Origin of the sequence: Cytobacillus depressus, from assembly GCF_008923245.1 — a bacterium.
Taxonomy (GTDB): Bacteria; Bacillota; Bacilli; order Bacillales; family Cytobacillaceae; genus Cytobacillus; species Cytobacillus depressus.
Genome location: NZ_WBOS01000006.1, coordinates 57672 through 173014, shown reverse-complemented (window position 1 = coordinate 173014; position 115343 = coordinate 57672). Strand labels below are relative to the sequence as shown.

At 36.9% G+C, this 115343-nt stretch carries 117 protein-coding genes, 5 pseudogenes and 1 riboswitch (1 of these 123 only partly in view); of the genes and pseudogenes, 35 read left to right on the top strand and 87 right to left on the bottom strand.

What is annotated here, in order from left to right:
- The 3 genes in view from F7731_RS15250 to F7731_RS15240 are tightly spaced (at most 14 nt apart) and all read right to left on the bottom strand, a layout consistent with a single transcriptional unit that may run on beyond the window.
- Positions 1 to 39: the 5' end (the start) of an AAC(3) family N-acetyltransferase gene (locus F7731_RS15250; protein ID WP_151535635.1), read on the bottom strand. 771 nt of this gene lie to the left of the window's left edge; only the first 39 of its 810 coding nucleotides appear in the window; the start codon lies at positions 37 to 39; its stop codon lies off the left edge, out of view.
- A complete protein-coding gene (locus F7731_RS15245; RefSeq protein ID WP_151535634.1) occupies positions 32 to 556 on the bottom strand; it encodes a GNAT family N-acetyltransferase in 525 nt (174 codons plus the stop codon). The genes F7731_RS15250 and F7731_RS15245 overlap by 8 nt, the downstream gene beginning before the upstream one ends.
- Positions 557 to 570: 14 nt before the next feature.
- Positions 571 to 1119: a DUF1572 domain-containing protein gene (locus tag F7731_RS15240; RefSeq protein WP_151535633.1), complete on the bottom strand. Its 549-nt coding sequence runs from the start codon at positions 1117 to 1119 to the stop codon at positions 571 to 573.
- Between the two features lie 392 nt (positions 1120 to 1511).
- Between F7731_RS15240 and F7731_RS15235 the strand changes: the two genes are divergently transcribed.
- From F7731_RS15235 to F7731_RS15210, 6 genes are all read left to right on the top strand, one after another.
- On the top strand, positions 1512 to 3056 hold the full coding sequence (locus F7731_RS15235; RefSeq protein ID WP_151535632.1) for an ATP-binding protein: 1545 nt from the start codon (positions 1512 to 1514) through the stop codon (positions 3054 to 3056).
- Positions 3057 to 3214: 158 nt separating this feature from the next.
- The gene (locus tag F7731_RS15230; protein WP_151535631.1) at positions 3215 to 4435 is read left to right on the top strand and encodes a sensor histidine kinase; all 1221 of its coding nucleotides are present in this window, start codon (positions 3215 to 3217) and stop codon (positions 4433 to 4435) included.
- Positions 4432 to 5097: a response regulator gene (locus tag F7731_RS15225; RefSeq protein ID WP_151535630.1), complete on the top strand. Its 666-nt coding sequence runs from the start codon at positions 4432 to 4434 to the stop codon at positions 5095 to 5097. Before F7731_RS15230 ends, F7731_RS15225 begins: the two co-directional genes overlap by 4 nt.
- A gap of 340 nt (positions 5098 to 5437) precedes the next feature.
- Positions 5438 to 6376 carry an ABC transporter ATP-binding protein gene (locus tag F7731_RS15220; RefSeq protein WP_425482011.1) on the top strand — a complete coding sequence of 313 codons (939 nt, stop codon included), beginning with the start codon at positions 5438 to 5440 and terminating at the stop codon, positions 6374 to 6376.
- A gap of 11 nt (positions 6377 to 6387) precedes the next feature.
- Positions 6388 to 7602: an ABC transporter permease gene (locus F7731_RS15215; RefSeq protein WP_151535628.1), complete on the top strand. Its 1215-nt coding sequence runs from the start codon at positions 6388 to 6390 to the stop codon at positions 7600 to 7602.
- Between the two features lie 11 nt (positions 7603 to 7613).
- Positions 7614 to 8768: an ABC transporter permease gene (locus F7731_RS15210; RefSeq protein WP_151535627.1), complete on the top strand. Its 1155-nt coding sequence runs from the start codon at positions 7614 to 7616 to the stop codon at positions 8766 to 8768.
- A 79-nt stretch (positions 8769 to 8847) separates the two neighbouring features.
- Here F7731_RS15210 and F7731_RS15205 read toward each other — a convergent pair whose 3' ends face one another.
- The 6 genes from F7731_RS15205 to F7731_RS15180 all read right to left on the bottom strand — a co-directional run bounded on the left by F7731_RS15205 (position 8848) and on the right by F7731_RS15180 (position 15794).
- Complete coding sequence (locus F7731_RS15205; RefSeq protein WP_151535626.1) at positions 8848 to 10017, bottom strand: DUF4317 domain-containing protein; 1170 nt, start codon at positions 10015 to 10017, stop codon at positions 8848 to 8850.
- A gap of 850 nt (positions 10018 to 10867) precedes the next feature.
- Positions 10868 to 12238 carry a M28 family metallopeptidase gene (locus F7731_RS15200; protein WP_425482016.1) on the bottom strand — a complete coding sequence of 457 codons (1371 nt, stop codon included), beginning with the start codon at positions 12236 to 12238 and terminating at the stop codon, positions 10868 to 10870.
- A gap of 197 nt (positions 12239 to 12435) precedes the next feature.
- On the bottom strand, positions 12436 to 12645 hold the full coding sequence (locus F7731_RS15195; protein WP_151535624.1) for a DUF5316 family protein: 210 nt from the start codon (positions 12643 to 12645) through the stop codon (positions 12436 to 12438).
- Positions 12646 to 12737: 92 nt separating this feature from the next.
- A complete protein-coding gene (locus F7731_RS15190) occupies positions 12738 to 13649 on the bottom strand; it encodes a phosphotransferase family protein (protein ID WP_151535623.1) in 912 nt (303 codons plus the stop codon).
- A 22-nt stretch (positions 13650 to 13671) separates the two neighbouring features.
- A complete protein-coding gene (locus F7731_RS15185) occupies positions 13672 to 14136 on the bottom strand; it encodes an NUDIX domain-containing protein (RefSeq protein WP_151535658.1) in 465 nt (154 codons plus the stop codon).
- 257 nt (positions 14137 to 14393) lie between these two features.
- A complete protein-coding gene (locus F7731_RS15180) occupies positions 14394 to 15794 on the bottom strand; it encodes a purine-cytosine permease family protein (RefSeq protein WP_151535622.1) in 1401 nt (466 codons plus the stop codon).
- Positions 15795 to 16967: 1173 nt separating this feature from the next.
- On the opposite strand from F7731_RS15180, the gene F7731_RS15170 reads away from it, so the two are divergent.
- Positions 16968 to 17723: a VOC family protein gene (locus tag F7731_RS15170; RefSeq protein ID WP_246197227.1), complete on the top strand. Its 756-nt coding sequence runs from the start codon at positions 16968 to 16970 to the stop codon at positions 17721 to 17723.
- Positions 17724 to 17784: 61 nt separating this feature from the next.
- Positions 17785 to 18447 (top strand): AraC family transcriptional regulator, encoded by a 663-nt coding sequence (locus F7731_RS15165; protein WP_151535620.1) that lies wholly within the window; start codon positions 17785 to 17787, stop codon positions 18445 to 18447.
- A 164-nt stretch (positions 18448 to 18611) separates the two neighbouring features.
- Here F7731_RS15165 and F7731_RS15160 read toward each other — a convergent pair whose 3' ends face one another.
- A complete protein-coding gene (locus F7731_RS15160; RefSeq protein WP_151535619.1) occupies positions 18612 to 19154 on the bottom strand; it encodes a GNAT family N-acetyltransferase in 543 nt (180 codons plus the stop codon).
- Positions 19155 to 19320: 166 nt separating this feature from the next.
- Between F7731_RS15160 and F7731_RS15155 the strand changes: the two genes are divergently transcribed.
- Complete coding sequence (locus F7731_RS15155; RefSeq protein ID WP_151535618.1) at positions 19321 to 19794, top strand: DinB family protein; 474 nt, start codon at positions 19321 to 19323, stop codon at positions 19792 to 19794.
- A 39-nt stretch (positions 19795 to 19833) separates the two neighbouring features.
- A pseudogene (locus F7731_RS15150) lies at positions 19834 to 20088 on the top strand (glycerophosphodiester phosphodiesterase family protein); the annotation flags it as partial.
- 114 nt (positions 20089 to 20202) lie between these two features.
- On the opposite strand, the gene F7731_RS15145 reads toward F7731_RS15150, so the two are convergent.
- The 4 genes and pseudogenes from F7731_RS15145 to F7731_RS15130 all read right to left on the bottom strand — a co-directional run bounded on the left by F7731_RS15145 (position 20203) and on the right by F7731_RS15130 (position 23140).
- Entirely contained in the window at positions 20203 to 21432 is a 1230-nt protein-coding gene (locus F7731_RS15145) for a CynX/NimT family MFS transporter (protein WP_151535617.1), read from the bottom strand.
- 284 nt (positions 21433 to 21716) lie between these two features.
- Positions 21717 to 22286 (bottom strand): helix-turn-helix domain-containing protein, encoded by a 570-nt coding sequence (locus F7731_RS15140; protein ID WP_151535616.1) that lies wholly within the window; start codon positions 22284 to 22286, stop codon positions 21717 to 21719.
- A gap of 208 nt (positions 22287 to 22494) precedes the next feature.
- Positions 22495 to 22638, bottom strand: a pseudogene (locus tag F7731_RS15135) (GNAT family N-acetyltransferase); the annotation flags it as partial.
- Between the two features lie 25 nt (positions 22639 to 22663).
- Positions 22664 to 23140: an NUDIX hydrolase gene (locus F7731_RS15130; RefSeq protein ID WP_151535615.1), complete on the bottom strand. Its 477-nt coding sequence runs from the start codon at positions 23138 to 23140 to the stop codon at positions 22664 to 22666.
- 299 nt (positions 23141 to 23439) lie between these two features.
- Between F7731_RS15130 and F7731_RS15125 the strand changes: the two genes are divergently transcribed.
- Positions 23440 to 23865, top strand: coding sequence for a VOC family protein (locus F7731_RS15125; RefSeq protein WP_151535614.1), 426 nt, complete (start codon positions 23440 to 23442; stop codon positions 23863 to 23865).
- A 92-nt stretch (positions 23866 to 23957) separates the two neighbouring features.
- Here F7731_RS15125 and F7731_RS15120 read toward each other — a convergent pair whose 3' ends face one another.
- Positions 23958 to 24404: an SgcJ/EcaC family oxidoreductase gene (locus tag F7731_RS15120; protein ID WP_151535613.1), complete on the bottom strand. Its 447-nt coding sequence runs from the start codon at positions 24402 to 24404 to the stop codon at positions 23958 to 23960.
- Between the two features lie 791 nt (positions 24405 to 25195).
- Here F7731_RS15120 and F7731_RS15115 point away from each other — a divergent pair.
- The 3 genes from F7731_RS15115 to F7731_RS15105 all read left to right on the top strand — a co-directional run bounded on the left by F7731_RS15115 (position 25196) and on the right by F7731_RS15105 (position 29149).
- Positions 25196 to 26638, top strand: coding sequence for a GntP family permease (locus F7731_RS15115; protein WP_151535612.1), 1443 nt, complete (start codon positions 25196 to 25198; stop codon positions 26636 to 26638).
- Positions 26639 to 26742: 104 nt separating this feature from the next.
- Complete coding sequence (locus F7731_RS15110; protein ID WP_151535611.1) at positions 26743 to 27528, top strand: 3-hydroxybutyrate dehydrogenase; 786 nt, start codon at positions 26743 to 26745, stop codon at positions 27526 to 27528.
- A 199-nt stretch (positions 27529 to 27727) separates the two neighbouring features.
- Positions 27728 to 29149 (top strand): sigma-54 interaction domain-containing protein, encoded by a 1422-nt coding sequence (locus tag F7731_RS15105; protein ID WP_151535610.1) that lies wholly within the window; start codon positions 27728 to 27730, stop codon positions 29147 to 29149.
- Here F7731_RS15105 and F7731_RS15100 read toward each other — a convergent pair.
- From F7731_RS15100 to F7731_RS26890, 4 genes and pseudogenes are all read right to left on the bottom strand, one after another.
- Positions 29116 to 29244, bottom strand: a complete 129-nt coding sequence (locus F7731_RS15100) for a hypothetical protein (RefSeq protein WP_246197230.1) — start codon at positions 29242 to 29244, stop codon at positions 29116 to 29118. The two genes, F7731_RS15105 and F7731_RS15100, sit on opposite strands and share 34 nt — an antisense overlap.
- A gap of 267 nt (positions 29245 to 29511) precedes the next feature.
- A complete protein-coding gene (locus tag F7731_RS15095; protein WP_151535608.1) occupies positions 29512 to 29937 on the bottom strand; it encodes a VOC family protein in 426 nt (141 codons plus the stop codon).
- Positions 29938 to 29988: 51 nt separating this feature from the next.
- Positions 29989 to 30528 (bottom strand): histidine phosphatase family protein, encoded by a 540-nt coding sequence (locus F7731_RS15090; protein ID WP_151535607.1) that lies wholly within the window; start codon positions 30526 to 30528, stop codon positions 29989 to 29991.
- Positions 30529 to 30554: 26 nt separating this feature from the next.
- Positions 30555 to 30988 (bottom strand): annotated as a pseudogene (locus tag F7731_RS26890) (NUDIX hydrolase).
- A gap of 145 nt (positions 30989 to 31133) precedes the next feature.
- Between F7731_RS26890 and F7731_RS15075 the strand changes: the two are divergent.
- Positions 31134 to 31574, top strand: a complete 441-nt coding sequence (locus F7731_RS15075) for a GNAT family N-acetyltransferase (protein WP_151535604.1) — start codon at positions 31134 to 31136, stop codon at positions 31572 to 31574.
- Between the two features lie 91 nt (positions 31575 to 31665).
- Here F7731_RS15075 and F7731_RS15070 read toward each other — a convergent pair whose 3' ends face one another.
- The 6 genes and pseudogenes from F7731_RS15070 to F7731_RS15045 all read right to left on the bottom strand — a co-directional run bounded on the left by F7731_RS15070 (position 31666) and on the right by F7731_RS15045 (position 36186).
- On the bottom strand, positions 31666 to 32706 hold the full coding sequence (locus F7731_RS15070) for an alpha/beta fold hydrolase (protein ID WP_151535603.1): 1041 nt from the start codon (positions 32704 to 32706) through the stop codon (positions 31666 to 31668).
- A 211-nt stretch (positions 32707 to 32917) separates the two neighbouring features.
- Positions 32918 to 34019, bottom strand: a pseudogene (locus F7731_RS15065) (lactonase family protein).
- 199 nt (positions 34020 to 34218) lie between these two features.
- Positions 34219 to 34329 (bottom strand): annotated as a pseudogene (locus F7731_RS26885) (aminoglycoside phosphotransferase family protein); the annotation flags it as partial.
- 47 nt (positions 34330 to 34376) lie between these two features.
- Positions 34377 to 34802, bottom strand: a complete 426-nt coding sequence (locus F7731_RS15055) for a hypothetical protein (RefSeq protein ID WP_151535602.1) — start codon at positions 34800 to 34802, stop codon at positions 34377 to 34379.
- Positions 34803 to 34901: 99 nt separating this feature from the next.
- The gene (gene lepB / locus F7731_RS15050) at positions 34902 to 35432 is read right to left on the bottom strand and encodes a signal peptidase I (RefSeq protein WP_151535601.1); all 531 of its coding nucleotides are present in this window, start codon (positions 35430 to 35432) and stop codon (positions 34902 to 34904) included.
- Between the two features lie 235 nt (positions 35433 to 35667).
- A complete protein-coding gene (locus F7731_RS15045; RefSeq protein WP_151535600.1) occupies positions 35668 to 36186 on the bottom strand; it encodes a GrpB family protein in 519 nt (172 codons plus the stop codon).
- 402 nt (positions 36187 to 36588) lie between these two features.
- Here F7731_RS15045 and F7731_RS15040 point away from each other — a divergent pair, with 402 nt between their 5' ends.
- On the top strand, positions 36589 to 37386 hold the full coding sequence (locus F7731_RS15040; RefSeq protein WP_151535599.1) for an HAD family hydrolase: 798 nt from the start codon (positions 36589 to 36591) through the stop codon (positions 37384 to 37386).
- 147 nt (positions 37387 to 37533) lie between these two features.
- Here F7731_RS15040 and F7731_RS15035 read toward each other — a convergent pair whose 3' ends face one another.
- Positions 37534 to 38358: a hypothetical protein gene (locus F7731_RS15035; RefSeq protein ID WP_151535598.1), complete on the bottom strand. Its 825-nt coding sequence runs from the start codon at positions 38356 to 38358 to the stop codon at positions 37534 to 37536.
- A gap of 135 nt (positions 38359 to 38493) precedes the next feature.
- The gene (locus F7731_RS26735; protein WP_212031195.1) at positions 38494 to 38805 is read right to left on the bottom strand and encodes a hypothetical protein; all 312 of its coding nucleotides are present in this window, start codon (positions 38803 to 38805) and stop codon (positions 38494 to 38496) included.
- A 361-nt stretch (positions 38806 to 39166) separates the two neighbouring features.
- Between F7731_RS26735 and F7731_RS15025 the strand changes: the two genes are divergently transcribed.
- Positions 39167 to 39682 carry a DUF2269 family protein gene (locus F7731_RS15025; protein ID WP_151535597.1) on the top strand — a complete coding sequence of 172 codons (516 nt, stop codon included), beginning with the start codon at positions 39167 to 39169 and terminating at the stop codon, positions 39680 to 39682.
- A gap of 286 nt (positions 39683 to 39968) precedes the next feature.
- Complete coding sequence (locus F7731_RS15020; RefSeq protein ID WP_151535596.1) at positions 39969 to 40385, top strand: DUF1284 domain-containing protein; 417 nt, start codon at positions 39969 to 39971, stop codon at positions 40383 to 40385.
- Positions 40386 to 40488: 103 nt separating this feature from the next.
- On the opposite strand, the gene F7731_RS15015 is transcribed toward F7731_RS15020, so the two are convergent.
- Entirely contained in the window at positions 40489 to 41412 is a 924-nt protein-coding gene (locus F7731_RS15015) for a DMT family transporter (RefSeq protein ID WP_151535595.1), read from the bottom strand.
- A 207-nt stretch (positions 41413 to 41619) separates the two neighbouring features.
- On the opposite strand from F7731_RS15015, the gene F7731_RS15010 reads away from it, so the two are divergent.
- Positions 41620 to 42108 carry an Lrp/AsnC family transcriptional regulator gene (locus tag F7731_RS15010; RefSeq protein ID WP_151535594.1) on the top strand — a complete coding sequence of 163 codons (489 nt, stop codon included), beginning with the start codon at positions 41620 to 41622 and terminating at the stop codon, positions 42106 to 42108.
- 412 nt (positions 42109 to 42520) lie between these two features.
- On the opposite strand, the gene F7731_RS15005 is transcribed toward F7731_RS15010, so the two are convergent.
- From F7731_RS15005 to F7731_RS14965, 9 genes are all read right to left on the bottom strand, one after another.
- Complete coding sequence (locus F7731_RS15005) at positions 42521 to 42748, bottom strand: hypothetical protein (RefSeq protein WP_151535593.1); 228 nt, start codon at positions 42746 to 42748, stop codon at positions 42521 to 42523.
- A 56-nt stretch (positions 42749 to 42804) separates the two neighbouring features.
- A complete protein-coding gene (locus F7731_RS15000; RefSeq protein WP_151535592.1) occupies positions 42805 to 43035 on the bottom strand; it encodes a hypothetical protein in 231 nt (76 codons plus the stop codon).
- 192 nt (positions 43036 to 43227) lie between these two features.
- Complete coding sequence (locus F7731_RS14995) at positions 43228 to 43995, bottom strand: phosphotransferase (RefSeq protein ID WP_151535591.1); 768 nt, start codon at positions 43993 to 43995, stop codon at positions 43228 to 43230.
- A gap of 165 nt (positions 43996 to 44160) precedes the next feature.
- Positions 44161 to 44754, bottom strand: a complete 594-nt coding sequence (locus F7731_RS14990; RefSeq protein ID WP_151535590.1) for a GNAT family N-acetyltransferase — start codon at positions 44752 to 44754, stop codon at positions 44161 to 44163.
- Positions 44755 to 44769: 15 nt separating this feature from the next.
- Entirely contained in the window at positions 44770 to 45267 is a 498-nt protein-coding gene (locus F7731_RS14985; protein ID WP_151535589.1) for a GNAT family N-acetyltransferase, read from the bottom strand.
- Between the two features lie 279 nt (positions 45268 to 45546).
- On the bottom strand, positions 45547 to 46140 hold the full coding sequence (locus F7731_RS14980; protein WP_151535588.1) for a YdeI/OmpD-associated family protein: 594 nt from the start codon (positions 46138 to 46140) through the stop codon (positions 45547 to 45549).
- A gap of 539 nt (positions 46141 to 46679) precedes the next feature.
- The gene (locus tag F7731_RS14975; RefSeq protein ID WP_151535587.1) at positions 46680 to 47183 is read right to left on the bottom strand and encodes a hypothetical protein; all 504 of its coding nucleotides are present in this window, start codon (positions 47181 to 47183) and stop codon (positions 46680 to 46682) included.
- Positions 47184 to 47298: 115 nt separating this feature from the next.
- Positions 47299 to 47796, bottom strand: coding sequence for a hypothetical protein (locus tag F7731_RS14970; RefSeq protein WP_151535586.1), 498 nt, complete (start codon positions 47794 to 47796; stop codon positions 47299 to 47301).
- Between the two features lie 146 nt (positions 47797 to 47942).
- Positions 47943 to 48647: a hypothetical protein gene (locus F7731_RS14965; protein ID WP_151535585.1), complete on the bottom strand. Its 705-nt coding sequence runs from the start codon at positions 48645 to 48647 to the stop codon at positions 47943 to 47945.
- Positions 48648 to 49137: 490 nt separating this feature from the next.
- Here F7731_RS14965 and F7731_RS14960 point away from each other — a divergent pair, with 490 nt between their 5' ends.
- Positions 49138 to 49473: a L,D-transpeptidase gene (locus tag F7731_RS14960; protein WP_151535584.1), complete on the top strand. Its 336-nt coding sequence runs from the start codon at positions 49138 to 49140 to the stop codon at positions 49471 to 49473.
- 340 nt (positions 49474 to 49813) lie between these two features.
- On the opposite strand, the gene modB is transcribed toward F7731_RS14960, so the two are convergent.
- From modB to F7731_RS14945, 3 genes are all read right to left on the bottom strand, one after another.
- A complete protein-coding gene (gene modB / locus F7731_RS14955; protein WP_151535583.1) occupies positions 49814 to 50494 on the bottom strand; it encodes a molybdate ABC transporter permease subunit in 681 nt (226 codons plus the stop codon).
- Entirely contained in the window at positions 50475 to 51296 is an 822-nt protein-coding gene (gene modA / locus F7731_RS14950; RefSeq protein WP_151535582.1) for a molybdate ABC transporter substrate-binding protein, read from the bottom strand. The genes modB and modA overlap by 20 nt, the downstream gene beginning before the upstream one ends.
- A 135-nt stretch (positions 51297 to 51431) precedes the next feature.
- Positions 51432 to 52541 carry an ABC transporter ATP-binding protein gene (locus tag F7731_RS14945; protein WP_151535581.1) on the bottom strand — a complete coding sequence of 370 codons (1110 nt, stop codon included), beginning with the start codon at positions 52539 to 52541 and terminating at the stop codon, positions 51432 to 51434.
- Positions 52542 to 52716: 175 nt separating this feature from the next.
- Between F7731_RS14945 and F7731_RS14940 the strand changes: the two genes are divergently transcribed.
- Complete coding sequence (locus tag F7731_RS14940) at positions 52717 to 53646, top strand: substrate-binding domain-containing protein (RefSeq protein WP_151535580.1); 930 nt, start codon at positions 52717 to 52719, stop codon at positions 53644 to 53646.
- A gap of 139 nt (positions 53647 to 53785) precedes the next feature.
- Here F7731_RS14940 and F7731_RS14935 read toward each other — a convergent pair whose 3' ends face one another.
- Positions 53786 to 54007 carry a hypothetical protein gene (locus tag F7731_RS14935; RefSeq protein WP_151535579.1) on the bottom strand — a complete coding sequence of 74 codons (222 nt, stop codon included), beginning with the start codon at positions 54005 to 54007 and terminating at the stop codon, positions 53786 to 53788.
- Between the two features lie 303 nt (positions 54008 to 54310).
- Here F7731_RS14935 and F7731_RS14930 point away from each other — a divergent pair, with 303 nt between their 5' ends.
- A complete protein-coding gene (locus tag F7731_RS14930) occupies positions 54311 to 54859 on the top strand; it encodes a flavodoxin family protein (protein ID WP_151535578.1) in 549 nt (182 codons plus the stop codon).
- 138 nt (positions 54860 to 54997) lie between these two features.
- On the opposite strand, the gene F7731_RS26515 is transcribed toward F7731_RS14930, so the two are convergent.
- The 3 genes from F7731_RS26515 to yiaA all read right to left on the bottom strand — a co-directional run bounded on the left by F7731_RS26515 (position 54998) and on the right by yiaA (position 56686).
- Entirely contained in the window at positions 54998 to 55150 is a 153-nt protein-coding gene (locus tag F7731_RS26515) for a hypothetical protein (protein WP_170289710.1), read from the bottom strand.
- A 150-nt stretch (positions 55151 to 55300) separates the two neighbouring features.
- Positions 55301 to 56008, bottom strand: a complete 708-nt coding sequence (locus F7731_RS14925; protein WP_151535577.1) for a DNA alkylation repair protein — start codon at positions 56006 to 56008, stop codon at positions 55301 to 55303.
- Between the two features lie 207 nt (positions 56009 to 56215).
- The gene (gene yiaA, locus F7731_RS14920; protein ID WP_151535576.1) at positions 56216 to 56686 is read right to left on the bottom strand and encodes an inner membrane protein YiaA; all 471 of its coding nucleotides are present in this window, start codon (positions 56684 to 56686) and stop codon (positions 56216 to 56218) included.
- A gap of 282 nt (positions 56687 to 56968) precedes the next feature.
- Between yiaA and F7731_RS14915 the strand changes: the two genes are divergently transcribed.
- A complete protein-coding gene (locus tag F7731_RS14915) occupies positions 56969 to 57157 on the top strand; it encodes a hypothetical protein (RefSeq protein ID WP_151535575.1) in 189 nt (62 codons plus the stop codon).
- A gap of 46 nt (positions 57158 to 57203) precedes the next feature.
- Here F7731_RS14915 and F7731_RS14910 read toward each other — a convergent pair whose 3' ends face one another.
- The 3 genes from F7731_RS14910 to F7731_RS14900 all read right to left on the bottom strand — a co-directional run bounded on the left by F7731_RS14910 (position 57204) and on the right by F7731_RS14900 (position 62195).
- On the bottom strand, positions 57204 to 57386 hold the full coding sequence (locus F7731_RS14910; RefSeq protein ID WP_151535574.1) for a hypothetical protein: 183 nt from the start codon (positions 57384 to 57386) through the stop codon (positions 57204 to 57206).
- A 697-nt stretch (positions 57387 to 58083) separates the two neighbouring features.
- Positions 58084 to 58749, bottom strand: a complete 666-nt coding sequence (locus tag F7731_RS14905; RefSeq protein ID WP_151535573.1) for a 3D domain-containing protein — start codon at positions 58747 to 58749, stop codon at positions 58084 to 58086.
- A 275-nt stretch (positions 58750 to 59024) separates the two neighbouring features.
- Positions 59025 to 62195, bottom strand: a complete 3171-nt coding sequence (locus F7731_RS14900; RefSeq protein ID WP_151535572.1) for an ATP-binding cassette domain-containing protein — start codon at positions 62193 to 62195, stop codon at positions 59025 to 59027.
- A gap of 173 nt (positions 62196 to 62368) precedes the next feature.
- On the opposite strand from F7731_RS14900, the gene F7731_RS14895 reads away from it, so the two are divergent.
- Positions 62369 to 63283: an AraC family transcriptional regulator gene (locus tag F7731_RS14895; RefSeq protein ID WP_151535571.1), complete on the top strand. Its 915-nt coding sequence runs from the start codon at positions 62369 to 62371 to the stop codon at positions 63281 to 63283.
- Between the two features lie 6 nt (positions 63284 to 63289).
- On the opposite strand, the gene F7731_RS14890 is transcribed toward F7731_RS14895, so the two are convergent.
- Positions 63290 to 64522, bottom strand: a complete 1233-nt coding sequence (locus F7731_RS14890) for an MFS transporter (RefSeq protein WP_151535570.1) — start codon at positions 64520 to 64522, stop codon at positions 63290 to 63292.
- A 485-nt stretch (positions 64523 to 65007) separates the two neighbouring features.
- Between F7731_RS14890 and F7731_RS14885 the strand changes: the two genes are divergently transcribed.
- The 4 genes from F7731_RS14885 to F7731_RS14870 all read left to right on the top strand — a co-directional run bounded on the left by F7731_RS14885 (position 65008) and on the right by F7731_RS14870 (position 69221).
- A complete protein-coding gene (locus tag F7731_RS14885) occupies positions 65008 to 66003 on the top strand; it encodes an agmatinase family protein (protein ID WP_151535569.1) in 996 nt (331 codons plus the stop codon).
- Positions 65981 to 66964 carry a glutaminase A gene (glsA, locus tag F7731_RS14880; protein ID WP_151535568.1) on the top strand — a complete coding sequence of 328 codons (984 nt, stop codon included), beginning with the start codon at positions 65981 to 65983 and terminating at the stop codon, positions 66962 to 66964. Before F7731_RS14885 ends, glsA begins: the two co-directional genes overlap by 23 nt.
- A 25-nt stretch (positions 66965 to 66989) precedes the next feature.
- Positions 66990 to 67649: a helix-turn-helix transcriptional regulator gene (locus tag F7731_RS14875; protein ID WP_151535567.1), complete on the top strand. Its 660-nt coding sequence runs from the start codon at positions 66990 to 66992 to the stop codon at positions 67647 to 67649.
- A gap of 225 nt (positions 67650 to 67874) precedes the next feature.
- Positions 67875 to 69221 carry an MFS transporter gene (locus F7731_RS14870; protein ID WP_151535566.1) on the top strand — a complete coding sequence of 449 codons (1347 nt, stop codon included), beginning with the start codon at positions 67875 to 67877 and terminating at the stop codon, positions 69219 to 69221.
- Positions 69222 to 69699: 478 nt separating this feature from the next.
- Here F7731_RS14870 and F7731_RS14860 read toward each other — a convergent pair whose 3' ends face one another.
- From F7731_RS14860 to pdxS, 12 genes are all read right to left on the bottom strand, one after another.
- Positions 69700 to 71250, bottom strand: a complete 1551-nt coding sequence (locus tag F7731_RS14860) for a PAS domain-containing sensor histidine kinase (RefSeq protein WP_151535565.1) — start codon at positions 71248 to 71250, stop codon at positions 69700 to 69702.
- 257 nt (positions 71251 to 71507) lie between these two features.
- A riboswitch (cyclic di-GMP riboswitch) is annotated at positions 71508 to 71592 on the bottom strand.
- 280 nt (positions 71593 to 71872) lie between these two features.
- Entirely contained in the window at positions 71873 to 72712 is an 840-nt protein-coding gene (locus F7731_RS14850; protein WP_151535564.1) for a carbonic anhydrase, read from the bottom strand.
- A 290-nt stretch (positions 72713 to 73002) separates the two neighbouring features.
- Complete coding sequence (locus F7731_RS14845) at positions 73003 to 73503, bottom strand: phage tail protein (protein WP_151535563.1); 501 nt, start codon at positions 73501 to 73503, stop codon at positions 73003 to 73005.
- Between the two features lie 6 nt (positions 73504 to 73509).
- Positions 73510 to 73899 carry an SRPBCC family protein gene (locus tag F7731_RS14840; RefSeq protein WP_151535562.1) on the bottom strand — a complete coding sequence of 130 codons (390 nt, stop codon included), beginning with the start codon at positions 73897 to 73899 and terminating at the stop codon, positions 73510 to 73512.
- Positions 73899 to 74225 (bottom strand): ArsR/SmtB family transcription factor, encoded by a 327-nt coding sequence (locus tag F7731_RS14835; RefSeq protein WP_151535561.1) that lies wholly within the window; start codon positions 74223 to 74225, stop codon positions 73899 to 73901. Before F7731_RS14835 ends, F7731_RS14840 begins: the two co-directional genes overlap by 1 nt.
- A gap of 238 nt (positions 74226 to 74463) precedes the next feature.
- Positions 74464 to 74865, bottom strand: a complete 402-nt coding sequence (gene arsC, locus F7731_RS14830; protein ID WP_151535560.1) for an arsenate reductase (thioredoxin) — start codon at positions 74863 to 74865, stop codon at positions 74464 to 74466.
- Between the two features lie 15 nt (positions 74866 to 74880).
- A complete protein-coding gene (locus F7731_RS14825) occupies positions 74881 to 76176 on the bottom strand; it encodes an arsenic transporter (protein WP_151535559.1) in 1296 nt (431 codons plus the stop codon).
- A gap of 46 nt (positions 76177 to 76222) precedes the next feature.
- Positions 76223 to 76522, bottom strand: a complete 300-nt coding sequence (gene arsR, locus F7731_RS14820; RefSeq protein ID WP_425482015.1) for an arsenical resistance operon transcriptional regulator ArsR — start codon at positions 76520 to 76522, stop codon at positions 76223 to 76225.
- Positions 76523 to 76892: 370 nt separating this feature from the next.
- Positions 76893 to 78035, bottom strand: coding sequence for a cell division protein FtsZ (gene ftsZ, locus F7731_RS14815; RefSeq protein ID WP_151535557.1), 1143 nt, complete (start codon positions 78033 to 78035; stop codon positions 76893 to 76895).
- A 395-nt stretch (positions 78036 to 78430) separates the two neighbouring features.
- Complete coding sequence (locus tag F7731_RS14810; RefSeq protein ID WP_151535556.1) at positions 78431 to 79216, bottom strand: SDR family oxidoreductase; 786 nt, start codon at positions 79214 to 79216, stop codon at positions 78431 to 78433.
- 198 nt (positions 79217 to 79414) lie between these two features.
- The gene (gene pdxT, locus F7731_RS14805) at positions 79415 to 80005 is read right to left on the bottom strand and encodes a pyridoxal 5'-phosphate synthase glutaminase subunit PdxT (protein WP_151535555.1); all 591 of its coding nucleotides are present in this window, start codon (positions 80003 to 80005) and stop codon (positions 79415 to 79417) included.
- Between the two features lies 1 nt (position 80006).
- Positions 80007 to 80891, bottom strand: a complete 885-nt coding sequence (gene pdxS / locus F7731_RS14800) for a pyridoxal 5'-phosphate synthase lyase subunit PdxS (RefSeq protein WP_151535554.1) — start codon at positions 80889 to 80891, stop codon at positions 80007 to 80009.
- Between the two features lie 105 nt (positions 80892 to 80996).
- On the opposite strand from pdxS, the gene pdxR reads away from it, so the two are divergent.
- A complete protein-coding gene (gene pdxR / locus F7731_RS14795) occupies positions 80997 to 82406 on the top strand; it encodes a MocR-like pyridoxine biosynthesis transcription factor PdxR (RefSeq protein WP_212031194.1) in 1410 nt (469 codons plus the stop codon).
- A gap of 50 nt (positions 82407 to 82456) precedes the next feature.
- Here the strand turns inward: pdxR and lhgO are convergent, their stop codons facing one another.
- The 8 genes from lhgO to F7731_RS14755 form a co-directional block, all read right to left on the bottom strand.
- On the bottom strand, positions 82457 to 83686 hold the full coding sequence (gene lhgO / locus F7731_RS14790) for an L-2-hydroxyglutarate oxidase (protein WP_151535553.1): 1230 nt from the start codon (positions 83684 to 83686) through the stop codon (positions 82457 to 82459).
- 34 nt (positions 83687 to 83720) lie between these two features.
- Entirely contained in the window at positions 83721 to 84482 is a 762-nt protein-coding gene (locus F7731_RS14785; protein ID WP_151535552.1) for an IclR family transcriptional regulator, read from the bottom strand.
- A 29-nt stretch (positions 84483 to 84511) separates the two neighbouring features.
- Positions 84512 to 85693 carry a CaiB/BaiF CoA transferase family protein gene (locus F7731_RS14780; protein WP_151535551.1) on the bottom strand — a complete coding sequence of 394 codons (1182 nt, stop codon included), beginning with the start codon at positions 85691 to 85693 and terminating at the stop codon, positions 84512 to 84514.
- An 18-nt stretch (positions 85694 to 85711) separates the two neighbouring features.
- Complete coding sequence (locus F7731_RS14775; protein WP_151535550.1) at positions 85712 to 86539, bottom strand: enoyl-CoA hydratase/isomerase family protein; 828 nt, start codon at positions 86537 to 86539, stop codon at positions 85712 to 85714.
- Complete coding sequence (locus tag F7731_RS14770) at positions 86520 to 87581, bottom strand: acyl-CoA dehydrogenase family protein (RefSeq protein ID WP_151535549.1); 1062 nt, start codon at positions 87579 to 87581, stop codon at positions 86520 to 86522. The genes F7731_RS14775 and F7731_RS14770 overlap by 20 nt, the downstream gene beginning before the upstream one ends.
- Positions 87578 to 88732 (bottom strand): acyl-CoA dehydrogenase family protein, encoded by a 1155-nt coding sequence (locus tag F7731_RS14765; protein WP_151535548.1) that lies wholly within the window; start codon positions 88730 to 88732, stop codon positions 87578 to 87580. The genes F7731_RS14770 and F7731_RS14765 overlap by 4 nt, the downstream gene beginning before the upstream one ends.
- Positions 88733 to 88870: 138 nt before the next feature.
- Entirely contained in the window at positions 88871 to 90139 is a 1269-nt protein-coding gene (locus F7731_RS14760) for a (Fe-S)-binding protein (protein WP_151535547.1), read from the bottom strand.
- On the bottom strand, positions 90132 to 91541 hold the full coding sequence (locus F7731_RS14755; protein WP_425482014.1) for an FAD-binding oxidoreductase: 1410 nt from the start codon (positions 91539 to 91541) through the stop codon (positions 90132 to 90134). The genes F7731_RS14760 and F7731_RS14755 overlap by 8 nt, the downstream gene beginning before the upstream one ends.
- A 133-nt stretch (positions 91542 to 91674) precedes the next feature.
- Between F7731_RS14755 and F7731_RS14750 the strand changes: the two genes are divergently transcribed.
- Entirely contained in the window at positions 91675 to 92313 is a 639-nt protein-coding gene (locus tag F7731_RS14750; RefSeq protein ID WP_151535545.1) for a hypothetical protein, read from the top strand.
- 69 nt (positions 92314 to 92382) lie between these two features.
- Here F7731_RS14750 and F7731_RS14745 read toward each other — a convergent pair whose 3' ends face one another.
- The 16 genes from F7731_RS14745 to F7731_RS14675 all read right to left on the bottom strand — a co-directional run bounded on the left by F7731_RS14745 (position 92383) and on the right by F7731_RS14675 (position 106396).
- Complete coding sequence (locus tag F7731_RS14745; protein WP_151535656.1) at positions 92383 to 93180, bottom strand: ABC transporter permease; 798 nt, start codon at positions 93178 to 93180, stop codon at positions 92383 to 92385.
- The gene (locus tag F7731_RS14740; RefSeq protein WP_425482013.1) at positions 93180 to 94046 is read right to left on the bottom strand and encodes an ABC transporter permease; all 867 of its coding nucleotides are present in this window, start codon (positions 94044 to 94046) and stop codon (positions 93180 to 93182) included. The genes F7731_RS14745 and F7731_RS14740 overlap by 1 nt, the downstream gene beginning before the upstream one ends.
- Before the next feature lie 44 nt (positions 94047 to 94090).
- Positions 94091 to 95191, bottom strand: coding sequence for an ABC transporter ATP-binding protein (locus F7731_RS14735; protein WP_151535544.1), 1101 nt, complete (start codon positions 95189 to 95191; stop codon positions 94091 to 94093).
- A 17-nt stretch (positions 95192 to 95208) separates the two neighbouring features.
- Positions 95209 to 96309 (bottom strand): ABC transporter substrate-binding protein, encoded by a 1101-nt coding sequence (locus F7731_RS14730; RefSeq protein ID WP_151535543.1) that lies wholly within the window; start codon positions 96307 to 96309, stop codon positions 95209 to 95211.
- A 33-nt stretch (positions 96310 to 96342) separates the two neighbouring features.
- Complete coding sequence (locus tag F7731_RS14725; protein ID WP_170289715.1) at positions 96343 to 97320, bottom strand: TAXI family TRAP transporter solute-binding subunit; 978 nt, start codon at positions 97318 to 97320, stop codon at positions 96343 to 96345.
- A gap of 166 nt (positions 97321 to 97486) precedes the next feature.
- Positions 97487 to 98863 carry a sigma-54-dependent transcriptional regulator gene (locus F7731_RS14720; protein WP_151535541.1) on the bottom strand — a complete coding sequence of 459 codons (1377 nt, stop codon included), beginning with the start codon at positions 98861 to 98863 and terminating at the stop codon, positions 97487 to 97489.
- On the bottom strand, positions 98838 to 100805 hold the full coding sequence (locus F7731_RS14715; RefSeq protein ID WP_151535540.1) for a transporter substrate-binding domain-containing protein: 1968 nt from the start codon (positions 100803 to 100805) through the stop codon (positions 98838 to 98840). Before F7731_RS14715 ends, F7731_RS14720 begins: the two co-directional genes overlap by 26 nt.
- 490 nt (positions 100806 to 101295) lie before the next feature.
- Complete coding sequence (locus tag F7731_RS26510) at positions 101296 to 101436, bottom strand: hypothetical protein (RefSeq protein WP_170289714.1); 141 nt, start codon at positions 101434 to 101436, stop codon at positions 101296 to 101298.
- A 232-nt stretch (positions 101437 to 101668) separates the two neighbouring features.
- Complete coding sequence (locus F7731_RS14710; RefSeq protein WP_151535539.1) at positions 101669 to 102271, bottom strand: hypothetical protein; 603 nt, start codon at positions 102269 to 102271, stop codon at positions 101669 to 101671.
- 175 nt (positions 102272 to 102446) lie between these two features.
- The gene (locus F7731_RS14705) at positions 102447 to 102899 is read right to left on the bottom strand and encodes a YoqH family protein (RefSeq protein ID WP_151535538.1); all 453 of its coding nucleotides are present in this window, start codon (positions 102897 to 102899) and stop codon (positions 102447 to 102449) included.
- Positions 102900 to 103021: 122 nt separating this feature from the next.
- Complete coding sequence (locus F7731_RS14700; protein WP_151535537.1) at positions 103022 to 103399, bottom strand: DUF2500 domain-containing protein; 378 nt, start codon at positions 103397 to 103399, stop codon at positions 103022 to 103024.
- A gap of 36 nt (positions 103400 to 103435) precedes the next feature.
- Positions 103436 to 103996, bottom strand: a complete 561-nt coding sequence (locus F7731_RS14695; RefSeq protein ID WP_151535536.1) for a hypothetical protein — start codon at positions 103994 to 103996, stop codon at positions 103436 to 103438.
- 126 nt (positions 103997 to 104122) lie between these two features.
- Positions 104123 to 104425, bottom strand: a complete 303-nt coding sequence (locus F7731_RS14690; RefSeq protein ID WP_151535535.1) for a hypothetical protein — start codon at positions 104423 to 104425, stop codon at positions 104123 to 104125.
- 251 nt (positions 104426 to 104676) lie between these two features.
- Positions 104677 to 104847 carry a transcription initiation factor TFIIIB gene (locus tag F7731_RS14685; RefSeq protein ID WP_151535534.1) on the bottom strand — a complete coding sequence of 57 codons (171 nt, stop codon included), beginning with the start codon at positions 104845 to 104847 and terminating at the stop codon, positions 104677 to 104679.
- Positions 104844 to 105887 carry a DUF2332 domain-containing protein gene (locus tag F7731_RS14680; protein ID WP_151535533.1) on the bottom strand — a complete coding sequence of 348 codons (1044 nt, stop codon included), beginning with the start codon at positions 105885 to 105887 and terminating at the stop codon, positions 104844 to 104846. The genes F7731_RS14685 and F7731_RS14680 overlap by 4 nt, the downstream gene beginning before the upstream one ends.
- A gap of 41 nt (positions 105888 to 105928) precedes the next feature.
- Positions 105929 to 106396, bottom strand: coding sequence for a GNAT family N-acetyltransferase (locus F7731_RS14675; protein ID WP_151535532.1), 468 nt, complete (start codon positions 106394 to 106396; stop codon positions 105929 to 105931).
- A 131-nt stretch (positions 106397 to 106527) separates the two neighbouring features.
- On the opposite strand from F7731_RS14675, the gene F7731_RS14670 reads away from it, so the two are divergent.
- Positions 106528 to 108756 carry a YcdB/YcdC domain-containing protein gene (locus tag F7731_RS14670; protein ID WP_151535531.1) on the top strand — a complete coding sequence of 743 codons (2229 nt, stop codon included), beginning with the start codon at positions 106528 to 106530 and terminating at the stop codon, positions 108754 to 108756.
- Between the two features lie 69 nt (positions 108757 to 108825).
- On the opposite strand, the gene F7731_RS14665 is transcribed toward F7731_RS14670, so the two are convergent.
- The gene (locus tag F7731_RS14665; RefSeq protein ID WP_151535530.1) at positions 108826 to 109422 is read right to left on the bottom strand and encodes an SET domain-containing protein; all 597 of its coding nucleotides are present in this window, start codon (positions 109420 to 109422) and stop codon (positions 108826 to 108828) included.
- Positions 109423 to 109662: 240 nt separating this feature from the next.
- Here F7731_RS14665 and F7731_RS14660 point away from each other — a divergent pair, with 240 nt between their 5' ends.
- The 4 genes from F7731_RS14660 to F7731_RS14645 all read left to right on the top strand — a co-directional run bounded on the left by F7731_RS14660 (position 109663) and on the right by F7731_RS14645 (position 113676).
- Entirely contained in the window at positions 109663 to 110418 is a 756-nt protein-coding gene (locus F7731_RS14660; protein ID WP_151535529.1) for a DUF2087 domain-containing protein, read from the top strand.
- Positions 110419 to 110440: 22 nt separating this feature from the next.
- Positions 110441 to 110797: a GIY-YIG nuclease family protein gene (locus tag F7731_RS14655; protein WP_151535528.1), complete on the top strand. Its 357-nt coding sequence runs from the start codon at positions 110441 to 110443 to the stop codon at positions 110795 to 110797.
- A gap of 214 nt (positions 110798 to 111011) precedes the next feature.
- The gene (locus tag F7731_RS14650; protein ID WP_151535527.1) at positions 111012 to 112460 is read left to right on the top strand and encodes an MFS transporter; all 1449 of its coding nucleotides are present in this window, start codon (positions 111012 to 111014) and stop codon (positions 112458 to 112460) included.
- Between the two features lie 19 nt (positions 112461 to 112479).
- Positions 112480 to 113676: a M20 family metallopeptidase gene (locus tag F7731_RS14645; RefSeq protein ID WP_151535526.1), complete on the top strand. Its 1197-nt coding sequence runs from the start codon at positions 112480 to 112482 to the stop codon at positions 113674 to 113676.
- A gap of 208 nt (positions 113677 to 113884) precedes the next feature.
- Here F7731_RS14645 and F7731_RS14640 read toward each other — a convergent pair whose 3' ends face one another.
- Together F7731_RS14640 and F7731_RS14635 are read right to left on the bottom strand one after the other, a co-directional pair.
- On the bottom strand, positions 113885 to 114637 hold the full coding sequence (locus F7731_RS14640; protein WP_170289713.1) for an SDR family NAD(P)-dependent oxidoreductase: 753 nt from the start codon (positions 114635 to 114637) through the stop codon (positions 113885 to 113887).
- A 304-nt stretch (positions 114638 to 114941) separates the two neighbouring features.
- A complete protein-coding gene (locus F7731_RS14635; protein WP_151535524.1) occupies positions 114942 to 115253 on the bottom strand; it encodes a histidine phosphatase family protein in 312 nt (103 codons plus the stop codon).
- Positions 115254 to 115343 lie beyond the last annotated feature (90 nt).

The window sequence follows — 115343 nt, the reverse complement described above, 5'->3', positions numbered from 1 at the left end:
AGGTGTTTCTAATTGATTAATTACGCTAGCTTCACTCATCGCTTTCTCCCCACTCTTGTTCTAAAATGGCATAATAATATTCATCCCACCATTCATTCCCCTTGGGGATGCACTTCTTGAAGTAGCCTTCTCTTCTCATGCCTATTTTCTCCATTACCCGATAGGATGGAGTATTTTCAGGCTGACATGTTGCTACGATTCTATGTAACTTCATTTTCTCAAAGCCAAACTTCAACATCGCTTTTGCTGCCTCTGAAGCATATCCTTTATTCTGGTAATCTGGATTAAACACCCAGCCGATCTCATACGTATGCTCCCCAAAGTATTTTTCCAACACCATATGACCGATTAGGATCTTTTCATCCTTTACAATTACCGGAAACTTTTCAGCTTTTTTACCGATATTTTTCATAATAAACTCTTTTGCATCCTCTTCCGAAAAGACCTCTTCGGGTATATATTTCATCACAGTAGTATCTGATGTATACTTGTATACTGCATGCCAATCTTTAAACTCAAAATCTCGTATAATTAATCGGTCTGTCTCAATGAACATTAAATAACCCTCTATCATTCATTATTTAATTGACCATGTTTTTGCTGCATTTGCTGTAAATATTCTGCAGATTTCCCTTTTGGGATACTAAGACTTTTCCAATTTTGATTTTTTAATTGTTTGCCGATATAAACGATTTGGCCTACATGATAGGCGTAATGAGCAACTTGCCTTTCAATCGCTTCAATGACGAAATGACCTTCACCGCGAATATACACCTTCTTCATTAGATCCTGTTCAGTTAAATTCTTTAAAGTTCCTATAAAGATATCCCAGCCTTTATCCCAGATTTCAATTAATCCAGCTATAGAAGAAATATCATCAATAAATTCCTGTTCACGGTTTCTATCAGGCTTCTCTCCATCCGAAATTAAAAAATCCGACCATCTAGATACCATGTTTCCGCTTACATGTTTAACAATAATAGCAATACTATTCGACTCTTCATTAAAAGCCCAATGTATGTCTTCTTCAGATAGTTGACTAATTGTCTTATCCCCGAGCTCTTTCATACTTAAAAAGCGTTCTATGACAATTCTTAAATACTCTTTTTCAAAGCTCATTATTCATCCTCCAAAAGGAATTATTTAAATTATTTATTAATTCATTCTATACCAAAGCGACTATTTATGCACTTTAATAGAAGTGTATAAATCTAATTACCTAGTTATTGTTCGCTTTTTATCATATTATTCTTTAGAGCCGCTCTTTTCGTTACTACATACTTACATATGTGTATTTTCCTGATTGATGCAAATCAGCTAGTATTACTTCATCCCTAGTCCTCCTATTGAACCTTCCTATTAAATAATTTATTATTATTACAATTGGGACCTTTTGCAACACTGTTAAACTAGAAATAATGTTTACAAGCCCACCATCCATGCTAAATTTCCCAAAGAACAGATATTTATATAGATAAAAAAGCAGTTTGAGCGATAAAGGGGAAGAACAGATGATGCATACACGAACTACTAAATTAAAGTTAACAACTTTCCTCATTTATTTGATTTTCACTGCGGTGCCATCCTTATTGATTAGCTTCGTATTGACTGAACAAGAAATGAAGGACTATGAAGAAGAGTATATTGATAAAGCACATTGGAGTGCTAATCTTCAAGCAAAAAACATTGATAATTTTATCGGGGAAACGATTGGACGTCTTGAAATGCTGGCGACATTAATAAAGGTTCAACATTATAATCTAAACAATGTAGAGGAAATTTTAAAAGAAACACATAAGACAGATGATCGCTTTTCTGGATTTTATTGGACAAATGCTAAAGGGGATATCTTAATTAGTTCAACTTCACCATATACCTTAGTAAATATTGGTGATCGCGCTTTTTTTAATGAAGCCATTACGAAGAAGAAGACGAGTGTTTCTAACGCGCTTATAAGTCGTGTCACAGGAAACTCTATCTTTTCACTCGCCAGCCCTGTTATCACAAATGATCATTTGCTGGGTGTGCTTCTTACTAATGTAAGTTTAGATGAATTAGAAAAAAGTATCGAAACTTTAATAACTAACGAAAGAATTACGATAACGGATCAACAAGGAGAAACCATCGTTCAAGCGGGTTCCGTCGATCCAGATCACTCACTGATAACTTATGATCTGAAATTAGAGCATATTCCATGGACCGTAACAGCAGGTGTGAGCTTTGAAGATCAGCAATTGAGACAAAAAACGTTTCTTTACTACTTATTTTCCATTTTCGTAATCACAAATATTCTCCTTCTATTAATTTATAATGCACGTTTAAAATGGAAAGGGAAATTAGAACGCGAGCAGTTTGAATACCAAAAAATGGAGATGATTGGGAATCTCGCAGCAAGTACTGCTCATGAAATAAGAAATCCTCTGACAGGTATTAGCGGACTTGTCAAACTATTAAGTGAAGAATATCACGATAAAAAAGCACAATATTATTTTGATGTCATTCAAAATGAAATCATTCGAATTAATGCCATTGTAAGTGAACTGCTTTTTCTTGGCCGGCCCACAGCATACACATTAAATACATATAATATGAATGAAATCTTAAAAGAGATTGAACCGATTTTGCAATCTGAAGCGAATTACATGAATATCGATCTATCTATCTCCTATTCAAAAGATGACGTTACTATTTCTTGTGTGAAGGATCATGTCAAACAAGTCATTCTCAACTTGAGCAAGAATTCCTTACATGCTATGCCTGACGGCGGCCTTCTTTCTATTTCAATTGAAAACCATTCAGCTTGTTGCTTTATTATCGTAAAAGATACCGGGATTGGAATTCCAAAAGATGAACTTAGTAAAATATTCAATCCGTTTTTCACAAAGAAAAAAGACGGATCAGGGATCGGGTTAACTGTCTGTAAGCGAATCATTGACTCCTATCATGGGAACATCTCTATTCAAAGCACACCAGGCATCGGAACACAAGTGGAAATTCAAATTCCTACGTTCAAGGACGATGCACCAAAGGTTAAGGAAGATTCTTGCGCTTCTTAATCTTATGTGAAGGAAAATACATGCATATAGAGAATGATATATTAAACCAATCACAATGGAACAATGCCTTTGCCAAATGACTATCAATTAGGCCATCCTCTTATTCTGCCATTCCGTTAACAAAGATGAGGACGGCCTAAGTACAGGAGGATCTCGTTTTGAAAAATTTATTTTTTATTTTACTTACCTCTATAAGAGTCGTCATGTTCATATTGTTAAGCAGTTACTTTTTTCAACTTGTAGATCCTCATGAAACTTGGAAGCTTGCATATATTATTTGTGCGATGATTCTTTTTGTTGGGAATCATCTTCTACAAATCTCCATAGAAAATGCGAGAGTAAGAGTATTCTGTACAGCGATTGATATGCTGCTGAGTACAGGGTTTGGCGCATTATTTCCGTCAAGCTCTAATTTATATTTAATATTTTTTGGTGTGATTTCAACAACGGTCTTCCTGTTTTTCTCCAATCGTCGGATTTTAAAATGGTTTTCAGTTGCCTTCTTCCTTGTTTGGGCTGTGATTAGCCTTCAAAGGTATTATTTATTAGGCACATTTTCATTATCTGATAATGTATTAAATATGATGTTTATTGTTTATGGGGCAATTGTAGGAAGCCTAATCCGCCATTTACAGACCGCTAGAGAAACGATTGACAGTCAATTTCAGCAGTTGAATGACTCTCATGACGCCCTTAAAGATGCCCATCAGCAGTTAAGTGAATATTCGAAGCAAGTAGAGCAATTAACCGTTATTCGCGAACGAAATCAAATTGCACGTGAGATTCATGATACAGTCGGTCATAAAATGACAGCCTTGCTCGTTCAGCTCCAATTGGCCAATGAAATGGTAGCGGTTGATCCTGAAAAAAGCAAAGCTATTTTGCATACATGTGAGAAATTGACGCGAGACTCTCTTCATGAAATTCGTCTCTCTGTCCGCACTTTGAAAGAGGAGGAGCAGATGAACGTCTCATTTTTGCATGTATTACGTGATATAATGGATGTATTTTCAAATTTAACCGGACTGGAAACGAATTTAGAATTCATCGGTGATCCAACATCTGTCCCCCTTTCCCTACAGCCAACGATCAAAAGAATTATCCAAGAAGCTTTAACGAATGCGAAGCGTCATGGTTCCGCTAATTTATGCCACATATCCATGCAGATTTCGCAAGATTCTGTCCATATTGAACTGGAGGATAACGGGAAAGGAACTGAAAATGTTGTGCCAAGCTTTGGACTAATTAATATGAAGGAACGGGTGCTCGAGCACGGAGGAAATGTGCAATTTAAAAGCTCGGCAGGAAAAGGGTTCGCGATTTCAATTTCTTTTCCGCTTAAACGTGTTCAATGGAGCTCCCATGAGGTGATGAAATGATCAAGGTCATGATTGTAGATGATCAGCCGTTAATAAGGGAAGGATTAGGTTCATTATTAAACCTTCGGGAGGGAATTGAGGTCATTGGTTCTGCAGTCGACGGAGCCGATGCATTGAAAAAAGCTTTAGCTCTCATGCCCGATATCGTCTTAATGGATATTCGGATGCCTAATGTGAATGGCGTTGAAGGAACAAGGCGATTAAGGGAAAAAGCCCCGCAAATCAAGGTGCTAATGTTAACAACCTTTAGTGACAGTGAATACATATTTGACGCTTTAGAAGAAGGAGCAAGCGGGTATTTATTAAAAGATATGTCAACTGACACGATCGTTCAGGCGATATTAACTGTTCATCATGGTGGCGTTGTCCTGCCGAAGGATTTTACCACAGACGTGTTAACAGAGTTAAGAATGAGGCAAATGAAGGAAGAGCGGAGCTCCGATCATCTCCCACCCTCTTCCCTTAGTGAATTGACGAGCCGTGAGCTAGAAGTATTACGCCTGCTTGGGCAAGGTCTAAATAATAAAGAAATTGCTGATCGCCTATTCATTACAGAAGGAACAGTGAAGAATCATGTTTCGAATATTATTCAGAAGCTTGAGCTTAGAGATCGTACACAGGCAGCTATTTTCGCCGTTCGTTACGGCATTACAACCTTTTAACTTTATTCAGCAATGTTTGTTGCGACGAAAGTGTAGCGGCAGGAGCAGAAGTTCCCCACCTTTTTAGGTGGAGAATTTAATGCAAATAGGGATACAATTCTGCAGGATTTAAACTTGGCTGAATAAAGTAAAGCCTCCGGCGGATGCCTCAGATTTTTATCGAACGCGCTCAGGTAAATCTGGGCGCAAATACGCCAAGGCGAATTTGATTATGACTTTTTGCATAGAGGAGCATGAACAACGGCATATGGATGCCGTTTTTTTGTGGCAAAAATTCTATCGCCAGCTAGATGGATGATTTGCCGCTTCCGAATAGAATGAAGATAGTTAAAGGAGGCGGATGCAAGTGCTAACACTGTCGAATGTAAAAAAGAGGTTCGGTGAACATGAAGTGGTGAAAGGAATTACTCTGAACATTGAAAAAGGAGAGGCTTTCGGCTTACTTGGACCGAACGGGGCTGGAAAATCAACAACCATCTCCATGATTTGCGGACTCATTCCCTATCAGGAAGGCGATATTTTCGTCGATGGCCTCTCTGTTAAAAACAATCCACAATTAGTTAAAAAGAAAATTGGGGTTGTCCCTCAGGATATCGCTCTTTATCCGACGATGTCTGCGATCGATAATTTAATTTTTTGGGGCAGAATGTACGGTTTAAAAAACAAAGAAGCAAAAACTCGAGCGAAGGAAGTACTCGAATTAGTTGGGCTTACCGACCGGGCGAAGGATAAAATCGCAACGTTTTCAGGCGGGATGAAAAGGCGCATTAATATTGGGGCTGCTTTAATGCATAAGCCTGAGCTGCTTATAATGGATGAGCCGACGGTTGGCATTGATCCGCAGTCAAGAAACCATATTTTAGAGACGGTAAAAAGCTTAAATGAACAAGGAATGACGGTTATTTATACAAGTCATTATATGGAAGAGGTCGAATTTCTCTGCAAGCGGATTGCCATTATTGATCATGGTCAATTAATTGCCAGTGGATCGAAAAAAGAGCTGTGCAGCCGTATTTCCGGAGGTACAGTGCTTCAGCTTTTGGCAGATCAAGTAAAACCTAAGTTTTTGGAGCAGCTAAAAGCTCTAGAAGAGGTTGAAAATGTAAAGGTCGATCAAGAGACAAACATTGAAGTTATTTTGCAAAATAATAAAGATTTGCTGGCTGATATTGTTCTGCTTTCGAATAAGTCGGGTATAAAGCTGCAGCAAATTCAGCTTCGGGAGCCAAATTTAGAGACATTGTTCTTACAATTAACTGGACGCACGTTACGGGATTAGAGGTGAATAGAATGAAAATGTTCATGATTGCAGCGAAGGATTTAAAGCTTCGATTAAAAGATAAAAAAGCCCTTCTCATGATGATCTTCATGCCTATCCTTTTGACAGCTATACTAGGATCAGCCCTCAAAGGAGTGATGGGTGATAGCGAAATGCCTAAAATGATTTTAGGTGTTTATGCTGGGGATGACGGTGCTTTAGCAAAAACATTTATTAATGATGTTTTGTCTAATGAATTGAGTGACTCCTTAACTATTCAACAAGCCACTTCCCAAAATGAACTGCAAATATGGATCGAAAAGGAACAGGTAGAAGTAGGAATCATAATTCCGAGCAAATGGGAAGAGAGTTTCACTAATGACACAAGTAGCCCCGTCTTGATTCTACCTGTCGCAGGAAAGGACTTGGATGCGGCCTTTGTTCAGCAAATAACAGAATCCTTTGCCCAGACGGCGCAAACAATCACTCTGTCAACAAAGGAAATAATGACTGATTTAGCGGTTGCTGCCGCTGCAAATGGCAGTCTATTTCAGCCAGAAATGGTACAAAAAGACCTTCTGGAAAACATGAATAAGGTTTTCCAGATTCAACAGGATGTCGTTCAAGATTTACCAGTTGGTGAAAAGGATGTGTCTTCGATGCAGTACTATGCTGCTGCAATGGCTGCGATGTTCCTATTATTTAATGCCATGCACGGAGGAAAGTCTTTTCATCAAGAACGAAATACAAACACATTAGCAAGATTGATGATGACGCAAGCAAGCAGCAGATCCATTTTATTAGGAAAATTTCTAGGCACATTATTTTTTGCCTTCTTCCAATTTCTTATTTTCATGGCGGCGACTCATTTCGTGTTGGGCGTTAGCTGGGGAACTAATCTTCTGCAAATGATCTTTATCGCTTTTATTTATAGCTTTGCCGTATCAGGACTATCCATGGTTGTGGCGGCTTTCACATCGAGCGAAAAGATGGCCGATACACTTGGCGGAATTGGTGTGCAAATTTTTGCCTTACTTGGCGGATCCATGCTCCCGATTTCTGTCTTTCCAAGCCTCATGCGAAACATTGCGATGATCACCCCTAATTCCTGGGCATTAACGAGTTTTACTAATATTATGTCCGGAACGACCTGGGTCTCACTAGTGGCACCAGCCATTACATTAGCCATGTTTGGCATCGTATCGATTATCGTTGGAACGATGCGCTTGCGCCAAAAGGCTGTTTAGGAGGAATATAAATGGGAAAAATCATAGCCATCTGTCTGTTCGAATTAAAACGTACATTCAAAAATCCATCTGCATACTTATTGATGTTTGCCATGCCGCTCATTTTTACCTTCCTATTCGGGAGTCTGTTTGGCGGCAATGCAGATCAGACGATTCAAATGGGCATTGTTGATGAAGATGAGACAGAGTTATCAAAGCAGCTCATTACTCAGATAAAGAAAAATGAGTTGATCACCTACCATATTAGTACAGAATCTGAAGGAGCCGAACTGCTTAAACAGCAGGAGATTCAAGGAATTTTTACAATAAAAAAGGGCCTTGCCGATCGGCTCATTCAGCAGCAAAAACCGGAGATTACCTTTCAACACTTGCCAAGCAGCACGGTCGCACCAATCGTTAAGCAAATGCTGAATGACGCTGTACTTACAATGAGCTTGCAAATCTCTTCTGCACAAACAGGAAGTCAATATAGTGGAGAGAATTGGAATGATCTTTATCAAAAGCTTGCCATTGGTGCTGAAGATCAGAGGGTCTTAACTAAGGTTTCATCCAGCGATGATGCAAGTGTAAATGTGTTGAACAGAATGTCTTATAGTTCAGCAGGCTTTTCCATCATGTTCGTCATGATGATGATCCTTTCCGTAACCGGCGTATTCATTGAGGCAAGAAATATGGGGATCTGGTCAAGGTTATTTACAACCCCTGTCACAAAATTTCAAGTGATGTTCGGCTATTTCCTTTCGTTTTTTACGATCGGCTGGATTCAATTTTTCTTACTAATGGTTATGTCCTCGGTCCTTTTTGATGTGAAGTGGGGCAATCCCATCGGGTTATTTATTCTTATTAGCTCGTTGCTGTTAGCTGTCGTGGGATTAGCTCTGGCCATTGCTGCCTTTGCTAAAACAGCCGAACAGCAAAATGCAATCGGCACACTCATTATCGTCTCCACTTGTATGCTTGGCGGCGTTTACTGGCCTACTAGCATTACGCCTGGCTTTATGCAAACGATGGCCAATTTTGTCCCACAATCTTGGGCGATCAAAGGATTTACGGAATTAAATGCTGGAGGCGGAGCGGTAGCGGATATTCTTACCCCGGTTCTCATATTGCTTTGTTTTGCGGTGGTGTTTTTTACAGTTGGATTGTCGAGGGTTCGGTATGAATGAGTGGGTTTGGGGTTGATTATAGATCAACCCCGATACTTTTTTGAAAGTGACCGATATATTCGAATTCTGGCCGATATCATTAGTTCAAAAGCGTTTCCGGAATCAATTTAAAGCCTTCGATCATCGTATCTTCATCAACTTCGATTAATATACAACGTTTGCCATTGAAGTTCACTTGTCTCACATACTTTAAATCTTGTGGGCTAATAGAAATTTTTGCGACCTTCGTTTCGATTTTAATCGATTTCGATGTGTAATTCGGGACAATGCTACTCGCTTTCAGCTCGTAACTCTCGTCATCGATTACTTTTTTAAACGCCATTTCGACCTTATCCGTGTCAACATCTTCCACTCCACTCACCTTTAATACACGTTCAACGTCTTTATAATCCAATGTTGGGGTGTCTTCTTCTTCCTCTTCGTCCATCATCCGATTGATTTCTTCATACACATTGGCAAGCGTGGAAGCGTCAACCTGGTCTCCTACCACATCTTTAACAATTTCCTCGAAGACAATTTTATCTTCTTGAGCAGTCATAATATCTTCACCATTCAAGACTGTCTCGATAAAATGGATATCCGGCTCGTTCGGCTTTCCAGCGGAATAAAGAACACGGTTTACATCAGCTGAATTATCAGTAAAGCTCGGGAACAGAAAACCTCCCACCGGAGAAGCGAGGTTGATAATAGAATCAACTTCAATACTAGACTTAAATTCCTTCTCGATATAATCAAACACTAAAGTTCTTTTCGGCTGAACGGTTCGATTCATACTGCAGAGAATAAAAGGATGTGAATACACTTCATCACGACTACTCACTTCAGCCTCTTCATTATTTCTTTTCGTTGCTTTAAAATATTCCCCACGAATGAACGTCACGACAATGTCCATCTCATATTGAACATCTTTAAACATTTTTTCAATAATAAGAAGCATTTGCTCATTCCATTCTTCTACATCACTCGTTTGCAAACCATTAAAAAGAATGTGCTGGCTGTGGTCTTCGGCCTCACGCCGAAACTTGACTTCAAATAATTTCACGTCCAGTTGACCAGTTAAAACCTTCTTGAAGTTACTCAAAAATAACTCTTGCTGCTCCTGGTCTAGTATTTGAAACGGCTGACTTTCTTGATGATAAATCTCGCTGCTTTCTTTTCTTATATAGACATTAAAGATGTCGGTGATTTTCATTAAATCATTATTCAATTTGAATTGCTTACGAATATTTGCTACGTCTTTTTTGTTCATAAATAGTCCAACTCCTAAGCTGTTTAGGTTGTTATTCAATTATAAGCAATTTGGTTCTTTTAAGGAATGAGGAAAAAGTCAATTACATACAAAAGAAGAGAAGTTTGAAAAGTCTTTATAATGGATAAATTTTAGGAAAGTAAAAATAAAAATGAGGTCTGTTTTTGTAGGTAACCTTGAAAAGTCATGCTATGGAGCGGGCATGGCGCTCATTTTAGATGGTGATTAGGAAAAACTCGTTCCATGAAGCAGGCATAGTGCTCGTTTTGAGCGGTGACCAAGAAGAATTTGTTCTATGAAGCGGTCATGGCGCTCGTTTCGAGAGATAAGCTTGGGAAACGCGTTCTATGAAGCGGGCATGGTGCTCGTTTTTGACGGTGATCAGGAAAAACTCGTTCCATGAAGCGGTCATAGTGCTCATTTTGAGAGATTACCTTGCGAAACGCGTTCTATGAAGCGTTCATAGTGCTCGTTTTGAGAGATTACCTTGGGAAACGCGTTCCATGAAGCGTTCATAGTGCTCATTTTGAGAGATTACCTTGGGAAACGCGTTCTATAAAGCGGTCATAGTGCTCATTTTAAGAGATTACCTTGGAAAACGCGTTCTATGAGGCGGTCATAGTGCTCGTTTTGAGAGATTACCTTGGGAAACGCGGTCTATGAGGCGTTCATGGTGCTCATTTTGAGAGATAACCTTGCGAAACGTGTTCATGTCCGTCGTAGCCCTTATGATGGTTAATTATTATGATTATTAGATGAAAGAAGCTATCCAGAAAATCAGGCTAAACTGACTTTCCGGATAGCTCCCCCTACAGGGCAGTTATCTTTCATGAAACCTTAAACAGTTCATTTATTTATTATTTCCAGGAACCTTCTTCCTTACAACATCGAATAGCCCCGATCCAATGATGTCTAAAGCAGACTGCATTCTTTCGGCTGAGATATTATCTTCAATCGTATCTTGTGGTGTATGATAAACCTTTTCGATATGGTAAACGAGCGGGTCCCAGCTGTCGATTCCCATCCAGATGAATAGGGCTGCTGGGATTCCTGCTCGATGGAAATACACATGATCACTTGAACCAAAAGTTCCAGGCAGAATATCAGAATTCCCTAAGCGGGCACCTGCAGCAGTAGTTGAATCGGTTACAATATTCGTGCTTCCATCGACGGTCATTGCATAAAGATTTTTCGCTTTGTCATAATTGGTGGCAACCATATCAGGAACAAAAACCGCTTCGATTTGATCTCTTTGTTCCTGGCTTAGCTGTTCTACATAATACTTAGAGCCAAGTAAACCTCTTTCCTCTGAACCAAAAGCAATAAATTTCAATGTTTTATCAGTATTATAACCTTTGTATACACGAGCTAGTTCAAGCATCAAGCCTACACCTGAGGCATTATCATTCGCTCCTGGAGCGCCAACTACGCTGTCATGATGAGCGCCGAGAATGACTTCTTTTACATTTTCATCCTTAGATTTAGCCTTTTTTGTCGCAATGACATTCACTGATTGGAGGTTTGAATAATGTTTTGCCGTTAAACTGATTTCTACGGTTCCTTTTTTCATCTGCTCCTTCAGCCATTCACCTTGGATATAAGCCGATCCAAAGACTGGAACATCATATTTCTTAGCTAAACTTGGATTAAATGCCTGGCCATAATTTCCGCGGCTTCCTACTAAACTTTGAAGAACAACACCAGCAGCTCCAGCTTGAACGGCATTTTCTACCTGAGCTCGGTAATCAGCTGTAGACGATGCTCTTTCCATAAGAACTACTTTTCCGCTGACATCGGTAAAATCGTTGGCGTTCGTTCCCCCTTCTACAAAGACAACCTCTGCTTTTACCGCCGTATCACTGATTACTCCATTTACAGCAGCACTCATTTCCCACACCTTACCATCTGGAAGAGCCACATTTGCTATGTATTGGTCATCGACAGGAAAATATTGATATTCTACATCATAACCATAGCTTTTTAAGGTACGAGCAATATAGTCAGCCGATTTTTTCTCAGCTTCCAAACCGCCTGGCCTTGTTCCTATTTCCTTCGATAAATATTTGATGTGCTCAATTGCGCGTTCTGCATCTACTCTTGCTACGATTTTTTGATCTTGAGAATAAGCGGATTTTCCACTTTCTCCAATAGCTGGTGCAGCATACCCAACAGATCCGAAAGCAAGCGAAGCAGTTAAAACCGTTACTAATACTTTTGGCATTTTACGATTTCTCTTCATAGTAACCTCCCAAATATTAATAGATTGCTAATAGCAAGATAAGTATAGACGGGATGGAAAATAGTAGTAAGAGGATTAATTCCTAATATTCAGATAATAATGTATATTAAATTTAGGAAGAAAGTATCACTGCTTAATGCCTTTCCTACCTAACATAATAGTACTTACTGCTTATTGATCTACGATAAAAAGTAAATGAAAATAGCCATGCCTAAAAATACTAGCCCTGCTAGACCAGAATATAGCCCTACTTTAGTTCTGATTTTCCTATCATTGTCTGTTTCTGTATGAAAATTTGCTCTTTGCTGCTGTCCGTCCGTCCATGCACCGATAAAAACACCTGAGATGGCTATGCATACAACACTTACTATAAAAAAGAACTGCGCCATTTCATCTCCTCCTTCAGTCTCTTAAACTTGAACTGGATAGAGCTGTTGCGAATCAACTTTGGTCCCATTTGCAGCATATTTTTTCTCTCTATTTATGTTCCTTTCATTATTTCTTCGCTTAGAAAATGAACACGTTTGAGATAATAATCTCTTCGATCCGGATCATGAATGAACGAAATAAATAAGATGGATAGCATTAACGCTGTATCTAAACGATAGATTGATTGGATAATTTCATTAGTGTTTTCAATTAAATTTACGTCCCGACACCCTTTTAAAAACTCTTCTTCCTTCAGTTCCTGTGTCTCAGAAATCCGCATTAGTTCCATTATAGGATCGCCAATAAAAGCATTATCCCAATCTAGTATTGCTTGAATCTTGCCATTTTTCCCAATTAAATTTGGCAGCCTTACATCAAGGTGAAGTAGGCAGTCTTTATTTTGTGTAGTAATTAGAATCGATTCCATTTCTTCTGATTCAGGAATAATAATCTTCGAGTTTATTAATTGACTAAGATTTTGAGCTCGTTCTGTAATTCTTTGAACAATTATGCTGGATAATGTTTTCTCTTTTTGATCTATAATGGATAGTCCATCTACTGGTACTTTATGTATTTGAGATGTTAGTTCTCCTATATCGAAGGAGCAAATTCCTTGATCATCGCCTGGCACATATTCAGAAACTAAAAAATTGATGTCATCACTTAAATAGAGCTTATACACTTTTGGCACTGGAATATGAAATTTGTAGCAATACTCAGAGATGGCAGCTTCTTTTTTTATTGAAATGATGCCGCTTGACTGTTTATCCATCATATTTTCTTCAGATCTCCAAGGCGTTCTAACAGCAAGCATCCCTAGATGTTTTTCTTTTACAAGAAACACCGCATTAATCACACCATTTGCTAAAAAGGTTATTTCATTGATTTTCCAATTTAATTTATTGGTTAAAACATAACGAATTTTACTTTTCAACTCTTCTATTTTTACATTTGTTAAGTTCATAGGCGGATTCCTTCATGTTTTTTTAGTTTATATCCCCTAAATATACGGGAGACTTTTGCCCATTCGAATAATTAAAAATAACTTTGCTTAATTCTCGCGGATAAATTCGATACTGGGGTAATTCGTTGATCTTTAGCCATTCAATCCCCACTTGATGGCTATCAGGATTTGTAGGAAATATACCTCGAACTTCGTCATTTTTTAAGCTGCATACAAAATAAAATTCAACCTGGTGAAATTCAAAGTCCGATGATGCATGTTCATGGTTCTTACCAATGTATTCCCGTATGTAGAGAAGTTCTCTTATTTCAACTTGCTCCCCAATCTCTTCCATACTCTCTCTGATTATTGCATTTTGAAGTGTTTCCCCATGTTCCTGACCACCGCCCGGATAAAGATAGAAATATCCTTCATCATCTTGATTTTTAGTTAATAAGATCTTGTCTTCTTTAATAATGATGGCTTTTGCTGAGTTTCTAATATGCATGTGCCATTGCTCCTTCCAATTCTTGTAGCCCATATTTTTGCATTTCAGGTTTTCTTTAAATTGGGCCATCATCTCGCCCGCTTCACAAATTTACATACTTGGTTTACGTTTCCAAAATCATTAAGGTTTCAATAGTTTTATAAGAATTCTTCTTTTGTTATTCATGACCACCGTTCTGATTGTTTCTTTAAATCAAAAAAAGAGATTAACAAAAATGTTAATCTCTCAATAAAATACTATACAAGTTTCAAAAAAACTTATGCAATGAAATCTTCATTTTCAATGTCTTCAGGCTCACCTTTACTATAATATTTTCCTTTTGTAAGAATGGCCAATAGGACAGTGAGTACAGCTGACAATAACGCCGCATTGATAGCAGCAGTACTTTGTAAATATTCTCCGAAAAAACCTAGTGCAGCTACAGTCCCTAAACCGCTTGCTACTAGTAAAGATACAACGCCAACAGGATTCCATTTATACAAATACTCTTGTCTGCCTTCATAGTAACGGGGACCGATCTTTAATAATTTTTTCACTATCATGGCATCGCTGACAAGAATCGCTGCCCAGGACAATAGAAAGACTCCCTGGAATGTCATGGCGGCACTTAAATGATTCACTATGCCACCTAACATTAATACCATCGCAGTTACTCCTGTAACAACCACCCAAAACCGTCGACCTGGTGTAAAATTAAATACATTTTCAAAGAAGCTTGCCAATGATAACGAGCCGCTATAAATATTTGTTACATTAATTCTCAGTTGTGTTAACATCGTGAATAACGCTCCGCCAATTCCAAGGAGCATAACGATGTAAACCCCTGGATTTGATTCATTCAGCGATACACCAAACCAAATACCTAACCCGCCCATCACACCAAAACAGAAGATCTGTGGAATAAACCCAATGGCAACCGAGCCTATCTTAATATCTTTTGGTTTAAGGAAGCGAGAATAGTCAGAGGCAAGCAGGGCTGTCAGACCCATAATCCCATGGTGCATTCCAATACACATAAGTAATGCCTTTCCTCCAACTTCAACGCCCTCCGGCATATAAGACCAAAAATGCCCTGTGTATACAGATGGAGTGTAAATTGAAACAATGATTGCTGTTATAAGAAAAATACCAAAAATAGGCAAAGACCACTTTTGTAATTTATCTAGCTGTTTAATACCAAACCAATTTAAAGGGATAACAATGGTTCCGAAAAAGATAATGATCGCCCATTCCGGAATAACTGGGAAGAAGGTATGGACAGCAGAAACTAAAATTAACCCTTCAAACGCACAATACATAATGAAGTTTGTTGCATAAATGAAAGAGGTTAATGATGCACCAATATAGCCGAACCCGCCTCCTCTTGATAAAAAGTTGACGTTCATACCGGCTCTTGCTGAAAGATATGCAATGAATGTTCCTAGTATCCCCGCAACAATTATTGCGTAAATGGAGGATATGATTGCATTAATGGCTCCGAATTGCAGGGCCATTACACTCCCCATTTGAAAATAAAAAATGGCAGTTGCTATGCCAAAGGTAATATTCGTTATACTAATCCAACCCATATTCCTTTCTTCACGCGGTACTTTAATTAATGTATAATCATCTTTATTTTCTACTTTCGTATTGTGATCTGTAATTTGGACAGATCCCATACTAATCAACTCCTTGTTATGAAAAATTTGCATTCAAGCTTTTGGATTTTAAGAACCGACTAAAAGCCTGTAGATACATAACAAGGTCATAATTTGCCCGATAGTAACTAAATAATTTTCCCTTTCCACGCATACAACAGAATTGATTTTATTCAATGTAAAATTGTGAATTAATTCACATTATTAATTGCCAAACATTCTGTACATGACGTATTCGTATCACTTGTTTGCTATAGTTGGAAGAATGGCATATTTATTTTGATTGTATTTCATACGTCAATTGAAGAGGTGAAGCTTGTCTTTCGACATAAAATAGCTGACCACTATCCTCCTTCCCGTTTCATGAGTTGTGGACCGTGAAATAGAATATTTACTTCTCCTAATTTCTTGTTGAATAAATTTTCAATGTTAGGTAGAGTCATAGCCAAAAGATTGCCTTTTTTGTTGATCTAAATAAAAAAAGTAAGGTTAGTATAATCTTTATAAACCTTCATTATTGGATATTTCGCATCATCGCGAAAGAAAGATTGATAAGTTTTTTCTAAGTGTAGAAAAACTTTGAAGTGGTTTTGAAGGGATGTCTTATAGAAAGGGATACTTCTTTTTATCCATTTTTGTTGGCTGCAAATCAAAACAAGAATAGGATTGCCTATATTTTTTCGACTTAAAGGGCAAAATTATAGGTTTGAAGACATTACATTATCGTAGCCAATGATCTAATGTTTCTTCTGTTGGGAAGATTTCATATATAAATTTAACAATATAGTCATCAACTCCCTTGCTATATATCTAATTCTATTATAAAATATTTGATCCAAAAATAAAAGGCTTCTAGGCTCATTCATCCACTCGCTATCGTTTGGCAGCTCTCTTGACACACTTTGAGATAGTAGAGCCGCTTTCGGAAAGCTGTTGCTTACCATGAACTCTTCATAGTTAGCGTTCTCCTCTCTTTTTGGAAAAAACGATTGCCATGACTAACACTCCATGATTACCGTTCCACTTGCTTTTTGATGCCTCTAATAAAAATTAACGTAAATAACTTCCTGTTTTAATCCGAATCAACTATGATAAACTCAAACTATAATAATTTACCAATTAAGTATTTTATACCCACAAGCGAATTGTTGCTACAGGTCTTGATTTTTGTAAATCCTATTTAACTGCGGAGAGGTGAAAAACTTGAAGATTGACCATTTAGTCATAAATGTAGATAAATTTATACAAGAAGATAAAGAGCTAATAAATTCCATTCATTCAATAGGGCTACCTTATAAGCCTAGGTGGGGGAAAGGAACAAAGGGGTTTAAGGTATCAAATATTTGGATTGGAAAAGAATATTTTGAACTTGTACGAATTAAGGCAAAAGACGGTGGAGGATGGATCAAAGATTGGACTACAAAATATCTAGACGGGCATCGAGGTTTGATTGGTTTTGCTTTAGAGGTTAACGACATTGAAGAGACCTACCAACAACTGCTTAGTCAAAATGTAAATGTTTCTCCGCCGGAGCCACTGACATTCCGTTGGTTCTTTAATCTTCTAACCAAGACGATGCCTTGGCGTAACTTATATTTACCTGAATTTAAAGGAGTCCCTTTTCAATTTTTTCTTCAGCAATTAAATGATGAAAAATCTAAGACCTATATGGAACAGTATATGGTGCCAAATAGCAGGGATAATGCTATCGAGGGCATTACGGAGGTAAACATTTACGGAAAATTAACGGAGGGCGATAAAAAAGTCCTCTACGCTTTATTCGAGGACTATGAAGAAAGTAAAGATTTACTTAAAATTAATTTAGGAGCACAAACAATTCGTTTTATAACTTCCAATACATACAGAGTAGAAGTTGTTTTAAAATGTAATAACAAAGATTATTCTAATAAGAAGATAAACATTCATAATCTTCAAATACAAAATTCCTAAGAAAAATTAAGCGAAGTAACATTTCATCCGTAGTATTCTAATATAAAGATGAGGTTGAAACATGGCTCAAATACAAAAATTAAACATATTAAATGGACAGGAAATGTACGATTATTTTAAGAAAACACATCATCTTCAGCAAGAAATTATGGTTCCGTTTAATGAAGCAATGTGTTACGGAAATACATCCATGGATCTTTTTTCAGATGAATTTACCGCCGTTCGCGCAAAGGTTCATCACGTTTCGTCCATCCAATATAATGAACTCACCCTTAAACCTTTGCAGCCCCTATTGGATAAAGACTTTACGTATCTTAAATTGTGGTTTGGCCCTGATATGTTCTGTCAAATAAATGTCCTTACCATTCTTGCTTGGCTCGACCAAACAAAATTTGCACAGCCAATCGACCTTCAACTCATAAATGACCACTATAAGCCTTTAGAAAAATTCACACTTGAAGTGAATGGATATTATGATCTATACAAACAGGTTTTGGTCGATAAAAACACACCTTCTGCTACTTATCCCGAACCATTAAAGAAGGGGATTGAGCTTTACTTGAATTATCAAAATGAAGAAAGTGATCTTATGTTATATATTAAAAATCATCCAAATGTCCCTGAAAAAGAGCTTATGTATGATCTATTGATGAAATTTCCCGAATATGGGTTAGGTGATATTCAATACATAGAGCTAATAAGAAAATGTAGGATTTCTATTTAACTAGATTCAAACTCCGATTAAATAAATATCTATCATAAAAAGGCATTGTGCAATTACATAATGCCTTTTAATCCCCCTTAAATTCCCCATACACCCAGGGAATTCCATAAAAAATGGCTATACCTTAAATAACAGCAAAAAAAGTAGATTGCTGAATTAATCTACTATAATAAATCATTCAGCTTAACCCTCCAAATCATATGATCATTCTCCTCCCCCCAATAATTCTTTAATAGATACTGAGGTTCTCCAAACTTCTTTTTCCAAATTTTTTGCGATGCTGTGTAGCCACTATCTAAACAAAATTCTTCTATCCCCCTATTACGTAGAGTAAAATACATCGCATTTAACAGCATACTGCCTATCCCTTTCCTTTGAAAGTCAGGATGAACGAAGACTGTGCCAACCTCCAATAGCTCTTGTAAGGCATGGTTTGTACAATGATTAATCAGCTCGCTTGCGGGGCCAATTTCGATTGAACCAATAATCTGATCCCCGTTTGAAGCAATCAAAAAGTATCGTTTTTCTCCATTACTTTCGAAGTCAGTATGTAAATATTTTTCCTTAGAAGTAATTTCATTCTCAATATCCTCCAACATATGACCAATACCTTCTTTAAGAAACGTGTCGGTAATAACGATTCTAAAAAAATGATTTAATTCTGTAGTATCATCAAGTGTTGGTCTTCTGATTTCAATATTTAACATTTTCGGCTTCTCCCTCTCAGCTTTCTGTATCGATATTCGTTCGATATTTGTACTGAACATTCCTTCTTCTATAATTCCTTGAATGAAATATTTATATATTGAGTAGGAAAACCCAATGAAAGTCTCGAACTAACTAAATAGCGCAAATTTAAAAGGAGGTTTTTTCTTGGACAAAACAATCATTCAACATATGGAAACAGTGCGGCAAATAACGGAGCGAGCGATTATGAGGATACCTGAAGAAATGGCGAATACCATTCCAAAAGGGTTTAACAACAATATTCGTTGGAACTTTGGACATATTGCATTTGTACAGGAAAAGCTCGTTTATGGGCTTTTAGGTGAAGAAATGAATATTCCGAGCAATTATGAGCAGCTTTTTGGTGCGGGAACAAGTCCTGCAGATTGGATGGAAATGCCTCCATCTTTATTAGAGATTGCTGAAGTCTTGACGGAACAGAAGGAAAGAATTAAAGAATTTATTCAGTGGCATTTATACGAAACATTACCGACACCATTCACAAATCGTTCTGGCATTACATTTTACACAGTTGGAGAGGCTTTTTTGTTTAGCTTTTATCATGAGGCAATGCATGTCGAAACGATAAAACACTTATATCGAGTTATTTCTTCTGAATAATTTATTAGGGCCGTTTCAAATTAGATGGGACCCTACGGTGGCTGGACGGGATATATTCCATCTTCCTGTCACCATACACAAATACACCTTCCCGAGACATATGCTTCTTGGATATGGGGATGGCCAAATAAATTCTTAAATCGGATGGAAAAAGTGGATACGCGTGTCATTATTGTCGCAGGAAATGGCGGTTGGTCAGAAGGATTTGATAGTAAACAAGATTTAGAACGTCTTCCTAAAAATTATTATGGCGGAATCTGGACAAACCGGATTGATTTAATTGCTCCGAATTAAATATAATGAAGTTCTTTAAATTATAAATACCGAGTCCAAAGGGCTCGGTATTTATTTGGTTTTATTCATTTAACTACTATTAATATCAATTTAGCCTATCATTTTTCATAAAAGCTATGCTTTGGCAGAGCCAACATATCGATTTCTAGCTGCCCCTAAACCAAATATGAAGAGTAATACTGACAAGCCAACCAAAATCAGAAGTGGAAGTGTCCAGCTATTCGTTACATCATGCAGATATCCAAAGAGCGTTGGACAAAGAGCAGCAAGCAAATATCCTACAGATTGGGCCATACCAGACAGCTCTGCTGCTTGCCCAGCATTCTCTGTTCGCATACCAAAAAACATCACCGCTAAACTAAATGCAAACCCTCCCCCAACTCCCAGGATGATGACCCACAAAACAATGTAATGTATACTTCCGTAAAGTAATCCAAGAGTTCCAGTTAAAAACAAAATAAAGGTAATGGTAACAAGTAAACGTTGACTGGACATCCGTCCTGCGATGAGCGGAACGATAAAAGTAAAGGGAAGCAAAGCTAATTGTAAAATGGTGAGCAACCAGCCAGATTGAGCTGCACTTATTCCTTGTGGTTTTAAAATTTCAGGCAACCATGCGACAATCACATAAAACATCGTAGATTGTATTCCCATAAAAAAGGTGACCTGCCACGCTATTGCTGAACGCCATAAATTCACCTTATTGTCAGCTTTTTGCTTATGAACGCTTGCCTTTTCCCCATGGCGGCGTTTCATTTGTGGCAGCCAAAATAGAATAGATACAAAACTAAGAATGCCCCAAATGCCAAGTGCACCTTGCCATCCGTATCCTAATCCAACTGCAATTGGAACACTAATACCAGATGCTATGGCTCCAAATAAGTTCATAGAAATGGAGTAGATACCTGTCATTAAACCAATTTTTAGGGGAAATTCCCGTTTAATAAGGCTAGGCAACAATACATTACCAACAGAAATGGCAAACCCAAGGATTGCAGTGCCAATATATAAAGTTGCTACTCCAGACAAGGAACGTAAAATAATTCCTATAGTGAGGAGAATAATTGAAAATAGAATAAGCAGCTCCACGCCAAATCTTTGTCCTAACCTAGCTACAAAAGGCGAAAAAAGTGCAAAAGCTAATAGAGGCAGTGTGGAAATCATGCCTGCTAGTGTATTTGAAATATGCATATTATCCCTAATAATACCCACTAAAGGTCCTACTGAGGTTAATGGTGCTCGTAGATTAGTTGCAATAAAAATAATGCCGACAATAATCAACCAAACGGCTGATTTAGAAACATTTGTACTTATCATTTTAGCTTTGCTGTATGTTGAATCCATGATGTTTCCTCCAAGTACTTTAGAAATTCTTGCTACTGGATACAGTATCATTTACTACTGCGATATTTTAGTATTGAAACACAAAAATATATTATAATATATTTTTATTAAAATAAACAACAATATAATATACAAAAATACTTGTCTTTTGATAAACTATCCACTAAATGTGACTTTGATTTCCAACAAAACAAAAAAACACAACAAAAATAACCCCTATCCATATGATGGATAGAGGGCTATTTCATGTCGTAGTGTAAACTATGAGAAATAGGAATTGCTTATTAGCTCCCATATTTCAACATAATATAGAGAACAACAACTTCATTAGTATGATTTATATATGAATGTGTACCATCTGCACGAAAACTAATAGAATCATATTGATTTAGAGTGTATGACTCATTATTAACATGAATTGTAATGGTTCCAGACATTACTGTAGTAAGTTCCGTTGAATTGTGGTGATGTTTTTCTGGATAGTATGAGCTATGAGGTTGCAAATAAGCTCGATACATTTCAATACCATGGCCTGCATTTTGAAAAATCGGCTCAATCATCCAATTATTATCATCCCCAGCGATTCTTAACCCCTTCCCCGCTCGAGACAGGTTCACACAGTTTTCAGTAGAGAATAATGCCATGATTGGTATAGATAAGCTTTTTGAAATTTTCCATAACATTCCAATGGTTGGATTTGTTTCTCCACGTTCAATATTTCCAAGTGTCAGCTTACTCACACCCGATAATTCTGATAAATCTTCAAGACTCAAATGCTTTTCTTTACGAAGTTTTTTAAGTACTGCCCCAACTTGTAAAACCACTTGTTTTGGATCATCGATTTCTGGATTCATTTTAAGCCTCCCATTGCGATATTATAGAAAAATAATAGGTGTAATAATATTAGCGTTTTAATATACCTGTTTACAAAATAATAATAAATAAACCGATTATATATTATAATATATAATCGTACACATTAAGAATGATACAATATACTTTATTATAAAACATCATTAATTATTTACCCACCTACACAACAATCTCATTACTATCTAATCCTCATCCGCTATATCTTCCCATTAAAATGGTATTGTAATAACTTCTATCAGATAGAATTTTGTCTCTTCTCAAAACCCCCTCCACTTCAAAGCCATACTTTGTATAAAGATTTATTACTTTTCCATTCGTTTCCAGGACATTCAAATTTTGTATGTAAAATTCTTTTGGATTAATCCTCATTTAGTACTTCTCCCTTTAATGGTTCATTAAAAATTGCTAAAGAATGAATTTTTTCGTTTAAAAGGCGATTAACTATTTGTTTTATAACATTCGCATCTCGAAGCTTTTGATATGGAAGATTCATAAGCTCCGAGAGTCTTATCCATTTACTGTCTACAATCTCGTTCTCTTCAAGTTTCAAGCTACCCCCAGTAAGCTCACCAATAAAATGAAATAATATCACTTGATGATTGGAGCTGCTGATAAAATTATAGATACCCGTTGTTCCAGTTAGTTTGACATCAAATCCTGTTTCTTCTTTTACCTCTCTACATGCCGCATGAAGAATATCTTCCTTATTCTCAATACGTCCAGATGGGAAATTCCACTTGTTGATGGCAAATGGTTTATTTTCTTTAATGATCAAAACCTCGTTATCTTTTAATATTGAAACACTAACAACTAAAACAATTCCATTTTGGGTCATAATAATTCTCCTAAAAACTTTAATTTCCTCGTTTGTTTTTATTCCAGGGATGGGATCCGGATTTAACAATGCCCCCCTTCCATTTTACCGCAAAAAAGCCATATTCTTGTTTGCTAATTCATACAGTTGAGTAGAGCCTAAAACGAAATCATATAATTAAATTTGAATTTTACAACTATTAAGCAAGAGAATAATGTTATTTATTGTAATTATAGGATATAATAATGATTGGGGCATACACACGATATCGGTGGACTAGCCCTACAAAATATGATTTTAAACTAGGGAGTTGAGTAGCCATGTCATTTAAATTCATACCGTATTTAATGATTGATGGAAACGCAAAAGAAGCAATTGAATTTTATGAGAAGGTGTTTAATGCTGAAGTGATGGGAATTCTCACATTTGGACAAATGCCTCCTAACCCGGAATTCCCTTTACCCGAGGAAGCAAAAGATCTTGTCGCACATGCTACGATAAAAGTTGGAGAAGAAGAACTTATGTTTTCTGACGTTCTCCCTGGTCAACCTCATCAAGTTGGAACGCAAGTAACCATTTGTGTTACTCCAAGCAATGCAGATCAAGCACACCAAATTTTTGAGTCACTACAAGATGGCGGACAAGTGGGCATCCCTTTACAAGAAACACATTTCAGCCCTGCTTACGGTAGCGTAACGGATAAATTTGGTGTCACCTTCCAAATTTACACGGAAGGCAAACATTAATTTTTTTCTATTAAACAATCTCAACTACCTAAGACATACATAATTAACGGCTTGGTCGTATGAACGATCAAGCCGTTATTGTTTCAAAACAACTATAATAATTCTCTTAATTCATCTGTCATTTGTTCGACTAACTCGGGTCTTCCATGAAACTGGGCAGGAGTATTTTGAAACAGCTGTATCCGCCAATTTCCTTCCTTTTTTACAACTACAAGAGTCTGGTGTGTATTTACTTTAGGATTAATGTCTGATTGATTCGGCGGTATCATGCCAGCAATTGCACGCAAAAGTGCGACCTCAGAACTCAGAAAATACACTTCTTTTACTTTGCTAATAAACCGAGCAGTCGGATGGTTAATAAAGATTGGTTCAAGATGCAAAAAAATCTCTCCTCTGCCTATTGATTGACTGCCATCAAATCCAATGCTTTCACCATCTTCTGTGAATAAATCAGCCATTCCGCGAGCATCGCGATTATTCCATGCTTCTAGCAGTTGTTTATAGACAGCTTGTACTTCTTTTGAATTGTGATTTTCCATTATGATTCACTCCGAAAAATTCAATTTTTATTATCATAATACATTTTGTTTCATTTGGGAGATATTTTACTCTCTTGGGTTATGACCTATCAAGTGAATAGTATCGGGATATCTAAAAATAAATCTTTATGAATCTTGAATGAAGCTTAAATAGAACGTAAAAAAACCCCTATTAGGGGGTTTTTAAAATTTTATTCACTTAAGTTTAGATGCTTTTCTGTACACACGAGATCTGATTCCGGAAAACAGGAATATTCCACATTTCCGGAATATTATATTAGGAAATTCCGGATAAAAGGAAATTTCTATATTAAGCATTGTTTTATAAATGGCTCTTTTCTGATGTTTTACTTTTTAATAATATTAATCAAATAAAGATTCAATTATGCACAACTACTAACAACTGTATATTCCGTTTCTATGACTCCCTATTTGTTTCATTTGGACCGCAACTGGTGAAAAACTATATTCAAGAGCTTATAGAGCAGTTCAAATGGACCCTAAAGAAATACTTTATTCAGGGTTTTATAGGAGCTATATTCCAGTAATTGCAAACAGTAAAGTTTACGAAAACAGCCTTTTTAATTTAGTAGAGCACTTCCACCTCAGAAAACCTGTTATATAGAAGATTCCGAATTAGGTGATTATTGGCATGGAACTTGCAATACTATATAGTGCTATGGGATTTCCAAGAGAGATGATAGGATAAGGAGGGTCGCGTTAATTGTAAACGCTTACTTAATGCAGTAGTTATAAAAATTCGGAAGTTTAATAGAACAAGGGGGATTTGCATGGATTTAATCGTTATTCTCTTGTCATTGGGATTATTAATGTTTGTGGCTTATCGTGGGTTTTCTGTTATTTTATTCGCACCGATTTGTGCATTACTTGCCGTATTATTGACAGACCCTAGTCACGTATTACCGTTTTTTTCTAGCGTTTTTATGGATAAGATGGTTGGATTTATTAAAAATTATTTTCCAGTGTTTTTATTAGGAGCTATTTTCGGGAAGGTTGTAGAAATGTCTGGCCTTGCTGAGTCTATCGCAAAAACAATTGTCCGGGCAATCGGGGCAAAAAGAGCAATTTTGGCCATCGTTCTATTGGGAGCAATTTTAACATATAGCGGAGTAAGTTTATTCGTTGCTGTTTTCGCTATCTACCCATTTGCTGCCCAATTGTTTAGGGAAGCCAATATTCCCAAACGCCTTATTCCGGGAACAATTGCATTAGGTGCTTTCACCTTTACGATGGATGCATTTCCAGGAACACCGCAAATTCAAAACGTTATTCCTGTCTCATTCTTTAAAACAGATATTTATGCTGCACCCGTATTAGGTATCTTAGGTGGATTATTTGTCCTTTTTGTTGGGCTTTTATATCTTGAGTCGCGGCGTAAAAAGGCTGAGAAAGCTGGAGAGGGATACTTCGGATTTGGAACTGAAACAGCTTCAGCTGCCGAAAGGTCAAATTTGGCCCATAAAGAAGAGCCCGTTCCGGAATTATCAACGAATCAGCCCCTTATACGTCAAATTCTTGCTTTTATTCCGCTTATTTTAGTTGGAGTCATGAATAAAGTCTTTGTTACGAATATACCTAAATGGTACCCTGAAGGATTTGATTTTTCCAAGGTAGGCTTGGACGCTCTTGGAGTTATCGATGTGTCAAGCGTTGCAGCTATCTGGGCTGTTGAAATTGCTTTAATTGTGGGAATTGTTACGACTATTGCCTATGATTGGAAACGTGTAATGACTAATTTTAAAGAAGGTCTGAATACAAGTATTGGCGGATCACTGCTAGCCACTATGAATACTGCCTCAGAGTATGGATTTGGTGGGGTTATTGCGGCTCTTCCAGGATTCGCACTTATCAGTAACGGAATATCTGGTACGTTTACAAATCCGCTTGTAAACGGTGCTGTTACAACCACCACTCTTGCCGGTATTACAGGATCAGCTTCAGGAGGGATGGGCATCGCTTTAAGTGCAATGGCTGAAACATACAACAAGGCGATTGCTGCGGCTAATATTCCACCAGAGGTCATGCACCGCGTTATTTCGATGGCATCCGGTGGAATGGATACACTTCCACACAATGGAGCTGTTATTACTTTGCTTGCTGTTACCGGATTAACTCATAAACAATCGTATCGAGATATTTTTGCCATAACAATCATTAAAACACTTGCTGTTTTCTTTATCATTGCACTTTACACATTATTCGGGATTGTATAAAGAAAAGCGGAAGATTAGTTAGTAAGGAGACCTTACTAGCTAGAGATACCACGGAATTGCTGGCAAACCACAAATAATTATTATTGTAAAATGGGGGAAAAAGTATGGGAAAGCAATTAGAAGGAAAAACAGCCTTTATTACAGGCGGAGCAAGTGGGATTGGACTCGAAATTGCAAGAACTTTTGCACAAGAGGGAGCAAAAATTGTTATTTCGGACTTGAATAGAGAAAGCAGTGAAAAGGTTGTTGCTGATCTGAATGAACAAGGAGTTATTGCTCTATCAGCTCCTTGTGATGTGACGAACGAGGATGAGTATAAAAACAGCCTTAACCAAGCATTTGAATCATTAGGAAGCATCGATATTCTTGTGAATAACGCAGGGCTGCAGTATGTATCACCAATTGAGGAATTTCCTACAGAAAAATTTACACTTTTACTGAATGTTATGCTGACAGCTCCTTTTATTGGGATTAAACACGTATTTCCTTTCATGAAAAAACAAGGCTTTGGAAGAATTATTAATATGGCATCCATTAATGGTCTGATTGGATTTTCAGGAAAAGCGGCCTATAACAGTGCAAAGCACGGAGTTATCGGATTAACAAAAGTAGCGGCATTAGAAGGAGCTCCTCATGGGATTACGGTAAACGCCCTATGTCCGGGTTATGTGGATACCCCACTCGTAAGGAATCAACTAGAAGACTTGGCTGCAACAAGAAATGTTCCTCTTGATAGGGTCATAGAGGAAGTATTATTTCCACTAGTCCCCCAAAAAAGACTATTATCAGTTACGGAAATTGCTGATTATGCTGTTTTTTTAGCCAGTGATAAAGCAAAAGGGGTTACAGGGCAGGCTGTCGTTCTTGATGGAGGATATACTGTTCAATAGGAATGTCTTTAGAACCTTATTTTATTTAATAAGGTTCTTTTTTCTGCCTAATACCCTTCCACTATGATTTTTTTGGTGGAAAATTTCGGTTTAGGGATATACAGCAATTATAATATTTGGTATTTTCTGATCAAAATGAAACTTTTTTCATAACTTTGATATAATGTACCTAAATATGTTTTTAAAGGTGAAAAATACTATGAACCTAGGAATTTCTACTATTCCATATAAATGGCTTGAGGAAATTATTAATTTATCTGCAGAACGAATCGTTGTTGTCGATCGAGAAGGGATGATTCGCTACATTAATTCAGCCTATTGTGAGTTTTTAGGTACGACTGTTAAAAATGCATTAGACAGGAATGTTCAAGAAGTTATCGAAAACACGCGAATGCATATTGTAGCAAAAACGGGACAAACTGAATTCGCATCTGTTCAGTCGATTAATGGGAGTGAGATGATTGCTAACCGTTTTCCGCTTATTGTTGATGGAGAATTGGTAGGAGCCCTTGGAACAGTAACGTTTCGTAATCCGGAAGAATGGTTGGCTTACAAATCAAAAATTCAATCTCTTTTAGAAGAACTTAAGTATTACAAAAGGAAATTTGAAAAGGAGCTGCAAAGTAAGTATAGCTTTAATGATTTAATTGGCAGCAGCCCCGCATTTGTTGCTTCAAAATCACTTGCTGAAAGAATTTCCGCAAGTCAATCAGCGGTATTGCTATTAGGCGAGTCTGGTACAGGCAAAGAATTATTCGCCCATGCGATACATCATAATAGTACACGTGCAGCCTTTCCGTTCGTACCCATTAACTGTGCCTCAATTCCTGAACATTTATTAGAGTCGGAACTATTCGGCTACGAAGATGGAGCGTTTACAGGAGCAAAAAAAGGGGGGAAAAAGGGACTATTTCAAATTGCTAATAATGGATCGATTTTTCTTGATGAAGTTGGAGATATGCCGCTTACGATGCAAAGCAAACTTTTGAGAGTCCTGCAGGAAAAGGAACTGCAAAGAATTGGCGGGCAAAATTCAATCTCTGTCGATGTTCGTGTTATCGCCGCTACACACAGAGATCTAGACAAGATGGTGGAAGAAGGAAAGTTCCGCCAGGATTTATACTACCGATTAAATGTAATTAAAATCGAAATCCCACCACTTAGGAAAAGAAAGGAAGACATTCATTTCATTTCTGCTAGTCTTTTGAAAAAACTTGAACGGAAATTTCACCGGCAAGGACTTGTATTATCTGCTGAAGTGATCGAAAGGCTTCAACAGCATTCATGGCCTGGCAACATTCGAGAACTTGAAAATGTGTTAGAGCGAGCCATAAATGTTTTGGATGGGAATAAAATTGAATCGGTGCATCTTCCACTTTATCTTCGGGATCAGCCATTAGATGATGGAGTTTTTACAGATTTAGAATCAAAAACAGTTGCATCAAGTGAAACAGCATCCATACCTATTCAGCCTCTAAAAGACATCTTGACCCAAGTTGAAAAAAACTCAATTCTACAATCACTGCAAGCTGCCAATGGAAATAAGCAGGAGGCAGCAAAATTATTACAAATTAGTAAAACAAGTTTTTATGAGAAATGCATTAAATATGGTATTAAATAATGGTCAATGCGGGTATGTTTTGCTATTGAAAAAATCGAGGTCTCTAAGCTAACTGTATTAAAATTAGACAAGCTGTTCAAAACACGAATAAACACTTCTTGAATCAAGTCCTCCGAATCGTTTTTATTAGCAAACTCGTCCGGCTTCCTTCAGATTCTACCTCACGATAGACACCCTTGCCTTTCGCTAACAGTTCCCACTACCAAGCATGTAGTAGACTTTCACCACCTAGCTGTTAGACTTGCCGAGCACACTAAATAATGGCTTGGTCGTATAAACGATCAAGCCTTAATTCTTGCAAAATTACTAAATAATATGTGCGCTAACACTTCTTCCTGCAACCTATTTAGAAATAGCTGATTCTAAAGCTCATAGGTACCAAAATATTTCTCTTTAAAAATTGGACTTAGTTCACTCCATATATCAAATTTATTTCCATCTAAATCTTGAAATACAAAGTTCCTTCCTGGATGCCCTCTATCTTCTATTTCTCCAACTTTTATTTCTTTCGCGATAAAATCCTTATGAAGCGCTTCTAAAGCATCAATCCCATTAACTTCAAAGGTTATTGAAAAACGTTCTTCGCCGTTAATATCAATAAAGTTAGAGCTTTGGTTTTCCTGAGACGCAACAAGAAATATACTTTGATTTGCATAGTTTAGAATAGCTTTGTTTTCGTCTTGATAAGTTAACACAGCACCTAGTTTGCTCACGTACCATTTCGCGGAGAGCTCCACATTAGCCACTGGTAGATAGATAGTCCCTACTCTTAAGATATCCACATTCATTTCTAAACCTCCACAATTTGGATAATTAACAAAATTCGACTACAAGCTTTCTTATTCCCACAATCGTTCCAAGCTTACTTTATTCCCTTCATTTTTTAAGAGAAATACATCAGGATTACTTAGATTTTCCCAATCATTGAATCCAAAGTTTTTATTAAAATGCATAAGAAGCAAAGACATTAAATTTCCATGTGTTACGATAATGGTATTTTCATTGATACCGTTAAAAATTTCTTCTACAACTTCAACGATTCGTTTCATTGCCTCTCGACTAGACTCGCCACCCGCAAATTTCACGTCCATATCCTCAAAGGTTGCTCTTAGCTTTTCAAGCCAATCCGAAAGATTTATGGTGCTCAGTACACGTTCTGCCAAATTTCTATTAATCTCAATCTCAACATTTAATTGATTTGCAAGTGGCTGTATAGAATCAATTGCACGTTTATATGGACTGGAAATAATCCTATCGATTTTAGTTTCTGAGAAAAACTCAGCTAAATCGAACGCTTGTTGAATACCTTTATCTGTAAGCATTGATTCAGGTGGCTGCCCTTCTGCTTCGCAATGCCTAATAACATAAATTTTCTTCAAAAAAACCGCTCCAATTTTATCATTTTTTATAATGAATAAGTTCGAATTAACGATTCAGCACGTTTAATGCTTTCTTTCAAATAAATAGGTGATTTAGGGTGGTTAAATATGTCTTCGGCAGATAACCATAATACCTGAGCTACCTCATTAGGACTTTTAGGAAATGCTTCACCAGAATCATGTTCGCAAAGAAAAACAACGTCCACAACATTTTCACCAGTATCCGTTATGAAAGATGTACTATATGCATAATGTAACCGGTCTTTTACTTTCACACGACCTCTTCAAAAATCTCTCGCTTCATCGTTCTTTCTAATATATCAGCTGAATTCCCTTCTTTATCCACTTTACCTCCAACAAGAGAAAGTAGACCGCCAGCATGTTCCTCTTGCATATGTCTTTCAATGATTAGCCATTTGTCATTTTTCCATATAGCACCTTCAACATTTACAATAAACATTTTTAAGTACCTCCAATTAGTTCTTCTTTTTACTTCTTCAAAATTTACAAATTTCCTTCTCTGTAAAACTTTTTATAATAGGCAGGATTACTAGAGCTATTAGAGAATTATTTATTCATTCAATTCCAAAGATCGGAGGATAAACATGATAGAGGTTAGAAAAATTACACCGGAAATGACTTATAGTCTTAGACATACAGTCCTGCGTCCACATCAAACAATTGAGCATAGCAAGTTTGATACAGACCACGAAGATAACGCATTTCATATTGGCGCATTTTATCAAGGTAGGCTAATTAGCGTTGCATCCTTTATTGCCGATAAGAATCCGGATTTCCCTATTGAAAGACAATATCGCTTAAGGCAAATGGCTACACTTGAGGAATATCGAATGTTAGGCGCTGGAAGAGCAATTGTAAACTACGCCGAAAATTTAATAAAAGAACAGGGCATCGATTTTATTTGGTGCAAAGCAAGAACCTCAGTAGAGGGGTACTATAATAAATTAGGCTTTAACATACATGGTGAAGTTTTTGATTATCCCCCTATTGGCCCACATATTGTGATGTATAAAAAACTTAAATAAAAGGCAGCGGTCAATCATAACGATAGACCGCTGTTTCATTATCATAGCATTCCTCATCTATTATTCTTTAAGGAGATAGCAAGTTACTCCATTACTTTTTATCCAGCTCCCTCCAAGTTTCATTTAACCAATTTGCAAATAATTCTTTTTGCTCAAACTGTGGATAATGGGCAGATTCATCAAAAATTATAAACTCCTTAACAGGTGCTTCAATTTTTGCAAAGTATGTCTGTGCAGCGCTTACTGAGGTCATATAATCATATTGGCCCATGACAAAAAAACAAGGTACTTCAAATCGATCAATGATGCTTGTAATATGTTGTTTCCGTTCCTCAGATAATAAAATGCTTTGTGTGATCGAAACGCCTTTTACAAAACGAATAGCATCAAGGAAATTATATTCAGGACCGAATAGAAATCCTAAATAGTAATCCATATTATCATTAATTAACTTTGCTGCTCCACCATATTTTCGAACTAAATTTCTCGGTGTAAACTTTTCACCATTTTCGACTGAGCTTTTAAGGTTCTCAAGCTTTTTTACATCGCTCATGTTTCCAGCTAACTTTGCCTGATTAATCGTATATCTTAAACTATCTAATTCACTTTGAACTGTATCGGCAACCTGCCCAATTCCAATGTACGCTGAAAATTTGTCAGGTGCTTTGCTTGCAGCTTTCATTCCGATATAGGTTCCAAATGAATGGCCAATTAATAGTACCTTTTCTTGGCCAAATCTTTCTGTGATATAGTCCGTCAATTCTAAAAGATCATCCACATGCAAATCTGTTGTTACATTCGAATAATCTTCAAAAAAGTGATAGGATTTTCCACTTCCACGCTGATCATAATGAACAATGGTAAAATTCTCTTCGAGTAAATCTTGGTACTTCCTTACGTAAGGTATTTCCGAACAGCCTGGACCACCATGAACAAATATGATAATCGGATTTGATTGGTTTTTTCCCCTAATCATAACTTCCATTTTCGTCCCGTTTATTTCAATTTGCTGTAATGTGCTAATACTGTTTATTCCTTTAATATCGGGTGTCCATGTTGGAAAAACAAATTTAATTACGAACAATGAATAAAAGAAAATACCTATCACTTTAATTTTTCTCTTTTTATTCAATTTAGGCTCCCTCTATCTTTATTTACGTTTCTCATAAATTTTTTCCTATGATTAATCCAAATGCCCCTTCTTAATCGAAGCAACGCCACCAGTTACATAAATTTGTGTTCAAGCAAATATGTTTTCTCACAAAAATAGCCGCCAGTATGCTAGCACTTGCTTTTACAACTCCCGTTTTTTTGTTCCACCAAGTAGGGGAAATCCCATAGAATCAAAGTACAGCTAAACCTTGCGATCCAAAGTAAGGAATGTTAGTCCAGGCAGCAACCTGCAATCTTGCTAGACTTCCATCCTTTTGGATAGTAAATACCGAGACTGTCCCCTGATTTCCGTTAAGGGTGTAAAAATGCCGTCCACCTTTACTCACTCCAACATCTATCGGAAGACCTGGTGCTGTACCTGGCGGCGTACTGGTAATATGCCCTACTACCGACAGTACTCCATTAGGAGAGATTCCGTAGGTGGAGATGGTGCCGCTTAAGGTATTGGTAACGTATGCAAAACGTTCATCCATCGTTGTAATAACCCAGCACGCTGTCTTATATCCGTTTGGTACAGAGCCGCTGATCACGCGAAGGATACCGTCGTTGCTCAATGAATAGGATGACAGCGCATTTGCATCTGCTTCTGTAACTAAGAGGATACCATTGGATAGAAAATGAGCGCCCAATGGGCCTTGACCATAAGACTTATTAACGATCGGTCCTGTAACCGTACCATTTTTATTGACATTGAATATACTGAGGTGGTTTGAAGTAAGTTCGGATACAAGGATTTTACTGCCATCAGGCGTAAAGAGAACTTGGGCTGGTTGGGCATTAAAAGTACTGAGAGTGTGGGTGGAATCGGGAATAGGAGTGAGGCGACCGTTATCATCAATGCGAAAACCAGTGATATTAGATGAAAAGTTGTTTGCGGCATTCCCTACATTGGCGACATACACAAGATGACCAAACACCGCGACACTGTTGGGCTGAGCACCTCCAGATGGCCTTACATCCACGAGGACAGGTGTTCCTCTTTCGGTTATGATGAAACTGCTGATACTATGGCTTCCTGCGTTAACGGCAAGCAGGAAGCGTCCATCACGGGTCAAAGTTAAGGAGCCTTGTGAAGTAAGGGGATCCACGCCATCGTTTGTAGTTGCAGTAGAGACTTCCTTTGTTCCAGTCCCTCTTCCATAAGTTGGGTAGGCACCTACAAAAGTGAGCATTCCGTTCATATCCCTATAAAAAGCAATGATTTGATTCATTATTAGTCATAATGTAGACCATGCTCACACTCGTACGATCATACTTGTTCATTGTCTGCATTTTATGGCTCTCTCCTTTCATAATTTTATATGGTTCCTTTGCCATTTCAATTCCCAAAATTGATGGAAATTATTATCAAAAAAGAGGTTTAAACGATTATTCGATTATCAAGAAATGTTAGTTCAACAAAAAAGATCGCCACCGGATTAAACAAGAGTCCTTATCTCTTCTATTATTTAATGGAAACACCTATGATGATTTAAAGAAGACAATAATCATTTACTATTTTCAAAAGGCGTTCAGGATTTTCGGATGAAACATTTTCAGATAATCTTGCACCCGCAATGATTGGAGCCCACTGAAAGACATCGTAGATAGCCCCTGCCAAGTCGTCAATAAACCTTGCCATTCCTGAAATTAATCGCTTTTATTTTTATCATCATCCTCTTTCGTAACACTATCTATTAAAATAAAACCGACAACGATCATGCCAAATCTTGAAAACACTTTCGTCTCTGCAATAAAATCGGGAATTGGATATACAAAGGGAAAGTACCAGTAAAAACTGATAAAAAGCATTGGCAAAATAATAATGATCAACTTTTTCACATTAATTTTCCATTTGCCTGTTCTTTTAAATGCCTTGATGAAGTTTGGCAATCCTAGAAATACGCCAATTGGCAAATACATTAATATAGCGTACATGTGCCAGGGGAAAATCTTATAAGTTTCGGAGAACATTCTTTCAAAATAAAAATGAAATTTACTTAACACAATGATTAGCATAACAAAACCAACGACATAGCTAACATAGCTTACTATGTCTTTTATATTCGACTTCATTAATTTCACTCCTTATTTAGGAAATAGCCTGTACACAGAAGCTGCCCTATTAGTAAAAAAAGCGCCCCTACCTTTGTAGAAACGCTCTCTTTCGCTGCTTTATTTTGGTATGCCGATTGCCTGAAATGGATAAAATCGAAACTTCACTTCTCCAATTACAGAGTTTATTGGAATAAAGCCAAAATGCCGGCTATCCTTGCTATTCAGACGATTATCACCCATGACGAATAATGAATCTTTTGGTACTTCTTGTAGCAAAAAGTCACCAGTCAACCTATTCAATGGATTACCTTCTTTATTTTCCTTTAAATATGATTCTTCAAATGCTTTTCCATTAATGTAAAGGACATCGTCTCTCATCTCTATGCGATCACCAGGAAGTCCTATGACCCTCTTAATATATTTTTTACCGGCCACATCCGGCGCATCGAATACAACCACATCAAACCGTTCGATGGCAGCCGTTTTACTGATGACAACCCTTTCTTGATCTTGAAACGTAGGTGACATGGATTCACCAAATACAGTCGTAGGTAAAAAAAGAAACTCTCTGCATATAAAAGCAACGATGAAGGCAAATGCTAATGATTTTATCCAAGAAAATACTTCTTTTTTTGTGTTTTCTGTCATTGTTTCGCTCCTATTGTTTCATTTGATACAAATCATTCGACGTTTTCAATTTCTAGATAAATTGATTTCCTCTTAATTAATTCGTTAATTTTGATTAAATTCCTTCTTCAACTCATGTCTTTGTCAGTCAAAAATATTCAAAAATTCTTATTCCCTTTTCGTAATAATAATCACTGATTTTATCTCGCTCGCGTCTAAATTTAATGTTTGAAAGACTAATAAAATAGTCAAATTTTTAATCTCGCTGAATTTCCTCAAACCAAATAAGCGCTTTTTGCTCCATTTCCCTCACGAACTCTTTTTTTGCCTTACTGTATTCACTTGTGTTATCAAATTGCTGAGCCAACTCCTCTTTAAAGTGACTGTATTTAGCTGCTTCTTCCGGATGGGACCGCAAATAATCTCGGAATATTAAATGCCGCTCAATTTGATCATGATCAAATTGATAAAAATGGATATGGTGCGTTCGATTCTCACCGCCTTTACGAAAAAACCTTCTGCCCGAGATACCCCATTCTCCCGCTACATCATAACCAAAAGCAGCCATTTTTCCATTGACTATATCAACCTTCTCGATGTCTTTAACAATACACATCATGTCTATGACAGGCTTTGCCTTCATACCTTGGACTGAAGTGCTCCCAAAATGTTCGAATTTAATGATTTCATCTCCAAAGATTGTCTTCATGAATTCAGCCTCAGTTTGAAACATTCGGGACCAATCTTCACTAAATTCCGTCAGTCTGATTTTCAAGTGTATCCCCCTTACCCTATTTGAATATCATACTAGTCCTTTTTCGAGAAACTATTTTAATACAGCATCCTCTAATGAATGCTCTTCAATTAACTCAATATTTCTCTTACATTTAGCGTCTCCCCAAAAAATTTATCTTTATTTTAACATTTAGATGGGTAAATTTGTAATTGTGATCATAATTATCTCCAAAACAAATAAGCTTCTTTTAGCCATGAAAAAGAAGAAACTTCAACAAAAATTAAGTTAAATGGCTCATTTAATAGGCCCCTCTAACATTCAAGGGAACGGTTATCTAACGAACCATTAAACTGCTCTTCACTAAATCTATACAATGAGTTTACTTAGCCTTAATATTCAGATGATATGATTGGTTTAACAACGAATGAGGAGGCAAAATAAATGAATGTACGTGCAATATTTATTGATATGGATGGTACACTACTAAAAGCCTCAAACTCCATTTCTCGCCGAAATATAGAAGCCATTCATAGGCTCATTAATCAAGGAGTTAAGGTTTTTCTAGCTACTGGTCGACACTATGAAGTAACCGCTCCCTACCATAAAGAAATTGGATTACGAACTCCGATGATCTGTTTGAATGGTGCCGCCATTCACGATGCGGAGACAGGAAGAGTTATGCAAATGAAAACCGTCCAATTAAACGAAGAACGTTTTCACCATCTGACCGCTGAAAGTCCTTGTAATGTTATGGTCCATACAGCTAATGGGCTTTATGTTAAGGAAATCAATGAAGAAATCGATTATTGGACAAAAGTTGGGCAAATTCCGCCACTGTATATTGGAGATTTAAGAAAAGCAAATTATCATGATGTTCTTAAATATAGTGTTCGAACAGGTGCACCAAGTCTTGAATTATCTGCTATGTTTAAAAAGGAAGCAGACGTCATCGATTGGAATGACGGATTTGAAATAGTTGCTCCTAATGTTTCTAAATGGTCTGCCATAAAAAGCTTGCTTACCGAATTTCGAATGAGTCCAAAAGAAGTCGTAGCCATTGGAGACGGACCCAATGATATAGAGATGCTTCGTCATGCCGGTACTGGAGTAGCCATGGGGAACGCTAGCGAGAAAATTAAAGCAACTGCTGATTTTGTTACAGAACACCATGAAAATGATGGATTAGCTGAGTTTATCGAACGTTATCTTCTTAAATCATCAAAATCATATGCTATATAAAGTTTTTTTCAAATGACTTTTTGTAAAAAAAGACAGGTGAGAAATATACCTGTCGTTTTTTATTGGCCATATGATTTAATCAGATAGTAAAAAAGTGACTGGTCCTAATGAACACTCGTACCTGTTACTCGAAGAAATATATTTATTTCAATGAGTTCTTTCAATCTTTATTAAATCATCAGATGGAGTTATAGCTTTTTTTCCGCTAAAATTAACAGCGCCTTGACGATCTAGAATTGCATATTGTACAACCTTATCTTCGTGAAGAAAAACGAGTAGAAAAATATCTTCTCTGTAATCAATCCCACCTGTTTGTCCATCGTAACTAACTCCTAAACTTTCTTCTATTATTTCTTTCGTAGTATATGGTCCAAATAATTGGGCTTTATCCCAGGAGAAATCTGTTAAAGGGTTAAGATTAAACTGACTATTATTTTTATCTTCTACAATAGAATGAATAACTTGCTCCAGCTTCATATTCTCTTGGGCACGATTTAAATTTAATATAAATGCTATTATTACCACAACAATGAAAACGTTTATTCCGCTTTTCCATAAAAAGTTTATTTTATTCATTGGTAATTTAGCTTTTATCAGTGCAGTGGCCTTATTTAATAACAACCACATATGAAAATAAATAAGGGAACCAGCAATTCCTAAAATTAGATACTGAAGGACTCCTTCGTTCCATCCATTTCTTGCTAAATCCAATAAGGCAAAAACATTACAGATTATACCTGAAAAAATGAACACGATTAAAGAAGGAAAATATGACATTGATTGATACTTTTTTTGAAGATAGAAAACGACAGCTAAAGTGGTAGAACCGCCAATCAAAAACACTGGCAATACAAACATCACCCAAAGTATAAGGATCATGAACATATCAAAAAAGTTAAACGAAAAGCTAACTAAAAATATGAATATCAAGCTGCTAATAATACCATTGATTATCCAAAGAATCGGTTTCATCCTCCTCTCTAAATGAGTATAACTGAGTACGTTTTGGGTAAAAAAAAAATCGTTTTTTAGCTAACCTGCCCGTTTCAATAAAAAAGTACATTAATCATTCCTAATAATGCCTCGGTAACGCATATCAGTGTTCCTTCATTTCGAATCATTATCAATAGTGAATATTTTAAGTGCCCCAAATATTAACACTAAAAAGAATGTAACTACACTTATTAATCTGAAAATGGAAATTTCAATGATGAAACTTATGAGAATAATAGGTAATCCGATGATCGTTATAAGTGATGCGAATTTAGTATAGCGGATGACTTCTTCAGATAGCTCTTGTTCTTCTTTATACATCCACCTTTTTCCGAACAATATACTTTCCTCAGGATTAAAATAGGTCCAAATCAAAACAAGATAAAGAGGAATCGTAAAAATAATCAAAAAAATTATTTCTTCCATAGAGTTCACTCACTCCCATATTTTTATCGCGTTATTCCGAGCATGAAAAAACCTAAAATCGTTCTTTCACTTTTAACTTCTTTTCAATTAATAAATAAATATTAATAGCAATAAAAAATGAAATAAGCAAATTTAAATATACCCAATCTCCCCACGCCATTTCCTATATTTTAACATTTCAGGTTCCAAAAATGTTATTTCAAACCAATTTCCTTTCTTATCCCCTTTACTAGAGTAAGAAAAATAAGACCACAGCCGTAGCAATAATTACGACCTCAGAATATATTGAATTTATTTTTCCAGTATTACAATAGGTGGTGTGACTAACAGAGACAGCAATAAACATTTTGGAGGAATAAGCTTGAAAAAATTAGGTCCGATAGGAATGAGATGGTTAAAAATTATTCACGTTTTATTAGTAGTATTATTCTTTGGAGGGATTTTGAGTTCAGTAGCATTGAATCTTCATATTAACTTTACAAATTATGATGAATCTTATCTAGGATATAAAAACATTATCATTATCAGTGATCATATTATTCGCTGGGGGGCAATCGGAACTTTATTAGTAGGTTTCATTTACGGATTTTTTACGAATTGGGGATTTTTTAAGCATCGATGGGTTGGGGTAAAATTTATTCTTTTTATTGTTCAGACCATTGTTGGGATTTTTATAGTGGACAAGTTGATGATGTCAAATATGGAATTATTAGAAACGCAAAAAGAATTGGCTTTAAGCAATCCTATTTTTATTAAAAATCATGAAATCCGACAATTTGCAGTATATTTTCAAGTAGCTGTTACTATTTTTATTTTCATCATTTCGTATTTAAAACCATGGAAAAAGAAGAAGCTTCAACAAAAGTTAAATGCCTGAGTTTAAAGTTGCAACGATAACATTTCCTTGCATTCCTATTCAGCACGGGCTGGTTCCCGGAGACTTTGAGTGAAAATGAGGAGGAACGGGATATCGCCATCCCCCTTCCGTCCTTTTTCCCGCCGGTAACGAATGGCCATATCCAGGCACCATTTCTAGCCAAGGGATCAGCCCTCAAAAAAAGTTCTATTAATTCAGATGTGATGATATGATTAATAAAATGTGTTAACTAAAGATATTTTTGGTTAACTTATGGATTTTGAATCTGCAAACTGGGGGGTAAGTTATGTATAAGCTGCGCGGTCATCATCTTTTTTGCCTTCTTGGCTATCGAGGCATGGGCTATTCCGAAGAATATGTGGAAAATATGACGCATTTGCATCAAAACTTAAGTAATGACCCCGAAACGTTAATTCAAATCATTAAGGGACCTGATCAGCTGTGTGAAAAATACCCCAACTCAGGTAAATACCACTGCCAAGACGACCATATTTATGAAAGAGATGCCGCTATTCTAGAGAAATTAGGGCTTAAAATCGGACAAATTCTGCAGTGGAAAAACATTGAGTCTCACATTCGAAAATTTGTCGTTCCGTCCGATATTCAAATTGTGTGTGAAACATGTTCTTGGCGTTCATATGGAGTTTGCGAGGAAGGCATTCAGGAAATCCATGAAGGGAAGGGCTTAAGGAAAATAAAATAAGCCCTTCCTTTTTATATAACGGGTTCCGTTTTGGGAGGAAAAAGTCATAATAACTACGCAAAAAACCATAAATAACAGGTAATTAGAAGTGGTTTTCATTAAGTTAGTTAACTTTGAAAGCTTTGCTCGATACAAATATTTCTCGTTTTGCATTCACTTTTCCTTTAAAGTATGAGAATAAATAACAGCCTATAATTACAATAGTACTGCCTATTCCCTGCATCCAAGTCATCTGTTCGCCTAATATAAAAAAAGCTAAGATGGAAGTAAAGACCGGATTAAAATTCAGAAAAATCCCAGAAGTAGTGGATCCTAATTTTTGAATACATATATTCCAGAGAACCATGCAAAGAACTGTTGAGATTACTCCTGTATACAAGATGGACCCGACGAAAGCCGGATTGATATTCGAAATAGTAAAATCAGTGAGGTTCATTGGTAAAAGAATGATCAGACCAAAAATAGCAGAATACAAAACTGACATTAAGGATGAGGTCTTTGTCATGGCCCATTTGCTGCAAACAGTATATATTCCCCATACACCTACAGCCACAATCATCCATAAATCTCCAGTATTAAAATCCCATCCTAGCAAATAGCTGATTTTTCCTTTTGTCAGTACAAGAACGACACCAAATAGTGAGAAAATCATTGAAAAAACTTGTAACAAATTCATTTTTTCCTTTAAAAAGATACCTGAAAACACAGCAATGGAAATCATATTTAACGTCGATATTAACCCAACATTTGTCGCCGTTGTGTGTGCTAATGCTAGAAATTGAAAAAGATTAAATAGCACAGCACCTGTTATTCCCATGAGGAACAATGGAAGAATAGCATTTCGTGGTGGTAAAATCCTTTTTTCCTTCCACCATACAAGAGGCAGCAAACATACGGCCGCAATGATCCACCTTAAAGTTGTCAAAGTCATCGGTGTAGCATGTTCCACTAACGACTTACTAACAACAAAGTTCCCCGCCCATAGTAAACATGTTAGAAGCAGCAGTCCATAATACTTACTCGACATTTCCTTTCCCTCCCTTATCCCGTACATTTGATTTACTTTTTATTTTGTAAATAATCTTAACATTTTTAACTTCATTTCAGTATATATTTCTGTATAATTGAATAAATACGAAAAAATCAAAAGCAAAAAATAGAATCTGCAAAATTTTATTTTGTTTGCGCGATATTTTTTTCGGAATCTCAGAAGAACTTTAAGGGGGATAAGGAATTGGAAAGTATCATAAGTAAAATACTTGATGACGTCGACATTCAAATTTTAGATATTCTGCAAAAATGTGCACAGATTAGCAATGCTGAAATTGCGAAACGAGTGAATTTGTCTCCGCCTGCTACCCATACAAGAATAAAAAGATTGGAAAATGAAGGGTATATCAATGATCACGTTGCCATATTAAATCAAGACAAATTGGGATTTGATTTATTATCTTTTATTTTTGTGAGTACGAATATTCATCATGTGGAAAAGCTGGAAGCCCTTGAGAAGGAATTGGGGCTGATGCCAGAGGTGTTGGAATGTCACTGCTTAACGGGAGAATATGATTATCTGCTTAAAGTGGTAAGCAAAGACCGCAGGGAGCTTGAAAGCTTTATTAGAAAATTAAACGGACTTGGCATCACACGGATTCAAACGAGCTTGGCACTACGGGAAATTAAGTATTCTACTGTTTTGCCGATACGGGGAGAGGGTCATTTGTAATGTGAATTTTTAATGTGGGTTGTAGGAATGATTGTCGCACTGATAATGGACATTTCACTTCAGGCAAGTTGACGAAGTGTCCATTATAACTTTGGTAACGGACACTTCCTCTCGGGCTAATCCCTGAAATGGCCTTTAGAACATCGATAACGGACAGTTCCTTTCGAAACATTCGCCGATGTGGCCGTTATTATGGAGCTCACTCAGTTTACTAGGAAGCTATTTTAATACATTTTCATCTAATTTACTATTAGCATTTTTTAATGTTTTATTTTCCATTCTTATAACTCAAGCAACCTGTTTCGTTCGACCAAGATGATTATTCTTGATAACAAGCTTCATACTCATCTTTCATTAGCCAACTTTTACAGGCTAGTCCTCTTCAAAAGCATCCCGAAAAATGATCAAATTCTTAAGCAAGTGCGGCAAGTCCAGCCAAATATATAGTAAGAATAAACCGATATCTTGCTACGAAATAATCTGTATAAGAGCTATCCAATAAAATATCAGCTAAATATGACTGTACAGATGCTAGTAATCTTCGGAAGACTAATCCTTCATATTTAATATCAGCAATGAAAAAAATAAATAAGATTACAAACAATATCGTTTTCTTATTTTTATTAACTATCCACTTCAAAATGTTCCCTTCAATGATGTTCTAACGTAGCCCCTTAGTGAAATAAGAGCACTTTTTCAAGAAAACCAAATTCTTGATATTTGTAACGGATTAATAATTGATTTTAATCTCCCATCTGGATGAAATAACTTTATAGCATCCAACTTTTTAAAGTCGTATGATACTTCTTCTAATTTCTCCATTAGTGTAACTGTTTCACTTTCGTCAAGTTTAAATGAGAGCGCTTGACCAGCCATTAATATCTCTGCCCTACTATTTTGTTTAGATTTATAGTTATTATGAAACATTTTGCCGTCCTCCTTATGTATGATTAGCAAACATTTAATGATGAAATTTTCCAACGTGAAAACGGAACGATTACGTATAAGCAGACTAATCTATCAATCTGCTGGGTTAATAATTCCATAATACACGAGATCTTTATATGAAAATAGGAAGGACTGCCATCGCGATCTCATATTCTTCAAGCTAAGTAGTTTTTATGTTTCTTTTATTATATCTTTCCAGTAGTTCCATTCTTTCAGGTAGCCATCTAAATCACGCGGATGATGTCTAATACAGGTTGCTATCCTAAGAAATAATCCAATAAGGACTTCCTCATATAACAATCGTTCACTTATGCTTTCATTAATTCGTAAGTGACTCGCTGCTGAAATGATCGTTTCTTTCGTTAAATCATCCGGGGAAGAACAAAATGCATAAATTAAATCATAAAGGGGGTCTCCGATCACAGGAGTCGGGTCAATCACACCACTTAATTGGCCATTATTAAAGATGAAATTGTGCACTCCACAATCCCCATGCAATAAAAAGGGCTCTTTATCGGTACTATTCATTTTTGAACTTTTAACAAGGTTTAACATAAAGGGATAATCGTCTTTTTCTAAATATGGACCTAAAATCTTATTTGCTTCCATCATTCGATCCAAAAGGAAACTTTGCCAAGAAGCTGTTAATTCATCTGCCCATCCCCAACCAATATTATTAGGTACGGCCTTGTAATGGTTAATCAGTCCTTGCACAAGTGTCTTTAGCACTTCCTGTTTATTTTGTTTTACATACTTTGTAGAACCAGGTATGAATGTATAAACCATATAATGATTTGATGGTTCAACATAGAGAAGACGCGGTAATAAATCTAAGTCCTTGTAACTAGTAAGAAAATTCGCCTCAGATTGCAGAACTTGCGGTTCATTCGACTTAACGACATATCTTGCCCCACCATTCGTACAGAAGATACAATTCACTAACGGTACCCCCCTTTAATTGTTCATACTCGACGGCACTTGTGTGAATGATTTCTTTATTATTTAATTCTTTCATTATCTTATGAATGTCCATATTATGCCTCTTTCAGTTCGCTTTGTTCTACCACATACTAAATTTCAACCAAGATGTAAGCTGCTTAATCATTACAGCCCATTTCCTGTTTTTGGTTTATGAATAGCGGAAAACTCCTCTTTTAATATAGAGTACATTTTTAAATCTTGATGCTTTCCCTTTATAAACATCCCTTTTCTATGAATCCCTTCAAAAGACATTCCTGTTTTTTTCATTACTCGTTCTGAACCGATATTTTCTACAAAACACCTTGCTTGAATACGAACCAAATTCATATGATTAAAGCCAAATTGAATCACTTCAGTTGCTGCTTCAGTTGCAATCCCCTTTCCCCAATAATCTTGAGAAATGATATATCCGATTTCAGCAACATTGTGTTGTACTTGCCACGAAACAAAGTCAATCGTTCCGATCAACTTTTCATTTTCTTTATACTCAATCCCCCAAGGAGCAACTTTTCTATTCTCATATTGGTTTAGTGCAAATTCAACAAACTCTTTAGTATCTGATAATTTTTGATGTGTATCCCAAGTAACATATTTAGATACTTCTTCATTTGAACAATAGGAATACATATCTTCAACATCTTCTAATGTTATTTTTCTTAATAACAAACGTTCTGTTTCTAATGTAGGTAAATTGCCAAATATTTTTTCAATCTCCATTAAATCACCTCTAACTCATAATAATTTTGCCATAAAATACTCATCATAAGGTTTGCCATCTATAATAAGTGAGTTTCTTTTTGTCCCCTCTATTTCAAATCCAATCTTCTTATACAGCGCTACACCCGCTTCATTTTGAGTGACTGTTGTAAGTTCCAATCGTGAAATATTATGATTCATTGCCCATTTTTCCAAATTCTGAAACAAGGCGGTCCCAATCCCTTTACCTCTGAAATTCTCTAATATTCCAATAACAAGATAAGCGGAATGTTGCGTTCTCCTAGCACTTCCACCTATAGCTATCAAGTAACCTACTAACTTCCCCTCTTCTTCTGCAACAAATATGGTTGAGTTACTTTGATGTTCCATACGTTCTAATTGTTTCCGTTGCTGTTCAGGAGTGGTTTTTCTTTCACCAGCGCCCATAAGCATAAAATCAGCTTCAGCTTCAACATCTTTAATAAGATTTATAAAATTCTCTGCATCGTCAATATGTATCTCTCTTATTAACATAAAAATCCCCCTGTACTTCCTGTAGCGACTTTTTTTCATTCCTTTCAACCTATTCGGTAATATTCTTTAAAATCCCTTTTCTGCTAAACTACCATTTTGATACTTGTATTTGGCAACTAAAAAATGTTGATTGTAGCAATATGTATATTGAATGTTAAAAAACCAAAAATATGCTAGTTATGAATAAAACCAGGATATTTTTGGCTGACCACCTTTCTTACGATCATGCGAAGCGGTTAAGTTAGCTTATGATTTAAATAGACATTGCAATAAAATGTACTAATCATTTAATCCCTTTCCATCAAGAATATGCTGCATATATTTTTCAATTCTTGACTCTCGGGTTTTGGATTGTTTGGCTTGAGAAAAATAAAGAATGTATGCTCTTTGCCGCCCAGGGGTCAATGCTTCAAAAGCAGTTTTCAAGGCAGGCATTTCATCGAATTTATTTTGAAGTTCTTCTGGAATGGTGACTTCTGTATTCTTTTTAAAATTCACTTCCAAACCAGCCTTTTCCACTTCAATAGCCTCATTAATATAGGCTTTCAATATGCTTTCCATTTCAACTATTTCTTGAACATTGGTGAACCGAATCTGGCGGGCTGCCTGTACATTCTCCGTTTGTTGGATAAGAATCCCATGGGCATCCTTTAACAAGGCACCTTTGTGAAACAGAAGCGCACAATATTCTTTAAATCCATGTATTAAAACGATGTTTTTTTTCTCGAACGTGTAACAAGGATGCATCCACTTAAATTCTTCGGTCAGCTCACAGTCAAGAACGATATTTCTCAACTTCCCATATTCTTCCTTCCACTTTTTCGCTTTACTTAAAAATTCATCAACCTTGGGATTCATTGTACTTTTTGTCATAAAAGAACACCTCATTTATAATCTTCTTTCTTCTGTTTAGCTTTGCTTAAATATATATCAACCATAGGATCTGATTTGATCGTTCCTTCGCAGTATGGCCATAATGTTCTCAAACAAAAATCCTCACAGATTTCCATTTAATAAAGTGAAACTTCATTCAGTGGGGTTTTCTTTCATCCCCCACTGAATGTTAGTTGAACTTATCACGCTCAAGTCGCGCCACGTCCTGTGGCTTTCGCCTGACTAGGACATCCTGTCCGTCGTCGGGCCTTTACGGGCTGTTGGATCTCCCACTTAGAAGTTTTTGCTTTATCAACTTCTTGAAGTGGGAGTCTTACAGCCCGTTAGTCTGCGATAAATTATTTTTATGTAAATTTTACTATACATATTTTAATAACACCAACTTGCCTTAAGGAAGCAATAATAACAGTAGTTAGGGTCAAACTTATTAGGGGCGACCCTCAATCTAATAACAGGAAAAAAGGAATGCATTTCGCACTCCTTTTATTTCTAAAAAAAATAACATTGTAATTAGCATCTTAATTATATTCGAAAAGAACCAGCAGTTTTTTTGACTTATTGATAAAGGTCTTCCAATCGTTACTGATTGTCATATTCATTCCAAAGCCTATATTTTGAAGGTATGCTTGTAAATCTTCAAAACTATCTTTGTCACTCTGGGTTAATACACTAAACCTATACAATTCATCATGAGGGTATTGTCTTAATGCAGCATTCAGACGCTCCATAGTCATCCGTTCATCGTTTGAAAGCCAGCCTGAGTATTTACCACTATTCGTTGCAACCTCTAATCCGTTTAAAACATCGCCTAATTGGGTCGTAACTAAATTGGGTTCGGACCAATCATCCTTTTTTTGGTGCTCTATTAAACCATCAAGTTCAACTAGTTTATATTGTACCTCTGAGTAGAATAACTCTTTATGAACTAAGCTAATTTTCAGGTAACCAATAACCAAACAAACTATCAAAAGTGCGTTTACTGATAACGAAATAACAAAAATAGTTTTCTGTTTTTTGCTCAAATTTCTCCCCCCTTTTATCATTAATTGTCATACTTTTTAGTTAAACTCGCATTTTTTAATACGGATTATATCCTTCAAATCATAAACTTCGTATATTGTAAGTTTACCTTTTACACTACTCTTCAAGAAAATCAGTCTTAAAAAAAGGATTCACTCTAATTTCTCTCAAGAAATACTTTATTGGTGTGCGTTTATTTACATATGATTGTTTAGGTATTAATACTTCCCTTTCTAGAAGCTCGTGTAGTTCATTGGCAATTTCGAAGGTCGAGTAAGTATACTTTTCACTATTTTCCTCTTTAATTTTAATTAAAAATGAAATGATATATTCATGCATAATAGGGAAGTCTTTTTCGATTTGCTGGTGATTCTCTATAAATGCTTTAACAAACTCTTCCAAATCAGACTTTGCATTAATAAATGGAAAACTGCAAAGGCTATACCAATTTCCTAAATACACTGTAAATACAGCAATCGCATAGCGACGTGTTTCCTTATCTGGATCACTAAAATAGTTGTAATACGCTGCCTCTTCAAAGCTTTGACCTGTATCAAAATATCCGATTTCAATTCCTTTAAGTCCTCTTTTCACTTTTTCAATTATTTCATTCAACACCGCTAACCCCCTAAGATATTGATGGGTAATAGGTATGTCCCTAAGAAATATGGAAATTCGATAACAAGCTGCTAGTTTAATAACTTCAACAAAATTGCATGAATCCTTCTTGGATCAAAGCACCCCGGTAGATGAATATTCACTTAATGTTTTACTGGACCGTAAAAAGGATTTGTATCAATTGAAAAATATGGTATAAAATCAATTGTTTTCGCTTGATACATTTTATTACAGTATTCATAAACTATAATAAAATCTCCAACAAACATTGCAGGAGTGATTTGACCGCTTACTCTGACCATAAGATTTTTGTTAATTACTTCATAATCAATAATGCTGCCAAAACTTATATCCTCAAATAAATGCGAAGGTTCTATAGATTTAGTATCGACAATAGATACTTTGTCGCCCACAATAATTTCGGCTTTTTCTGAAGTTAATTTTGTTTTTACGTTTTTATAGATGATTGCTAAAGGATTATCAACAAGAATATCAATTAATCCGTTGGAATACCTATAGACATAAACTTCTTCAACTCGTACACCAGAACCGGATCCTTTCGTTAAAGTTATGATTAATTCTTTCTTTCCATCTTTGTCTATGTCTTCGTAAAATAGCTCTGGAGCATAGGTAGGATTTGTAACATTCATCCAAAAAGGTCGGAAGTATGTTTCTCCTTTAAAGTGAATACGGAAATCTTGAAATAATCCATTCTTTTTCTTAGCATATAAGATGATATTTTCTTCAGGTAACTCTGAAACGACTTTATATTCTTCTACTTTTGCCTCAGCATTATTAGGCATAACAAGAAGAAAAATTACCAATAGCCAGATAATGTTTCTTTTCATAGACAACACCTCATTTTAGTGTTCCCTAACGTGTAAACTTATGCCGCTAACTCACTACACAATAAATGAGTGCCAATATTAAAACCTATCTCCTTGTATTGTCCCGAAGGAGGTTGATTTATTATATCTGCTTTAGTAATCACTTTTTTGCCCTCCAAGATAAGTATGAATTATGCTAATTAATTTGACCTACAATTCTTGATGTCTTCCATCTCTCTTTTCCATCCAAATCGTTATACCTTCCTCCCGGCCTAATCTCCTCTCACCTTGCAAATTGCTTAGCTGGTCACGAAGCTCCTTCATTCTTGCCTCATATATTTCGTTTTTCCTTATTGGCTCTTAAGTTTTCCCATTCGATGAGTGCTTCTTTTACTTCCTCTGCATTCATCACCCATTCCTCCAATTAACTTAAAAGCTTGTCGCATCTCCTGTATGTCACAAACACTCCCTGTATTTCATACACTGTTCAAAAAAGTGTGGGGTGTTTTTCATGGCAAAGTGGATTAACGTATCGACGTCAAAGCATCAATTAAAACTGTTTGATGGAAATAAGCTTTTAAAAACTTATCCCATTGCGATTGGAAAAATGTTGACCCCCACACCTTCCGGGACTTATACAATTATCAATAAACAACCTCATCCCGGCGGACCTTTTGGAGTGCTTTGGATGGGTTTGTCCAAACCCCATTACGGAATCCACGGAACCAATAACCCAGCCTCCATCGGTAAGAATGTCTCACATGGGTGTATTAGAATGTTTAACCACGATGTTCTAGATTTATCATCTAGGGTTTCGATTGGCACTCCTGTTGTTATTCAAAAATGATTCTGTAACTCCCACTCGTTTTACTTTACTAATATTCGAAAATCTTATTCTATAACACTATTCATTCACCCTTTCCATTCTAATTCCTGCCCGCTCACCCAACCAAATCCGCAAACCGCCCATACTCCTTCATAAATGCAAGCTCCATCAAGCAGATTTTAGCAGGCCGACCAATCTGGAATCTCCATTTGCTCACTGCTCTCACTCTTCATATATGTAAGTTTCAAGAAAAGGACAGGGTGGAAATAAAAAAAACGCCGGACAACATATTAAAGGGTTGTTATCCAGCGTTCATGAAACTCGTATTTATTTTTGGTGAAAAAAAATTAATTCCTACATATCATTCTTGTTTTCCCCGAACAGTCAGCAGCATCAGGAAGGAAATCACGACGATAGCAATCACCCACATCCATGCCATTTTCATATTACCAGAATCAATCGCTATATAAATCGCTGTAGGGATTGTCTGTGTTTTTCCCGGAATGTTACCGGCAAACATTAAAGTAGCACCGAATTCACCCAATGCCCGTGCAAAGCTTAGTATACTTCCCGAAATAAGGGCCCTTGAGGCCAGGGGGATAGAAATGAACAGGAAAATTCTCCATTCATTTGCTCCATCGATCCTGGCTGCTTCTTCAATATCAAGGCTGACTCCTTGAAATCCCGACTTTGCGGACTGATACATCAGTGGAAATGCAACAACGATTGAAGCAATAACAGCTGCCCACCAGGTAAAAATAATGGGCTGCTTAAAAATCCATTCGATCGCCTGTCCAATCATACTATTCCTTCCGAAGACGACAATAAGAAAAAATCCAACAACTGTCGGAGGGAGCACCATTGGGAGCATAAGAATCGTCTCGAAAATGGCTTTCCCCTTAAAAGGCTTTCTAGCTAAAAATCGTCCTGCCAATGTTCCAATTATAATAACGGCAACACTAGATAGAGTAGCTATTTTTAAAGATAGCCAGATTGGACTCAAAAATTGCTGCATGAAATCTTTATTTAGTAGTAAATCCATATTCCTCAAAGACCTTTAATGCAGCATCGCTTAGTAAATAATCGTAAAACTCTTTTGCTGCCTCGTAATGCTTAGAGTCCTTAATGATCCCGACAGGATAAATAATCGGAGTGTGTGTGTCCGGTTTTGCAGTTGCGACAATTTCTACTTGATCAGAAGTCAATGCATCTGTTTTGTATACAATTCCGGCGCCTACATTACCAGTTTCCACATAGGATAATACTTGACGGACATCTTTTGCATAAACGACTTTGGGCTCTACATCTTTCCATATGCCCATCTTTTCAAAAGACTCTTTTGCGTATTTTCCCGCAGGCACTGTTTCAGGGGTTCCGATTGAAATTTTATCAAAGCCCGCTGTTGCAAGTTCTTCAAAACCTTTAATAGATTGATCCCCTTTTGGGACAACTAATACGAGTGAATTTCCAAGAAGGTCCACTCCATCTTCTTTAGCGATTAATCCTTCTTCAACTAATAAATCAAATTTATCTTCCGCTGCGGAGAAAAATAGATCAACCGGCGCTCCTTGTGAGATTTGCTGCTGTAAAGAACCAGAGGCTCCAAAGTTGAAATCCAAAGTGACATTGGGATGATCTTCTTGATATGTATGTTGAATCACATCCATTGCATCTTTTAAACTAGCAGCTGCTGAAATGGTTAATTCAACTTTTTCCTGGCTTTCAGCTGCCGGTTTTGTTTCCTCCTTGCCTGAACCTTGGTCTGTGCCCTTGTTATTCGAACAAGCCACTACCATCATAAGTGATAATAAGAGAATACTGACCAACTTAAACCATTTTTGCATGTTTTCACCTCAACTGTGTAAATATAATTATTTATAACTAGTTATATCTTAATATAACCAGTTATAAAAAGAAATGATTTTTATCACACCTTTTAGAAAATTCATTCATAGGAAATAGACATCGATTCATTTTTTCTATTCACCATCTAAAGAAATCCGATTTTCTGTTTTGCAATCAAAAAAGTGCACTTTATTCATATCCATTGCTAGAGGGAGGATTTGTTCTTGCTTGATATCCGATCGGGCATCGAGTCGAGCAATAAATGGTTGACCCGCGATTTGTGAGTAAATAAGAGTTTCTGCTCCCAAGAGCTCCTTTACTTCTACTTTCGCATCGATAATAGAACCGGAAGAAGTTGCAATGAATGCAAATTCATCACGAAAATCTTCAGGACGGATCCCCAATGTGATTTCTTTGTTTGCATACCCCTGTTCGTGAAGACTTTGATTCGTTCTTTCCGGGAGTACGATAGAAACATCCCCAATATGCATTTTGCCCTTTGACAGGATACCGGTAAAAAAGTTCATGGCAGGTGAGCCGATAAAGCTTCCAACAAACACATTTTCAGGTTTTTCGTATATTTCTTCAGGAGCCCCCACTTGCTGAATCACACCATTATTCATCACAACAAGGCGCGTTGCCATAGTCATGGCTTCTGTTTGATCATGGGTAACGTATATAGTGGTTGTCTGTAAACGTTGATGCAGTTTAATAATTTCCGTACGCATTTGCGCACGAAGCTTTGCATCTAAGTTTGATAATGGCTCATCCATTAGAAATATTTTTGCATCGCGAACGATGGCACGCCCTAATGCTACCCGTTGACGCTGCCCGCCTGAAAGAGCCTTTGGTTTACGATTCATATATTCCTCAAGGCCCAGAACTTGAGTAGCCTCTTTGACACGGCGATCAATTTCATCCTTTGGGAATTTACGACTTTTTAATCCAAATGCCATGTTATGATATACGTTCATATGTGGGTAAAGGGCATAGTTTTGGAAAACAAACGCAATATCACGGTCTTTTGGCGCAACATCGTTCATACGTTTTCCCTCTATGATAATATCGCCTTGTGAGAGATCTTCTAGACCAGCTACAAGGCGTAATATCGTAGATTTTCCGCAACCTGAAGGCCCTACTAAAACAATAAATTCCCTATCTTTAATATCAAGGTTGAAATCTTTTACTGCTAATACATTTTTATTGTAGTTTTTATATATGTGTTGTAGTTTTAAATCAGCCATAACTCTCAATCCTTTATCTTGTTATTTAGATTAATGTCATCATGCACACATTACAAGGTAATATCATTTATAGTTATTTATAACCTATTATAATATAACGTGATTAAGAGTTTATCTTTTAAAAACAAATTCCCCATATTAAATAATGAAGTTATAATAAATGAGGAGTGATCGCATGAATAATAACTCATCATATACAATTGAAGAGGTTTCACAATTACTGAAGATATCGAAATTGACCGTTTATGATTTAATCAAAAAAGAGGAGCTTGTGGCTTTTAGAGTTGGCAGACAAATGAGGGTAGACCAACAGGATCTTGAAAGATATAAATCGAAAAATAGAACAGGTATTGTTCAGGAAGATAACTATTTTTCAGCGGAGAATAAGGTGTCTCAAAATAATAATAAACAAGTAGTAATTAGTGGCCAGGACGTCGTTTTAGATATGTTAAGTAAATATATTGAAAAACATACATCCCTTACTCCTTTAAGATCATATAATGGTAGCTTAAACAGTCTTGTATCCATGTATAATGGGGAATGCGACATTGTTAGTGTCCATTTGTATGATGGCGATACAGGTGAATATAATCTCCCCTATGTCAAGCGTCTATTGGTGAGTCAGCCATTTATACTCATTAATTTAGTTTGTAGAAATGCAGGGATTTATGTAAAACAAGGAAATCCTCTGAACATAAAAGGCTGGAGTGATTTAGCTCAGTCGCAGATTACGATTGTGAATCGTGAAAAAGGGTCAGGAGCAAGGGTTTTACTAGACGAGCAACTGAGAATACATGGTATCTCTGCAGATTCACTAAGGGGTTATGAAAATGACTTGACTAGTCATTTTTCCGTAGCTTCAGCCGTGGCTAGTGGGCAAGCTGATGCAGGTGTAGGAATTGAAAACGTCGCAAAAATGGTTAATGTGGACTTCATTCCATTAATCAAGGAGCAATATGATCTAGTCATTTTAAAAACAAAAGAAAACTTGCAATTGCTTAAAGTAATTAAAGAGGCCGTTAGCTCTAAAGAATATCGCTCTCAATTAGAACAATTAAATGGATACGATCTCAGTGTTACAGGGAAGATTATATTTGAATCCTAAGTGGGAAAAGTGATAAAAACCCTTTTTAATATATAACCTAGTAAATGGAAAGTATTGATATTCTGTAAATAAGAAAGTAAAAAAACTACCCCCTTGATTTTTTTCAAGAGGGTAGTTTTTTTCGCTTTATAAATGTTATTTAATGTAATAATTGTTTTTTCATTTTCTTTTGAACTTTAGATTCGATTTTGTCTAAATGTTTTTCCTTAAGATAATTTATAGGTTGAGGATGAAACCACGTAATCTCTCCATTATGATAAAGACCTTTAAAATCATTTCCTTTATAATTTAATATAAACTGATATCTTTCAGCGAATTGGTTTTTAAATAATGTTTTTTCTATATTAAAATTAGTCATCATAGTAAACAACCTCCAACATTTTTATTTAATATCTTTTTATAAGTCAGTAACTTGTTCCTTGTTTATAATGATAGACTCCTTAAATGAGACAAACATAATAAGATCATTAAAATTTGATGAGATGCCCTACTATATGAAACTGCCCTACTTATTGTAGAAACTTACCCTGCAGCTTTTTGCAATCGCTTTTTTCGATTGAACTAATCAAAAGAAGTATCTTTAACGATTTTCAAATGAAATATAAGATAAGTAATAAAGAATCAACTAGACAATACTGTAAATAGCCGAAAGGAGAAATGATAGATGAAAATTGCAGTAATTTATGGAGGGACCCGTCCTAATGGCAATACGGAGATGCTGACAGACTACGTAATTCAGGATATAATTGCCGAAAAGATTTACTTAAAAGAATATAATATCGAGCCAATTATAGATATGCGGCATTCAAAAGATGGATTTCAGGAAAGAAATGATGATTATAATTCCATCATTGAACAGATTCTTCTAAATGACATATTTATATTCTCTACCCCGATTTACTGGTATAGCATGTCAGGAACAATGAAAAACTTTATCGATCGATGGTCACAAACCTTAAGGGATCCTAAATATCCTGATTTCAAGAATAAAATGGCTTCAAAAAAAGCATTTGTTATTGCTGTTGGAGGAGACGCCCCTCGTATAAAGGGACTGCCAATGATTCAGCAATTTAATTACATTTTTGATTTTATGGGAATCGAGTTTGCCGGTTATATTATTGGAAGTGGAAACAAACCTGAAGAAGTAATTCAAGACAAAGAGGCAATTTTCGCAGCTACTCAACTTCGAAAAAAATTAACTGAAAACGAATAGAATTAAAAAACAAAATAGGTTTGCATGAAATTCGAATGCAGACCTATTCTTTTTTGGTCAAACCTTTAAATAGTAAAAACTATTCTATGATTTCCATTTTACAGGTCATCCAATTAACCGAACACTTTTCCTTGTATATTACAAAATATCAGCTAAATATGACTGTATGGATGTTGGTAAGAGTTGAAAGAATAACCCTTCATATTTAATATCAAGTAGACCAGCAATGAAAAAAATAATGATGATTAATAACAATATAGTTTTCTTATTTTTATTCACTTTCCACTTCAAAGTGTTCCCTCCAATGTTGTTCAAACCTGGCCTCTTTATTTAAACACGAGAAAGCTGCCTGTTTTGGCTGCTAGATCTTAAAGTCCTCAGATTTTCTTTTTTTATTTCTTTACTTTTGAAATTTCCATCCCGTCGCCGATAGGTTAGTTTTTAACATCTTACATATTTGCGTTTGAAACCAAGCTTCCCTCGATCAATTTCTTTTTGAATACTTTCGTAAGCGTTTAGGAAACTGCTTTTTTTCTTGTCCCGTTTGACTTCTACTATTCCTACTTCCTTCGCGGTACCGACTGCCTGTTCATTTAGCAGCAAATAGGATATCCCTACGGTATATAAAAAATTATTCATAGCGGATTTCGTTCGTTCTGGCGAGTCATGAATCGTATTTTTCACCATATCAAGCATGGCAGAAATTTTGCTTTCGGAAAATTCATTGTCTTTGCGATTCCCTAAAAGCCAGCAGTAGCAACTCCAGCCCGCTGACATTCTCAACTCGTCACCGCTTGCAATCCATTTATCAGCAACTTCTTGTGCAATATCTGCTTCCGCTAAAGTTACTGCTACCACATAATCGGATAACATATAAAAATAGGCAGAATCCATCCAACGATCAAAATCCGACTCAGTCATTGCTTTTGGATCTGCAATAATACCTGCAAAGTACATGGCGTCGTAGTTCCCTGTGGCATAAAGCTCTTCAGCTAAAGATTGATTTATTTTTATTTTCTTTGCGATTGGTTTCATAGCACCTGTAGCTACCCCAAAAAGCGGCTCGTGTGCACCATTGGATATGTACATTTTTTTAGTTCGTTCTTTACCGAGGGCTTCAAGCTCCTGCATAACTGTTCCAAAATCCATAGTTTTGCACTTCCTTCCTTAAAATTAATACCCATTAGTTTATATTCTTTATCAAGTCTTCCATCCTTCTCTCAATTTTACCACTAATCTTATTCAATTATTGTGACCTTTAATTAAATAAAAAAGGCGGATATCCTTAATAATGGATAGCGCCCGATGGTGTAAAATCAAGTTAATAAATTTCAGTTTCGATAAAAATGCATGAACTCAATCTTTTTCCCTTGACCTCTGTGTATCTCTTATATTCTTTTGAACCGTTATAGCAGCAAATAAACTAAGAACAAATGCCATACCATAAAATCCCTTTTCACTCAAAACAATACTTCCTGCATTGAATAAACCGATGGCCATTAATGAAATAGATACAATAAGTGCAAACCAACTAATTCCATAATAAATATTAGTAACTGGTATTCCCTCATCTTTATCCCTAACTGCTTTTTGTAAAGATATCGCCGAATAAAGACCGAATACTAAAACAGCAAAGTAATATCCCTTTTCATTCAGTTGCATATTTGCGTTATACAAACCTATGAGATAAGAGGTAACACCTATTAATAGCGCTGCCCAAGAAGCTCCCTTGAAGGCTGAAGTCGGTTCTCCCTCTTTCCTTTCTTCTTTCACTTTTGTATTATTTTGTTTTCCTTTATCTAATAAATCTTCATTATCATTAGACATTCAATGTTTCGCCCCCATCTCGAAATCTAATAAAAGCACCAGATGCACTGTAGTGCTCCTGCCTACATCTATTATATAGAAACTCCTTACAAATAATATATAATTTTATTTTTATTTCCATTTAGGTTTTGAGGCCTCAACTTGATTTCGCTAATTTCAGCCTGCCGATTCGATTGATACTTCGGATCTCCGACAATTAATTCATTTTGTAAGAAACTATACGAGTTTTTGGGGGAGTAACCTTAAATAAACAACATGGAGAAAAATTTTTGGAATACAAAATTGAGGATACAAGAAAGGGATATTGTTGGTGAAAAAGGACCATTGGCCGTGTTTGAAATAGCCAATTTATTTGCGGGTATTCAAAGAACTGCCTTAGGAGCAGCCACTCTAGTAGTTAGTTCGAATGACTGGCAGCCCAGGCTTCCTCGAATTCTCCTTCGAGAACTCGTTCTCAAAGTACAAATTTAATTTAAATACAAGGCAATCACATTCCCATTGACTAAGGTACCTTTCCTTAGTTCGTCACGTCTTTCCTAGTCTGATCCATTTCCCTATGAACCTCTAAGAGTGTTTTTAGCAGATATTTAAACTTTTTATCATCTTCATACGGTGTGTTATCGAGTTCTACTTTTATTCCTTTACTTTTTTGAATTAGCTTATCTATCTTTTGCTGAATGGGACAACTACTTTTTATCATATTTAGTCTCCTAAAATATTGGTTCCAATAAAATGTATCACACATTAAGATTTCAAGGAGAACATTAATGTTTCATTATTATTAAAAGTTAATGGCATTCATAACCAAATTAACCATTTTGTTAAATGAAGAGAAATAGTATTGAATTCCCCATTTTAAAATCGTATGATCATCATTGCTGAATGGTAAAGTATAATATTCACTGGTTAATAGAAGTAGATTTTGATGAAAGTAAATTAATAGCTTGAAGTTGATTTATCGTACTGTTCTGGGGGTGGATACTTTGTCGACTGTATTATTTGGAACTGTCGAATACTATGAAAGAGAAATAATAGACCATCTTGGTAACTATAAAGGGAGAGGCTCGCATAGGGAAGATGTGACCTCGAGAATCATTTCAATGTTAGAAAATGAAATTTTTAATGCTTATTTACTCGATGAAAACGCGAGGATACAATGTTTTCAAAATCTTATAAAGGCATTTTGTATGATTTCTGAAAAGACATTTTAGCCTCTAGGAAGAAACGACAGAATAGATGACTACGAACTGTAGTGAGGAATGAAAATATCCCCTTATTAAAAATCATTGTATACATTAATTAACTATATATACCATTAAGTAAGGACCACAATACTAGTGGTCCTAATTTAATGGTAAGAGTATGGATTTTTTAATTTCTGGTATCTGTCTAGCTATTTAATTTACTATCGTTACATTTACTTGCTGTCTACCCCATTGAAGAGCTGCTTCTGTTGTTGGAATAAACAGATCAATTTTGTTCCCTTTAATGGCACTGCCAATATCCTCAGCTGTTGCATAACCATAACCCTCAACAAAAACCTTTGATCCTAACGGGATGACCTCGGGATCAACCGCGATCACTTTTTGATCCGGATTTGCTCTTAAATCAACTCCTGTTTTAGTTATACCAGAGCAGCCTTCACAGTAAGCAGTATAAGCGGTTGCCGTTACAGAGAGGGATTTAGGCAAATTTCCTTGAGCAGCTGAATTTTGAGAAATAATGAGCTTTAATCCTGGTCTAATCAGATCAGAGTTTAAGTTATTCCATTCTTTTAGATCTTTTAAGGGAACGCGATTAGTTCTAGCAATATTCCAGAGTGTATCACCGGATTCAACTATGTAATATTTTTCTGGAGAAACTTCAAGTTTATCATTTGGATGGATAACATCTGTAGATAGCCCATTCCATTTTTTTATTTCTTGGACTGATACATTATGTTTATTGGCAATTGCCCAAAGTGTATCCCCTTTGTTTACAACTACTTCCTGCGCTTGGGCGGCAGCTCCGATGGAACACCAGATGGTTATTGCTGCAATCGATGAATATAAGTATTTTAACATTTAATAACCTCCTATGTATTATCTAACTTTTGAAGTCCATCTTATCACAGAGTACTCCAAGAAAAAGAACAAGCACTTTATATTTATGTTACGTCCGTTTCAATGAGCTAACAATCATATGACTCAGAATAACAAAGTTAAGCAAAATCCAAATTAAAAAGCCCAACCTCTCTACAAAAAATAGAGAAAATGGACTTTTCGGTTACTTCATTAAAACACTCGATTGTTGAATAATATTTTTATATATTAGGGATTTCCTGTCCTTCTATTCTAAATTAATTATTTTGCTCAAGGAATTGATAAACCGCCATCATTTCCTGTTTATTCAACTCACGAATACGATTGAAAATTGGAATATCTGCAACAGCCTCCGTAAGTGAGCTTTCAACCACAACATCCCTTACTTTTCCAGTTAGCCATGTTTGCACGTCTATACCATCGACGATTTCTTTCCGCCCTTCATCATTAATGCCACTTACATAACAACTTACACATGGTACAGATAATTGATACACACCATCATGGAGATTATCTTCTGAAATGACTTTCTTCCCTTTACAGAATGTACATGGATGACTTTTTTTAATCTTATTAATTTCGGTGACAATTTTTTTGTAACCAAATGCTTCATAAACATACGTTAGTTTTTTGTATTTTCCATTAGTGAAATACTTATCTATGATGGTATCTCTAGTCTCAGTGATATTGGCAAAATCGCAGATGGTGATTCGATTATTCATGCTGATGGATTCAATATTGCCGCTAATGCTGCCCCAGAATGGCAGGACATTTTGCAAAACCATCTCATAACCAACAAAGCTAGCTAGTTCCAGTTCAAGCATTTTCAGCGAGACTTGTGTTTCCCTAGGCAACAGGGAGACATCTTCCGTCAAGGTCATATCGCCGCCGACAATAGATTTCAATATTATCAGTTCTGGTAACTCCCCTACTGTTTTCAATACTTGATTAAGTGGCTGCCCGATAATCTCTCGAATATCTGTGTTGCCAAATGTTAGTTTTTTATGATGGTTTAGCACGGTTCCTTCACAAATCGGACAGGTAACCATCTCTTTTGATGCTTTCATATGCTCTTTAATAATCGATTTCGAAATAGACATATACATCCTAAGTATGTTATTAAAGCCTTGCCATGTCCTCCTCGTCTTGCCTTCTTTATCATAAAATGACTTTTCCCAATACCCGTATAAAAAAGTATGCTTCTCAGCTTCTGTCATCTCATTATAGCTTTTACTCATATCGTGACCGAGCTCATTCTTAATCTCTTCAAAAAGGAATTGCAGTTTTGGATATTGATAATGTTTTAATACCTCCATCACGTCTGGATGCAATAGTCCATCCCAGAATGGAACGGATTTGTCTTGAATGACAACATCAATATCAAATTTTTCAATCACCCGGCGACCGGAACAGTATGGACAATGATTTTCTTGATTATAAAAATCGAAGCTTCTTGTATCTTTATTGGTTGGATGTGCAGCCACAATATGGTTGATCAAGCCGCCAATTTCATAAAGAAAACTATATTGGCTATACAAATGCCTTTCAAGATCAATCGCGATAACAGGTGCAATTGTATCAGATTGATATTCACCATAAATCAGACGGGCCATAGATGATAAGCTTTTTAAGATACCGCCCTTATAGACATTTTCTGCATGTTTAAAATAGGCGATGTGATTTTCTTTTAAATAGGTAATGCCATTTTGCTGCTTTAATGTGGAAGAAATAGGCAATGGCGCAGCGGTATCTTCCTTATTCTTTAGATGAAAATAATCATCATGACTGACAACATCAAGTTGCTCCACAGGTGCAAGCTTTCTTTTACCAAAATCAACGATAAAATCAGAACTCTCCAGCATATAGGCATTATGTTCAATCATGATGATCGAGACGGATTCATCTTGCAGAATGACCCTGATACTATCAATAAATTGGTTTAAAATATTTTGTGATAAACCTTTTGAAGGCTCGTCAAAAATAAACAGCGTATGTGGGTTTCTTGAGTTCGAAAACAGCTCAGAAACTAAATGAACACATTGAAATTCACCCGTTGATAAGGTTTGTGTTTTTCTTTCCAAAGTCAAATAACCTAGTCCGAGTTTGATTAATAAGCTTAGGCGCTTATGTGCGATGTCTTCATTTGGGAGTTCTTCAATAATATCTTCAATCGAGCGCTGAAAAATATCATCAATCTCTTCACTATATTTTGTGAGATTCCTTTTTATATCAAGAAACGTCGCAACGGTTGACCGACTGGTAATCGATTGGTTTCGATCTTGACCTACCATAACGAGTTTATCTTTTGGATATCGCTTCAGAAAATCTTTAGCTAAACATTCATTGACAAGTGTAGATTTTCCGCATCCAGACTCACCTGTAACGGTTACAAGTCTATTTTTGGGAATCTGAAATTCAGCCATTTGAATATTACGGCAATAGAGATCATGAAATTGATAGTATTCTGTTGGCATTGCCTCATTTCGTTCCCAATGAATTGGTTGTGGGCGCGGTGATTCTTCCACAATTTTTCCACCATATTTCCCACTTCCAGGTCCAAAGAACAATTGGTTATCAGTAATATCGAGCACTGTGTCAGAATGATCAATGAGCCAAATTTGATTCTTATAACCTAATTGTTTAATCTGTTCTAAAATGTTTAATAGAGTTTGGTGATCAAGACCTACGGAGATTTCATCAATAATAATCACGGTATTTTCACTTGCTGCCATGAATTCTGCCAAGTAAAGTCGCGTTAATTCTCCACCTGACAATGTACCCATAATGCGATTTAATGTTAAGTAACCAATATTCATATTGATTATATTTTTGAGAACAAGTTGTTTCGCTTCACTAATATGTAATTCTTCTGCAAGGGAAAGAATCGTTTCAATGCTTAAATTGTTAATATCAGAAATACTATGTGGCTGATCCAATAATTCAATTCTTTTTTGCTCGACTTCCGGACTATAACGCCTGCCTTCACATTTTTTACATTCAACATTTTTCGACGTACCGCGTCCTTTACAACCTGGACACCAGCCTAATGCATTATTAAATGAAAAAACTTCTGGGGAAAGATGAAATTCTTCTGCAAGCCTCTCTCGAATCTCTGTAAAAACACCTGTATGTGTACCAATTGTTGAACGTGGATTGGAAGAAATGGATGATCTTCCGAGGAAAAGTACTAAAGGCATCTCTTCCATCTTGATGGCACTGAAATTGGTCTCCATAATATTTGGAAATAAATACTGATATTCAGCCTTTGGCAATAAAGAAACGAGACGCTTCTTGGACTCTTCACCAATGGTTTGACAAAAGGTTGTTTTACCAGATCCGGATAAACCAGCAATTCCTAACGATTGATCTTCTGGCAAGACGGCATCTAAACGGTTAATATTGTTGGCAATTAATTGATTTATTTTCATCCGATATCCTCTCCATTCTCTAAATTTAGTATAGCCATGTTAGCACAACTTCAAAGGAATTTTCATGCCTTTTGTATCAATATTTGTACTAAAAAAGCAAACTAACAATATATAATTGAGCTGACAGATGAATTAGTCTTGAAAGGGAACTTATTTTAAATTAGGAGCAGATGATGGATATCCAACAGCAGGCATTATTGCAAAAAACAATTGATTATATAGAGGATCATATAAAAGAAGAGATTAATCCTGAAGAATTAGCCAAGATGGCCGGGTATTCACCTTATCATTTTTATCGATTTTTTCGCAATGCTATTGGTTATACCGTAATGGATTATGTTTTAAAGAGAAAGCTGCAATATGCTTTATATGAATTGGTGAATGGCAAAAAAATTATTCAAATTGCTTTTGAATATGGTTTTGAAACACATGCAGGATTTACTAAGGCGTTTAAACGATGCTTCGGAAGTCCTCCTAGCTTATATAGGCGCTATTGCCCCATTTCACTTCCGCCTAAATTAAATTTATTCGATTTGAGCAAGAAGAATTTAAGGGGGATTGTTTTGCAGCCAATGATTGTGGGCAGGCAAGCATTTCAAGTGGCTGGCCAAACATTTGAATGTCATATGAAAAACGTTGCTTATACAAGAGATGCTCCTGCTTTTTGGGATCAGGAAGGATTAAATGACGGGTCTGTTGAGAGAGCACTCTATGAATTACTATCTCCAAAAAAGCATGGAGAGTATTGTATAAATTTAAGCATGGACACTCATCTTGACCAGTTTACTTATTTATTTGCAGTCAATTTAGATCAAGAAATACACCTTCCCGACGGTTTCATGAAGTTTGAAATACCAGCCTCCACCTATGCGATTTTTAAGACTCCGCCTGTTGGTACCGAACATTTTGTTCCTGCTATTAAAGGGACATGGCGATATATTTTAGAAGATTGGCTGCCGCATTCTTCTTATGAAGTAGATGAAAAAGGCTATGACTTTGAATATTATGATGAACATTGTCATTATTGGGATCACGAGAAAATTTATATGGAAATCCATTTGCCAATTAAAGAGAAAACTAGAGGATAAACAAACTCATCCTCTAGCTTTTTTCAAAATAATTTTATACAAAAACAAAACCGGTGTTAATAGAAGAGCACTGCAAACGATTGCCGTTCTTATTGAAAAACCCGAAGCAATCAATCCAATCACTGGACCGCCGCTAATTTGGCCAATAGCATCAACCTGTCCTTTAACCGAAAAGAATGTAGCTCTTGTAGAAGAGGCAGGGATCAGTTTATTAAGCCAAACGTCCTCTAAAGGATACATCGCCTCTCTTGTCACTTGAATGAGTATATAAAAGACAAGCAAACTGATGATATAGGGAGAAAATGCAAATCCGATCAATGAAGTAACAATAAGGAAGCTACCAATAAATAGCGACATATAAATAGATTTTAGCTGCTTATAAATAGAACCTCTATCAATATAGTAGAGAACTGTAAATGATAAAAGCACGATAATAAATTGAATCCCACCGAGTAAAAGGACTAAGCTCTGATCAGTTAGTACGCTTAAATTAGCCGCTTCAAAAACATGAGAAATCCATAATCGGTCCAAGCCCTCGCTATAAAAGCCGATAAATAAAGCAATGAGAAAGAGTAATCTCATTACATAGCTGGCTTTTGAATATTGAATGATTTTGCCCATATTGCTTTTTATGTTTTGCCATGAAGACATGCGATTTGCTATATCCAATGGTTTGAATTTTTCTTCCTTCATAAAAATGATTAAATAAATACTCAATCCAACCATACATAGACCGCCAATAATAATAGGAAGATTAATCATAAAATAGCCAGTACCAATGCTTAAAGGAATCGCAAGTATTTTTCCGAGATTTCCGACCTTAGCACCAGTTATGAATGCAGATGAAGCACGATCTTCCCCAATTTCATCCGCAATCCAAGCCTGCTGTGAACCACTTGTAAAGGTGTAACCAATTCCCCATATGACTTGAGAAATCACCACAGCCGTGAAAACTGGAAATAACCCCTCTACTAGAAAACCAATCCCCATTAAACAGTACCCAATAACAATAGAAAGCTTTCGACTTTTTAAATCGGAAATGACCCCGGTCGGAATTTCAAAAAGGAAAACAGTCAGCTCCAATACAGTCCCTACGAGAACGAGCTCGAGTGGATTAAGCTTGACGATTTGTACTTGATACAATAAGTTCATTGTAAAAATAATAGTAAAGAAGAATTGCGCTAAAAAACATGTGTTTACGTATACTAGATATGGATTTTTTGTATTGAATAACTTCATTTCGTATCCTCCTCTCACTCATTATAGAAAGGAGGGGGATTCATTTCTTTTCCAAATTTGCGAAGTTAGGGAAATACAAATTCCACTATAAATTTGTACATAATGGAAAATAACGAATTCGTCAGTTAGAAGTTGAAGCCGACAAAACGCGGATATTATAATCTAATACACTTTTTGGAAGGCGGAACCCTTATTTTTCTACATTAAGCAGAAAAGTCAGGGTTTATTAAATTCTAAGTGGACGCAAGGATTGATATTTTCCTCTAGCTTTTAAAATGTTCAATAGCTTGTGTTAGAATTTAAACTTTTTTGATTTATTTTCAATTAAATTTAGGTAATTTCTATAAAAAAACTATGATTTTGATTTTTTATAAATATAAATTTGATTTTTTTTCAAAAAACACTTGATTTTTTTTCAAAATGCATTTACTGTTTATTAAGAGAAGTCAGATTCTTCTTACTCCAACTTGAAAGGGATGCTAGAAATGACAGAACAAAATATTTACGGTAATACTCCTTGCTTCCTAGGAGCTAAAAATATTTCGAAGGACAAAAATACAGATGGTGTTGATGCAGTTATTTATGGAGTGCCTTGGGAAGGTGCGGTTACTTGGGGAGATTACACTGGATGTGAATTAGGACCTAAAGTCATGCGCCTGTGCTCCGGAAGATACAGCGGTTATTTACCTGAACTTGATCATATTGATATTTTTGAACATATCCAATTGGGTGACATGGGGGACATTGACGTAGTGCCAGCGGATGTTTATGAGACCATGCATCGCATTGAAAACTTTGCCAAAAATCTTTGGAACAGCGGGAAATTTATCATCGGCCTTGGCGGCGATCACGGTGTTACTTTTCCAATTATTAAAGCGCTAACAAACACCGGAAAAAAAGTTGGAATTATCCACCTGGATGCCCACTACGATAACCTGCCTTCATGGAAGGACGATGAATATGCCCGCTGCAGCCCATTCAAACGTCTTTATGAATGTGAAGGGGTTAGAAATGAAAGCATTATTCATACAGGAATCCATGGTCCAAGAAACGAACCGCAAGCTGGCCGTAATGCAAAAGCAGCAGGAGCTGTTACAATTACAATCAACGACATTAGAGAATCTAAAGATCTCAGAGCATTGGCTAAAGAAATCTATCAAAAAGCACACGCAGATGTTGATTGTGTATACCTAAGCATTTGCAGTGATGTCCTTGATTTTGCCTTTAATCCTGGCGGCCCAGTGGATGGCAATGGACTAACTTCCTATGAATTATTAACTCTTGTCTATGAAATTTGTAAACTAGGTGTAATCGGTATGGATTTCGTAGAAGTATATCCGCAGCAAGATTTAAGTTATCGATCAGCTCATTTTGCGTCATACATTGTCCTATATGCCTTAGCTGGTGAAATTATCAATAAACAAAGAAAACAGTTAAGCAGCCAGGAGAATCAAATTCATGAGCACGCAACAACTGTTTAATATCGAACAAGAATTAAATACCTTCTTTGAAAAAAAAATACCTTACTATAAGCAGCGATATTCTGGGGTCGGCGCTCCGGCAGCTTATATACCCGAGCTGAAGAACACAAATCCGGATTACTTGGCATGTGCGCTTATGTTTCCAGATGGACAGGTTATCTTAAAAGGGGATTATGCAGTCCCCTTTACCCTTCAGAGTATTGCAAAGGTATTTATATTCATGACTGCTTGTATGCATTTAGGTACATCGAGAGTTTTAGAGTGGGTAGATGTAGAACCGACTGGGGATCCCTTTAATTCTATTCTTCGGTTCGAGCTAAACGAAAATAAGAAACCATTTAATCCGATGATTAATGCTGGGGCAATCACAGTTGCATCTTTACTTCCCGGAACTGATTCAACTGAAAAAATTGAAAAAGTCAAACTCTTGCTTTCAGCCATTTTAGATAAAGATGTTAGTATCAATGAGAAAATTTTTATTTCCGAATGGGAAACCGCGTATAGAAACCGAGCTTTAGCCAATTTTTTAATGGAAAATCATCTTCTTGCTGCAGATGTCGAAGAGACACTGTTAACTTATACAAAGCTATGCTCTATTGAAATTACGGCCGAAGATTTGGCTAAAATCGGTCTTGTTCTTTCTATTGATGGTTTTGATCCGATACGAAGGATAGAAGTCATCCCTTCTTCCATTGCAAGATTTACAAAGATATTAATGTTCACCTGTGGAATGTATAATTATTCTGGGAAATTTGCGGCCTATGTGGGAATTCCGGGGAAAAGCGGTGTATCAGGTGGTATACTAGGAACAGTTCCTCCATCCTTTAGAAATCATCCCATATTGTCAGATGGATGCGGTATCGGTATTTTCAGCCCAGCCATTGATCCATGCGGGAATAGTGTGAAAGGAATTAAATTACTCGAGGATTTCTTGCATTCGTATTCTGTTCAAATTTTTTAAATCACGTTAGGTGGTGTCACTTATTTTGATTTGTGATGAAGATAGAAAATTACTTGAAAGCTATATTCCTATAGCGGAAACAATCGTCGCCACTTTTGGCAGCAACTGTGAAGTGGTGATTGCTGATATACGGGACATTCAGTCATCCCTCATCTATATTAAAGGGTCCGTAACTGGGAGAGAAAAGGGTGCCCCAACAACGGAAGTTATTTTAAAAGAGCTTCGGCATTACGGAGATCAAGTACAAGACATGCTTGGCCGTACCTCGCAAACACGGGATGGAAGGTTTTTGAAAACATCTACTTCTTTTATTCGAAATAAAGACGGCAAAGTTATTGGATTTTTAGGAATTAACTTTGACGTTACTGCTTTTACAATGGTGAATCAAATCATTAGTGAATTTTCTCTCGCACATGACTTGGATCCAATTGAACCAATGAAAGAATCTTATGCCAAGAATATTGAAGAGATATTTGAAAATCTCATTCAAAATACACTAACTGAAATGCAAGTTCCCATCGAGAAAATGACAAGAGATGACAAAATTCATTTTGTTAAACAACTGGATGAAAAAGGTGCCTTCCTTATTCACGGTTCAGTAGAACGCATTGCAGTCGTCCTCCGGGTTTCCAAGCAAACCATTTACAACTATTTAGATGAAACACGTACAGAAACAATAACTTGATGTTTCTGTGTCAAATAAATTTCGGAGTATTGGAATTGTAACCATGCCCTGCTTTTTCGAGGGTTTTAGAGAATTAGATCAAAGTCCCTTAAATTTTTGGGACTACTATAAAGCATAATAGACGGAATATTCAGTTAAAAATAGATATAATTGGAAGCGCATACTTTTATTTGGTCTTATGTGCTTTCCAAATACAAATTAGATGTATATTAGAGGGGGATTTTAGTGAAGGAGACTATGATAGCTGCATCGGATGAATCTTCGAACGCAAACATGAAAAGGGCGACAGCCGCTACCGCTATGGGGAATGTGGTCGAGTGGTATGAATACGGTATCTATAGTTATACAGCCGGAATCATCGGTGCTAATTTTTTCCCGGAAAGCAGCACAACAGCAGCTCTTCTAAGTGCTTTTGCGGTGTTTGCAATTTCGTTTTTCATGAGACCGCTGGGAGGCTTATTATTTGGCTCGATGGGTGATCGACTTGGACGAAAAAAGATAATGACGTTGACAATTGTTTTGATGTCATTATCAACAGCCGTGATTGGAATTATTCCTAATTATGGGGCTATCGGTGTAATGGCCCCATTATTATTGATCCTTATGCGGATGTTGCAGGGATTGGCTGCGGGCGGAGAATATGGAACTGCGACTGTATTTATGAACGAGTATGCACCTCATCGCCGCCGTGGGCTATTCACAAGTTTTCTTGAATCAGGAGTTTTGCTTGGATATACGGTGGGGGCTGGATTTGTGGCATTGCTTACTGCACTGCTTACTCCTGATGACATGTCAATGTGGGGTTGGCGAATTCCCTTTCTTTGTTCTTTACCCCTGGCATTAACTGGGATGTATTTCAGGTTAAAGTTGGATGATACGCCGATTTTCACAAAACTGCAGGATACCAATGCTCTGTCGTCACGACCTATTCGAGAAATGTTCGTTACAGCGAGAAAACCGTTGGTAATTTCCTTCTGTTGTATCGCTCTGGCAAACGGGGGTTACTATACATTATTGACCTACGTGCCTTCCTATTTTGAAACGCAGGTTGGCTTGTCCACGGGCATGTCATTGATGGTGACCATCATTGGAATGGTTCTTATGATGTTTCTTATGCCGACCGTTGGGACATTGAGCGACCGCTTCGGGAGAAAACTGTTTATGTTTCTGTCAGCCATACTGACAATTATTACGGCCGTACCCATTTTTTTATTTGTAATTAGTGGATCACCAGCAGGGCCGATTGTTGGGTTCTTTGCCCTGGGTATACTGGTATCATTATTTACAGGGGCTAACCCTTCCGCGCTTCCACCGCTGTTTCCCAATCGGGTGCGAAATAGTGGCTATGCTTTTTCCTATAATGTGTCAACAGCCATTTTTGGCGGCGGAGCGCCTTTCATCATTACTTGGTTGACATCGATGACTGGAAGTAAGTTAATGCCAGCTTACTTCTTGATCGCTACATCACTGATTGCAATCGCTGCTCTCTTATTTATGCCCGAGACTGCAAAAATGCGTATTGAAGTTGGGGCAGATGACAAAAGCGAGCCGGGATCAAACTTGGTCAGCTAGAATGTAACTATTAACCGTTTGTTTAAGGGGACTAATACTTAATTCTGTTATGCCAGTAACTGAAAAAGTATTAGACCTCATAATAACACAATCTGCACATCACAAAATTATGATAAAAATAAAACCTTGTTTTTTCTCTTAACGTAGAAAAATCAAGGTTTTTACTCCTAATAAATTCCTTGCGTATAATATCTGCGTATGAAAAGGCTCCTTACTTTAAGATTTTTTTAAAGGAGGGGCTTTTTATGTTTCTTAGAAAAAATTTGATCATTAACATTTTAAATGTGGGAGGATGTTTGCATATAGTTTCCATAATCTTAGTAAAAAGGAAATCAGTGTGTTATTTTTTATGACCCTTATGGGGAATTACCCCAAATTCTCTGGACCTCTTGGTACGATACTTATATCAATCAAAGGAAGCCTTTTCCTATGCCGTAACAAAATTTGGGACAAGGAGTCAGTTCCACGTCCCTTTCATTCAGTATTTCTTCTCCCCTATTTCGAACTTATCGGAGAGTGACAAGACCGGTTCGCCTTTCTCAATAGGTAAAATAACATCTACTATGGTTCCTTTATTTATAGTGCTTTCTAAGCTTAAGCTACCCCCATGTTCTTCGACAATTTTGTGACTAATCATTAATCCTAATCCCGTTCCTTTTTCTTTCGTACTATAAAAAGGCTCACCGATACTTTTTATTCGATCTTCAGAAATGCCGCATCCTTGGTCAATAAACCTAAACCTTATATTGTCTGATTCGTATCGCATCGTTTGAATTTTGATTTCGCCTCCATATGTCATGGCTTCTACAGCATTTTGAAGAATATTGACAAAAACCTGTTTGATTTGATGCTCGTCACAATGAATAATTGGTAAGTCGGAATCAGACACTAGAACAACATTAATATTTTTTAGTTTGGCATGCGTATTAATTAATGTAACTACATATTGCAAAAGAGCATTAATATTAGTCGCTGCCAATTTACTTGCATGTGGTTTAGAAAGTGACAAGAATTCTTGTATTATTTTTTCTATACTATCAATCTCAGACAACATAATTTCAAGATAATTTGGTTTATCTAATTCCATTTTCATAAGCTGCAGAAAACCCTTTATCGAAGTAAGAGGGTTCCTAATTTCGTGTGCAACACCTGCAGCCAATTGCCCTACTAAGGAAAGCTTTTCCGTTTTTCGTAAAAATACATCTACCTTCTTTCGCTCAGATATATTACGCCCTACAACAACAATATGTTCTAAATTATCATTCTCCCCAATTACAGGGGTCCCCTGTGCTTCTACGTAAACCCACTCACCATCAGCATTTTCACACCGAAACTCGACCTGAAATGGTAATTTAGTTGAAATCGTTTGAGAAAACAGTTCATATAACCGCAGAGAATCGTCATGGTGAACCAAATCAAAGGCTAATACTCCTTCATACTTTTTTGGATCATATCCCAATACCTTTTCATGCGAAGGGGATGCATATATAACTCTTCCATTTAAATCCCAGAGTCCAACCAAATCCAACATATTCTCTGTAATAAGACGATAATTGGATTCACTCAACTTTAGAGCTTTTTCTATCCGATTCCTTTCGGTAATATCGACACATGAACCAATGATCTCAATCACCTGACCTTTTTTTCGAATAGGCCGTAACGAGGACAGGTAGTAAACTCCATTTATTACCCCTTCGTACGTGACATTATCTTCGCCTTCCCACGCTCTCCAATAATATTGAATAACCGTTTCTGCATCAAAATGTGAGAGGAAATCACATAATTCCTTTCCAATAATCTTTTCAGGGAAAAGATCCATTCGATAAAGTAATCTTCCGTCACACAAAGTATGAATAAATCTATCGCCATCCTTAATAAACTTAAAAATCATCCCTTGCTGCTGCCTAATTGTATCCACTAACTCTTGATTGGATAATTCATGCGGAAACTTTCTCTTTTTACGAGACCAAAAGAAGACAAGTATGAATACAATCACCATTGCAAGTACAAAACCTATAATAAGCTTCATTTTGTATCACCTCAAAATCTTCCACTTTGTATGTTATGAAATACTGTTAAAAAATCAATATGTGGTATTCTAAGCAATGACTGTATCGAATATAAAATTGCGTTCACACTGACTAGGACATCCTATCCGACGTTCTTTCTTAGTTCCTAAAATTAGAAACTGCGTCGAATAATCTTCTTGGCAGACATTAAACCCTTCGTTATCGTGCAAAAAATCCACCTATAAAAGGTGGATTTAATTTATGATTATCCATCTTCATTGGCGGCTCGGCCATCATAGCAAAAATGCCTTAGATCCGTAGCTTTGCGTCCCTGCCTTTCGACAGGTTTGCCATTATCGGAAGCTTTATTTTAGGTATATTTACTCACTTTAAGTATAGCATCAACGTATTTGAGAACCAATTCTTTTATTGCAAAATATTGTATTTATGCCAAGACACAGTGACCCATATTTCCAGAAGTGCGCATAAAACAATATCTAATCCCCATTCTTTCCATAAGACTAATAAGTTCTTGGTATTTCCACCATCGACAAAAAAACGCCGGATAACAAATTGAGGGTTGTTATCCAGCGTTTAAGAAACTAGTGTTTACTTTATTTTGTAAAAAGATTTTTCTTAACCTTAGTCCTTAAAAATTTCACGTTCGACTAAAGACTGAACAGGACGATGGTTATCAGGGAAAATTTGCTGAAATGCTTGAATTTGTTCTTTAGACATTTCAATCGGCTTTTCAAAAACAATCCATTTTACCTTTTCTGTACAAGGTGGCGTCGTTAATGAACCGTTGTAATAGAAAGATGCTTGATCTGAAGGGAGTAAAGCTTGTAAATCAACAGGCTCGTTTATAAGAATATCTTTTTCTGTTTCATCCTTTGGTAATACGTCCCAAACAGATGCCAGTTTTTCGTTTTCTTTTCCTTCTTGAATCAACACACCAAGGACAGCAAGCTCACCATTCGTATCTTGGTGTACAAGATGCAGTTCCATATCCAAGTGTTGGCCATTAAATTGATGCTCGCTTGGTGTATGGAAATGAAATTGAACGAGTTGGTATTCCTTTCCCTCTACGACAATGCTATTGCTTGGTGTTGCAGCGTTAGCCTGTACAGTATGACCGTTATTGACTATCGAAAAAGGCGTCGGCTGATATTTAATTTCAATACTTTCTAATTTTTCACTTGTTTTCACCTGAGAGAATTCGATATTGACTGGTGATTGTTCACTACCTTTGATACAAGCTGAGTATGAAAGATCCAATTCTCCCCAATGGTCAGGGCCTGTTTCTTCTTCGTATGACCAAGAAGCAGTGGGTGTATTATTTAACTCTGTTGCTTCATTTTCTTTCATATTAGTGACTTCTTCTTTTTTTGGAGTAGTTGTTTCCTTTGTCTGCTCTGAGCAAGCTCCCAGTAAAAAGCTTAAAGATACAACTAAAAATGGATACACAAGATTCTTTTTCATAGTTGCCAACTTCCCTTCTTCCTTATTCTTCTATCTCTTGCATATAATACAATACTAATTTTCTCAAAAAATACAAAACATTTTTTTCCAAAACAACTTGCTTTTTACAATATAGTTATTATATACTATATAATTACACATAAAAATGAATGGAAATATGAATTTTTTCTCGGTGCTTAATAACTAGTTTTCATTTTAATGAAAACTATTTTTTGTGATACAACATGAAGGAAATCCAAAATAAAAAGGCCAGTTTTTCAATACAATTGAAAAACTGACCTTTTGCTACTTCAATATTCACCTTTAATGACAAAATACGAGCCCCGAATGGTTCCAGCTAGTTTAGACTTCTGCCTAGCAAACTTAAACTTCTCTTCTAACTCCTTTGGTATTTCCATCCCCTCAGAAAGCTTAAAACCAACAGCCCGCTTCTTAGGATCATCAACCGTATACATGACGTTGACCGCAAGACCATCCTCATAAAAGACGTAGGCAAATTTAATATTTTCCACTTGAAAACGCGTCGTTTCTAAAGGTTTGGCTGCAAACTCAATATCACGTTCTTCTTTCAAAATTCGGTTCACATAGTCAAGAGTCTCCTGGCTTTCGCTAGCTGGTACAACCGTATATTCATGCTTGTATTTGTTCATAAAATAACGGGCTTCATGAGCACGTAAACCAGCAAGCGCCTCTACTACAGGTGAAGACTCTAAACCCACCGTAGACACATTTTTAAAATCAACGATATAGGACATTTTCATCCCTCCTTTTATCTCTTTATTTCCTAACAACAGGAATCACATTTCCGCTAACACTTTTTTAAGTTCTTCTCCCATATTCGCCCAACCATATTTCGCACCATTGAACGCTTGATCTTCTTTTTCGAATCCTGTGTGTTCAAGATGTAAGTAGGTTGTTCCATCCTCTTCCTTCAATGTCCAAGTGACGATAGTGTCTATCGGGCCACCCACCCATGTGTAAGATAACTTATGAGGCTCTTCCACTACTAATACTTCACAATCTACAATCAAATTCCACTGAGGATTTCGAAATTGACATTTATGTCCTACGATTGGTTTAAAGTCATTTTCCATTATCCATTTTGCAAGAGTATCCGAATCTATTAATGCGTTCCAAACCTTATCGATTGAACTTGTAAACTGAAAATCTAATGATACCTCTGCCATTATTTTTCCTCCTCTAATAAAGTTTTTAAAAGCGCCACATTTCCCATCCAAAATTTCTCGTAAAAGGATACCCAATCTTTAATTTCCTGTAGGGGAGCTGCAAGTAGTCGATATCTTGTTTCTCTACCCACTTTACGGTCAGCCACTAGACCAGCGTCTTTAAGGATAGCCAAATGTTTAGAAACAGCGGTACGCCCCATTTGAAATTGAACGGTTAATTCGTGAAGAGGTAACTCTTCTGCATCTGCCAACAATCGTAGCAACTTACGTCTTGTTGGGTCAGCAATAGCTACATAAACATCACGCTCTTGATTTTTCTCTTTCAAAAGCCCCCTCCCCCTTAAAATGACACCAATTGGTGTCTTAATTATATGACACTAATTGGTGTCCAGTCAATTTTATTTTTGACAAATTGGATTAGTTTTATTCTCCTTATGTTGCTTCTTTATTATTTATTCAATGGATTAAGCTACAAATTCGTAAGATAGTAAGCTGAAACTGCTAATATGATAAGGTGTTTAAGGTAGCCCTCATTGTTAGTTATTAGTTCATGCTAAGTGCTTCTTATTTCCCTGTTTCACTAAATTGCTTAATCCGTTCACCAATTGCGTCACGAACACGCTGGAATTCGGACCACTCTTTCCCAGCAGGATCATCAAATCCCCAGTGTTCACGTTTAACATACGGCGGTGTGATTGGGCATTTATCAGCAGCATCTCCACATAATGTAACCACCAAATCAGCATTATTTAAGATTTCAGGATCAATAATATCTGATGCTTGACTGGATATATCAACACCAGCTTCCTGCATGGCCTTTACAGCATTCGAGTTTAATCCATGTGCTTCTATTCCAGCACTGTATACGCTCCACTCATCACCTAAATATTTCTTCGCCCAACCTTCTGCCATTTGGCTTCTGCAAGAGTTTCCTGTACATAAGAAGTAGATTGATTTCTTAGACATGTCATATTTCTCCTTTTAGTAAAGTAATAAGGCTACGTATAGACCTAGTAATGTGATAAAGAGAATGGGAATCGTTAATGCAATCCCTGTTTTAAAATAGGTTCCCCATGAGATTTTAACTCCTTTTTGAGATAAAACATGGAGCCATACTAAGGTGGCTAACGATCCGATCGGAGTAATTTTCGGACCTAAATCGGAACCAATGACATTGGCATAAATAAGCGCTTCCCGGATTGTACCGGAAGTATTTGTTTCAGCAATTGCCAGTGCATCGATCATGACAGTTGGCATATTATTCATCAAGGATGATAAGAAAGCTGCTATAAAGCCCATACCTATCGTTGCAACAAATAAACCTTGGTTAGCAGTTGCTTGAATGACACTAGCTAACGATTCAGTTAACCAAGCATTTCCTAAACCATATACGACTACATACATCCCTATTGAGAAAAAGACAATTGCCCAGGGAGCACCTTTTACAACTGTTTTTGTATTAACTACATTACTTCTTCTGGCCATCAATAAAAAGAAGATTGCAATGACCCCTGCAACAATTGAAACAGGTATTTGGGTGAATTCGCTGGAAAAATAACCAATCAGTAATATCCCAAGAACATACCAAGAAAGTCGAAACATTTTAAAGTCCTTAATTGCTTCTACAGGTTTTCTTAATTTAGATACGTTATATGTATTTGGAATACTTTTTCTAAAATAAATTAATAAGACCGTAATCGTTGCTATTAGTGAGAAAAAGTTAGGAATAATCATTCTTGAAGCATACTCTACAAATCCAATGTTAAAGTAATCTGCAGATACAATGTTAACTAAGTTACTTACCACAAATGGTAAAGATGTCGTGTCTGCAATAAATCCACTCGCCATAATAAATGGAAAGATCATCTTTTCTTTATATTTCAAATTACGTACCATTGCTAAAACAATTGGCGTCAAAATTAAGGCAGCTCCATCATTTGCAAATAATGCAGCGACGATGGCTCCTAAAATACTAATATAGACAAACATTTTAATTCCATTTCCCTTAGCAGCTCTGGCCATATGTAGTGCCGCCCATTCAAATAATCCAATCTCGTCTAATATCAATGAAATAAGAATGATCGCTACAAATGATAATGTCGCATTCCACGTAATTCCGATAACTTCAAGTACATCATTAAATCCAACTATACCTAATAATAAAGCTACGATAGCGCCGCCACATGCACTCCAACCAATATTTAATCCTTTTGGCTGCCAGATAACGAGAAGAAGTGTTGCTAAAAAAATTATTGTTGCTAATATTGCTGTAATCACTAAATTTAACCTCCATCACTCACACGGTGCACATATTTCCTTCTTATTAGCAGCAACTTCCTTTACCTGTTTTTCTAAAAACGCAGCATAATTCTTCTGATAATAAACTGTTTACTTCCGTATCATTTAAATCGTAATAACTCCATGTACCCTTTGCTTCTTTTATTACTAATCCAGCATCTAACAAAATCTTTAAGTGATAGGAAAGCTTCGATTGGGGCATTTCAAATACCTCTGTTAAATCACATACACATGTCTTCCCTCTTTGACAAAGTTCATACATGATTTCCAAGCGTTTCTGATCAGCTAAAGCTTTAAATTTCTTTTCATATTGTTCAAACTGCATTGTTATTACATTCATATACAACTTTCCTTTCATCAATTTTTTTTGATATTTAAAGTGTACACAAAATAATTATGTAGATGCAAACAATAAATCAACTTTTTTTGATTTATTGCAAGTAAAAGGGGGTATACGGTAGGAAAAAGCGATTTACTACGTTGAGGAAAAAATAAAAAGTAGGAATCTCCCGCTTCAAATTTCGCTAGAAAGTAAGCGGGAGTAGTTTAAGACATATTAAAGAGCATCAAAACCTGAACAGCTTTGTATATACTTAAACCAGCAGCATAATATTTTCGGATATGTTTTAATTTCTTTATTATTAGCTATGGCTTGTATATGGCCCACAAAAAGTTATTCCCCAAAAACCTTTTGATTAAAACCGGTTTCTCCGATTACGTAAAAAAGCAGGAATCTCTAGAGATTCAAGTGACGGTTGCGGACGTTCTCTTTCATTTTGAGGTAATCTGTCGCTCTCAACTTGATGAACACGAGCATGTTGTGATTCTCGGCGCACATTCGAAACCTCTTCTTTCGCAGGCGGAGTCACTTTTGCTGGAATCTCCTGTTCAGTAAACCCTGTCGCAATCACTGTTACTAAAATCTGATCTTTTAAATTCTCGTTAATGACAGAACCAAAAATCATGTTTAACTCTTCATCTGAAGCAGAAGCAACGATGCTTGCGGCCTCTTGAACTTCAAATAAACTTAAGTCGCTGCCACCCGTAATGTTCATTAAAACTCCGCGGGCTCCTGTGATGGACGTTTCCAGTAAAGGACTTTCAATAGCAGCTTTGGCGGCTTCAACTGCTCTATCTTTCCCTTTGGCTAACCCGATCCCCATAAGGGCAGTACCTTGATTGGACATAATCGTTTTCACGTCTGCAAAGTCAAGGTTGATCAAACCAGGTAAAGCAATTAAATCCGAAATCCCTTGCACCCCCTGGCGAAGGACATTATCTGCTTCGCGGAACGCTTCAACCATAGGTGTTTTTTTATCGACAATTTCCAACAATCGATCATTGGGAATAATAATCAATGTGTCTACAGCTTCTTTCATAGCTTCAATGCCGCTCGCTGCATTGGCCGCTCGCTTACGACCTTCAAACTTAAATGGGCGTGTAACGACACCAATTGTCAAAGCACCAAGTTCACGGGAAATTTTCGCAATAGCTGGTGCCGCTCCCGTTCCCGTACCGCCGCCCATTCCAGCAGTAACGAATACCATGTCGGCCCCTTTTAATAATTCCTGGATTTGTTGTTTACTTTCTTCTACTGCTTTCCTTCCTACCTCCGGGTTTGCACCTGCACCTAAGCCTCGCGTCAACCTCGCGCCAATTTGCATCGTGATCTCTGCCTTTGACTGTTTAAGAGCCTGAGCATCCGTATTAAGGGCAATAAACTCAACACCCTCTACACCGTCCTCGATCATACGGTTCACGGCGTTGTTCCCCCCACCGCCAACCCCAATTACCTTGATCTTAGCGTTTTCATTTATATTCCCCTCGAACTCTAACATAAACATACCTCCAAATTTCTTATCTATTATTTTCAAAGTAATTGTTTCGTCTTTTTATTGTTTTTATTAAAGGATACAGGATTAGCTTGTTAATTTCTATTGGTAGATAGGCATATTTTATATGCTTCGTGGTTTTGATATTTATAGATTCTAGAGGACATTGGTATATACCTCTTGACTAAAGACCTAGTTGATGGTTCGGTTAAGAGGTTGGTCAATGAAGATAGAGTCAAGTGATTACCAAGGATCTAAAAGAAACGTATACGATAGCCATCTATTTCAAGGTTATAATGGAATTTTTCGCCAATGTCTTAAATCAATAATAAAAAGGATCGTGGATGGCTCCAGATCCTTTTTCGTTCTTAGGGGAAATCCTAATTGCATAAATTTATATATTAAATCGATTTAATCATTCCTCCGTCGACTAAAATGGAACTCCCAGTTACATAAGTACTTGCATCGGAAACTAAAAATGTTACTACATTAGCAAATTCCTCTGGCGTTCCATACCGTTTTAAGGGAATATTATTTTGGGCGTTTTCTTTAACTTTTTCCTTAGAAACACCTAATCTTTCAGCATTCGCTTGATCAAGGTGTGCAACACGCTCTGTTGCAATTCTTCCAGGTGCAACTGTATTCACTAATATGTTATATGGAGCCAGTTCTTCTGCTAATGTTTTGGCTAGACCTACAATACCTGTTCGAAATGTATTTGAAAGAATAAGTCCAGGTATAGGTTGTTTAATAGAAGAAGAAGCAATATTAATAATTCGGCCACCTGCTTCTTTTAAATCTGGAAGAACTTCACGGATGATTCTAATATAACTCAACAAGTTTAGCTCAAATGCATCTTGCCAGTCTTTATCAGAGAATGATTCAAATGATCCGACAGGAGGTCCACCAGCATTATTAATTAAAATATCAATTTTACCGAATTCATCATTAGTTTTGCGAACTAACGTTTGAATGTCTTCTACTTTTGTAATATCAGCTGGGCAATAGGAAACTCGCCCTTTATTTAATGCCTCTAACTCTTTTTGTACACTAGCTAACTTTTCACCATCTCGGCTTGTTAGCATAACACTTGCTCCTTCTTTTACGAGTTGTGTTGCTATTGCTTTTCCTAGACCTTGACTAGAGGCTATGACAAGTGCGACTTTATTATGTAAATTTAGCTCCAAGTCTAAACACCTTCCTTTTTGTCTGATTCCATAAAATACTAAATATTCATTTTATTATAACATATATTAACGATATGTAAAAAGAGCCAAAATACGCAAGTAGTATATTAAAACTGCATATTTGGGCTCTATAATATTAATATTTATTCTGTGTCAAAGCTCTTAAAGACGACACTTTTAGTTAAATTGAAGACATTCCTATTGAGAGCTAATAATCGTGTTCTCTCTTACCATATTAATAAAATACTTCATAATTCTAGTATCTTCTGTTAACTCTGGATGAAAGGAACAACCTAAAAACTGGCCATCGCGAGCTAAAACAATGCGCTCTTCATGTTTTGCGAGAACTTCAACATTTTCACCTGCAATTACGATATGTGGTGCCCGGATAAAAACAGCAGGAATGTCTTCCTCTTCACCTAGCATGGATAGCTCTACTTCAAAACTATCTACTTGGCGTCCAAATGAATTCCGTTCAACCACTACATCCATTAAGCCTAGATGAGGCTCATCATATCCCACGACTTTTTTGGCTAATAAAATCAGGCCCGCACATGTTCCAAACATTGGTATTCCATTGTCAGCTAAATCACGAATTGGTTCTATTAAATCATAACGGTCCACTAGTTTACTTATTGTTGTGCTTTCGCCGCCAGGTAACACAAGGCCATTTATTTCCTTTAGATCGTCAATCGATTTAACTGGAATTGCCTCACAATCAAGCTCTTCAATTTGTCTAATATGTTCTCTAACTGCACCTTGTAATGCAAGTATACCAATTTTTAACATATTACCAACCACGTTCCTGCATACGTTCACTTACATCAAGTGTTGCAATATCAATACCTTTCATTGGTGTTCCTAACTCTTTTGAAATTTCAGCAATCAGTTTATAGTCTTGATAGTGTGTTGTTGCCTCTACAATGGCACGTGCGAATTTTTCTGGGTTTTCAGATTTGAAAATACCTGACCCTACGAATACACCATCTGCTCCAAGTTCCATCATTAAAGCGGCATCAGCAGGAGTCGCCACCCCACCAGCAGCAAAGTTTACAACTGGTAAGCGCCCTAATTTTTTGATTTCTAGTAATAATTCAAACGATGCTCCTAAATTTTTTGCTTCTGTCATTAATTCATCTGTACTCATACCAACAACTCGTCTTACTTGTGCATTCACTTTTCGAATATGACGAACAGCTTCTACAATATTTCCTGTCCCCGGCTCACCTTTCGTACGTAACATGGCAGCGCCTTCTCCAATACGACGCGCAGCTTCCCCTAAATCGCGGCATCCACAAACAAAAGGTACTGTGAAGTCACTTTTTAATAAATGGTATTCTTCATCAGCAGGTGTTAATACTTCACTTTCATCAATGTAATCGACGCCCATTGATTCTAATACCCGTGCTTCTACTATATGGCCAATACGAGCTTTTGCCATTACTGGGATGGTTACAGCGTTCATCACTTCCTCTACAATACGAGGATCCGCCATACGGGCTACGCCTCCAGCTTTTCGAATATCTGATGGGACTCGCTCTAAAGCCATAACAGCAACTGCACCTGCAGCTTCTGCGATTTTTGCCTGTTCTGCATTAATGACGTCCATAATAACGCCACCTTTTTGCATTTCTGCCATTCCACGTTTTACTCTCTCTGTACCAAGTTGTTTCATAAAAATAACCTCCATTCATTTATTGATTCCTAGTATAATAGAAATTGACTTTGTGAAAAGGTCCAATTTTTTAAAAATTCATATGGTCAGTTAGGTGAATTACAGATGGATATGCTAATGTTGAAATTAGATAAAAATAAAGAAAAACCTTTATATGAACAGCTTTATATCGGTATTAAGTATGCGATTATCCATAAACAAATTGAAGTTGGAGATAAATTACCATCTAAAAGAAAATTAGCTGAATTTTTAAATATCAGTCAAACAACCATTGAAATTGCCTATTCCCAACTTACTGCAGAAGGCTATATCGTATCTAAACCTCGCATTGGATTTTTTGTAGAAGAGCTAGATGAATTACCATATATTGAAGAAGAGCCTTTAAACATGCCAGTAGATAAGGCCGAGCAAAAAATATATCAATTTGACTTTCATCCAGGAAAAATTGATACCGACTCATTCCCATTTTCACTTTGGCGAAAATATGCAAAAAACTTGTATGATAGTAGTTCAAAAGAGTTTTTACAAATTGGAGACCCTCAAGGAGAATACGCTTTAAGAGCCGAAATTTCAAAATATCTATATCAATCAAGGGGGATTGTATGTAAACCAGAACAGATTGTCATTGGTTCGGGAACTGAACATCTACTTCCAATGATCCTAAGATTATTAGAAAATGATTCAATATTCGCCCTTGAAAATCCCGGCTATTCAGCAATCCCAAGAATACATTTGCAAAACAGTGCTATCTCCATTCCGGTTGATGAAGATGGATTAAATGTGGATGAACTTGAAAAAACAAATGCCAATGTTGTTTACATTACACCTTCTCACCAATTCCCTACGGGTGCGGTACTATCAGCAACAAGAAGAACACAACTATTAAAATGGGCTGTAAAAGATGAAAATCATTACATTATTGAAGACGATTATGATAGTGAGTTTCGTTATATTGGAAAACCTATTCCTGCTCTACACGGTTTAGACCAAAACAATAAAGTCATCTATATAAGCACTTTTACCAAATCATTAATGCCTTCATTACGTGTTGCTTATTTTGTTTTGCCTACAACATTATTGCCAAAATATAGAGAGACATTTAGTTTTTACTCAGCAACCGTACCGAGATTTGATCAACATATTTTAGCTAATTTTATGAGAGATGGGTATTTCTCCAAACACTTAAACCGTATGCGGAAAATTTATCGTAAAAAACATGAAAAATTAACACAAACATTTGAAACGTATTATCCTGATGTTATGATCACTGGAGACAAAGCGGGAATGCACATTTTAATTTCTGTCCCCCTGTCCAAAAGTGAAGATCAGTTAAAACAGATTGCAGCAAGAGACAATATTGCCATCTATCCAGTAAGCGATTATCTATTAAAGCCCATTGAATATAAATTTCCAACTTTTCTATTTGGCTTTGGTGGTATTCCATTAGATCAAATTGAAGTAGGTATTCACCAATTAATGAAATGTTGGCGGGTTTCAAAATCAAAAAAGCGATAGCTCGAAGGTCATCTTGGATTAACTACGCAGTTAAATTAAGAGCCAAGGGTTCACATAAACAGCCCTTGGCATAGTGTTGCTTCTTTTAAATTCATCTGTTCTGGTATTCTATTAACTATTTCTTTTCCAATTTCTATGGAAGCTGTTGCCGCTGGGGATGGGGCATTACAGACATGAATCGTTCGTTTTCCCATAATAATATGGAAATCATCGACCATATTACCATCGCTTCTTAATGCTTGGGCACGAACCCCAGCTGGTGCAGGGATTAAATCATCTTCTTGAATTTCAGGAATTAATTCCTGCAGACTTTTTGTAAATTGTTTTTTGCTAAATGAACGGACATATTCATCAAGCCCTTCTTTTGCAAATTTACCAGCCATTTTCCACAAACCTGGAAAGCATAGAGATTCCATTACATCTTTTACATCAAAATCTGTCTTTTTATACCCTTCACGCTTAAAGCTAAGCACAGCATTTGGTCCTGCATCGACTTCGCCACTGATCATTCGGGTAAAATGGACCCCTAAAAACGGAAACTTTGGATTTGGTACTGGATAAATTAAATGTTTGACAAGATAGCGTTTTTCAGGCTTCAATTTATAATACTCGCCTCTGAAAGGCAAAATTTTCATATCTGTTTTATATCCCGCTGCTAAAGCTACACGGTCACTGTGAAGTCCTGCACAGTTAATCACCATACTAGCTCGATATGTACCCCGATTTGTCTCGATGGTCACTTGGTCTGCTTCTTCGTGCATTTTTACTACTTTTGTATTTAGGTGGATATCTCCACCGTGCTTCTGAATAATTTCAGCAAATTTTTCACTTACTTGTCTGTAATTAACGATACCAGCCTGCGGAACACGTATGGCCCCTAGACCGTTTACATTTGGCTCGATTTCCTTCAATACATCGACACCAATTTTTTGAATCGCTAATTCATTTTGTAATCCACGTTTATATAAGTTTTCAAGAAGGGGTAACTCCTCTTGTTTTGTGGCAACAATGACTTTTCCGCAAATATCATGGTCAATTCCGTAGGTTTGGCAGAATTCAGTCATCGATTGACTTCCCTGACGCGCAAAACGTGCTTTGAAACTATTAGGCTTGTAATATATTCCTGAATGAATTACTCCACTATTGTGCCCTGTTTGATGTTCTGCAACAGCTGACTCCTTTTCAATAATGGCTACTTTCGCATGAGGAAACCGTTTATAAAGTGCCATTCCCGTTGATAAACCGACAATCCCTCCGCCAACCACTGCAAAGTCATACACTATTTACCACCCCCAATGTTCCGATTTCTGCTATTCACGAGATTCTCTGAGCAGCTTGTTGCAATAGCAAGATAAGATGTTCGATATCATACTCTTCGTAACGAATGTAAGGAAAGGTAATAGACAACGCACCTAGTAATACTTGCTGTTTAGCAATAATTGGAACACTAATGGACGTAGCACCTTTGACACGTTCCCCTTTTGTTATCGCATAGCCTTGATTTCGTATTTCATGAAGTTGTTGAATTAATTCTTCTTTTGATTCAACAGTGATATCTGTAATCTTTGTTAATTTAATTTTATCTATATAACTCTTAATAAACTCATCGCTCTGAAAAGCAAGCAGAATTTTAGCAGAAGCACCAGCATATAGCGGGGACGTATGACCGACAAATGTTAAGGCAGCCAATTCATGACGACTAGGTAAGTTATAGATACAACGACGCTCGTCATGTTCAATAATGTTTATTGAAATATTTTCTTTCGTTTCTTGATTCAGTTCTTCCATGATTGGAATCGCTTTTGAAAGAAGTGCATCGTTTTTTTCAACAAGCTGACCTAAAAACATAAGCTCTAAACCTAGACTATATATTTTCGTTTTTTCATCTTTTACTAAGAAACCTTCATATACTAACGTGCTGACAATACGTTGTAAGCTAGAAATCGAAATACCCGTTCTTTTCGAAATCTCTGTTAACGATAATTTAGGATAATCCACCGAAAATGCTCGCAGCACTTGTATCACTCGGTGGATCGAAGACATCGAATAATTACTTTTAAAGCTTTCTTTCTCCAATGAGAGCACCTCTTTCAAACGAACTCTCTTCATATTACATTGTTTTTAGACAAAACTGAAAGTTCTTCTTCCTCTATTCCAAGAAGTTCATCAAATACTTCTTTATTGTGCTGGCCTAACCTCGGCGGGCCAAATTTCGTTTGGATATTTAACCCGCTGTGCCGAAGCGGACTAGCCAGCAGCTTTACTTCACCCGTAGCATGAGGAACTGTTTCGATTCCCCCTCTGGCGATTACTTGATCTTGCTCCAATGCCTGCTGAATATTATTAACACGTCCTACTGGAACCTTAGCTTCCGCAAGAATTTCAACCCATTCACTTGACGTCCTGGTCGCTAATACTTCTTCAATCAGCGGAACTAATTCATCTTCATTTTGTTTTCGATCATTATTTGTTAAAAAGCGTTCATCACTGCCCCACTCTGGATGATCCAATGCGTGAGATAACTTCCGAAATAAGTGGTCGTTCCCCGCGCATATCATGATTGGAAAGTCAGCGGTTTGGAATACTTGATATGGCGCAACATTATTATGTTGATTTCCCTTCCGCACAGAAATCATTCCAGTATTTAAATAAGCAGTAGCCACATTGGCCATACTTGAGACTTGAACATCCAGCAAAGACATGTCGATATATTGGCCTTCTCCCGTTAGATCTCTTTGCCGTATGGCAGCGACTATCCCCAACGCAACATAAACTGAAGTAATGATATCGGCAATCGGAATCCCAACTTTTGTAGCTTCACCATTTGGGTCACCTGTGACATCCATCAACCCGCTCATAGCTTGTATGACTGGATCAAATCCTGGCAATAAACCTAAGGGGCCATCTTGTCCAAATCCTGTTACCGAGCAAACAATAATGCCGGGATTTCTTTCCTTTAAAACCTCATAATTCAGCCCAAGTTTTTTCATAGTTCCAGACTTAAAGTTTTCAATAACGACATCTGATTTTTCTACTAAATCCAGGAAAAGTTTCTTTCCTTCATCAGTTTTTAAATTGAGGGTGATTGACCTTTTATTCCGATTAGCACTTAAATAGTAAGTACTCTCTCCATTTTTAAAAGGTCCCCACTCCCTCATACTGTCCGACCCGCCTGGCGGCTCCACGCGTATGACGTCTGCCCCCATGTCTCCGAGTGTCATGGCTCCAGCTGGGGCAGCATAAACTCTAGACAAATCCAATACACGTATATCATGCAGGGGTTGCATCAATCCAACTCACCTCTTTTACTTGATTGCCGTTTTATTTTTTCCGAAATTCGGTTTTCTTTTTTCCATGACAGCTCGCACACCTTCTTTATGATCTTCCTCTTCCATGACGAGCGCCATTTTCGATGAAATATAGTCAAGTGAGGACCGTAACGACATTTCGCTATTTTGATAGACAGCGCGCTTTATGAGCTGCGTTGCCAGTTGAGGGCCATTTGCTAGCCCTTTAGCGTAGTCTGCAACTACTTGATCTAGTTCCTCATCTGGCACAACAAAAGTAACGAGTCCGCGTTCTTTTGCCGCTTCTGCTGTTAGCACTTCTCCCGTCCACAACATATGCAATGCCATATCCCGTCCAACGAGTCGTGGCAAGAAGTACGCTCCACCGTCTCCAGGCACAATTCCTACTTTGATATAGCTTTCAGATAATCGAGCAGATTCTGAAGCAAAACGGATATCACACATAAGAGCCATATCAAGTCCTGCACCAAATGCCACTCCATGTACTTTCGCAATAACCGGTTTGTCGATTTCTTCTAATAAAAGTGGGATCCGCTGCACTTTTTTCCAAAGCGAGTTCTTTCGATTTATTCCTTTTGAAACAATATCTTGATCCGACTTGTAGAATCCGTTACCTGCAATCATCTCCTTAATATCTCCACCAGAGCAGAAGCCTCTTCCTGCTCCCTGGACAATTAAAACAGAAATCTCATCTGAATCCCTTACTTTCTCAAGCGAGTCAATCCATAAATCTAGCATCTCACCACTAAACGCATTTAGTGCTTCAGGGCGATTTAATGAGATCGTTGCGATTGTATTATTTACTTCAAACAGTAGATCCGGCATGTGCTTCTTCTCCTTTTACATGAGTAATCGATTCCCAAATCGTTTCTTCTCTAGACTGATACAAACTGGCTAACTGATCAGCCCAATACGTCTCATTTCCTGCTTCTTCACGCCACGCCCACAAACGTCGAGTAAAATGATGAAGTTCATGTTCATATGTCATCCCAATTCCAGCATGAAGCTGATGTGCAGCTTTTGCGACCACATTCGCGTTTGCGGATAACTCAATTTTTGCCATCGCAACATGCTCTTTCCCTAAGTCTGATGAATAGGATGCACTCGCCACAGCAAGTGTTGCATAGGCTGCAGCCACCTCTCCAGCCATGGCAGTCAAGTGATGCTGGATGGCTTGGAACTTGTGCAGAGGACGCCCAAACTGTTGACGCTCTTTTGCATAAAAAGTAGATAAAGCTAGAACATTTTCCATCGCACCAGTCATCATCGCTACACGGCTAAGCGCTAAAAATTTTGTGTAGTCTTCTAATGCCTCTTTAAAACTTAGATCTAATTTCTTTGTTTCACCTAGGTTTGAAAAGGTTAAGTTATCACGAGGCTCCGCAGCTAGATTATCATTCTTCTCAATCTCACCTGCTAATACATTGACAATTGAATAAGAAGCTTGTTGACCCTCTTGTTGGATCACAATCACTTCGTCTATATATCTCCCGTAAGGAACATTCCTTAACTTATACGGAGAATGAACGGACGAGCTTTCTTCTGCAAAATGAACGACTCTTAATTTATCCTCCACCTCCCCTTCATGTGTTGCAAGAAATTGATTTGCGTATATAACCTCAGCTAAAGGAACTGGAGCAGCGTACTTTCCAACGACGCGCAGGATAGCGAAAACATCCTCATCATCTCCGCCGACTCCACCTTTCTCTTCTTCAATGCCGAGTAGTGTTAATCCGGATTCTTGAATCGTCTTCCAGAGTGAACTCGCCCACTCCCCTTCTTCAAAACGTTCACGTTGTTCTTTAGTCGATAAGTCTTTTAAAATCTTCCCAGCAGTGTCTTCAATAAATGATTTCATCTCACTCATGCAGATATCACTCCTTTTCCTACGATCCCTCTAAGGATCTCAGTTGTTCCACCACGAATCGTAAATCCTGGCCCATGTAAAATGGATTCCGCTAACAGTCTGGCATACTCATCTTCCGCATGCTTCCTTGGCATCGCCGGTAAAAGAAGCCGAATGACTTCAGCTACATGTTGCTCAAAGCTGTTACCAAGATCTTTCACTAGAGCAGCTGCTAGGTTCACATCTTTCTTCTCTTCAAGCAGAGCAGCAATCCCGATTGACATATTGCGCAGTGACCACATTCGACTTACTAGTTTCGCAGCCTCCATCAACCCTCTATGATCCTCTTTTTCTTTCAATAATCGAATCGCCTCTTCAAGCAGTGGAAATGTGCTTAAAATTCGTTCTGGGCCACTTCGTTCGAATGCCAGTTCAGTCAATCCTTGCGCCCAGCCATTTCCGACTTCTCCAACTACTCGGTTATCTGGAACAAAAACGTTTTCAAGAAACACTTCGTTAAAATGATGCTCACCCGTTAAGAACTGAATTGGCCGAATCGTTACGCCATCAGATTTAAGATCAATAATTAATTGACTCATCCCTCCATGACGATTTTTCGGATCCTGCGGAGAAGTTCTGCACAGCGTGATCATGTAGTGCGAATGATGAGCACCAGAGGTCCACGTCTTCATTCCATTTACAATCCATCCACCATCCACTTTTTCAGCGGTTGTTTTTAATGACGCTAAATCAGATCCTGAGTTCGGTTCAGAAAGTCCAATCGAAAAGTAACATTCACCTTTCACGATTTTCGGAATAAAAAATTCCTTCTGTTCTTCTGTCCCAAACTTTAAAAGCAACGGCCCAGATTGACGATCTGCAAACCAGTGGGATGCAACGGGAGCTCCAAACGCTAAGAGCTCTTCTGTAATGATGTAACGGTCAATCGAGGAGCGTGCATGCCCGCCGTATTTTTTCGGAAATGTAATCCCGATCCATCCTTTTGCCCCAAGCTTTTTCGAAAACTCCTCACTATACGCGCTTAGCCAAGAATCAGCGTGTGTGTCGAATGTTCCTTTTTGTTGCTCAGCTTGTAAGAAAGAACGTACTTCTTTACGAAACTCTTTTTGTTCTTCCGTAAATTCAAATGCCGGAAGTTGTAATTGTCTCATTATCCCTCACTCCTTTTACCGGTATAGCATAATCATTACGCAAATGATATATATAAATTTATATTAATCCACCTTAACTTTATTTGTCAATTTAGAATTAATAGAAAATTCGATCTGTATTTATCCTTTGATTAGGAATTAGTATATCTCACAGGCTTCGGCTAGAAGTTCCACAATATGAACAACCTTAATTTTTTCTGTTTTCCCTTCGCGCTCCACACCTAATTTCATCTGTAAATGACAGCCCGGATTACTTGTGACGATAATATCTGGCTCCACTTTTTCAATATGATTCATCTTTTGATCCAACACTTCCATCGCTTCATCGTAGTGGACAACATTATAAATTCCTGCAGATCCGCAGCACATGTCCTGTTTTTCAAAAGAGCGATAATCAATCCCCGGAATCTTCATTATTAATTGATGAGGCTCATCAACGACTTTTTGAACATGCCTTAAATGACACGAAGGTTGGTATGCTACGACTTTTCGAATCTCTTTTGTAAATGGCAATGAACTCTCAGCTAATAAAACGCTAATATCTTTACACCGCGCGGCAAATTTTTCGGCACGAGCATGCCATTCTGAGTGTTCGTCAAACAATTCAGGATACTCCACTAACATCGCACCACAACCACCGATACTATTGACAATAAAATCAAAATCATATTGTTCAAATACAGCAATATTTTTTTGGGCTAATGCAATCGTCTCTCTTTTTTTCCCACTATGGTGTAAAAGAGCTCCACAGCATGTTTGTTTTTCAATCAGGATGACTTCGCAGCCAGCAAGCTGTAGCAATTTCATACTGTCATCATTGATTTTTGAGAACATCATATCCATAATACAGCCAACAAAAAATCCAACAGTATAGGTCTTCTTCCCAATTGGAGGTAATACTCTGTATTCTCGTTCTTTCTTTTTCGGCATTTTGATCACGGGCGCAATTGATTCCATTGCCTGAATGCCTTCTGGGAATCCCCTCATCATGCCTGCTTTTCTCGCTAATGATACCATTCCTGTTTTTTGTGCTATTTCTAACCCTTTTCCAACAGCTTTTTGCCACTTTTTATTCGGTAATCCTTTTTCAAGGAGAAGCGATTCCATCCTAGATGCAGGCATCTCTTTTGCAATAAATTCCTTGGCAGATTGTAAAATGGTCCCGTATTGAACATTGGTCGGACAAGCTGTTTCACAGGCTCTACATCCTAAACATAATTCAATGGAAGAAGCTGCGGACTCGATCGAAATTTTTTCTTCTGCTAATAACTTCACTAAATTAATTCGCCCCCGCGGTGACTGGGTTTCAACACCTGTCGTCTCGAATGTTGGGCATTTGGGCAAACAATAGCCGCATTGGACACATGCAAACGTTTCTTCATAGGCTAATTGTTGGCTTCTACTCATTTGTTAACACAAACCTTTGCCCAGGCTCAGGAAACATTTTTCCAGGATTTAAGAGGTTATGAGGATCCCAGGCTTCTTTTATCCGTTTCATCATGGATAAACCGGCTGTACCAAGTTCCATCTCCATAAAAGGAGCCTTCATCGTTCCAATCCCATGTTCTCCTGATAACGTCCCACCCATTTCCACTGCGGCTTTAAAAATCTCCTCGACTGCTATTTCAACTCGCTTCATTTCCTCGATATCACGTTTATCCGCTATTATATTAGGATGTAAATTCCCATCTCCAGCATGGCCAAATACAACTAAATCGATGTTATACCTTTCTCTTATTTCCTTTAATCGTTGAAACATGTCTGGAACCCTGCTGCGCGGAACAGTGGCATCTTCTGAAATTTTCGTTGGTTTTTTTCTGACTATCGCCGGAGATACTAGTTTTCGCGCCTTCCAAAGTTCGGCTTCCTCTTCCTTTGTTTCTGCTATTTTCACTTCAATAGCACCAATTTCCAAACAAATTTCCTTCACCCTTTTTGCTTCTGCCTCTATGGCAGCAGGATGTCCGTCCAATTCTATTAATAACAGTGCTTCTATATCGGTAGGTAACCCTGATGGATCAAATTGCTCTACAGCGATAACAGATGCTTGATCCATAATTTCCAATTTAGATGGTAATATGCCACCTGTCAGAATGCTAGAAATGGCTTTTCCGGCAATGATTAGGTCATCAAAAAGGACCATTAAAGTTCCTGTAGACTGTGGTTTAGGGATTAACTGTAAAATCGCTTTCGTTATAATCCCTAATGTCCCTTCAGATCCAACAATTAATTTCGTTAAGTCATATCCTGTTACATTTTTTACAGTTCTTCCCCCCGTTTGGATTACTTCACCGTCAGCAGTAACCACTTCAAGGCCGAGCACATAATCTTTCGTAACCCCATATTTCAGTCCACGCGGGCCCCCTGCGTTTTCCGCTAAATTTCCCCCAATCGTTGATACATGGGAGCTGCTCGGATCAGGGGGATACATAAGTCCAAATTGATTAGCCATTTGATTAATATCTGCCGTTATAACTCCTGGGGAAACGATGGCGACTAAATCATCTGGTTCGATTATTAAAGTATCTGTCCATTTAGAAAAATCAAGAACAATCCCTCCATGAACCGGTAATGGTCCCCCGCTTAAGCTTGTTCCCCTACCTCTTGGATAAATCGGGGTTTTATATTTATTGGCCACTTTGACAATGCCAACCACTTCATTCGTCGAAGTCGGCTGTACAACAATATCCGGGGGAAAAACACCGAAAGATGCATCATATGAATAACTGGCAAGATCCGCTTCATTTGTAAGTACTCGCCGTTTATTATTGACGATTTGGCGTATTTCTTTTTCTATTTCTGCCTGTATCAAGACACAAGCCTCCTTTGAAACTTTTAATTGTATCGGGACACAAAATTCAAAATATTTTATTTACTCCGTTTAAAAATAATAGAATAATAGTTATAATGAACAAAATGAGAATGAAAGAGGTTGACAAATTTTGAAAGTAGCCTTGATCCATGCAACGACCACGGCCTTAAAGCCTATTGAAAAAGCTTTTCAGAAAGCAGCCCCTGAAATTGAGCTGCTGCATTTTATGGATACTCATTTGCTTACCATGATGGAAAAATCCGGAGGCTTAACCCCAGAAATTATTCGCAGATTTTCGGCATTGGTCAACCTTGCTGCTGAATCTGATGCGAAATGCATTCAATTGACTTGTTCAGCCTTTAATAACATCACTTCGATTTTGCAGCCTATGCATGATGTTAAACTTTTTCGATCTGATGAAGCCATGTTAGATGAAGCACTTGCCTATGAACGAATTGGACTCATTTCCACTGTTAAAGAAACACCAGTTGCCTTAATGAGTTATTTAAGAGAAAAAAAACCGGATTGTATCATTGAATCTTTAGTAGATCCAGGAATTATCCATCTTCTTTTTCAAGGGAGGATCGATGAACATGACGAAAGAGTTCGAAACATGATACAGCAAATGGACGGAAAAGTGGATGTAATTGTTCTTTCTCAGTACAGCATGGATCATATTGCCCATCAGGTTCAGACGTCTGTTCCTATTCTTACTGCTCCACAAGCAACTGTGAACAGATGTATAGACTATTTAAAAAATCATTCTTGAACTAAAATAGCCGGCCGTTTTGCTTTAACAAGTAAAACGGCCGGCTATGTTTTTTAACCTTATTATTTCTTAATGCTGGGTTCCGCCGAATACCTTTCCAACCCCATGAATTTTTTCAAGTATGACGATTAATATAACAGAAATGAAAATAACCACACTTGAAACGGAAGCTACTATTGGATTATAAGCATCCTGCATCGTTGAGAAAATCTCAATTGGAAGTGTTCGCATATTAGGGGAAATCATAAACAATGAGATTGTGACATTATCAAAAGATGTCAAGAATGCAAATAATCCTCCAGATATCATTGCTGGTCTAATGAGCGGCAGTGTCACCTTCCAAAATGCGATAAATGGATTAGCTCCAAGAATAGCTGCTGCTTTTTCCAAATTGTAATCAAATCCGCTTAATCCTGTTAGTACTAAGCGAATAACATACGGGATACAAATGATCGTATGTGCAATCAAAAAGCCTGTTGATGTACCTGCAAGCATCATCGGTGTGAAATAAATAAGTAGGGCAATCCCCAATACTAGCTGTGGTACACTTAACGGCGCTGTCAATATGGATGTAATATAGTGCTTTCCCGGAATATCATATTTCGCAATGGCCAATGCCCCTAGCGTCCCGAATAAAACAGCAAAAAATGCGGCTAAGAAAGCAAATTGCAAACTATTATAGAAGGCTTCGATGAATTCAGAGCGTTCTAAAATCTTTGTATACCATTGTAGAGAAAAACCTTTTGGAGGAAAGCTTGGATAATTTGCACTTGTAAAAGATGCAGGGACGACAGCAACTAATGGAATTAATATATAGATGATCCCGAGAACAGCAAGGATTACTCGGAATTTCCCAAGTGCTTTCATCATCGGAACACCTCCCTAAACTTACTTTTCTCAAGTGCTCGTGTAAATATGAAAACGGATAGAAGTGTAATGGCTAAGAGTACGTACGACAACGCAGAGCCAAACGTCCATTTCAACAAGGTGTTAATTTGATCATATATAACAACTGGCATCATAGGAACATTCGCACCTCCCATTAAAGCAGGTGTGACATAGGCACTCATTGATAAACTAAAGACGAGCACACATCCTGACACGATTCCTGGCAAGCTAAGTGGAATTGTAATGGAAAAAAAGCTTCGTAATGGGCTTGCACCAAGAATGGCTCCCGCTTTCTCTAATGAAGGGTCAATATTATACAAGCTCGTCACAATCGCTAAAACCATGAAAGGCAAATAGGCGTTTGAGAGTCCGATTACGACACCAAGTTCTGAGAATAATAGATTTAACGGCTTCTTAATAATACCTAGATTCATTAATACTTGATTGATTGTACCGTTTGGCAATAATAATAAGTACCATCCAAAATTACGTACAACGATGCTGACTAAAAGAGGAGAGGCAATTAATAAAGTAATATATCCCCGAACTTTAGGTGAGCTTTTCGCCATCGTTAACGCGATTGGATATCCTAGAATAAGGGAAACAAGTACAGAATATAAACTAATTTTCACCGTCAGCCACATCGAAGATAAGTAATAACTATCGGTAAATAAATTGATATAGTTTTGTAAGCTATAAACCGCATCTGCGCCATTCAAATTATCGGTAGAAATAAAACTTAAATACAAAATATACAGCATAGGAACAACAAAAAATCCAAAGATGAATAGAAGGATTGGGACTAAAAGAAGAAGCCCAGCAATCCAACTTCTTCTTTTTCTCAATTTCGGCTCTTTTTGCCGTTCTGCCTTTTTCTTTACTTGCTCACTTACTTCTTGGTCAGCATAATTTCTGAGGGGTTCCACCCAACATACACCTCACTTCCATATTGCCAAGTTGAGTCATATGAATTTGTTAATAGTTGAATCGTTTTCCCTTGTAATGAAACATCTACTTCCCATGAGGTGCCAAGATAATTAAGCTGGATGATTTTAGCTGGCTGAAGTTCCAATGTTGGTGATGATGCTTCCCTAGTAGAGGAAATATGAACATTCTCAGGGCGGATATAAAGTTTTACCTCATCCTCTGCTCTTAATGAACGATTCTCGCCAATAATATTAGCCGAATCGACATGAATAATTTCCTCACCTACTTTCACCGTAATTTTCCTATCTTCGGTATCCACAACCTCTCCTTCGAAAGAATTCGATTTTCCTATGAATTGAAAAACAAATTCAGTTTCAGGATGATTGTAGATAGCGGTCGGTGTGCTGATTTGTTCAATTTTCCCTGCATTCATAACAACTACCCGGTCAGACATAGAGAGAGCTTCCTCTTGATCATGTGTCACAAAAATCGTTGTTACACCAATTTCTTTTTGTAAACGTTTAATTTCCGCCCGCAGTTCATGTCGTAATTTTGCATCTAGATTTGATAGTGGTTCATCAAGCAGCAGTAATTCCGGCTCAACTACAAGCGCTCTAGCGATAGCGACACGCTGCCTTTGACCTCCCGATAATTCCCTTGGATAACGGTGCTCAAGTCCAGACATTTTAACAAGTTCAAGAACTCGATCAATTTTCTTTTTTTGTTCTGTTTTAGCCACTTTTCGCAATTTCAGACCGAAGCTAAGGTTCTCTAGCACTGTCATATGTGGAAACAAGGAATAGGTTTGAAATACCATACCTAAATCGCGCTTATAGGGGGGCACTTTCGTTACTTTTTTCCCTTTTATATAAACATCTCCCTGATCTGCTTCAAGAAAGCCTGCAATTAAATTCAATGTCGTTGATTTCCCGCAGCCCGAAGGTCCAAGAAGTGTTAACAATTCACCCTGTTTTACTTCTAAGTTAATATCATTCAGTACGACATTGGAACCAAATTGCTTTCTTGCCCCCTTTATCTCTACATCAAATGTAATGGCATTCATAGGTATTCCCTCCATTCTTATTTCAGTAATTTACCGATTTCCGGAACTACTTCTTTCGTCCAACGATCAGACCATTCAGCACGAATTTCCGCAAATACAGCTGGATCTGGTTTATATGTTTTGTCTGTATCCTTTAGTCCAATAGCTTCTTGAAATTTCTCAGGTAGCTCCAGGCCTTCAACAACTGGATAAAACCCCTGCTCTGAAATCAACGCTTGCGATTCTTTGCTTATTAAGTAGTTAATAAATTCTAGTGCCTCCTTCTCGTGTGGAGCATTTTTCACAAGGGCACCACTAAAGGCTTGAACAGGTACACCTTCTTTCGGTACAGCCATTTTAATTGGAACACCTGATAATGCTAAATCCCCAATAACATAGCTACCCATTACTGTTACATCTGCAGAACCTTGCTGAATCGCTGGCATGACTTGTGTTGAATTTTTATAAAAAGTCGGTGAGTAACCGGCAAGTTCTTTTGCTTTTTCTATCCCCGGCTCCACATTATCTGTACCGCCGCCGTTTGTCATCGCCAGCGCATATAAAGTGTTAAAGCCCCAATCATTTGTAATATCCACAAATGCTGTTCTTCCTTCATATTGACCCGATGGTAAGTCATTCCATGATTCAATCGGTTTCAAGCCCTTCTCTTTAAACGATTTTGTATTATAAGCAGGGGCAATGACCAATCCAAATACTGGAGCGCCTGCACCCTCAACTGCAATGAATTTCGGATCCACATTACTCATGTTAGGAGCATTAGATTCATCAACCTTCTCTGTAAGTCCCTTATCATTTGCGCGATATACATCTGTTGGTACAAAGATAGCAATATCTATTTGTGGTGCATTTTTTTGTAATTCAACTTTAGATAAAATCTCTCCAGAAAGTCCTGGAACATAGTTAACAGTGATACCTGTTTCCTCTTTAAACTTTGGAGCAATGACGTCACGAATTGTTTTTTCAATAACCCCGCCATTTCCAGCAATGGTAATTGATTTTTCTCCATCTTTACTCGGTTTTGTATTAGCCGTCTCTCCGGCCTTTTGTGGAGTAGGAGCGCCACACGCTGATAAAACAATTAGAAAAACGATTGAAATTAGTGTAATGATCTTTTTCATTTTCACTTGCCTCCTATTTGTGGATTTTGTATTTTAATGGATGATTTCTTCAAAAAATTGTTTTGCCCCAGGATGGAAATCTATTGAAATCCCTCTAGTTGCTTCTGCTAATTTGATTTCCTTTGCTTCTGGGTGGGCATTTTGCAACTCTGGTAAATGGTCATATAACGTTTTTACCATTTGATAAGCTTCTTGCTTAGGCAAATCCGGGTATGTAAGAAGGACATTTTTTACTGCTAAGGTTGGTGTACTTTCCACGCCTTCGTAAGTTTGACCACTTATTTCATCCAGTGTGTAATATTCAAATTCCTCATGAAGTCGGTCAGCCATTTGTTTTGGAATCGGAACAAGTGAAATTTCCATCTCTGCGGCAAGCTCGGCAATCACTGGATTCGGTAAACCAGAAGAAAAGAAAGCAACATCAATCGTTCCATTTCTTAAAGCATCCGCCGATTGTGTGAATGAAAGAGTAGATATATCCATATCATAGCTTGCTAGATTAGCAGCCTTCAGAATTCTTTCGGACATCAGCTTCGTTCCGCTTCCGACTGTTCCTATGCTTACTCTTTTCCCTCGTAAATCCTCTAAAGTTTTAATTTCATTTTCGGTCGTGACAATCTGGATGAAATTCGAATAAATTCCAGTAAGAGCGAGAACTTCTGATTTTTTATACTCTGGCAATGCAAGGACATCCACTGTACTGAATCCTATTTCAGCCTGTTTCTGACTCACTAGTTTTGTATTCTGAACGGAAGCATTCGTCACTTGTGTTCCAGATGATTTTCCATCGTACTTTCGAAATAAATCTGCCATAGCTTGCCCCAAAGGAAAATAGACACCCGACATATCACCAGTAGCAATAACCAATGTAGTTTGATTTCCTGTGATTTCCTCTGATAGCGGAGGAACTGTTTGGCCCCCGGTGGAAAATAACTCCTGTTTGATCTTTATACTCCCAACCAAAAGAATGATTAATAGGAACAAGATTTTTAAAAGTGTCCCTGTTTTCAATGACTGTCCTCCTCTCACACAAATAATACTTGCAAGTATTGTGCCAATTTTCGGATTATTGACTTTGTATGCGTTTTCATAAAATTAATTATTTTTTCGCAAATAAAACCGGCAAATTCTGCCGATTTATTCAGCAAAATTTGCCGTATTAACAAATGTATTTATTTTAGCTGATTTCAATATCATATTGTTTTATTTTATCCCGAAGACTTCTTTCAGAAATTTGTAATGTCTGGGCCGTCCTTTGGCGGTGCTTTCCGCAATGTTTTAAAGTTCCGGAAATCACCTTTTTCTCAATTTCCTTCATTGATAGACCGATAGGAATGACGATACTTTCTTCACACTCATTAGAAATATCTTCATCCCCTTTCTTTTGCTCTAGAATGTAAATTGGCAAATCGGACTCATCTATGACTGTATGAATTGAGAGCGCTACTGAGTATTCAATTATATTTCCTAGCTCCCGCACATTTCCCGGATAGTGATAGTCTAGTAAAAATCTGCGGGCATCTGCAGAAAAAGATCTCTTTTCCCTGTTCATTTCTTTACAATATTTTTGCAAAAAATAATCAAACAACAGCGGCAAATCCTCTTTTCTTTCTCTTAGCGGCGGTGTTTTAATAGGAATAACATTGAGTCTGAAATACAAATCTTCTCGGAAAGTCCCTTCTTGGACCATTTGTTCAAGATTTTTATTAGCTGCACATAAAATACGAACATCTAATGGGATCTTCTTATTAGAGCCTAGAGGTGTCACTTCACGTTCCTGAATGACGCGTAATAATTTCGCTTGAAGGGGGAGGGGCATCTCACTAATTTCATCAAGAAATAGAGTTCCTCCATTTGCAGCGACCCACTTTCCTTCCTTTGACTGTGTTGCCCCTGTAAAAGCTCCCTTTTCATAACCGAACAATTCAGATTCAAGTAAGCTTTCCGGAATGGCTGCACAATTTAATATTTCTAATGGTCCATCCTTACGCTTCCCTGAATAATGAATCCTTTTTGCTACAAGTTCTTTCCCCGTTCCGCTTTCTCCCGTAATCAAGACGCAAGAGTCGATATCTTTAATGCGATCGATCATCGAAAATACATATTTCATAGCCGTACTATTTCCTAAGAAGTTTTTATGGCCCTTCCTTTCCTCCAGCTCTTCATGAAGTGTTTCTAGCTTATTAGATACTTGTTTAAATTCAGAGGCCCTTAATAAAAGCAATAATAGGTTTTCGATATTAATCGGTTTTTCAATATAATAATAGGCACCCATTTTGATTGCTTCAATGGATGTTTCAATTGAAGCATAAGCGGTCATCATGATGACCGTCACTTTTGGATCCTTTTGTTTAATTTTTTGCAAAACGTCCATCCCATTGTAACGTCCAATTCGAAGATCTAGCAGAATAATATCTACTCGTTCTTTTTCCACCAGGAGTATGCCTTTCTCCGGATCCGTTGTGGTCATAACGGAATAATCATCTTCAAGAGCAAAGCTAAGTGAAGTACAAATGGCTTGTTCATCGTCAATAACTAGCACTCTTGGCCTCATTCTGAATCTCCTCCTTTTGATATAAAGGCAATACAACCGTGAATGTCGTTCCTCTGTTAGGAATACTGTTGACTTGAATATCTCCATGATTCTCCTTTATTAAATTGTAAGACAAGGTCAACCCCAATCCGACGCCTCTTCCCTTTGTTGTAAAAAATGGTTCATAGATATGGTTTAGTTCCCCTTGCTCCATTCCTTTCCCAGTATCTTTAATCATAATCCTCCCCTTCTCAAAATCCTCTTTCTCCATTATGATGTTAATTTTCTTCGCTTCTGTTTCTTCTACTGCATGAATGGCATTTAATAGTAGATTAAGGAGGACCTGACGAATTTGCTGCGGATCAATGTTAAAAACAAGGTCGGGTTCTATGTATTGTTCAAATTCAATCTGATTTTCTTTCATGGTTACTTGTAGTATAGCTAGTAAGGATGTCAGCTCGAGGGCAGTGCAGGGTTGAATATTAGGTAAATTCGGACGAGCATAATCAATTAAGTCTGTCACAATCCTATTTAGTCTGTTCACTTCTTCTGGTAAATGCTCCATAAGTACCTTTTGAAATTTCGGTTGATCGTATTTCCTTGGGATCAGATCTATGAAGGTTTTAATGGACGTTAACGGGTTCCGAATTTCATGAGCTACACCTGCTACTAACTGGCCAAGCGCGTGGAGCTTCTCCTGAGTAATTAGCTTTTGTTCAAGTTTCTTTTTTTCTGTTTCGTCGTTCATTGAGAGCAAATAGCCTGCCTGGTTTTCAAGTGAATTAAACATTTTATTTAGAGAATAATAGATTACCTTGCGTTCTCCATTATCATTTATTTCAATAAAGCGATTAAATTCAACGCTTTCTTGTTGCAGGCCTTGTCCAAAACGATAATGCTCAAAAAGCTTCAAAAAAATGGGGGAATGCTGAAGGTTGAACTTTGTATGGTCGGGAAGCTCGAGAATTTCCAATGCCCGTTTATTACAACTTGTTATCTTAAAATCGATATCAAAAGTAACGATGCCTGTGTCGATATTATTTAAAATTTGATCTTTAAACGCATGACTATCAGCAGTTCGTTGCCGTTGTTTTTGTAAGTCTTCATTTAGTAGCTGGAGTTCTTTTGTATGAATGTTCACCGCTTCTTTTAACCGTTGATTCCAAATATAGATGACAATGAGGATGAGCGCACCAATCAACAGAAAAATAAATAATAAGAAGATAAAATGTTCCAAACGAGCAATTTCAGCTCCGCTTTCTGGACTAACCCATTCATCAATTAATTTACTTACCTCTCCCTTAGCCTTTAATTTTGTAATCGTTTGATTAATGATAAAAAGGAGGTCCTCATTGCCTTCTTTTACTGCAATCGCATAATCTGCCGGATTAATCACTTCATCAAGAATGAGGTAATTTTCTTCTTGACCAAGCTCTTTCAAAAAGAAGGTAGCAGTAAATTTATTTCCAATATAAACTTCAGCCCGGTCATTTAGAAGCATCAAAAGACCCGAGTAGTGATTTGTCACCAAAGTAAGATTCGTATTCCTTAAATTTAATATCGTGTTTAGAACAGGAGGATTGTTTTGCAGGACAATATGAATGTCCCTAATATCCTCGATACTTTTAATTTTATCCCTGCTCTTCATAGGAATAATTAAAGAATCTGACATCGTAAAGTAGGGTTGAGTAAAATCGAATACTTTATCCTTTTCGGTGCTATATGTTAACCCGGCAATCGCATCTACTTCACCATCATTTAAGGCCTGTTCCGCTTCATGAATCTCCATTGGTATATATTCAAAAGTAAGTCCATTTTCATCTGCGATTTTTTCCATTAATTCAATATTTATGCCAGTCAGTGACCCTTGTTGATCTTTATAAGAAAATGGAGGAAGAGCCCATTCCCCAGCGATTTTATATGTTTTATCTTCAGCAAACACTAAACGTTGTGATAATGGCATAAATAAAAGGAGACTAATGATGACAATAAATGACCTAATCTGTTTTTGGATAATACCGCCTCCTTTTGGATGGGAATTAAAAAAATTCTGAATAATAGTTTAATAATATGGAAATTTCCGTATGATAGCAAGCCTCGCTTATCTCAAAGATGTACATGCCATTATTACAAATTTATATTTTTATTATTTTAAACGTTTAAAAGAGTGGTAGTTTGGAAATGATGAAGATAAGAAGATGAATAAGGGGGGAGAAATAAAGTGGGAAAAGAAACTCAGTTGACATTGTCAGACTTTGTAATTCAAAATAAATTTGAACTAAACTCTTACTTAACATATTTGCTCTATCAGTTTTACAAAAATACTCCAGAATAGATGGAGATCATTACATTATTTCCACCATTTTTATTACTAGCATGAATCCCATGAGTTGTTAACTCATAAAAAACATCTTTCCAAGATAAAAGTTTACATTTGATCTGCTTTTACATTGCTATTCATTAAGATATTCTGATGACGGACACTTCGCCTCGATAAAGTCACTGAAGTGTCCGTTATAACGCTGATAACGGACATTTTTCATATAGTTACCCTCAGAAGTGTCCGTTATTTCACCGATAACGGACATTTCCACTTAACCCCCCTGAAATGTCCCTTACTCACCGTTACAAAGCATCAAGATTCTTGCGCATTTATCACCTTTGCCTTCTAATAATATTTATAAAAATCTCTGCAAAAGCTTTATTCGATTAGATTATGTATTAATACTAGGTTTTTTCTTCAATTTCCCTTGGTGTTAGCTTATTTAGCATTTTCCTATTAACATAAAGAATTAAGCTTCTGTTTTATGGACTCTTACCTAACAATTACTTAAATTCACTTCTAAGCAAATATACGACATCATAATTTTTCAGCTCGTTCATATGACTGTCAATATTATTATAAAAATCAGTAGGAAGAGAGCTAATTCCCTCTTTGCTCGTTGAATAACAGATACTAGCTAAAACCATTTTACCTTGAATTGAAGTTTCACCTAATGGATTACTTCCCCAAACAGCGCCTAAACCATCCTCCTTTATAATGGTTTCAGGACTCCAACCGGAACCTGTACCACCATCACTGTCAATGGTAACAGTAAAAAGAGTGTGGTTACTTTCTTCAGTTGTATGCGAGGTTGAAAAGATAATGGTTCCCTTATTTTTTATCTCCATAGAAATACGGTTTACCTCTCCTACCAATTTACCAGATTCATACTTTTCAACCCATACAGCTACTTCTTTAAACTTATCATCAACCTTAAAGTCAAATACAAAAGATTGATCTGAAGTGTTGGAAAGTATGACTTTCTCTCTTTCTGTCAAATTAGCGTTAGAAACTGTGTTGATTTTCAAGTTCGAATGACTGTCATCACAGGCAACCAAAGAAAGTGCAAGCAATATTAACATTGTGAAAAATAGGATTCTCTTCATATTCTCCTCCCTTTTGATTGGTTATTTTATGTAAAACTATTACCATATAAAATATCATTATTAAAAAGATGATTGTAAAACTTTGTCTTAAATTCAGGACGTGCTCATTTTATTTATGATTCTAAATGAAATGAGCACGATTTTTAGGATACCTGGATCTTTATTAGATATTCTGCTACTTACAAGCTTTAATCTTCCCCGATAATATCCTAGGCCCCAATTTTTCAGTCTTTGAATTAGAAAGACGTATTTGTACTTCTACATTTTTCATATCAGCCGAAATATTATCAATTCTGCCAGCCCAAGTTGGACCATCTATTTCTGGAGTTGGATAGAGCCTGAAACGCCAGCTGATCTCACCTGGAATAAAAGCAAATCCTTCGTAACTGTCGTAATTGCCATAAGCAGATGGTTTTGGCAAGTGGACCCCAAGAATACTAATATTCGTTCGCGCAAAGCTTGGAGGAAATAGCTGAACTTTATAAATTAATGCTGCTCCCTTTGCATTTGTGAGTTTTTTATCAATGGACTCCAATACCATACTGCAAGGCATTGTTATTGCCTTTGAATATGAAGGACAAATAACCAAAGTTGAGATAATAAATATGCTCAAAATAAAGTGTTGCATATCACACCTCTTACCATTCTTTTGTTTAATTTGCCCTTAATTAAAATAAAATATAGATGGTTACCCCTTTTTTAGGGGAATATCCTTTCTTTTCTACATTGAAATAAAATTTATTGTTAAGCTTAAGTATCAAACTCTATTTTCCCCTTCTTCCTCGTAAACCCAAGATATCTTGTGCCCTGAAAGGAAAGCTCGCCGGTGTCCCCTTCAACAAGCATCCCGTATTCAGTGTCCTTTACCTCGAATTCAATCCGGTCTCCACTTCCCACCTCGAACGTGACAAAATAATCACTATAGGCCCTATGCTCACCGCCACCACGTATCGCTGTTCTTTTTGTAACCACCCTTGCGTTTCCGTTTAATATTGGAGAGTGATTATTTTTATTCCATTGGGACACTCCTTTTGCAATAGAAAACAAGATTAAACATATAATGAATACAAAAATGATACCAATAAAAACAGGAGCGAAATCAAACATGAAATCCCCACCGTGAATCATCCAATCCCTCCTATGACTTTTTTCTATATTTTCACATCACTTTTTGATTTTCTTTCTCCATAAATAAACGGTTACGAATACGATTATTAATAATAGAAGTAAAATACTCGTTTGGTTAAACAACTTATTGCTCTTGAGGTCTTCTTCTAATTGAACCGTATTAACCGGCTCTTTTCCTTTTCCAAGCTCTAGCAAGTCTTGATTAGCATATTTGACTTCAGCACATCTTGAGCAATTAATGACTTTTAGCATGCCGTTATATTCATATGAGTAAAGCAAATACTCTTTTCCCACTTCAAAGTCAAATTGACAACTGCTCCCCTTCTCCGTATATACGCGAACTTGAGATTCTTCAATGCCTTTCCAAATTTCTGATACCGATATCAATGCAACGCTGTATGATTCGCCATTTATCTTTTCCTCTGTTAGTTGCAGCACTTCTCCTCTGAAAACAGCTGCCGCCTTTTCCAATGCTTCATTTGCATTTTTAGGTATGTTACAATCACATGCCATTGCAATTGATGACGGATTGACAAACATTAATATTATCAAAATACCTGTTAAACAAAACAAGCCTCTGCTTTTATTACACAACACAAAACTCCCCTTTTTATATCACAGACGCTTAAATTAGTGATATTGTTTCATTTATTAAAGGGATTTGGCTAGAGCGTTTATTTGGATTTGAAGTTGAATTTTTAACTTTGGCCCAAATTAGGCTGGTTATTTTTTACTCCAAATATTTTTATATAGATCTGTAATTATTAAATGTACGATCCAGAATACATTGATCTTATGGGTTCCATCATTATACAACTCTTTTCCAATATTACTTTCTAAGTTTGATAAATCAATAGAAACTGAATAATTTCCTTCTATTATATGACTATTTGAATCAGTGAATCCTTTCGTATCATTTGCAATATAGGCTATCCCCTTTGTCCATAAACCAATCAATCCAACTTGCCAAAGAAGTGTAAAAATCATGATAACAGGGAGTAAGATAAATAATGCTTTGGTTTTCATGTCGTATCCTCCTCCCAATAATATATGATTTTGCCAATATGGTTTGCTTGTTTATCATTATAAAAAAAGCTTTACTCTGTAAAAAGTAAACCCCCTTTATTGCCTATAATTTTTGTCTTCTCCAGATTTACTTAATTGCTCCAGACATTCTAATCACTTTACCATCCATTTCCCTTTGCACTTGATGTATGCCATCTTTCATATAAAAACTAATTGCATGTTGGTTACTTGGTGAACCCCGGAGGTGATAATCACATAGCTTTCGATGATAATCCACAAGTCGCACAAATAATGTATTCAACATCCGAACCTAAGCTCATTTTATTAACTGGATACATAACCCCGTATCCTGTGTGCTTCCCTTTTCCCAACTCTTTCCCGCCACATTTGGGACATTCTGTTGCTACTGTAGAATAATTCATTTAAAATCCGATCCTTTTATTAACCATCTAAACCATCTTCCGTGACCATCTGTTTCAGCGATCGTTTCCTTACTTTCCACACCGTCTACATAGTAATCAAGATGCAAATATCTATCATGAATATTATTATAAATATGAAAAACATCTCGTTCCTTACCAATTGATTGGATCATATTGAGAAGTATTTTTTTTGCTTCTAACGGCATTTGGTTGGCTACGTGGGTGTGAAAAATACAAACTGTACTATCACTTGGCATCATATTAACGCAATCCCTTAATAAACCAATTCCATCTCCTTCAACTAATTGGACAGGAATTTTCTTAATGTAACTCGCCGCTTGTTCAAACATTTGCAGTCTTTCTTTGTGTTCCGGCCATATTAAGGATTTCATCCACAAGGTCTCTTCCTCATCATTTAGATCAATCGTATTTAAATCTAACCCCATCCTCTTTGAAACTGGAGGCGGTGTTGATGCTAGAAATGGCATATTTTCTCCAATTATCTCTGAAGTAATGTTTAATGCAGAACTTTTATTTCCAAAAATCTCATCTGTGCCATAAGAATAGGAATACTTATCCCATAGAAGCTGCAACCCAGCACTTGTTCCTATTTCAATCAGTGCCAGCGGTTTCTTAGTCTTCTCATAAATCAAGCTAAAAACAGGATACAAATAAGCACATCTTCTTACCTCATTTGTCTGAACAAGTTTCGACTGGAGAATAGAGATTATTTCATTTTGATATTGAAAGCAAAAATCCTTAAAGCTGTTAAACGCCCCTTCAACATGTTTAGGATTACTCACAACACTAGGATAATACTCTTTTAGCTTGTGTTCTTTTCCTTTTAGAAGAAGATAATGGACAGCACCGAAAAGTAAATTTGGGACAGGCTGACCCTCACTGGCATTTGTACATAATTCTAGTATTTCGTCATTTTTTGCAATTTCCAGTGACAAATACTCATATAATTTACTAGAATCCTTACACTCATGCGTGGCAAATCTTATAAAACTCCGAGATAAACGTTCCTTACTTAACATTAGTTCCCCTCCTATAAACAGCTTTAATCTATTAAATTATTTTAAGAAGGAAAGTATTCCATTGGCTCCTTGCAATGGCTATATCCATTTTTCTTATAATAATTCACACTTTCATCGCTCGGCCAAACGATGATAAATTCATACTGCTCTTTTTTAGCCCATTCATTTATAGCCGTTAGTAATTGACTGCCAACCCCTTTGTTTCTAAAATCCTTAACAGTATAAACATTTGTCATGAACGCAAATGGTCTTGTAATACTTCCCGGGCGGGGCACTTTTTCAATTAATTCTATATAAATATGAGAAACAATTTTTCCTTCTTCCTCAGCAATCCAAATAAACCATCGGTCACCTTTTATAGCATTATTCAAAAAGTCCTCGCACTCCACTTGAAAGCTATCAAATTCACTCTCATCAAAGCTTTTAGATGGATAACTTTCAATTGTGACATCCCATCTCATTCTAATTAATTGTTCAATATCTTTTGATTCAGCTAATCTAATAATCATTTTATCCTCCATTAATTACCGAGTTTTTCTATATTATTACATAATTGTGGCAATATTTTCTATTTATTGCTCTACTATTACAAATATTTAGTATATAATTAGAAACATTGCTAAATATTAGGAGGGATCTTTTGAAAAATCTAAGGAAACTAGGAATCTTAACATTGACTACTGGCCTATCAATCGGAATTCTAGCACCAGAAGTAAGTGCAACATCATTAGGAAATGATCAGAATAATAACGTACAAATTCAAATTTCTCAGGTTGACAGTGTTGTAACAAAAAGCCAGCTTATTAAGAAATTTAAGGAGTTTTTCCCAAAACAGTTTGATTTTTTAAATGAAAGTGAATTCCATATGGGTAGCGGTCATCGTTTTCCTGATGATGATACCATTCGTTATGATTTAAGCTTTCATAAAACCGTAAACGGGAAGCAAATCTATGGGAGCGTTGGGTTTGTAGGGGAGAAATTAGATATTGAAAGCTTTTACTACCAACCTGCTAACGTGGTGGATGCATTATTTCCCGCAAAAGTAACGAAAGAAAAAGCGAAAGAAGCAGCTCTTGCTTTTCTAAAAAAGTTCCCAGAAAGCAGTGAATATCAACTAGATTCTGACCTCAACGACTACTATCCAAATCATCAACTGCTTACTGAGCCTATTCGCTATTCATTTTCCTTTGTTCGCGCAAAAAATAAAATGCCTATTTCGGATCAGCGAATTCAAATTACAGTGCTTGGAAATGGTGAAGTTAGTGATTTTTATCGTTATCCAGGCGGCAGTGGATCACCATCATATGATGATTTAACAAGGGTGTTACCGAAAAATGAGATTTTGACAAAGATTAAAGAAAATCTATCAATTGATTTACAATACAATATAGATGTTGATTATCGCACAGGTAATAGAGATGTGAAGCTCGTTTATCAACCAACTAGCTATGTCAATGGTGTACATGCCCTCTCAGGTGACTGGCAAACGATGAACGGGTTTGCCTCCAAGCTACCAGAAAGAAAAGAAATTGAGAAAGTTTTAGTTCAACCAACTGAGCCGAAGCAAACCAATTTTTCATTAGGAGAGGCGAAGGCTTTTGCCGAAAAATTACTCGCAATAGATTCTAAAGATATCAAGCTAAGAATTGAATCCGTTGATGAGCAGAAAAACCATAACGGACAAGATGTGATAAATATTCATTATATGTATGAATACCGAAATGGCGGAACAGGAACAACCCTAGAGCTAGACAAACGTACTGGCGAAATTATTCAGTATAATGATATTAAAGGTGATATCCTAATCGATAACGGTGAAAGCAAAAAAACGGCTCATACGATTACTAGTGAAGAAGCTTTGAATCAAGCGGTGAAATATTTAAAACAGTACTCCCCTTCTAATCTTCACAACTATGCAATGCCGACAGGAGAAACTTATATTAATGAAGAAAGAGGAATCTATCACTTCACCTTTCCAAGAGTCGTAAATAATATTCTCGTAAGTGGGGATCAAATTTCCGTTAGTGTATCCGCTGATGGCACCTTACTTGGTTTGAATGTGAATCATGTAGATATTAAAAACTGGCCATCCATTGAAAAAGTCATTTCAAAGGAAAAAGCGACAGAGAAGTTTTTAGAAAACCTAGGCCTAAATCTTCAATATGTAAATGAAGGCTCCGGCAAAAATAAGAATCACTACCATCTTGTGTATATACCAGTATTCAACAAGACCCCATTTAGCTCGTTAGATGCAAACACAGGTGAATGGACTAGTGTGATAAAGAGTAAACCACCAATGATTTCTCACCCTTGGGCAGAAAAAGAGCTAAATCATCTCATTCAGACTGGTATAATAAATGTCGGAGATGCAAAGACATTTAATGCGAATGCAAAGGTGACAAAAGGTGCCGCTCTTGAAGTGATCATGAAGTCAATCTCACATATCTATGCCGATTTCTACTATGGTCAAAGAAATAAAACCCAATCATTTGAAAATATTAAACAAGATCATCCACTATTCCAAGTCGTTGAACGCGCAGTTTCTCAAGGCATTCTAGAAAAAACAGGGACTACCTTTAATCTGGACCAGCGTCTTACAAGAGAAGAATTAGCAGTTTGGTATATCCGCACATTAGGACTCGAGCAAGCAGCAAAAAGCCAGGGCATTTATCAGCTTAAATTTGCAGATGCCAAAGACGTAAAACCTGAAAACATTGGTTATGTTGCATTAGCACACTCACTAGGTTTATTAACGACAAATAATAATAAATTTAACCCAAAACAAGAAGTGTCCTATGCAGAATTATCAGTCTCCACTATCCGTTTAGCTCATGAAGTGTATAAAAAAGGAATCCAAATTCAATATTGATATTTTGAATCTAATAGGTTTCCGCCCGTAAATACGGGCGGTTTTTCTTCTCATTTACACTTACTGTTTCTATTTTAAAGAACGATCAAAATAATTACTTTTAACTGAATCTAGGAGAATATTGTTCTTGATGGAGAAAGTAATTTTTTCCTTTATCTCTGGATCGATAAAGTTAATGAGCGGTTGTTCGACATCATTAAAATGTTTTAAAGCCCCTAGCACCATTTGATCCCATTCTTTGTAAAAATATAAAAGATCATCAGGCTTAACTATCTTCCTCGTGGTTCCTTTCTCTGGTACGCATTCGAATGGTGTACCAATATTTAAAGTTCCATAATCAGCTGTTAGTTGTTCACCGGGAAGAATATCTCGAATAGCAATTTCGAAATTATAGGCTGTTGCCATACAATTCGCATGAAAACTATGGTTCATATACTTTCCAAGATCCCAGCAGAAAATATATTTTCCCTCTCGATTTCTATAAGAATACTTATTTATAAATTTGCGCCTATGCTTGTCCAATTTTGCTACAAACTCCGGTTCCAGCTTATAATCCAACTCATCCAATACCCATGTGATCGTGCCCTTTGGAATAAATTTCGTCGCAACAACCCCAAAACCTACCTGATCATTAATATAGCGAAGTTTTGTATACGGGAGCAGCAAATTTCATTCCCCCTTCTTATTTTAATACTAATATTCTATTCAGGCGGGACATACTTGTTGAGGAACCCGCTTTAAAATAAAAATAGCAAACATTTAATAACTTCGTTTGTTCATAAACAAACATGTATGTTTAAATGTCATTGACAATGATAATAATCCATATTATTATGGTTGAGATGAATAAACATTATTATAAACCGTTTATAAATAAATAAACTTTCAATGGATGTGTTTGTGTAAATGGAAATATCTGATCTCTTTTGGAATGCCTCTTTAGATGAGCTTAAACGAGGGTATATTCAAGAAAAAGCTTCCTATACATGCCTGTTATGTGGCGAAAAAGTGGAAAAGGGAGTTGTTTATACTTACAATAATGTGCTTTACGAAGCGGAACGGTATATGCGAATTCACATTGAGCGTACCCATCAGTCCGTATTTGAATACTTAATCGGGATGGATAAGAGACTTACGGGTCTTACTGATCATCAAAACCAGCTTCTTCAGCTATTTTTTCAGGGGAAAAGCGATAAAGAAGTTCAGCAGGAAATGGGCATTGGCAGTACTTCAACCATTAGGCACCATCGTTTTGCGTTAAAAGAGAAGGAACGTCAAGCAAAGGTCTTTTTGACAATGATGGAACTTTTGAAAGAAAAGGACGAATATGCGCCAGCCTTTATAGCTCCCCATCAAACAGCGAAAATGGTGGATGAACGATACGATATAATTGAAGAAGAACAAGAAAAAATCTTAACGAAATTCTTTACAGAAGGCCCAAACTTAGTATTAAAAAAATTCCCTCCAAAAGAAAAGCAGCGTCTGATCGTCCTGAGAGAAATTGCAACGCAAATCGAGGGGGAACGAGCCTATGATGAAAAGGCAATTAACCAACTTTTGAAAGCCATTTATGAGGATTATGCCATGATTCGAAGATATTTAATTGAATACGGCTTTTTAGACAGGAAGCCTGACGGAAGCCAATATTGGCTGAAAAAATAATGATAGAAAGCAGGTTATAATCATGGACCGGAAAAAAGAATTAAAACAACAATATAAAGAGATCCCCATTAAAGCTGGAGTCTATCAAATTAAAAACAACAAAAATCAAAAGATTTTTATTAACAGCTCAAGAAATTTCAAAACGTTAAACGGGGAGAAATTCATGCTTGAATCAGGTACCCATATCAATAAAGCGCTTCAGCAAGAATGGAACAAATTTGGGAAAGAGGCATTTACTTTTGATGTTTTAGAAGTTCTCAAAAAGAAAGACGATCCTTATTTCAACGAAAAAGAAGCATTAGCTGAGCTCGTGTCGAAATGGTTAGATCAACTTCAGCCGTATGAAGAACAAGGGTATAATGTGAGAAAGGCTCGTTAAATCTTATAAAGTTTTTTTATACCCTACTTAGGACGCACTTCTTAAATACGAAGGCGTCTTTTTTGTTTATTATTCAATATGAGTTTCCAAAAAAAGTGATTTTTCATTTTAACATAGTAAGGATTTATTAATCTGAAGAGTATCTTGGAACTAAACTGCAAATATTATACAGGAAGCGATCAATCACACCTGAATTAATAATGGAGGTTTAATCATGGAAACAACAAGCTATAAAGGCACAAATAAAATGATTACCGGGATTGTATTCGGAGTTATTTCGTTTTGGCTATTTGCTCAGTCAGTGGTCAATGTGGTTCCGGCTGTTCAAAAAGATTTAGGTATTTCCCTTGGCACATTAAATATTGCCATCAGTTTAAGTGCATTATTCTCAGGGTTGTTCATCGTTGCTGCTGGAGGATTAGGAGACAAAATTGGTCGAAAAAAAATGACCTATATCGGGTTAATTCTAAGTGTTGTCGGCTCTCTGTGCCTTGTGGTAACACAGGGAGCTGTTTTACTGATCATCGGTCGTGTCCTTCAAGGACTATCAGCCGCATGTATTATGCCTGCAACAATCGCTCTCATGAAAGCTTATTTTGAAGGCGCTGAACGTCAACGTGCTCTAAGTTTCTGGTCTATCGGATCTTGGGGTGGCTCTGGAGCTGCTTCCTTTGCAGGTGGTGCAATCGCAACATATATGGGCTGGAGATGGATTTTCATTTTTTCTATTATATTCTCTTTACTTGGAATGTGGCTGATTAAAGATACGCCAGAAAGTAAAGGCGAATCGACAGGTGTATTTAAATTTGATTACTCTGGATTGGTCATTTTTATTATCACTATGCTTGCATTAAACATATTTATCACTTATGGTTCCGCTTTAGGTTGGACAAGTCTAATTACAATCGTTCTTGCAATCGTGGTGATTATTGGAATAATCGTGTTCTATAAAGTTGAAAAAGGTAAAGATATCGCTCTAATTGACTTTTCAATTTTTAAAAACAAACCCTATTCTGGAGCAACTATATCCAATTTCCTGTTAAACGCCATTGCTGGTACGCTTGTCGTAGCAAATACTTATGTTCAAGTAGGCAGAGGCTTTAGTGCCCTTCAATCAGGCATGCTTTCTCTTGGTTATTTAGTAGTTGTACTAGCCATGATTCGCGTCGGTGAGAAAATTTTACAAAAAATTGGCGCAAAAAAGCCAATGGTTTGGGGAGCTCTCATAACGACTATTGGTGTAGCTTTGATGGGTTTCACCTTCTTATCTGATTTCCCATATACAGTAGCCGTTTTCATTGGTTTTGTGCTATTTGGACTTGGACTTGGAATGTATGCGACTCCATCAACGGACACATCTGTCTCTAATGCCCCTTCAGACAAAGTTGGAGCAGCTGCGGGGGTTTACAAAATGGCGAGTTCACTTGGCGGAGCGTTCGGCGTTGCAATATCAGCAACTGTTTATGGGGCCATTTCCGCAGCCGGAAGCATTGCAATGGCTGCAACAGCTGGAATTATCGTAAACGTCATATTCGGTGTTCTCTCCATTCTTTCCATTCTATTTTTAGTTCCTGGAGATGCAGGAAAAACGGGAGCCGAAAAAACAGGAAAACAAGTAAACATCCCAACTCCTGGTCAACGAGAACCAGAGCCTAGTCATTAAGTGAAAGGAGAATGGACAGATGCTGCTGAACGAATTAATGAAGAAATTAGATGATAAAAAAGACCGTATCATTGAGATTCGCCGTTTTCTTCATGAACATCCGGAACTTTCTTTCCAAGAAGAACAAACGGCAAAATATATTGCTGATTTTTATAAAGAAGTCCCAGTAGATTCAGTGGAGACTAATTTCGGAGGACAGCGTGGAATTGTTGTAACCATCAAAGGTTCCAAGCCAGGAAAAACGATTGCCATTCGTGCTGACTTTGACGCCTTGCCAATCAAGGAAGAAACCGGTCTGCCTTTTGCCTCAAAAAATGAAGGCGTTATGCATGCTTGTGGTCATGATGGCCATACAGCCTACATGTTGGTATTAGCTGAGACGTTAGCAGAGTTTAAAGATCAATTAAAAGGTACGATTAGAGTGCTTCATCAACCAGCAGAAGAAGCTCCTCCTGGTGGTGCAATCGGCATGATTAAAGCAGGGGTCCTTGATGGTGTAGATGCAATCATCGGCATACATGTAATGAGCACGATGAAAACAGGTCATATTTATTACAGAAGCGGGAACACACAAACAGGTAGATCCTATTTTAAATTAGTTGTTCAAGGTAAAGGTGGACACGGATCCTCCCCTCACCTAGCAAATGATGCGATTGTCGCAGCATGTTCATTCGTCATGAATCTCCAAACAATCGTTAGCCGCCGTATCAACCCATTTGATACCGCTTCGGTTACCATTGGTAATTTGGATGGAAAAGGGACCTTCAATGTCATCAAAGATGCGGTGACAATTGAAGGTGATGTTCGATCCATGTCTTCTGAGACACGGGAGATCATAGAAAAAGGTGTGCGTGCTTTTGCGGAAGGATTAGAAGCTTCATATGGAGTAAAATCCATTCTTGATTATAAGAATGACTACCCCGTCCTATATAATGATCCTGAAGTAACGGAACATGTGCGTCAAGCTCTGGAACAAGCATCCATCCCAGAAGTAGAGGCTGTTTTGGAAACACCTCCACAGCCACCTTCAGAAGATTTTGCTTACTATCTTGAAAAAGTACCAGGATGCTTCTTCTATGTAGGTGCTATTCCTGATACAGGTGAAGCCTATCCACATCATCATCCTAAATTTAATATTAATGAAAAAAGCCTTATCATTAGTGCCAAAGCGATGGCTACTGTTGTGGCATCTTACTGTGATGGGAGCGAAGCTTAAAAGCATTCCTTCTGAATAATGCAGTAAGAGCCTTTAGACCATATTTTTAAGGAGCGCGATTATATAGCAACATACATATAAAATGGTTGATTTTGTTGTTCGACAATCGCGCCCTATAATTGAACAACTAAGTTAGTTAAAATATATTTCTTAACAATATTCATTTTGGATTAACACATCTTTTGCTGTTTCGTTTTCTTGTTTTACATTAGCTCATGTCAATTCCACCATTAACAGGAATATAAGCACCATTTATATGCCCGTTCCAGTTAGCTACCAAACTTAAAATAGCTCCAGCGATATCTTCGGGCTCTGCTAAACGTTGTAATGGTGTTAAGTTTCTAAGCATCTCATGCGTTTCTGCAGGTTGATCCTTTGTTGCATCCGTTATAACTAAACCAGGAGAAATAACATTGGTTACAATATTTTTGGGTCCCAGTTCTTGTGCTAAATATTTAGCAAATGTTGTAATAGCTGCTTTGGCTGTGCCATGAGCAATGAATCCATGTGATGGAGTTCGAGATAGAGTACTGGATATTAAAACAATTTTTCCTCCCCCTTGTTTCTCCATATAGGGAACTACCTCTTGGCACAAATGAAAAGCTGAGCTCATTTCGTTATTTAACTTATAGGAGAACTCCTCCCAACTCATTTCTGTGAAAGGTTTGAATGCAAAGTTAATATTTGCATTATTTATGAGAATATCAACCTTCCCAAATTCACGAATCGTCTCATCAACTAGAGTCTTTACGCCTTCTGTTGTTCTGACATCAGCTTGTACAACCTTCCCTTTCCGACCGATTGTTTCTACCTCTGCAAGAACATTTAAAGCCTCTTTTTCAGAACTATGATAATTAATTACAACATCGGCTCCTGCTTTCGCTAGTAAAACAGCCGTTGCTGCACCAATCCCTCTGCTACTTCCGGTTACTATTGCCACTTTATTCTGTAATGGCTTCATAAATATGACCTCCATCCTATGTAATCAATAATAATCTTAAAATTATAATTAATGTATTCCACGCCTTATAATTTACTGAAGATTATGTACAAATGCCAATAAATTGCTCATTACTTTAAGTACATTACTTCACAACCTTTATTAACATAAAAATGAATTTTACTTTCGAAGTATTATTCAATTATCTGGCCCTTTTCATGAAAAAAGACGCTCTCCTTATTTAAGAAAAGCGCCCGATGGTGGAAGATTGCTATTGAATTAAAGCATCCGTTTACTTAATTACATAACTACACATTTTACATTATTAGTATCTTTTTTTCCATACTCGTTGAAAAGTTACTTTATTACATTCGTTTATTAAAAGAAATACGTCAGGAATACTAAGATTTTTCCAATCATCGAATCTAAAATCCTTGTTAAAAAACATTAAAAGTAATGACATTAAATTTCCATGTGTAACAATAACTGTATTATTATTGTTTCTGCTAAAAGCTTCTTCTACAACCTCAACAATTCGATTCATCGCTTGTGGACTGGACTCTCCGCCTTCATTGGCAATCACCTGGTCTGCCGGATCCGCCGTTAATGATCGGTTCCGGTAACCAGGAGCCGACATACACTTCTCTCCTCTTTCGGGCAGAACGCAGGAAGTCAATGCTAAGGTTTGTTATGACCTTCCATAAATAACTTTTCACATGATGAATCG

Coding starts and splice junctions, on each gene's coding strand:
- F7731_RS15195 (WP_151535624.1), bottom strand. CDS start 12,645: ATGGCGCAGTTCTTTTTTATAGTAAGTGTTGTATGCATAGCCATCTCA.
- F7731_RS15120 (WP_151535613.1), bottom strand. CDS start 24,404: ATGGAAAATCACAATTCAAAAGAAGTACAAGCTGTCTATAAACAACTG.
- pdxS (WP_151535554.1), bottom strand. CDS start 80,891: ATGAAACAACTTGGTACAGAGAGAGTAAAACGTGGAATGGCAGAAATG.
- F7731_RS14680 (WP_151535533.1), bottom strand. CDS start 105,887: ATGTTAAGTAAGGAACGTTTATCTCGGAGTTTTATAAGATTTGCCACG.
- F7731_RS14745 (WP_151535656.1), bottom strand. CDS start 93,180: ATGAAAGCACTTGGGAAATTCCGAGTAATCCTTGCTGTTCTCGGGATC.
- F7731_RS14980 (WP_151535588.1), bottom strand. CDS start 46,140: ATGACAAAAAGTACAATGAATCCCAAGGTTGATGAATTTTTAAGTAAA.
- F7731_RS15040 (WP_151535599.1), top strand. CDS start 36,589: ATGAATGTACGTGCAATATTTATTGATATGGATGGTACACTACTAAAA.
- F7731_RS14985 (WP_151535589.1), bottom strand. CDS start 45,267: ATGTTAATAAGAGAGATACATATTGACGATGCAGAGAATTTTATAAAT.
- F7731_RS14900 (WP_151535572.1), bottom strand. CDS start 62,195: ATGAAAATAAATCAATTAATTGCCAACAATATTAACCGTTTAGATGCC.
- F7731_RS14770 (WP_151535549.1), bottom strand. CDS start 87,581: ATGAGTGAGATGAAATCATTTATTGAAGACACTGCTGGGAAGATTTTA.
- F7731_RS15105 (WP_151535610.1), top strand. CDS start 27,728: ATGAACCTAGGAATTTCTACTATTCCATATAAATGGCTTGAGGAAATT.
- F7731_RS15240 (WP_151535633.1), bottom strand. CDS start 1,119: ATGAGCTTTGAAAAAGAGTATTTAAGAATTGTCATAGAACGCTTTTTA.
- F7731_RS14655 (WP_151535528.1), top strand. CDS start 110,441: ATGGACCGGAAAAAAGAATTAAAACAACAATATAAAGAGATCCCCATT.
- F7731_RS14705 (WP_151535538.1), bottom strand. CDS start 102,899: ATGCAACACTTTATTTTGAGCATATTTATTATCTCAACTTTGGTTATT.
- F7731_RS15245 (WP_151535634.1), bottom strand. CDS start 556: ATGTTCATTGAGACAGACCGATTAATTATACGAGATTTTGAGTTTAAA.
- F7731_RS15000 (WP_151535592.1), bottom strand. CDS start 43,035: ATGTTTCATAATAACTATAAATCTAAACAAAATAGTAGGGCAGAGATA.
- F7731_RS14780 (WP_151535551.1), bottom strand. CDS start 85,693: ATGCAACCCCTGCATGATATACGTGTATTGGATTTGTCTAGAGTTTAT.
- pdxR (WP_212031194.1), top strand. CDS start 80,997: ATGGATATGCTAATGTTGAAATTAGATAAAAATAAAGAAAAACCTTTA.
- F7731_RS15140 (WP_151535616.1), bottom strand. CDS start 22,286: ATGAATCCAGAAATCGATGATCCAAAACAAGTGGTTTTACAAGTTGGG.
- F7731_RS15160 (WP_151535619.1), bottom strand. CDS start 19,154: ATGTTAAATATTGAAATCAGAAGACCAACACTTGATGATACTACAGAA.
- modA (WP_151535582.1), bottom strand. CDS start 51,296: ATGCAAAAATGGTTTAAGTTGGTCAGTATTCTCTTATTATCACTTATG.
- F7731_RS14990 (WP_151535590.1), bottom strand. CDS start 44,754: ATGGAGATTGAAAAAATATTTGGCAATTTACCTACATTAGAAACAGAA.
- ftsZ (WP_151535557.1), bottom strand. CDS start 78,035: ATGTTAGAGTTCGAGGGGAATATAAATGAAAACGCTAAGATCAAGGTA.
- F7731_RS14860 (WP_151535565.1), bottom strand. CDS start 71,250: ATGAAGCTTATTATAGGTTTTGTACTTGCAATGGTGATTGTATTCATA.
- F7731_RS15220 (WP_425482011.1), top strand. CDS start 5,438: ATGCAAGTGCTAACACTGTCGAATGTAAAAAAGAGGTTCGGTGAACAT.
- F7731_RS14905 (WP_151535573.1), bottom strand. CDS start 58,749: ATGTTAAAATACTTATATTCATCGATTGCAGCAATAACCATCTGGTGT.
- lepB (WP_151535601.1), bottom strand. CDS start 35,432: ATGACAGAAAACACAAAAAAAGAAGTATTTTCTTGGATAAAATCATTA.
- F7731_RS14775 (WP_151535550.1), bottom strand. CDS start 86,539: ATGCCGGATCTACTGTTTGAAGTAAATAATACAATCGCAACGATCTCA.
- F7731_RS14645 (WP_151535526.1), top strand. CDS start 112,480: ATGCTGCTGAACGAATTAATGAAGAAATTAGATGATAAAAAAGACCGT.
- F7731_RS15020 (WP_151535596.1), top strand. CDS start 39,969: ATGTATAAGCTGCGCGGTCATCATCTTTTTTGCCTTCTTGGCTATCGA.
- F7731_RS15055 (WP_151535602.1), bottom strand. CDS start 34,802: ATGAAGTCGAATATAAAAGACATAGTAAGCTATGTTAGCTATGTCGTT.
- arsC (WP_151535560.1), bottom strand. CDS start 74,865: ATGTCTAAGAAATCAATCTACTTCTTATGTACAGGAAACTCTTGCAGA.
- F7731_RS14730 (WP_151535543.1), bottom strand. CDS start 96,309: ATGAAAAAGATCATTACACTAATTTCAATCGTTTTTCTAATTGTTTTA.
- F7731_RS14925 (WP_151535577.1), bottom strand. CDS start 56,008: ATGGATTTTGGAACAGTTATGCAGGAGCTTGAAGCCCTCGGTAAAGAA.
- F7731_RS14720 (WP_151535541.1), bottom strand. CDS start 98,863: ATGAGGCCAAGAGTGCTAGTTATTGACGATGAACAAGCCATTTGTACT.
- F7731_RS14685 (WP_151535534.1), bottom strand. CDS start 104,847: ATGAATTATTCTACAGTAGCAACAGAATGTCCCAAATGTGGCGGGAAA.
- F7731_RS15215 (WP_151535628.1), top strand. CDS start 6,388: ATGAAAATGTTCATGATTGCAGCGAAGGATTTAAAGCTTCGATTAAAA.
- F7731_RS14935 (WP_151535579.1), bottom strand. CDS start 54,007: ATGATGACTAATTTTAATATAGAAAAAACATTATTTAAAAACCAATTC.
- F7731_RS14960 (WP_151535584.1), top strand. CDS start 49,138: ATGGCAAAGTGGATTAACGTATCGACGTCAAAGCATCAATTAAAACTG.
- F7731_RS14640 (WP_170289713.1), bottom strand. CDS start 114,637: ATGAAGCCATTACAGAATAAAGTGGCAATAGTAACCGGAAGTAGCAGA.
- modB (WP_151535583.1), bottom strand. CDS start 50,494: ATGGATTTACTACTAAATAAAGATTTCATGCAGCAATTTTTGAGTCCA.
- F7731_RS15015 (WP_151535595.1), bottom strand. CDS start 41,412: ATGTCGAGTAAGTATTATGGACTGCTGCTTCTAACATGTTTACTATGG.
- F7731_RS15110 (WP_151535611.1), top strand. CDS start 26,743: ATGGGAAAGCAATTAGAAGGAAAAACAGCCTTTATTACAGGCGGAGCA.
- F7731_RS15235 (WP_151535632.1), top strand. CDS start 1,512: ATGATGCATACACGAACTACTAAATTAAAGTTAACAACTTTCCTCATT.
- F7731_RS14885 (WP_151535569.1), top strand. CDS start 65,008: ATGACAGAACAAAATATTTACGGTAATACTCCTTGCTTCCTAGGAGCT.
- F7731_RS14660 (WP_151535529.1), top strand. CDS start 109,663: ATGGAAATATCTGATCTCTTTTGGAATGCCTCTTTAGATGAGCTTAAA.
- F7731_RS15225 (WP_151535630.1), top strand. CDS start 4,432: ATGATCAAGGTCATGATTGTAGATGATCAGCCGTTAATAAGGGAAGGA.
- F7731_RS14700 (WP_151535537.1), bottom strand. CDS start 103,399: ATGATTCACGGTGGGGATTTCATGTTTGATTTCGCTCCTGTTTTTATT.
- F7731_RS15130 (WP_151535615.1), bottom strand. CDS start 23,140: ATGACCCAAAATGGAATTGTTTTAGTTGTTAGTGTTTCAATATTAAAA.
- F7731_RS14850 (WP_151535564.1), bottom strand. CDS start 72,712: ATGAAAAAGAATCTTGTGTATCCATTTTTAGTTGTATCTTTAAGCTTT.
- F7731_RS15035 (WP_151535598.1), bottom strand. CDS start 38,358: ATGAAACCGATTCTTTGGATAATCAATGGTATTATTAGCAGCTTGATA.
- F7731_RS15145 (WP_151535617.1), bottom strand. CDS start 21,432: ATGGATTCAACATACAGCAAAGCTAAAATGATAAGTACAAATGTTTCT.
- F7731_RS14760 (WP_151535547.1), bottom strand. CDS start 90,139: ATGAGTAGAAGCCAACAATTAGCCTATGAAGAAACGTTTGCATGTGTC.
- F7731_RS15200 (WP_425482016.1), bottom strand. CDS start 12,238: ATGCCAAAAGTATTAGTAACGGTTTTAACTGCTTCGCTTGCTTTCGGA.
- F7731_RS14735 (WP_151535544.1), bottom strand. CDS start 95,191: ATGAATGCCATTACATTTGATGTAGAGATAAAGGGGGCAAGAAAGCAA.
- F7731_RS14690 (WP_151535535.1), bottom strand. CDS start 104,425: ATGAAAACCAAAGCATTATTTATCTTACTCCCTGTTATCATGATTTTT.
- F7731_RS26735 (WP_212031195.1), bottom strand. CDS start 38,805: ATGGAAGAAATAATTTTTTTGATTATTTTTACGATTCCTCTTTATCTT.
- F7731_RS14930 (WP_151535578.1), top strand. CDS start 54,311: ATGAAAATTGCAGTAATTTATGGAGGGACCCGTCCTAATGGCAATACG.
- F7731_RS14650 (WP_151535527.1), top strand. CDS start 111,012: ATGGAAACAACAAGCTATAAAGGCACAAATAAAATGATTACCGGGATT.
- F7731_RS15210 (WP_151535627.1), top strand. CDS start 7,614: ATGGGAAAAATCATAGCCATCTGTCTGTTCGAATTAAAACGTACATTC.
- F7731_RS14715 (WP_151535540.1), bottom strand. CDS start 100,805: ATGCCATTATCACAACGTTTAGTGTTTGCTGAAGATAAAACATATAAA.
- F7731_RS15075 (WP_151535604.1), top strand. CDS start 31,134: ATGATAGAGGTTAGAAAAATTACACCGGAAATGACTTATAGTCTTAGA.
- yiaA (WP_151535576.1), bottom strand. CDS start 56,686: ATGTCTAATGATAATGAAGATTTATTAGATAAAGGAAAACAAAATAAT.
- F7731_RS14710 (WP_151535539.1), bottom strand. CDS start 102,271: ATGAAGAGAATCCTATTTTTCACAATGTTAATATTGCTTGCACTTTCT.
- F7731_RS15185 (WP_151535658.1), bottom strand. CDS start 14,136: ATGCATATTAGAAACTCAGCAAAAGCCATCATTATTAAAGAAGACAAG.
- F7731_RS15165 (WP_151535620.1), top strand. CDS start 17,785: ATGGCTCAAATACAAAAATTAAACATATTAAATGGACAGGAAATGTAC.
- F7731_RS14765 (WP_151535548.1), bottom strand. CDS start 88,732: ATGAGACAATTACAACTTCCGGCATTTGAATTTACGGAAGAACAAAAA.
- F7731_RS14840 (WP_151535562.1), bottom strand. CDS start 73,899: ATGGCAGAGGTATCATTAGATTTTCAGTTTACAAGTTCAATCGATAAG.
- F7731_RS14890 (WP_151535570.1), bottom strand. CDS start 64,522: ATGAAGTTATTCAATACAAAAAATCCATATCTAGTATACGTAAACACA.
- F7731_RS14635 (WP_151535524.1), bottom strand. CDS start 115,253: ATGTCGGCTCCTGGTTACCGGAACCGATCATTAACGGCGGATCCGGCA.
- F7731_RS15180 (WP_151535622.1), bottom strand. CDS start 15,794: ATGGGATCTGTCCAAATTACAGATCACAATACGAAAGTAGAAAATAAA.
- F7731_RS14675 (WP_151535532.1), bottom strand. CDS start 106,396: ATGATTATTAGATTAGCTGAATCAAAAGATATTGAACAATTAATTAGA.
- F7731_RS14910 (WP_151535574.1), bottom strand. CDS start 57,386: ATGATAAAAAGTAGTTGTCCCATTCAGCAAAAGATAGATAAGCTAATT.
- F7731_RS15205 (WP_151535626.1), bottom strand. CDS start 10,017: ATGAACAAAAAAGACGTAGCAAATATTCGTAAGCAATTCAAATTGAAT.
- glsA (WP_151535568.1), top strand. CDS start 65,981: ATGAGCACGCAACAACTGTTTAATATCGAACAAGAATTAAATACCTTC.
- pdxT (WP_151535555.1), bottom strand. CDS start 80,005: ATGTTAAAAATTGGTATACTTGCATTACAAGGTGCAGTTAGAGAACAT.
- F7731_RS15115 (WP_151535612.1), top strand. CDS start 25,196: ATGGATTTAATCGTTATTCTCTTGTCATTGGGATTATTAATGTTTGTG.
- F7731_RS14895 (WP_151535571.1), top strand. CDS start 62,369: ATGGATATCCAACAGCAGGCATTATTGCAAAAAACAATTGATTATATA.
- F7731_RS14940 (WP_151535580.1), top strand. CDS start 52,717: ATGAATAATAACTCATCATATACAATTGAAGAGGTTTCACAATTACTG.
- F7731_RS14945 (WP_151535581.1), bottom strand. CDS start 52,541: ATGGCTGATTTAAAACTACAACACATATATAAAAACTACAATAAAAAT.
- arsR (WP_425482015.1), bottom strand. CDS start 76,522: ATGCAGTTTGAACAATATGAAAAGAAATTTAAAGCTTTAGCTGATCAG.
- F7731_RS15190 (WP_151535623.1), bottom strand. CDS start 13,649: ATGAACTTAACAAATGTAAAAATAGAAGAGTTGAAAAGTAAAATTCGT.
- F7731_RS15095 (WP_151535608.1), bottom strand. CDS start 29,937: ATGAATGTGGATATCTTAAGAGTAGGGACTATCTATCTACCAGTGGCT.
- F7731_RS14965 (WP_151535585.1), bottom strand. CDS start 48,647: ATGAAAAGAAACATTATCTGGCTATTGGTAATTTTTCTTCTTGTTATG.
- F7731_RS15125 (WP_151535614.1), top strand. CDS start 23,440: ATGTCATTTAAATTCATACCGTATTTAATGATTGATGGAAACGCAAAA.